A 113,088-nucleotide genomic window follows, 5' to 3' on the forward strand; every position below is an offset into this window, starting at 1 on the left:
CCAGCAGGACCAAGCAGCAGGACCAGCCCCAACCGCCCAAACCCACACGATCAGGCGATCGTGAAACCGTCATACCGGCTCAGAATGCCCTCTCACGGATCAGCTGTGTGGAGAGTTGGTGGTGGAACTCGCGGCGCGCGTCGGCCACCCGCGCGTGCGCGCGGGCCACCTTCACGCGGGCCTTCTCCCGGTTCTTCGAGTCCTTCTGCTTGCGGGACAGCTCCCGCTGGGCCTTCTTCAGTTTCTTCTCCGCCCGGCGCAGGAACCGCGGGGAGTCGATCTTCGTGCCGTCGGACAGGACCGCGAAGTGAGCCAGCCCCAAATCAATACCCAAAGCCTGATCACTTGCGGGCATGCGCGCTGCGTCGGCGGCCGGGTCGGTGTCGATGACGAAGGAGGCGAAGAACCGGCCCGCCGCATCCTTGATCACGGTGACACTGGACGGGACGGCGGGAAGAGGCCGCGACCATTTCACCCGCACCTCGCCGATCTTCGGAAGGTTCAGCCGCCCGGTGGGGGTGATGCACCAGCGGGCGTTCGCGGTGAACCGGACCGACTGCCTGCGGTCCTTACGCGACTTGAAACGCGGCGCGCCCACCTTCGGGCCCTTGCGCTGCCCCTTCAGGGAGACGAAGAAGTTGCGGTAGGCGGTCTCGACGTCCCGCAGCGCCTGCTGCAGCACCACCGCCGACACCTCGCCCAGCCAGTGCCGCTCACGGGTCTTCTTCGCTTCAGTGACCAGCGTTCTCGACAGTACGGCCGCAGTGGGAAACGCCTCACCCGCCGCCCGGGCCCGTTCCCGCGCCGCGACCGCATCGTTGTACACCACCCGCGCGCAACCGAACGCCCGGGCCAGCGCAATGCGCTGACTGGGTGTTGGGTCGAGACGGAAGGCATACCGAAGCCGCACGATCTGGACGCTAGCACCGGTCACCGATAGTCCGGGGCGAATCAGCCGAATCCAGCTCAGCCGGAACTATCCGGCGATACTCCGCGTCACACCCACCGGACCCACTCCACCACCGACGTAACCTCGGTGCACCGCGAATGAATCCCAGTAGCCGAGACCGGAGATGGCCCGGACCCCGATCAGCGAGGCGGCGCCGCCGACCAGAGCGGTGAAGCCGGAGGAGAGCGCCGCCCCCGCCGTGGTGACGATCAGGCTCGGCTTGCGCCCCCACCGATCCAGCATCGGCCCGACCAGCAGCGAGACGACGAAAGTGCCGACCGTGACGCCGGTCGCGATCGCCGTGGCCTGACCGGTGGTCCAGCCGAACGTCTCGGAGATCTTCGGCAGCAGGGTGCCGAAGAGGACGAAGTCGTAGACCGAGAAGACCCAGGCCAGGAAGCAGACCACCGTGGTGGTCATGATGGTGCGCCGGCTCAGGGTGGGCGGGCCCTTGAGGAGGACCTCGTCCGAGGGCGTGCCGGTGCGGGGCCACTCGGTCTCGTGGACTATTCCGGGGTTCTGCACGGTGGTCATCTGCTGTCGCCCTTCTGACGCGGGTTGCGGGCGGCGAAGTCGTCCGCGATCTGGTCGAGGGTCACCCAGCGGACGCCTTCGTGGGAGTTGATGTGGTCGATCAGCCGCTCCAGCATCAGCAGCACCTGCGGGCGGCCGGCCACGTCGGGGTGGATGGTCATGGTGAAGGCGGCGTGGTCCATCTCCCGGTGCACCCAGTCGAACTGGTCGCGCCACATCTGCTCGATGTCACGGGGGTTGACGAAGCCGTGGCTGTTCGGGCTGGCCTTGATGAACATCATCGGAGGCAGGTCGTCGAGGTACCAGTTCGCCGGGATCTCGATGAGGTCCGTCTCCCGCCCGCGCACCAGCGGCTTCATCCAGGTCTCGGCCGGCCGGCTGTAGTCGATCTTCGTCCAGGAGTCGCCGACCCGCACGTAGTACGGCTCGAAGTCCCGGTGCATCAGCGAGTGGTCGTACTTGATCCCCCGCTCGAGGAGCAGTTCGTTGGTGACCGGGCTGAACTCCCACCAGGGAGCGACGTAACCGGTGGGGCGGCGGCCGGAGCGGGTCTCGATCAGCTCGATGCAGTGGTCCAGGACCGCCGACTCCTGCTCGCGGCTCATGGCGATCGGGTTCTCGTGGCTGTAGCCGTGCACGCCGATCTCGTGGCCGGCGGCGACACAGGCGTCGAACTCCTCCGGGAAGGTCTCGACGGAGTGGCCGGGCCAGAAGAACGTCTGGGTCAGGCCGCGGCGCCGGAACAGCTCCAGCAGGCGCGGCACGCCGACCTCGCCCGCGAACAGCCCGCGGGAGATGTCGTCGGGCGAGTCCTCGCCCCCGTAGGAGCCGAGCCATCCGCCGACGGCGTCTACGTCCACACCGAAGCCGACGAGGATTTCCTTGGTCATCGACATCTCCTTGTTCTTGATGGTCTTGATGGTCTTGATGCTCTTGATGGGGTTGCTGTGGGTGAGCTCTTGAGGGGGTTGGCTGCAGTGGGGGGATCGGGAGGGGTCGGGAAGTCGGGACGGGTAAGGGAGCCGGGAAGTCAGGCGGTCGGGAGGCGGTCAGGAGTTGGTGTCGGACGACGGGTCCCGTCCGGCGAGCCAGGCGCGGACGAGTGCGTCCGGCGACCGGCCGGGTACGGCGCTCGCGGCGGCCAGCAGCAGCCGGGCCTGCCAGGGGCTGAGGTCGTCGGCGAAGATCGCGCCGACCCTTTGCAGTTCGGCGCCGCCGCCCGCGTAGAGGGGTTCGACCGGACCGGAGTGCACCCGTGAGCAGATGAGTACCGGGTAGCCCGCCGCCACGGCCTCGGCGACCGCCTCCACCAGCTCCGGCCCGGCGTTGCCCGCGCCGACCGCCGCCACCACGACCCCCGCCGCGCCCGCGGCAAGGCTCGCCCGGACGAACAGCCCGTCGGCGCCGGGGTAGGCCGGCACCACGTCCACCCGGGGCAGCCGGGGCAGGTCGAGGTCGAGGGGCAGCCGCGGGCTGGGTCTCGGCTGCCACAGCGGGACCACGCGCCGGCCCACCACGCGGAGAGCCGGTCCGCGCCCGGGCGCGGTGAAGGCGTGCGCCGACATGGTGTCGCTCTTGCGGACCCCGCGGGCGGGGAAGGCGAAGCCGTCGAAGACCAGCAGCGGGCCGTGCCCGCGGGCGGCGTCGTCGGCGGCCACGGTGAGGGCGTCGCCCAGGTTGCCCGGGCCGTCGGCGGCACGGTCGTCGAACGGGCGCTGCGCGCCGGTCAGCACGATCGGCCGCGGATCGTCGAACGCCAGGTCGAGCAGGAAGGCGGTCTCCTCCATGGTGTCGGTGCCGTGGGTCATCACCACCCCGTCGGCGCCGTCGCGCAGTGTGCCGCGCACCTCGCGGGCCAGCGACAGCAGATCGGCGGTGTCGAAGGCGTAGCTGCCCCGGGTGACCACGTCCCGCACGCTCACCTCCGCGCCGTCCGGCAGCGGACCCACCGACGCGACCAGTTCTTCCGCGAGCACGGTCGCCCGGCGGCCCTCCGCCCCGGACCGGCTCGCGATGGTGCCGCCGGTTGCCACGACCTGGATACGACGCATGGACCCTCTCTCCGCAATCGATTGCGGTGAGGCTATGCAAACGATTGCGTCCGGTCAATGGGTGACCGCACACTTGTCTGGCCGGACGGTTCGGGGATGTGCGAAGCTCAAGGGCGCGACGTGGGGGCGCCTGCGGGTTCCGACAGGAGTCCGACGGAACCCGAGCTCCTCGATAAGCACCGCTAAGCACCGAAAAGCACTGCTAAGCACTGAGAAGCACCGAGAACCGCTGAGCAGCACTGAGCAGCACCGAGACGGAACGAGAAGAGGGACAGCGAGCGTGGATCGCCAGGGAGCGCGGGCGGGGGCCGGCACACACACCGGTCGCACCCCGGTCACACTCGCCCAGATAGCCCGGCAGGCGGGGGTCCACGTCTCCACTGTGTCCCGGGCGCTGAGCCCGGACGAGAGCGTACGGGGCGGGGTGGCCACCGACACCGCCACACTGATCCAGGCGCTCGCCGAGGAACTCGGCTACCAGCGGGACCCGGCCGGGGCGGCACTGCGCACCGGCCGCTCCCGGATGCTGGGCGTGCTCGTCCCGAGGCTGACCGACATCGTGCTCGCCACGATCTACGAGGGCATCGACGCGGCCGCGGCGGCCGCCGGCTACCACACGGTGGTCGCCAACACCGGCGACGACCCGGAGCTGCAACGGCGCCGGGCCGACGCGCTGCTGGCCCGGCGCGTCGACGGCCTGGTGCTCGGCGACGCCCGTTCCGACTCCGACCTCGTCGCCGAACTGGCCCGCCAGCACATCCCGTTGGTGCTGGTCTCGCGCCGGCTGCCGGGCCGGATCTCGGTGACCACCGACGACGTCCTCGGCGGCCGGCTGGCCGCGGAGCACCTGCTGGAACTCGGCCACCGGCGGGTCGCGGTGGTGGCCGGAGAGCCCTACGCCAGCACCGGTGCGGAGCGCACCCAGGGCTTCCTCGACGCGTGCGCCGAGGCGGGCCTGCCGGTGCCCGAGAGCCACGTCGTGCGGTCCGGCTTCGACGTGCCCGGCGGCCGGGCGGCGGCCGAGCGGCTGCTGGCCCTGCGGCCGCGGCCCACCGCCGTCTTCGCGGTCAACGACTTCGCGGCGATCGGCGTGATGGCGGCGGTCCGGGACGCGGGCCTCACGGTGGGCCGGGACGTGGCGATCGTGGGCTACAACGACGTCCCGCTGGCGGCTGCCCTGCCGGTGTCCCTGACCTCCGTGAGCTCCCCGATGTACCGGATGGGGGAAGTGGCGGCGACGACACTGGTCAACATGCTGAACGGCAAGCCGGGCCGCTCCCGGCGGCTGCGCCCCGCCCTAGTGGCCCGCGCCTCGACCCTCGGAGGTACCCCGCTCACCCCGGAGGGATGACGCGGCGGGAGGCTCCGCCTCGGGGACGGGCCCCCGGCCCGCGACCGCGCTCCCCCGCGGTCGCAGCACCCCCGCCGTCACGGCCGCGACGGCGCAGCAGGCCACGGGGAGGAAGAAGGTCAGGTTCAGCGGGACCAGGCGGGTGAGCCAGCCGATGACGGCAGGTCCCGCGAGCATGCCGAGGTAGCCGAGTCCGGCGACCTTGGAGACATTGGCGCCGGCGGCATCGGCGTCGGCGTGCCCGGCGGCGCTGAAGAGCTGGGGGACGCAACCGGAGAGCCCGGCGCCGAAGAGCGCCCAGCCGGCCAGGGCGAGCGGAATCCACGGGGACAGGGCGGCCGCCGTCATGCCGACGGCGGCGACCGAGGCGCCGTAACGCAGGATCGCGGCGGGGCCGAAGCGGGCCGAGAGGCGGTCGGCGAGCAGGCGGCCGATGGTCATCGTCGCGGCGAACGCACCGTAGGCGAAGGCCGCCGTGCTGTCGGAGGCGCCGAGGACGGTCCGCAGGTGCAGCACGCTCCAGTCGTTGGCGACCCCCTCGCACAGCATGACCATCAGCGCGAGGACGGCCAGGATCCAGATACGGGTACGGGCTGGGGCCGCCCGTCCGGCCGGCCCGTCGGACCCGGTCCCGGCATCCGCGGCCGGCCCCGCGGCGGTGGGCAGCAGACCCGGGGCGGCGCACACGGAGACCACCACTCCCAGGACGGCCGCGGTGCCGAGCGTCGCCGCCGGGGTCCAGCCCGCGCTCGCGACGGCGGCACCCGCGAGGGCGGCCAGCACGCCGCCGACGGAGAACGTGGCGTGGAACGCGGACATCACCGGGCGTCCGTACGCCTTCTCGACCTGGACGGCGTGGGCGTTCATACTCACGTCGAGGCAGCCGTTGCCGAAACCGAGCACGATCAGGGCTCCGGCGAGCATCCACGGCTTCGAGGCCAGTCCGGGCAGCACGAGGGCGGCACTGCACAGGACACCGGAGGCGGGCACGACGATCCGGGTGCCGAGGCGGTCGGCGACCGGGCCGGCCAGTTGCATCCCCACGAAGGCGCCCGCCCCGAGCAGGAGCAGGAAGCCGCCCAGGACGGCGTGGCTGACGCCGACGCGGTGCTCGATGGGCGGGATCTGCACGATCCACATCCCCAGCAGAGTCCCGTTGAGGATGAAGTACGTGAAGGTCGCCAGACGCGCCGCGCGAAGTGATCGCTCCATGAAGCGAACGTATCGAACATGGAGTGTGTTTGAAAAGCGCCTCTTCTCACAGTGTTCCTGTTTGCAGGCGCATGGTGTTCAATCGCCGCATGGGGAACACGGGCCGTCTGAGGCAGATCACGGACGCGGTGCGCGAGGCGGGCAGCCTCGGCGTCGGCCAGTTGGCCGAACTCACCGGAGCCTCGGAGATGACCATCCGCCGCGACCTGGAGGCCCTGGCCGCCCAAGGCGTACTGGAACGTTTCCGGGGCGGCGCCCGGACCCTGCTGCTGCGCGGCGAGGAGCCGCCCTTCCCCCTGCGCGCGCAGGAGGGCACGCGGGCCAAGCAGCGCATCGCCGCGGACGCGGCCGCGCTGATCGCCGACGGGGAGACGGTCGTCCTCGACAGCGGCACCACCTGCCTGGAAGTGGCCAGGGCACTGCGCGGCCGGCGGGTGACCGTGATGCCGCTGTCGCTCCAGGCCGTCGACGCGCTCGCCGACAGCCCCGAGCAGACCACCCTCCTCGTGCCCGGCGGCCGGCCACGTCCGGGCGAGGGGGCCCTCACCGGCCCCCTGACCCTGGCCTCGCTGGCGGCCCTGCGCTTCGACACCGCTGTCATCGGCTGCTGTGGGCTGACCGCACAACAGGGCCTGACCGCCTACGACTTGGACGACGCGGCGGTGAAGCGGGCCGCGATCGACTCCGCCCGGCGCGTGCTCGCCGTGGCCGACGGCACCAAACTGTCCCGTACGGCGCACGCCTTCGTCGCGCCGGTCTCTCGGCTGCACACCCTCGTCACCGACGATTCCGCGCCACCCGGCGAGGTCGAGGCGATCCGCGCCGCGGGCACGGCCGTCAACACCATTCGGTAGGAGTGAAGTTGACCATCCGAATCACTCTCGTCGCGCCCGCGACGAGCCCGTCGCTGCGGCAGGCCCGGTTCGACGACGGCGACTCGATCGACGACGGCGGGGCGGCCAAGGCCCGTTCGGCGGCCGGGTCGCTGCCCGCGGCCGCCCGCGTGCTCCTGTCCCCGAGCGCACGCTGCCGGGAGACGGCGTCGGCGCTCGGCCTCGACGGCGTGGTGGTACGGGAGTTGGCCGGTCTGGACGCGGGCCGCTGGCGGGGCCGGACCCTGGAGGACGTGATGGCCACCGAGCCGGAAGCGGTGGGCCGTTGGCTCGCCGACCCCGACTGCGCACCGCACGGCGGGGAGTCGGTGCGGGACGCGTGCGAGCGGGTCGGGCTCTGGCTGGACAGCGCGCGGGACACCGACGGCCGTACGCTCGCGGTGGTCGAGCCGGAGGTCGTACGGGCCGCGGTCGTCCATGTACTGGGCGTGCCCGCGGCCGGCTTCTGGCGGCTGGACGTACCGCCTTTGACGGCAACGGAGTTCAGTGGTCGGGCCGGCCGCTGGAATCTGCGGCTCGGACAGCCGCTGGCGGCGCCCTGAGGAACGCCACAGGGCCCCCGGACGGATCCGAAGGGCCCTGTCGTGTGCCGAAGCGATCAGTGCGCGGCCGACACCGCCTGCCCGGACGCAGCGGTCGCGGGCCTGGGGTTCAGCAGCCGCTGGGCCAACTCACCGAACAGCAGCCCGAATCCGCCCCACAGGACGGTCTGCATGGCCAGGGCGGAGAGCCGGAACCGCCACAGCAGGGTGGCCGGGAAGTCCGCCGGCACCTCGTTCACAACCGGCAGGAAGGCGTACGCCAGCCCGATCACCACGGCGAAGGCGGCCACCGCGGCCACCGTCGCGTACCACGTGCCCAGCGTGGGCGCGAGGCGCTTGCCCAGGATCGTGGCGGCGATCGCGAGGAGGATGCTGAGCAGCATCATCAGGAAGTACAGGGTCGTGCGCTTGCCGATGGTGTCTTCCTGGCCGACCGCGGGCGGGTTGGCCGGGTACTTCAGGAACGGCACGACGTACACGGCCAGCAGCGCGCAGCCGGACAGCAGCAGCGCGGTCGCTCGCGGGGAGAAGCGGCCCACGCGGCCCAGCGCGAAGCAGAAGGCGAGCGCGGCGATACCGCCGAAGGCGACCCCGTAGACCAGGACGCCGGTGGCGAGACCGGCGGTGGACTGAAGGGAACGGGAGACGACTTCCACCTCGTCATGAGAGTGGGAGTGGGAGTGCGCCTCCTCGAGGCCGATCGCCTTGTCGACGAACGGCTCCCCGAGGAAGTAGGCGGCGACCAGGGCGAGCACACCGGCGGCGAGACCGGCGAGCATGCCCCGCACCAGAAGGTTTCTTACCGTTGCGGAGTTCATGAGCGTGCGGCGTCCCTCGCCTCAGTGGCAGGGGAAGCCGAGCAGGTGGCGGGCGTCGTGCACCCACTCGTGGACGTCCGTGCCGCTGAACACGGAGGTGGCGCCCTGCTCGGCGCCGACGAAGTAGAGCAGGACCAGCATGAGAACGCCGAAGAAGACCGCCCAGGGAGCTATCGCCTTCAGCGGCAGCGTGGCGGGAACGGCGGGGGTGGCAGTCGGCTGAGCGACGGTCTGCGCCATGGCAGAACCTCCTCTGGGAGTTCGCGTCCCATCTCGGTGGTGCACAGGACGACAGCCACGGGTCTGACTCACGAACATCCCTGGGGTGTTCGCATACAGTGGCGCGACCGTGCCGGATTCCCACCGGCTTCCGTCGTGCCGTCGTCGATATCGGACAGACGGTATCGCGTACCGCGCGCCCGGCCAAGACCGCAACCACGGACGTGATCTTCTCCACCAGCCGTACTCCGCGGAACTGGCGGAGGCCCTTTTCGACCCTGGAGCGTCAACGCCGTGTAGGCGGCCTCCGCGCGGCGGGAGCCCGGAGTGTCCGCCGGGGCGTTGCCGAGGAAGCCGTGCGTGGTGCCGGCAACGGCCCGACAGAGCGCTCCGGTGCTGTGGCAAGATGCGCTGGCATGCTCTGACCAGCTGAGACCCGTGGGACGGCGCACGCTGCTGCCCCGCCGTCCGGCGCACCCGCAGGCACTCCACCCGCCGCGCCACTCGATCCGCACGCACCACCCGGAGGGACGAGCCCCGTGCTCACGTCGTACGCCGCCCACTTCGACACACCCGCCGGGTACCTGGACTTCGCACGCTTCGGGCCGCCCTCCCGGGACGCCGTCACCGCCACCGCGCGCGCCCTGGAGGCGTCCGCCCGCGCCGACCACACCACCGTGGACACCCTGATGCGCGCGGAGGAGACCGCGCGGGACACGGCCGCCCGCCTCGCCGGCACCGACGCCCGGCACACGGTGCTCCTCCCGAACGCGTCCACCGGACTGTTCCACGCCGCGCTCGGTATCCGAGAGGGCGTGGTCCTCGCGCCACGCACCGACTTCCCGGCCAACCACTACCCGTGGCGCCGCTCCGCGGACCTGGGCCGGGCCACGCCGCGCTGGATCGACCCCGCGCCCGGCTCCGGAGTCACCCCCGACCTGGTCCGCGCCGCGCTGACCGACGACGTCGTGGCCGTGTCGGTCAGCGCCGTGGACTTCCGCACCGGGTTCCGTGCCGACCTGGCGGCGCTGCGCGAGGCGATCGGACCCGACCGGCTGCTGATCGTGGACGCCATCCAGGCGTTCGGTGTCGCCTCGCTGCCCTGGGACGCCGCCGACGTGGTGGTCGCGGGCGGCCAGAAATGGCTGCGCGCCGGATGGTCGACCGGCTTCGCCACGCTGTCCGACCGCGCCCTGGAATCCCTGGAGCCGGTCCTCACCGGCTGGACGGGTGTCGAGGAGGTCGGCCTCTTCGACGGAGCCGAGCACCCGCCCGCCCCGGACGCACGACGGTGGTCGATCACCAATCTGAGCCCGGTGACGGCCGCCGCGTTCGCGGCCGCGCTGGACCTCGTCGAGCGGCACACCGTCGCCGCGATCGAAGCCGCGATCGCCGTACGGATCGCCGAACTCACCGAGGTCGTCGAGGCGTGCGGCGGCCGCGTCCTCTCCCCCGCCGACAAGGCGCGGCGCGCGGGCATCCTCTCCTTCACCGTGCCGGACCACGATCCGTCCCTCGTCGCCAAGGCGCTGCACGCCGAAGGCGTCACCGCGACCGTGCGCACCGACTCGCTCAGGCTCTCCCCGCACGCCTCGACCCCGCCGGAGGTGGCCGGACGGGTCGCCACCGCACTGTCGTCCCTGGGGAGTTGACCCTGGGGAGTTGACCCCGCGGGTCGGCGACACCTCGAACCCGCGGGCCGGCGATCTCCTTTCCGTCAGGCGGGGGCGGGCTCGGGCTCTGCCTGGGTGGTGAGCCGCCCGGCACGGGCGAGCGCCGCGACCGAGGCGGCGCACACGAGTCCGGTGGCGGTCAGGGCCGTCCAGGTCATCCAGAGGGCATGGTGGCGCTGGGCGAAGTCCCACAGTGCGCCGGTGACCAGGTTGCCCAGGGTGATGCCCAGGCCGGAGACGGTGTGGTAAAGCCCGTAGTAGGTGGCGACCAGGCGGTTGCCCGACAGGGCGACGACGGTGTCCATCTCGAACGGGTAGACCACGGCGGAACCCACCGCGAGCAGGACCACCGCGGCCACCAGCGAGACCAGCGCGGCCCCCGAGGAGCCGCGCGGGGCGAGCGCGAGCGGCAGGAAGGCCAGCCCCATCACGGCCAGTCCCCGCACCAGCGCCTGGCTGGGTTGCCACCGCTGTTTGGCCCAGCCGGTCAGGCGCAGTTGGCCGATGACGGCCACCGCAGCGGAGACGATGAAGAGCCCGCTGGTGACCGCCGTGCCGTTCGCCCCCAGGGCATCCGCCGCCGCCAGCGGAAGGGCCAGGTACACCTGGAAGGTGAGCACGTAGGAGCCGATCATGGCGGTGGCGAAGAGCAGGAAGGGGCGGTTGGACACGACCGTCCGCCACTGCGCGAGCACGCTCTCCCGCCGGGCCGTGTCCGCCGTGTGGCCGCGCCGGGCGGGCAGGGCGCGCCACTGCAGCACGGTGAGTACGGCGAAGATGCCGGCCGCGGTCGTGCACACGAGGCGGAAGTCGGCGGCGAGCAGGGCGAGCCCGACGAGTGGGCCGAGCAGCATGCCGGCCTGGTAGAAGACGTTGAAGGCGGCGAAGGCGTCCACGCGCCGTTCGCCCGCCTCGACGGCGAGGTAGGCGCGGACGGCGGGGTTGAACAGGGCGCCGGCGAAGCCGGTGGCGGCGGAGGCGGCGATCAGGGCGGGGAGGTTGTCGACCCAGCCGAGCAGGCCGAAGCCGGCGGTGCGCAGCAGGCAGCCGGCCATGATGGGGATTTTGTAGCCGAGTCGGTCGGCGAGCGTGCCGCCGATGAGGAACATGCCCTGCTGGGAGAAGTTGCGCACGCCCAGCACGAGCCCGACGGCCCAGGCGGCGAGGCCGAGTCCGTCGGACAGATGGGCGGCGAGGTAGGGCATGAGCATGTAGAAGGCGAGGTTGATGGCGAACTGGTTGGCCATCAACAGCCGTGCGGCGGGCGGGAAGGAGCGGGTCTGCCGCCACAGGCCCTTCACCGCCCCGCCCTCGCGAGTTCCGGCGCACCGCCGCCGAGGGCGAGCGGGTCGACGACACGGGTGCAGCGGGTCCAGCGGGACACGGTCCGTTCGCCCGGATCACCGATCTCTTCCGGGTCGTCGGCGGGCAGGTGGCCGAGGAGGCCGTGCTCCCGGCAGTACGCGTCGTCGAAGACGGTGCCGACATAGCGTTGCGGGCCGTCGGGGAAGACCGCGACGATCCGTTCCTCGGCGGGCAGGGTGCGGGCCAGCCAGCGGGCGACGAGGGCGACGGCGCCGACGCTCCAGCCGCCGGTGGCGTAGTGGTCGCGGGCCAGGAGGCGCGCCGCCCACACCGCCTCGGGGGCGGCGACCCAGTGGACCTCGTCGAACAGGTCGTAGGCGACGTTGCGGGGGTGGATGCTGGAGCCGAGTCCGCGCATCAGACGGGGCGCGGCGGGCTGCCCGAAGATCGTCGAGCCGGTGGTGTCCACCCCGGCCACGCGCAGCGCCGGAAAGAAGCCGCGCAGTACGGAGCCGATGCCGGCGGAGTGGCCGCCGGTGCCGACGGAGACGACGAGGGTGTCGATGCGGCCGAGCTGGGCGACGAGTTCGTGGGCGAGCGGGGCGTAGGCGGCGACGTTGTCGGGGTTGTCGTACTGGTCGGGGCACCACGCGTCCGGGTGGGCGGCGAGCAGTTCCCCGACCCGGTGGCGACGGGCCTCCTGCCAGCCGCCGACCGGGTGCGGGGTGGTGACGACGTCGACTTCGGAGCCGTAGGCCGTGAGCAGGCCGGTCATCAGTGGTTCGATCGCCGGGTCGGTGACGACGGTGACGGGGTGTCCGAAGGCGGCGCCCGCGAGGGCCAGCCCGAGACCGAGGGTGCCGGAGGTCGACTCCACGATCCGGGCGCCGGGCAGCAGCCGGCCACGTTCACGGGCGGCTCGGACCATGTACAGGGCGGTGCGGTCCTTGATGCCGCCGGGGTTGTGGCCTTCGAGCTTGGCCCAGAAGCCGCGCCCGGCGGCGGTGAAGGGCTCGCCGATCCACAGCACGGGGGTGTCGCCGACCAGTCCGGCGGGCGTGCGCATGGGGCGTTTGGTGTCGGCCAGGAGCTGGGCCGGGCAGGCGGGGACGGAGGTACGGATGGGATGGTTCATGGCGTGCTTCTCCTGCGGCCGGGGCCGTGAACGGCCGCCGGTCGTGTGGGGGCGGGAAGAGGGCGGGGCCGATCGGCTGCCGTTTCCTCGTGTCAGGGACGGGGCTCGGCAGCGGGGCCGATCAGGTCCGCCACACGCCGAAGAGGGCTCGCGCGTGCCCGGGCGAGGTGCCGCCGGGCTCGGGAGCGGCTGCGGGGGGTCGCGCCGGGAGCGGCGCTGCCGGGATGCGGTCGGCGGGCAGGGCGGCGTGGACCGCGGGGTGGGCCGGGAAGACGTCGCGTGAGAGCTGCGCCGTCGGCTCGTCCCCGTCCCAGCAGTGGACACCGCTGTCGTGTGCGGGGGCCGAGGTCCGGACGTCCGCCCGGTGCTGCTCGTACGGTGCCGGCCCGCAGGCGGCGGAGACGACGAGGGGGGTGTCGGCCCGTGCCGCGTGGGTCGGTGTCGGGCCGTGGGCGCAGGACAGTACGTGCATGAGCGTGGCCAGCAACAGCACGAGCACCGCTCCGGTCCGTGACGCGGAGCGGCGGCGTCGGAAGGTCGACCCGGCCAGCATGAAAACACACAGTAGTCGGTCGAGTACGTAAAGTTCCTGTCAGAAGTCGGCAAAGCGTGAGCCGCCGCCCGCCGGAACCACTGTCCCTACCGGGCGGCTGCTCACCTGATGGAGCTCACCTGGCGCGACTTACCTGATGCGGCTCACAGCCCGGCCCCGGCGCCCCGCCGGGCGAGCATGTCGGCCATCAGGTCCAGCTCCGCCCGCTGCCCGTCGACCATGGTCTGCGCGAGCCGCTTGAGCCTGGCGTCCTCGGCTCCCTTCACCGCGGCGCGCGCCATGTCGACGCCGCCCTTGTGATGGGCGGTCATCAGCCGCAGGTACAGCACCTCGGCGTCCTTGCCGTCGGCCTTGCGCAACTGGTCGAGCTGCGTGTTGGTGGCCATGCCCGGCATGAGGGAGCCGTCCTTCGCCTCATGCGCCGCGCCGTGCCCCATCCACGTCATCGGCGCCTCGGCGGAGGTCTTGCTCAGCCCCCAGCCCTCCAGCCGGCCCAGCAGCATGCCGCGCTGGTTGGCCTGCGTGTTGATGACGTCGTACGCGAGGGTGCGCACGTCCTCGCCGTCGGTGCGGTCACGCACGATGAACGACATCTCCACCGCCTGCTGGTGGTGCACGGCCATGTCCCGGGCGAACCCGGCCTCGGCGGAGCGGTTCCCGGGCGTGGAGGCGTTCACCGCACCCTCCGTGGTGCGCCACCACACGACGAGAACGGCCACCAGTGCCAGCACGGCACCCGTGGCGATCAGGACGGGGAGGCGGCGGATTACGGTGCCGTTCATGCGGACTTGCCTCCCGTGCAGGCGGCGCCCGGCTCGGGGGTCTGCTCACCCTGGACGTACTTGTCGAAGAACTGCCGCACCCGCGGATCCGAGGCCGATTCGACGTCCAGTTGCTTGCCCCAGGCGGACAGCGTGATCGGCGAGGACTGGTCGGCGTACGGGCTCATCAGCGTGTACGGGGTCCGCTGCACCCGCTCCTTCAGCGCGCTGACCTCCTTCGCCGCCGCCTTGTCGTTGTACGTGACCCAGACCGCGCCGTGTTCGAGGGAGTGGACGGCGTTGGTCTCGTCGATCCTCCGGTCGTAGACGTCGCCGTTGCAGTTCATCCAGACGGGGTTGTGGTCGCCGCCGACCGCCGGGGACATCGTGTACTCGACCGGGGTGGTGACGTGGTCGCGGCCCAGGTCCCGGTAGGACTTCTCCCCCTTGACCGGGGCGGTGGCCACCGCCTCCCTGGCCTCGCCCTTCTTCCGGGCGTCCTGGACGAAGTACCATCCGCCGCCGATGGCCCCGGCGACGATGACGCCGGTACAGGTCCAGGTGATGATCCGGTTGCGGCGCTCACGCATCGCGTCGGCGCGGCGCATCTCCTCAATCCTCGCGCGGGCGGCGCGCTGTTCCTTGGCTCGGGAAGAACCCATGGCATGTCCTTGTCCCCACCGCGCGTCAGAGCGCTGCGGTGGTGCGGTGAAAGCGGGTGACGGCCTGCACGACCGGGAGTACGCGGGTACGCACGTATGGGAGTTCGCGGAAGGCAGGCTCGGGAAGGCTCGGTGGCACGGCCATGCCCGGCCGTGCGCGTGCTCTTCCTAGGTCCGCTGCACCTGAAGTTGATGGATGCCGGGAGTGTGGACGAGGACGCCCGCTTCTCCACGGGCGGCGGCCGAGTCCGGGGTCCAGACCGCGGCGGCCATACCCACCACCTGGGGCGAGGGCACCGCCACCGGGGAGGCGAGGCTCGCGACGGCCCCGCCCGCTGCCCGACAGTGCGTGTCTCCGGGACCGTCGCCCGTGTCGAAGCACACGTGAGCGGGACTGTCCGGGACCGTCACTGCCGTGCTCGTGTGCGCCATGGACGCGGCCGGGACGGAGAACACCTCGTGGACGGCGTGGGTACACACGGGAAGCACCCACATCAGAACGGCGAGCAAAGCGGCACAGCGCAGCGCGAGAACCGAGGCCGCACTCCGTGCCGCGCCCCGAAAGCCCTGGTGCCGATCGCTCATCGCACAGATCGTAGCCAAGCCCCGCAGAACGAACGGCGCCAGGGCCGGGGAGAGCGAGGAGAGCACTTGGTGCGTGGCCGGCGTCAACTCCCGGGCTGTGCATTCGATGACAGGGCGCACTCGGCCCATACCGTCTTGCCGGGACCGAGGCGGTCCCGTAGACCCCAGTCGACGGCGAGCGCGTCGACGAGGACCAGGCCACGGCCCCCGTCCTCGTCCGGGCCGGGAGTCATGCGCGCCGGCAGGGCGGGGTGGGTGTCGGTCACCTCGATCCGGACGACGTCCCGGCCCTCCTCGAAGGACAGGGCGAGGGCGAAGTCCCGTCCCGGGACACGGCCGTGGAGAACGGCGTTCGCAGCGAGTTCGGCGACGACGAGGACGACACTGTCGTGCGCCTCGGTCCCTCGGGGGTGTCCCCACTCGGTGAGCTGGTGCGCGGCGAGCAGCCGGGCGAGGCGGGCACCGCGCCGGGTGGCGGAGAAACACTGCGTGAACGTGCGCACGGGGGTGCTGGATCGGCGGTTCAGGGCTGGCATGTGGGTCAGCTTGCAGGCAGTTGACGGGCCGTCGGCAGGTCCGCCGCCGATACAGATCACGTTGTACCGGTGCACGCACTGGACTGGGTCGGTCGCTGTGCGTGAGCATTGATCGGTCTGGCGTGGCGCAGCGCGGACGGCGAACAGTACGGCCCGGCGGCACAGCGGAAGGCGGCTGCGATGACGACGGACAACGAGGGCGGAGTGGGCGGGAGCTGCGAGCCGGAACTCTCCGACAGCCTGAAGACCTTCGGCGCGGTCCTCAAGGCCCTGCGGGAGGAAGCCGCCCTGACACAGGAGCAGTTCGCCCCGCTGGTGCGCTACTCGCCCGCGTACATCGCCAAGATCGAGCAGGGCAAACGCTTCCCGCCGAAGGATCTGCTGAAGCGGTCGGAGGAGGTCCTCGGCGCGGTCGCGGCACGGGTGCTGGGCGCTGCGGCGAAGAGCCTGACGCGGAAGGCGGGGCTGGCGTCCTGGTTCCGGCAGTGGGCGGGGATCGAGGAGGAGGCGATCTCGCTGTACGCGTACGAGTGTCGGGCCATTCCGGGGTTGTTGCAGCCCGAGCCGTACATCCGCGCAATCTTCGAGCGGAGGCTGCCGCCTCTGTCCGAGGATCAGATCGAACGCCAGGTCATGGCACGACTCGAGCGGCAACAGCTCCTGACCGACAGGCCGAACACGGCCTTCAGTTTCGTCATTGAACAAGCTTTGCTTGAGCGGCAGATGGGTGGACCAGAGGTCGCGCGACAACTGCTGGATCACCTGCTGGAGCAAGGTGCTCGAAGGAACGTTGAGATCCAGGTGATGCCCCTGCGCCAGTACGATCACGCGGGGATCGACGGCCTGATGTATCTCGCGGAGACACCTCAACACGAGTGGGTGGGCTACTCCGAAGGCCAGCAGTCGAGCATTCTGATCACATCGCCGAAAGATGTCAGCGCTATGCTCCAGCGCTATGGCAAGCTGCGTTCACAGGCCCTCGGCCGTGAAGCCACCGTAAGCTTGCTGAAGCAGATGCGAGGAGCACCATGAAGACCACTGAACTGGCCTGGTTCAAGAGCAGTTACAGCGGCAGCTCCGGCGACAACTGCATCGAGGTCGCCATGCGCCCTGAGACCATTCTCGTCCGGGACTCGAAGGACACGGACAGGCAGGCACTGGCCGTATCCCCCGACGCCTGGACGGCGTTCACCACGCTGGCGGCCGACTCGCACCTCTGAACTTCCGGTGGGGCAGCGCCCATCGCTGCCCCACCGCCCGCACTGCGCATCATGTACACGCACAAACCGCCACCTACAGCAATGGCTGCCCTCGACACGCACCGCCGGGATCGAAAACAGGGTGCCGCGGCGCTTCGGTCGTGCGACTTCAGGAACCCTCGTCGCCTCGGTCTTCGGGAGACCGCTCGTCGACAACCGTGACGAAGGCCGAGGCAACGAGGGCGACAGCGCGGTCGTCGTCGTGGGCCAGTTGGCGAAGGACCTCCTGCACGGTGGTCCCCGACAGCTCGACCAGCGCCTGGGTCAGACGTATCCGCGTCGCGGAGTCCGCGGTGGGCGCGGCGAGTTCGTCGACCAGTGCGGTCATGATCCGGTCCGCGCACCCGGGGTCCTGGGACAGCGTTCCCAGGACCTCCGCCGCTTCGACGTCGTTGGAACCCTCGACCACCATGCCGACGAGTGTCGGCACGGCCCCGGTCACGCCACGCCTGCCCAACGCCAGAGCGGCCTGTCTGCGCACCCCCGTGTCCGGGTCCCCGAGCGCGTCCGCAAGCACCGCGGTCGCACCTGGGGCCTCGGCCATCTCGGCGATCGCCAGCACCGCGCGTCGCCGGATGTCGACGTCCTCCGAGTGCACGCCGGCGGCCAGTGCCGCCACGCCGTCGCCGCCCGATCGGGCGAGCGCCCAGCGCAGGGCGCCCGCGACGTTGGGGTCGGATTCGGCCAGGAGCGCCCCGGCCAGCAGCACGGCGGGAACCGACACGCCCTCCGGCCGGGCCAGGACGGCCTGCTGCCTGCGGGCGGCACTGGTCGAGTTGAGCCCCTGCATGAGTTCGACGATGCGCAGGACGTCCTGCCAGCCGGTGGGCGCCGACGCATCGACAGCGCGGAGCCGCTCCAGCAGCTCCTGTTCCCGCTCCAAGCGGTCTTCCGTCCACCGGATGAGGTCGCTGACGAGGGCGGACGGCGTGAAGGCCGGGTCCTCCAGCGCGCGCCCGATCTGCTTGAGCGAGAGCCCGAGGGACCGCAGGCTCTCCACGTGGAAGATCCTGCGGACGTCCTCAGCGGAGTACTCACGGTAGCCGCCGACGGTGCGACCCGTCGGTCGCACCAGCCCGAGGGCGTCGTAGTGCCGGAGCATCCGGGGGCTCACCCCCGAGTGACGGGCCACATCACCGATCAGCATTACGCGGTCTCCGCAGCAGCCTTCACGCGCTTGGCAGCCTCCGTCGACTCGGTCGGCTCCGTAGGCTCGGCGGTCTCCGCGGCAGCGGCTCGTTCCGGGCCGAGGATCACGACTCGCTTCGCCTCGTCGATGGCCGCGTCGAAACCGGTCTCCGGATTCTGCCGGAGCAGCTCGGTGGCACTGGCGTGCGCGGCCACCGCCGGGTCGGGGCTCGCCGCGGCCTTCTCCAGGGCGGGCTTGGTCACGTTGCCGAGGTCGACGAGGGCCCGGCTCAGGCTCAGCTGCACATTGCGGTCGCCGCGGCCGAGCTGCATGACCAGTTCGTCGATCAGGTCTTTCTTCTCGTCCTCGGGCACGAGGACGACCGCGACGCGCCACGCGGTCCGCGCGACCTCGTCGTCGGCGTCGCGCAGCATGTCGCGCGTGATCCAGGCCCACGCGCTCTTGTCGCCGATCTTGGAGAGCGTGTGCAACGCCTGGCTGCGGGCCCGAGTGCGCTCGGAGTCGAGTTCCTGGCGAATCCGGGGCAGCGTGATCTCCGGCGAGAGGCGGGTCAACGCCCAGGACAGCATGTCCCGCACGAAGAAGTCCGGCTCGACCGCGCACCGCTCGACGAGCGTCTCCAGGAAGCCGGGGGCGGCGTTCGAACCGACCGCCAGGGCCGCCTGAAGCCGGACCGACGGGTTCTCGGCGCTCAGGGCGTTGGCCACCCGAGCGTTCTGCAGGGTTCCGTTTGTCGGGTTGATCGAAACCACCTCCTGCACCCAGGGGACACCTTGTCACTATGTCAAGGTCAAGCCCGTGATCGGCGGGTGAGAAGATGTGCCGGCCCAGGGCCGGCCCGACGTGCCGAGCAGGGTGGGTGACGATGCCTCGTGGGCGTCACCTGATCGCCTGGTCCTTCTGGCCCTCCGTGCGCCACAACCGTGCACTGGCGGCCGCCGAGATTGAGACCGCGGGCGCCGGCCAGGACCTGCGACTTGGCTCGACAGCCCACCGAGCGAGCATCATGACGCTCCGCCAGAATCAGCGTCGAACTAGCGTCAAGACGTCTCCCCGACCGCCCGTCACGAGGTCGGGGCAGAGCACTCGTCACCCGCGCACCGCTGCGCGAAGCCGCAGGTGAGACACGTGGCGCGAGCCTGCGGCACGCTCCACGCGGTGGACTGCCGGAAACAGGTCGCCTCAACCCGCCATTGGCCCGGATCACACGAAAAGCAGCAGCTCAGAGGCCCTTTTGCGCGGGCTCCAGAATCGCCACGCACTCCACATGATGCGTCATCGGGAACAGGTCGAACGCCCGCAGCGTCCGCACCCGGTAGCCGCCCTCGCGGAAGTACGCCAGGTCGCGGGCCAGGGCGGCCGGGTCGCAGGCCACGTAGGCGATGCGGCGGGCGGCGAGGGAGGTGAGGTGGGTGACCGTGGTGCGGCCGGCGCCGGCGCGGGGCGGGTCGAGGACGATCAGGTCGACCTCGGTGATGCCGGTGCGCGGGAGGACGGACTCGACCTTGCCCTGTTCGATGCGGACGCGGGGGAAGTCGGCGAGGTTGTGCCGGGCGTCCTCCACCGCGCGCTTGCCGGACTCGATGCCGAGCACCGCGCCCTTGTCGCCGATGCGGTCGGCCAGGGCGCCGGCGAAGAGGCCGACGCCGCAGTACAGGTCGAGGGCCATGTCGCCCTTGCGGGGCAGGAGGCCCTGCATGACTGCCGTGACCAGGGTGTCCGCCGCCTTCGGGTGGACCTGCCAGAAGCCGCCCCCGCCCACGCGGTGGGTGCGGCCGTCGGCGCGTTCGCGGACGAAGGGCCGGCCGTGCACGCGGTGGACGCCGCCGGTCTTCTCGTCGACCCGGAGGACGGAGACCGGCTTGTCCAGTTCCACCAGCGGCAGGCGGGCGCCCGGGCGCGGGGTCAGGATCACCTGGCGGTCCTGCGAGCCCGTGGCCGCGATCGCCTCGACGGACTCCATGCCGGTCCAGTCGCGCCGCTCGACGCCCAGTTCGCTCACTCCGGGAGCCGCGATCATGCAGTGGTCGATCGGCTCGACCTCGTGCGAGCGGTGGCGGCGCAGGCCGGCCTTCCCCGTGGCGGGGTCGACCGCGTACTGCACGCGGGTGCGCCACTGCGGGACCTCACCCGCGGGCAGCTTGTCGCCCTCGGCGGGCATGACCGTGCCGTCCCAGCCGGCCTCCTCGGGCGTGAGGCCCGCGAGCCGCTTCAGCTGCTCGGCGATCACCTCGCCCTTGAGCCGCCGCTGGGCTCCCGGCTTGGCGTGCTGCCAGTCGCAGCCGCCGCAGCGGCCGGGTCCGGCGTAGGGGCAGGGGGCCTCGACGCGGTCCTTGGAGGCGTCGATGATCCGCACCGCGTCCGCGCGCAGGAAGCGTGCGCCCTCCTCGCCCTCGGTCACCCGGGCCACGACCCGCTCGCCGGGCAGCGCGTGCCGTACGAACAGCACCTGGCCCTCGGTGGTGCGGGCGATGCAGTGGCCGCCGTGGGCGACGGGGCCGATCTCGACCTCGTACTCCTGCCCCACCAGCGAGCCGCCCTGCTCCCGGCCCGCCCCCGAGCCGCCGGGCTCCGGTCCCACCTGCGAGTTCTTCGGTTCTGCCTGCATGGTGGGGTGACTCCAGATCGGGAAAGGCGTACGGCCGGACAACAGCCCACCAGTCTACGTGGGTGCCGTCCGGCCGTTCACCATCAGGTGCGGCGCCGAGCAGAAGCCGGTCAGCCCTTCACGGCCGGCGACTCCTTCGGCTCCTTCGGGCGCTCCTGAGCCGGGCCACGCCGCACCGCGCCGGGCGCGTTCCAGTCCTGGCGCCTGCGGGCGCGCTGCTTGGCCGCCTCGGAGGAAGCCAGCTGGTAGGGCACCGAGGTGACCATCACGCCCGGCGTGAACAGCAGCCGGCCCTTCAGGCGCAGCGCGCTCTGGTTGTGCAGCAGGTGCTCGTACCAGTGACCGACGACGTACTCGGGGATGATCACCGAGACGGCGTCGCGCGGGGACTCCTTGCGCAGGCTCTTCACGTACTCGATGACCGGGCGGGTGACCTCGCGGTAGGGCGAGTCGAGCACCTTCAGGGGTACGTCGATGCCGCGCCGCTCCCACTCCTCGCGCAGCGCCCGGGTCTCGGCCGGGTCCACGTTGACGGTGAGCCCCTCCAGGGTGTCCGAGCGCATCAGCTTGGCGTACGCCAGGGCGCGCAAGGCGGGACGGTGGATCTTGGAGATGAGGACCACGGAGTGGACGCGGGAGGGCCGGACGGTGTCGTCGCCCGGGTCGTCGGGGGCCGTGAGCTCCTCGGCGACCCGGTCGTAGTGCTTGCGGATCGCGGTCATCGTCGCGAAGAAGATGCACATGCCGAGCAGGGCCACCCAGGCGCCGTGCGTGAACTTGGTGACGAGGACGACGACCAGCACCGTGCTGGTGAGGAAGGCCCCGAAAGTGTTGATGGCGCGGGAGCGGATCATGTGGCTGCGCTTGGCCGGGTCCCGCTCGGTGGCCAGGTGGCGGTTCCAGTGCTTGACCATGCCGACCTGGCTGAGCGTGAAGGACACGAACACGCCGACGATGTACAGCTGGATCAGCCGGGTCGAGTCGGCGCCGTAGACGACGACCAGCAGGGCGGCGGCGCCCGCGAGCAGCACGATGCCGTTGGAGAAGGCGAGCCGGTCGCCGCGGGTGTGCAGCTGGCGGGGCAGGAAGCGGTCCTGGGCGAGGATCGAGCCGAGCACCGGGAAGCCGTTGTACGCGGTGTTGGCGGCCAGGAAGAGGACCAGCGCCGTCGCCGCGGCCAGGATGAGGAACAGGAAGCTGCCCTTGCCGAAGACGGCCTCGGCGACCTGGGAGATCACCGGGTTCTGCACATAGTCCGGGCCGACCGGGACGCCGCCCCGCAGGAGGTTGGCGGCCGGGTTGTCGGACATGCGGACGCCGGTCGTCATGGCCAGCGTGACGATGCCGCAGAACATCGTCACGGCCAGCAGGCCGATCATCGCCAGCGTGCTCGCCGCGTTCCTGGACTTCGGCTTGCGGAAGGCGGGGACGCCGTTGGAGATCGCCTCGACGCCGGTGAGCGCGGCGCAGCCGGAGGAGAAGGCGCGCAGCAGCAGGAAGACGAGGGCGAAGCCGGCGAGTCCCTGGTGTTCGGCCTTGATGTGGAAGTCGGCGGTCGGCGCCCGCATCGTGTCGCCGAGGACGAGTCCACGGAAGGCGCCCCAGGCGATCATGATGAAGACGCCGGTGACGAACACGTACGTGGGGATGGCGAAGAGCGTGCCCGACTCCTTCACCCCGCGCAGGTTCATCAGCGTCAGCAGCACGATGACGGTGACCGCGCACAGCACCTTGTGCTCGACGACGAAGGGGACGGCGGAGCCGAGGTTCTCGATACCGGAGGAGATGGAGACGGCGACGGTCAGGACGTAGTCGACCAGCAGCGCGCTGGCGACGGTCAGGCCCGCCTTGGAGCCGAGGTTGGTGGTCGCCACCTCGTAGTCGCCGCCGCCGCTCGGGTAGGCGTGCACGTTCTGCCGGTAGGAGGCGACCACGGTCAGCATCAGCACGGCCACCGCGACCGCTATCCAGGGGCTGAAGTGGTACGCCGACACGCCCGCGACGGACAGGACCAGCAGGACCTCGCCGGGCGCGTACGCCACGGAGGACAGCGAGTCGGAGGCGAAGACGGGGAGGGCGATGCGCTTCGGCAGGAGCGTTTCGCTCAGCCGGTCACTGCGCAGTGCGCGCCCGATCAGAATACGTTTGGGCACGTCGGTCAGTTTGGACACAACAGAGGATCGTAGGCCTTAACCCCCCGGGTCGTGCACCTGCCGTCCCGGATCTGCCTCACGAGTGAATTCCGGACACGAAGATCCTGCGGATTCCGCAGGCGGGATGTGCGCCGTGCCTGGATGTCTGGACCCCGCTCCCCGCCGACCCCCCGGAGGCCCCATGCCCACGACCGCGGAGCTGATCGGCGCCGCCGCTGCCTTGTTCGGCCTCGGATTCCTGACCTTGCGCAGCGTGCGCAGCATCACTCGGCGCCGCCCTCTCGAGGCCGAGTGAGACGCCGCCCACGGCGGAGGCGTTAAGGATGCGGTAGGGGGGTGCCCGCCCCGAACCGGGCATGTGTAGCTTGTCCCTCTGTCTGAGACCCTGATGGGACTCAGCAGTCGCTATTGACATCGGAAGGACGGTCGTGCACATCGTCATCATGGGCTGCGGGAGAGTGGGCTCCGCTCTCGCCCAGACCCTGGAGCAACAGGGCCACACGGTCGCCGTGATCGACCAGGACCCCACCGCCTTCCGCCGGCTGGGCCCCGGGTTCGGTGGCCGCCGGGTCACCGGAATCGGCTTCGACCAGGACACCCTGCGCGAGGCGGGCATCGAGGAGGCCGGTGCCTTCGCGGCCGTCTCCAGCGGCGACAACTCGAACATCATCTCCGCGCGGGTGGCCCGCGAGATGTTCGGCGTGCAGAACGTCGCGGCCCGTATCTACGACCCCCGCCGCGCCGAGGTGTACCAGCGCCTGGGCATCCCGACCGTGGCCACGGTCCGCTGGACGGCCGACCAGATGCTCCGCCGACTGCTGCCCTCGGGCGCCGAGCCGCTGTGGCGCGACCCCACCGGCGGCGTCCAGCTCGCCGAGGTGCACGCCTCCCCGAAGTGGGTGGGCCACAAGATCAGCAGACTCCAGGAGGAGACGGGCGTCCGGGTGGCGTTCCTGACCCGCCTCGGCGAGTCGATCCTGCCGAGTTCGCAGACGGTGCTCCAGGAGGGCGACCTCGTGCACGTGATGATGCGGACGGACGACGTGGAGAAGGTCGAGGCGGCGTTCGCCGAGGGCCCGGAAGAGGAGAGCGGTCACTGATGAGGGTCGCCATTGCCGGTGCCGGGGCGGTCGGTCGCTCGATCGCGGGCGAGCTGCTGGAGAACGGCCACGAGGTCCTTCTCATCGACAAGGCGCCGACCGCCATCTCGGTCGAGCGCGTGCCGCAGGCCGAGTGGCTTCTGGCCGACGCCTGCGAGATCACCTCGCTGGACGAGGCGGCGCTTCAGCGCTGCAACGTGGTGATCGCCGCGACGGGCGACGACAAGGTGAACCTGGTCGTCTCCCTGCTGGCGAGGACGGAGTACGGCGTGCCGCGGGTGGTGGCCCGCGTGAACAACCCGAAGAACGAGTGGCTGTTCAACGAGGCCTGGGGCGTGGATGTGGCCGTGTCCACCCCGCGTCTGATGTCCGCGCTGGTCGAGGAGGCGGTGAGCGTCGGCGACCTGGTCCGGCTGCTGCGCTTCAGCCACGGCGACGCCAACCTCGTGGAGCTGACCCTGCCGGAGGAGTCGGCGCTGGCCGGCACCCAGGTCGGGGACGTCGAGTGGCCCGAGGACACCTCGCTGGTCACCATCATCCGCGGCACCCGGGTGCTCACCCCGTCCCGGGAGGACTCCCTGGAGGCGGGTGACGAGCTGCTGTTCGTGGCCGCGCAGGCCCGTGAGGAGCAGCTGGAGGACCTGCTGTCGGTGCGCCGGGACCGCTGACGCCCGGCACGCACGACACGAACGGGGCGGGGCGCCCGGTACGAGTACCGACGTCCGCATACGGCGAGGGGCGCCCGGAGATCCGGGCGCCTTTCGCCGTTCGTACGGGCGGTGCTCAGGTCTGGCGGCGGTGACGGCCGGCAGCCGGTGCCTCGCCGTCCTCCTGCGCCAGGGCCGCCTTGCGCTCCTCCTCGGCCTTCTCCTCCGCCTCCATCTCCGCGAACACGTCGATGGGCGCGGGCGCCTTCGCGAGGAAGACCCAGGTCAGCCAGACCGCCAGCAGGAACGGCGGGATCTTCAGCGTGACCAGGACCCAGCCGAGCTGGGTGGTGTCGGCCCACCAGTACAGCGGAAAGAGGATCGCGCACTTGGCGAGCAGGATCAGGCCCCAGGCCCAGCTCGCCTTGGCGTAGGCCTTCTTGCGGCCCGGGTTGCGGGTGCGCCAGGAGAGGTTCTCCTTGAAGACCGGGCCGAGCATCAGGCCGATCAGCGGGACCCCGGCCAGCGTGGTCACGATGTACGCCACGGCCAGGCCCAGCGTGTAGATCATGCCGGGCAGGTAGAAGTCCTTGGCGTTGCCGGTCATCATCGCGAAGACGACACCGAAGGCGACGCCGAAGACACCGCTGAAGGCGTGCTTGACGGTGTCCCGCCTCGCCAGCCGGACCACGACCAGCACCAGCGACACGGCCAGCGCGGCGATCGCCGACCAGTGCAGGTCCTTGTTGATCGTGAAGATGGTGACGAAGAGGAGGCCGGGCAGCACCGTCTCGACCATGCCCCGCACCCCGCCGAACGCCTCGAACAGGGCGGCCTCCGTCACCGCCCTGGCGTCGTCTTCGGCAGTCGTGTTTTCGGTCGGCTTGTCGAGTGACGTCACCGGCTACTCCCGTCCCAGGGGTCGCAGTTCGTACTTGGGATTGAACAGCACCCGGCGGCCCCGGCTCATCGAGATCCGGCCCGATGCGATCAGCCTGCGCCCCGGTTCTATGCCGACGATGGAGCGCCTGCCGAGCCACACCACGTCCAGCGCGGCCGTGCCGTCGAACAACTCGGCCTCCAGGGCCGGGACTCCGGCACGTGGACGCAGGGTGACCGTGCGCAAGGTACCAGTAACCGTGACGATCTGCCGGTCGGTGCAGTCGCCGATCCGCGTACAGCCCGCGGTCTCGGCGTCCTCCCGCAGTTCCTCGGACTCCAGGTCCTCCTGCGACGAGGAAAGCCGGTCGAGCATGCGCCGGAACCTGCCCGCCGGCTTTTCGGAACGAGGAACAGCACTCATGTCTGAAGCGTACCGGGGTGCCTGGAGGGCGACGTAACCGCTCACTTCTCGAAGCGGTAGCCCATCCCCGGCTCGGTGACGAAGTGCTTGGGGTGCGAGGGGTCGGCCTCCAGCTTCCTGCGCAGCTGTGCCATGTACACGCGCAGATAGTTCGTCTCCGTGCCGTACGACGGCCCCCACACCTCCTGGAGGAGCTGCTTCTGGCTGACCAGCCGGCCGGTGTTGCGCACCAGCACCTCCAGCAGATGCCATTCGGTCGGGGTGAGCCGTACGTCCTTGCCGGCCCGGTTGACCTTCTTCGCGGCCAGGTCGACGGTGAAGTCCTCGGTCTCCACCAGCACACCGTCCTCGCCGCTCCCGACGGGCTCGGCGCGGCGGACTGCGGCCCGCAGCCGGGCCAGCAGCTCGTCCATGCCGAAGGGCTTGGTGACGTAGTCGTCGGCGCCCGCGTCCAGCGCCTGGACCTTCTCGTCGGAGGAGTGGCGGGCGGACAGCACCAGGATCGGCACCCGGGTCCAGCCGCGCAGGCCCCTGATCACCTCGACGCCGTCCATGTCGGGCAGGCCGAGGTCGAGGACGACCACGTCGGGGTGGCGGGAGGCGGCGAGGTCGAGGGCGGTCCGGCCGTCGGAGGCGGCGTCGACCTCGTACTTGCGTGCCTTGAGGTTGATCACGAGCGCACGCACGATCTGCGGCTCGTCGTCGACCACCAGCACCCGCGTCATGTGGTTTGCCTTTCTGGTTCGGCGAGCCGTGCGGGGGCGCGAAGGCTCTCCGCGGCCCGCAGGGTGAGGACCATCGTCAGACCGCCGCCGGGCGTGTCCTCGGCCTCGAGCGTGCCGCTCATGGCCTCGGCGAAGCCGCGCGCCACGGCGAGGCCGAGGCCGACGCCTGCTCCGCGCGGGGCGTCGCCGTGCCGCTGGAACGGCTCGAAGATGCGGTCCTTGGCCTCGTCCGGGACGCCCGGTCCGCGGTCGACGACCCGGACCTCGACCCGGTCGGCCATGGCGCTGGCGGACACCAGCACCGGCTCGTCCGGCGGACTGTACTTCACGGCGTTCTCCACCAGGTTGGCGACCGCGCGCTCCAGCAGCCCGGGGTCGACGGCGACCATCGGCAGGGACTCCGGGATGTCCAGGTGCACGCTGTCCTCGGGCACCCCGCCCAGCGCCATCGGCACCACCTCGTCGAGGTCGATCTCGCGGATCAGCGGGGTGACGGTGCCGGTCTGGAGGCGGGACATGTCCAGCAGGTTGCCCACGAGGTGGTCGAGCCGGTCGGCGCCCTCCTCGATGCCCTGGAGCAGTTCGGCGCGGTCCTCCTCGGACCACTCGACGTCCTCGGACCTGAGCGAGGAGACGGCCGCCTTGATCCCGGCGAGCGGTGTGCGCAGATCGTGGCTGACGGCGGCGAGCAGCGCGGTGCGGATGCGGTTGCCCTCCGCGAGGGCGCGGGACCGGTCGGCCTCCTCCTGGAGGCGCCGGCGCTCCAGGACGACGGCGGCCTGGGCGGCGAAGGCGGCCAGCACCCGGCGGTCGGAGGCGGGCAGCACCCGTCCGGTCAGCGCCAGCGCCATGTGGTCGCCGACGGGCATGTCCACGTCGGCGTCCTCCGGGCGCTGGAGCGGTCCGCCCGTGCCCACGCGGCCGGCGCAGGTCCAGGGGTCCACGTCGCTCTGCCGTTCGAGCAGCGCCACCGACTCCATGCCGAAGGTCTCGCGGACCCGCTCCAGGAGCGCCTCCAGGCTGGTCTCGCCGCGCAGCACGCTGCCAGCGAGGAAGGACAGTATCTCCGCCTCGGCGCGCAGCCGGGCGGCCTGGTGGGTGCGGCGGGCCGCGAGGTCCACCACGGAGGCCACGGACACGGCGACGCCGACGAAGATCGCGATGGCGACGATGTTCTTGGGGTCGGCGATGGTCAGCCGGTGCAGGGGCGGGGTGTAGTAGTAGTTCAGCAGAAGCGATCCGACGGCTGCCGAGGCGAGCGCCGGCAGCAGCCCGCCCAGCAGGGCCGCGGCCACCGTCAGGGCCAGGAACAGCAGCATGTCGTTGGCCAGGCCGATGTCCCCGGTGTTCAGCAGCAGCGCGAGGGCCACCGGTCCGGCGACCGCGACCGTCCAGCCCCAGACGATCCGGGCGCGGCCGAGCCGGGCGCCGCGGGCCACCGGCAGTCCCCGCCCCTTGGCGACCTGTCCGTGGGTGACGATGTGCACGTCGAGGTCGGGGCCCGACTCGCGGGCCACCGTGGCGCCCACGCCCGGTCCGAAGACGTACTGCCAGGTCTTGCGGCGCGAGGAGCCCAGCACGATCTGGGTGGCGTTGACCCCGCGGGCGAAGTCGAGCAGCGCGGCGGGTATGTCGTCGCCGACGACATGGTGGAAGGTGCCGCCCAGGTCCTCCACGAGGGTGCGCTGGACGGTCAGTTCTTTCGGGGAGGCGGAGGACAGTCCGTCGCTGCGGGCGATGTAGACGGCCATGACCTCCCCTCCGGCACCCTTCTCGGCCAGCCGGGCCGCCCGGCGGATCAGCGTGCGCCCCTCGGGGCCGCCGGTCAGACCGACCACGATCCGCTCGCGCGAGCCCCAGATCTTGGAGACCTGGTGCTCGCTGCGGTAGCGCTGGAGGTATTCGTCGACCCGGTCGGCCACCCACAGCAGGGCCAGTTCGCGCAGCGCGGTGAGGTTGCCGGGCCGGAAGTAGTTGGACAGGGCGGCGTCGACCTTGTCCGATTTGTAGATGTTGCCGTGCGCCATCCGGCGGCGCAGGGCCTCCGGCGACATGTCGACCAGTTCGATCTGGTCGGCCCGCCGCACCACCTCGTCCGGGACGGTCTCGCGCTGCCGGATGCCTGTGATCGACTCGACGACGTCGCCGAGGGACTCCAGGTGCTGGATGTTGACCGTGGAGATGACGTCGACGCCGGCCGCGAGCAGTTCCTCCACGTCCTGCCAGCGCTTGGCGTTGCGGGAGCCGGGGATGTTGGTGTGGGCGAGTTCGTCCACCAGGGCGACGGCCGGGGCGCGGCGCAGCACGACGTCGACGTCCATCTCGGTGAAGGTGGTCCCGCGGTACTCCAGCGCCTTGCGGGGGACCTGCTCCAGGCCGTGCAGCATCACCTCGGTGCGCAGCCGGTCGTGGTGCTCGACGAACCCCACGACGCAGTCGGTGCCCCGCTCCACCCGGCGGTGTGCCTCGGACAGCATCGCGTACGTCTTGCCGACGCCCGGTGCCGCACCGAGGTAGATCCGAAGCTTGCCGCGTCCCATGGCCCCATTGTCTTCCCCTCACGGCTGTGGACGCCGTGTGTCTGCCGCGTCGACCCTACGGCCGATATTCGCGACATAAGGGGTCGCGCGGGGGCGGATGGCCGTCTTTGACGCAACCCTGACGTGCACGGCGTCACGGCTTACGACGTGCGGACGCCACAGCGTTACGGCGTCGCGGCGTCACGAAGTCAGGGCGTCACGGCGCGGCAGCGAGACGGCGTCACGGTGTCTGGGCGTCACGATTCGACGATCTTGCCGTCGCGCAGCTCCAGAACCCGGTCGGCGAGGTCCAGGAGGGTCGCGTCGTGGGTCGCGACCAGGGCGGTGACCTGCTCGCTGCGGACGACCGCGCGCAGCAGCTCCATCACGGCGTGGCCGGTCTCCGCGTCGAGCTGGCCGGTCGGCTCGTCGGCTATCAGGAGCGCCGGCTCGTTGGCGAGGGCACGGGCGATGGCCACGCGCTGCTGCTGGCCGCCGGAGAGCTCACCGGGCCGCTGGCGGGCGTGGTCGGCGAGGCCGACCAGGGACAGCAGCAGCTCGACGCGCTCCTCCCGGGCGCGCGGATCGGCGCGGCGCAGCCGCAACGGCACGCCGACGTTCTCCGCGGCGGTGAGGATCGGGATGAGCCCGAAGGACTGGAAGACGAACCCGATACGGTCCCGGCGCAGGCCGAGAAGGCCGTCCTCGCCGAGTTCGGACAGGTCGCGGCCGTCGACGTGGACCCGTCCCCGGTCCGGCTCGTCGAGCCCGCCGACGATGTTGAGCAGTGTCGTCTTGCCGGAGCCGGAGCGGCCCTTGAGGGCGACCAGTTCGCCCCGCGGCACCTCGAAGGAGACTCCACGCAGGGCGTGCACGGCGGCCGCCGCCTGTCCGTAGGACTTGTGGACGTCCTCGACGCGCACCATGGTCTCGGTGATCACCTGGCTCATGTACCCTCCCCGTTTCCGTCCCCCATGGACCGGGCGCCAGTATCACCAGCCGCGCCCGTCCCTTCAACATGCGATCACCAACCAAACGGACGGACGTTCGCGAAGGTTTCCGGCCGGGACCGCGAAGAAGGCCGCGTACAGCGGAGGGCCGCACCCCGTGAGGTACGGCCCTGAGTCCTGTCGGTGACCCTTCTCAGCGGACCTCGGTGATCTCCGGTCCGCGCTGAAGCTGGCCCATCCCGCCGGAGAAGCGGGACTGGCCCTCGTCCTGCTGGACGCCCTCGGGCACCATCTGCGCGTCGTTCGGCAGCTTCAGGACGATCGGGTCGCGGGGCGCCATCGGGCCCTCGCCGCGGACCACGACCGTGTCCCGGAAGATCTGCTCGAGCAGTCCGGCCGCCTGCGGCTGCACCGCGCCCTGACCGGAGATCACTCCGCGCAGGAACCAGCGGGGGCCGTCCACGCCGACGAACCGCACGACCTGGTAACCGCCCGTGCCGTCCGGCAGCTGCACCGGCACCTGCGCGCGCAGCTCCCAGCCCAGCGGCCCCTCGACCTCGTCGACGATGCCGCCCTGCTGGGTGATGCCGCTGCCGATCTCCTCGCGCACCTCGCCCCAGATGCCCTCGCGCTTGGGCGCGGCGAAGGCCTGCAACTGGATGGCGCTGTCCTGCAGGACGACGGTCGCCGCGACGATCGCGTCGCCCGCGACCTCGACCCGCAGCTCCATGCCCTCGATGCCGGGCACGAACATGCCGCCGAGGTCCACCCGGCCCTCGGCGGGCTCGCGCACCTCGGAGCCGTCCCAGGGCCCGTCGGGCCGCGGTTCGGGCTCGAGCCTCACACGCTCGCGCTCGCCCTCCACGTCTACGTCCGCCTCGGTGTCGACGCTGTCGACGACCTGCTCGGCCTCGCCGGCCGCGTCCTCGGCGGCACCCTTCTTCTTGCGACGTCCGAACACGTCACTGTCCTTCCCGGTCGGATACGACCGAAGCGTATCGATTCCCACCCGCCGGTCCGCCCACGGCGGCCCGGCCCTTCGTGCCGCTCGCGCCGTCCACGGCGGCGTGGCCGCCGGTGGACCCGAAGCCCCCCTCGGCCCGCGCCGAGTCGGGAAGCTCCGCCACCTCCTGGAAGCGGACCCTCTCGACCTGCTGGACGACCAGTTGGGCAATCCGGTCGAAGCGCTCGAACCGCACGGACTCGCGCGGGTCGAGATTCACCACGATCACCTTGATCTCCCCACGGTACCCGGCATCAACCGTCCCCGGGGCATTCACGAGGGCGACACCGCAGCGGGCGGCGAGTCCGGATCGCGGGTGCACGAAGGCCGCGTACCCCTCCGGGAGCGCGACAGACACACCCGTGGGCAGCACGGCCCGCTCCCCCGGGGCCAGTTCGCACGCCACGGTGGTGCGCAGATCGGCGCCCGCGTCGCCGGGGTGCTCGTACGCCGGAAGCGGTACGTCGGCGTCGACACGTCGGATCAGCACGTTCAGGGGCTCACGGCTCACGGGTTCACCTCGAAGGCGCGGACGCGCCGGACCTGGTCCGGGTCGTTCATGGCGGCCTGGATCTCCCGATCGCGACCGTGATCGACGAAGTGGTCGACCTTGACCTCGACGAACAGGGCCTCGGCGCGGACGGCGACCGGCCCGTCGGGGCCGCCGACACGTCCGGTGGCCCGGGAGTAGATCTTCCGCCCGGCCACCGCGGTGACCTCGGCCTCCAGATGCAGGGTGGTGCCGACCGGTACCGGGCGCACGTAGTCCGTCTCCAGCCGCCCGGTCACGGCGATCGTCCGCAGCAGCCAGCTCAGCGAGCCGAGGGCCTCGTCGAGGGCGGTCGCGAGGACCCCGCCGTGGGCGAGGCCGGGCGCACCCTGGTGGGCAGGCTGCACGGTGAACTCGGCGGTGATGCGGACACCCTCACCGGCCCGCACCTGGAGGTGCAGCCCGTGCGGCTGCTCCCCGCCGCAGCCGAAACACGCCGCGTAGTGCGAGCCGAGGAGTTCGCCGGGCGCGGGGGCGTCGGGGTGCCGGATCGGATCAACGGCGTCGGGCGGGGGCTGAAGAGCCGCGGAACTACCACTCACAGGCGCAGACCTTACCCGCGCGTCGGCGTGCGCCCGACACCGTGCCAAGCTGGGTTCATGCAGCTCTCCGCCCAACCGTACGAAGAACGCCTCACCGCGCCCCGTTCCTGGTGGCTGATCAGCCTTCTGCTGGGCATCTCCTGCGCCCTGATCCTGCTTCCCTTCGGCACCCTGCCGATGCTGGGCGGCCTGGTCGGCGGCACCGCGGCGGCGGCGGTCGTGGCGAGCTCCTACGGCTCGCCGCGCATCCGGGTCGTGGGCGGTCTGCTGATCGCGGGCGAGGCGAAGATCCCGGTCACGGCGCTCGGCGAGGCGGAGGTGCTGGACGCGGAGGAGGCGCGCGCCTGGCGCACCCACAAGGCCGACACCCGCGCCTTCCTGCTGCTGCGGGCCTACATTCCCGGGGCGCTGCGGGTCATCGTCACCGACCCGGAGGACCCCACGCCCTACCTGTACCTGTCGACGCGGGAGCCGGAGCGGCTGGCCCAGGCGCTGAGCGCGGCGCGTGCGGCCGCGGAGCCCGAGGCCGCGTAGCCCGGGGCCGCGTAGCCCGAGGCCGCGTAGCCCGGGGCCGCACGGCCCCGTACAGGTGATCCTGATACAGGTTGTTCCAGGGCGGGCTCGTCAGCTCCCGGGTTCCCCCGAGCCGCTGGTGGTGTCGGGGCCTTCGACGCCGTCGGAGCCGTCGTCGGTGTCCTGGGGCGGCAGTGGACGCCCGGGGGTCTCCAGGGGCGGCAGCGGGGGCAGTTCGTCCCACGGGACCTGGATCTTGCGCAGGTCGGCGCGGATGCGGGCGGCGAGCCTCCTGGTTTCGCGCCGGTTCATGACGGCACCGGCCGCGGCACCCACCATGAAGGGCGTCAGCTTGGGCAGGCCCCGCGCCGTCCGCTTCATGATCTGCCGGCGCAGCTGGTGCCTCATCTTGCCCCCGAGGGCGAGGTCGATCGTCGAGGGATTCCGCACGTCGATCCGGCGCTCGTGCGACCAGACGGTCAGATACGCGGTACTGCGGGCCTTCAGATTTCCGGGGGGCCGCGCCCCGTACACCTCGTGGAGTTCCGCGATCAGCTTGAGTTCGATCGCCGCGACTCCGGTGACCTCCGCGGCCAGCTGGGTCGGCATCGCGGGCGGTACCGGCAGCATCGCCGCCGCCCCGACGCCCGCTCCGACCGTGGAGGAGGCGCCCGCCGCACCCGCCACCAGCTTGTCCGCGAGTTGTTCGGGCCCGAGGCCCGGGAACTGCCGGCGCAGCGTGGTGAGGTCCCGTACGGGGATCCGCGGGGCCATGTCGATGACGCGGTCGGTGAGGTACGAGAAGACCGCCCTGGCATGGCCGCCGCTCACGCGCGCGCCGTCTCTGGCCGCCTTTCCGGCCTGCCGGGCGCGGTGCCGGATCGCCGCGGCCTGCCGCCGGGCCACGGGCGCGGGTCCACCCGCCGGGACGGCGGGGTCACCGCGCCCGGAGACCGATGCGAGCGCGGGCGATCCCGCCGATCCGTTCGGGTCGGATGTACGGGATGGCCCTTGCTCATCGTCACGCGCGCCGTGGGAGCCGTCGGACGGCTCCGAGTCCGCTCCCCCGTGGGGGATGCGGCGCTTCCAAGGAGGGGTCGAGCCGGTCACGGCCGACCCTGCCTCAGTCGCAGTCGCGGCAGATCGGCTGACCGTTCTTCTCCCGGGCCAGCTGGCTGCGGTGGTGCACCAGGAAGCAGCTCATGCAAGTGAACTCGTCCTGCTGCTTGGGCAGTACCCGGACGGCCAGTTCCTCGTTCGAGAGGTCTGCGCCGGGCAGCTCCAGGCCTTCGGCGGCCTCGAACTCGTCGACGTCCACAGCGGAGGTCGACTTGTCGTTCCGCCTGGCCTTCAGCTCTTCCAGGCTGTCCGAGTCGACGTCGTCGTCGGTCTTGCGTGGGGTGTCGTAATCGGTTGCCATGTCGCTCTCCCCCTCTGGGTGTATGCGGTGTCTCCAGCGCACGTAACGCGTGAGAGGCCGGACTTGTGCCCGACCTGAGGCGGAGATTTTGCCTCACATCAAGGTCTGTTACTCAATCGACACCCAACCGCACTCCTCAAGAGTGATCGGCTTGGATGGCGATCGGGACCGTACACGGTCCGGATGCCCCGCTCCAAAGCGGTCTCACCGTGTACTTCCCGTGATCATGCCCCCTGAAAACCGGGATTTTTCCGGCATTTCAAGGGTTCGCATGGCCACGGAGAGTAGATGGCTGGAAAACCGCCCCTGTGATCGATCACACACGGTGAGGCCGGGAACGGCCCCGGGAATTTCCGCGCAAAGCGAACATCCCCGCGTGTCGGCGCAATGATCTCAGATCGGCAGCGCCACTCGCATCACGAGCCCACCCCCCTCACGCGGCTGTGCCGAGATGTGCCCGCCGTGCGCCCTCGCCACGGAGCGGGCGATGGACAGGCCCAGGCCGACGCCCTTGTCGCTGCCGGTGCGCTCGGTGCGCAGCCGCCTGAAGGGCTCGAAGAGGTTGTCGATCTCGTACGCCGGGACGACCGGTCCGGTGTTCGTGACGACGAGGATCGCCTGACCGTGCTGGGCGTCCGTGACGACCTCCACCCACCCCTCCTCGGCCACGTTGTACCGCACCGCGTTCTGCACCAGGTTCAGGGCGATCCGCTCCAGCAGCACGCCGTTGCCCTGGACGACCGCCGGCTTGCGCTCGCCGCGGATCTCGACCCCCTTGGCCTCCGCCTCCCCGTGCACCTGGTCGATGGCCTGCGAGGCGACCTCGGCGAGGTCCACCGGCTTGCGCTCGACGATCTGGTTGTCGCTGCGGGCGAGCAGCAGCAGGCCCTCGACGAGCTGTTCGCTGCGCTCGTTGGTGGCCAGCAGGGTCTTGCCGAGCTGCTGGAGCTCCATCGGCGCGTGCGGGTCGGAGAGCTGCACCTCCAGGAGCGTGCGGTTGATCGCGAGCGGTGTGCGCAGCTCGTGCGAGGCGTTGCCGACGAAGCGCTGCTGGGCGGTGAAGGCCCGCTGCAGCCGCTCCAGCATGTCGTCGAAGGTGTCCGCGAGCTCCTTCAGCTCGTCGTCCGGGCCGTCCAGCTCGATCCGCCGGGACAGGTCGGAGCCGGCCACGGCGCGGGCGGTGCGGGTGATCCGGCCGAGCGGGGACAGCACGCGGCCGGCCATCGCGTAGCCGAACGCGAAGGCGATCACGGCGAGGCCGAGCAGGGCGAGGAGCGAACGGCTGAGCAGGCTGTCCAGGGCGGCCTGGCGCTGGTGGTCGATGCAGGCGCTGATCGCGGCGTTGAACTCCGACAGCGACAGGTTGCCGTTGTCGACGCCCGGACAGTCGGCGCTGGTGACCCTCAGGGCGTTGAAGTCGACGATCTTGAACAGCGGTTGGTTGCCGGTACGCAGGCCCTGCGCGGCGAGCAGGTAGATGATCGACAGCAGCAGGATGCCGGCGATCAGGAACATGCCGCCGTACAGCAGCGTCAGCCGTATCCGGATGGTCGGGCGCAGCCACGGGAAGGCCGGCTCCGGCCTTCTGGGGTCCCAGGTGGGTTTCGGGGGCGTCTGGGGCGGCGCCGGGGTCGCGGCCACGGCGGATCAGATCCGGTAGCCGGAGCCGGGCACGGTGACGATCACCGGGGGCTCGCCGAGCTTGCGCCGCAGCGTCATCACCGTGACACGCACGACGTTGGTGAACGGGTCGGTGTTCTCGTCCCAGGCCTTCTCCAGCAGCTGCTCCGCGGAGACCACGGCGCCCTCGCTGCGCATGAGGACCTCCAGGACGGCGAACTCCTTCGGCGCCAGCTGGACCTCCCTGCCGTCGCGGAAGACCTCGCGGCGGTTGGGGTCGAGCTTGATCCCGGCGCGCTCCAGGACGGGCGGCAGGGGCACGCTGGTACGCCTGCCAAGAGCACGCACGCGTGCTGTCAGCTCGCTGAACGCGAAGGGCTTGGGCAGATAGTCGTCGGCGCCGATCTCCAGGCCCTCGACGCGGTCGCTGACGTCGCCGGAGGCGGTGAGCATCAGCACGCGCGTCGGCATGCCCAGTTCGACGATCTTGCGGCAGACGTCGTCGCCGTGCACCAGCGGGAGGTCGCGGTCGAGGACGACCACGTCGTAGTCGTTGACGCCGATGCGCTCCAGGGCGGCCGCACCGTCGTACACGACGTCGACGGCCATGGCCTCCCGGCGCAGTCCGGTGGCCACCGCATCGGCGAGCAGCTGCTCGTCCTCGACGACGAGTACGCGCACGTCTTGTCCTTCCTGTGTCCACCCGCGTAGCGCCGCTCGGGGCGCACGCCGGCAGGGGTCCTCGTGAGTGTGTGCATCCATCCTGCCCTTTTGGGCCATAAGTCGGCGGTAAGCCGTGGAAGCGGCCGGTGGACGGGAGGCGAGCGGCGGGCGAAGGGGCCGCGAATCCCGAATTTTCTTGTCCGGTAGAGGTTTCCGCCGCGAGGAGTCGGGGGAGGACGGGTTTACACCCCGCGATCACGCTCTGCATGTGCCGCAGCACCATGCGGTACTCCGCGATCCGCTTTCGCAGAGTGGGTGTGGGTGTCCAGCGCCGTCGCCGCCCGGTCGGGCAGCGCCGGGCACCTGCTGAGACGTGATCGTCCCTTCCGAACGGCACACCCCCGTGCCACCGACCCACCGACCCAGGACGAGGGGGCGCAAGCATGGACGCATTCACCGCAGGACTTCTGCAGCGCATAAAGGCGACCGAGTCCGATCTGACGCGGGCCCGTGACGACGGCGACGACTTCCTCGTCGAGGTCGAGCTGGCCGAACTCGACGACCTGCGTCGCCTCGCCGCCGAACACGGTGTGGAGGTCGGCGTGTCCGGCGTCTGACCAGCCTGCACGCGCGAAGCGGGACCCCGGCGAATCCAGCGCCGGGGTCCCGCTGTGCGTGGTGCTCCTCTGCCATGCCCTCAGTCGTGCCAGGCGCCGTGCTCCTCCAGGAGGCTCTGGAGGGCCTCGAAGACGCCCGGGGTGGCCGCGACCGTCAGCTCGCGGGACGGTCGCTCTCCCGGGCGGCCACCCGTCACGACGCCCGACTCCCTGGCGATCAGGTCGCCCGCGGCGAAGTCCCACGCGTTCAGACCGCGCTCGTAGTAGCCGTCCAGGCGGCCCATCGCCACGTCGCACAGGTCCACCGCGGCCGAGCCGCTGCGGCGGATGTCGCGCAGCAGCGGGATCAGCCGGCGGGCCACGTCGGCCTGGTGGGCGCGGACCTCGGCGACGTAGTTGAAGCCGGTGGCGACCAGGGCCTGGTCCAGGGGCGGCGCGGCGCGGCAGGCCAGCTTGCGCTCGCCGGCCCAGGCTCCGGTGGCCCAGGCCCCGCGGCCGCGCACGGCGTGGAACGACTCGCCGCGCATCGGGACGGTCACGACCCCGACGACCGCCTCGCCGTCCTGCTCGGCCGCGATGGAGACGGCCCAGGTCGGCAGTCCGTACAGGTAGTTCACGGTGCCGTCGAGCGGGTCGATCACCCAGCGGACGCCGCTCGTACCCTCGACGGAGGCGCCCTCCTCGCCGAGGAAGCCGTCGTCGGGGCGCCGGTCGGCGATCAGGCCGGTGATCAGCTTCTCGGCGGCGATGTCCATCTCGGTGACGACGTCGATCGGGCTGGACTTGGTGGCGGCCACCACCAGGTCCGCCGGGCGGCCGTCCCGCAGCAGTTCTCCGGCGCGTGCGGCCGCCTGGCGGGCGAGTTGCAGCAGTTCCGCGGGCAGGGTGTCGGTCACGGGATTCCTCACGCGTAGGGGCTGTCGGCGCCCGCGGCGGCGGGCCGGGGCGTACGGGCCGGGCAGCAGCCCACCGGGCACAGGTTGTGGTCCGCCCCGAGCGAACCCAGGGCGCACGGCGTGACCTGCTGTCCGCGCTCGGTGGCGGCACGCTCCACAATCAGTTCGCGGACGGCGGCGGCGAACCGCGGGTCGGCGCCGACGGTGGCGGAGCGGCGCACCGGAAGGCCCAGTTCCACGGCCTTGGCCGTGGCCTCGGTGTCGAGGTCGTACAGGACCTCCATGTGGTCGGAGACGAAGCCGATGGGCGCCATGACAACGGCCGGGGCCCCCGCGGCGTGCCGCTCCTCGAGGTGGTCGCAGATGTCGGGCTCCAGCCACGGGATGTGCGGGGCACCGGAGCGCGACTGGTAGACGAGCTGCCAGGGGTGGTCGACGCCGGTGCGCTCGCGGACCGCGTCGGCGATCAGCCGCGCCACGTCCAGGTGCTGGCGGACGTACGCCCCGCCGTCCCCGTGGCCGGGGACCGGGCCGGAGGTGTCCGCGGCGGAGATCGGGATCGAGTGGGTGCAGAAGGCGATGTGCGCGCCGTCGCGGACGTCCTCGGGGAGGTCGGCGAGCGACTCCAGCACCCCGTCGATCATGGGCTGGAGGAAGCCCGGGTGGTTGAAGTAGTGCCGCAGCTTGTCGACCTTCGGCAGGTCCAGGCCCTCGGCCTCGAGCGCGGCGAGCGAGTCCGCGAGGTTCTCGCGGTACTGGCGGCAGCCGGAGTAGGAGGCGTAGGCGCTGGTGGCCAGGACCAGGATGCGGCGGCGGCCGTCGCGGACCATGTCCCGCAGGGTGTCCGTCAGGTACGGGGCCCAGTTGCGGTTGCCCCAGTAGACCGGCAGGTCGAGGCCGTGGTCGGCGAAGTCCTTGCGCAGGGCGTCGAGCAGGGCGCGGTTCTGGTCGTTGATCGGGCTGACCCCGCCGAACCGGAAGTAGTGTTCGCCCACTTCCTTCAGGCGCTCGGTGGGGATGCCGCGCCCGCGCGTCACGTTCTCCAGGAACGGGATCACGTCGTCCGGCCCCTCGGGGCCGCCGAACGAGAGCAGGAGCAGGGCGTCGTACGGGGTGGCGTCGAGCACGTCAGGCATGCCTCGATCCTGCCACCCCGCACCGAGGGGCGGGATCCCGGCCCGTAAGGGGTCCCGGCCCGTGAGCGAGGTGCGCGGGAGCCCCTGGGGGGTGGTGCGCCGGAGTCGTCCGGTCCGTAAGCTGTATCAGCTTCCTTCACGCCTTACCGGATCCGCGGAGACCCTGTGCCCAGCCCGTACCGTGCCCTGTTCGCCGCTCCAGGCTCCAAGGGTTTCTCCGCCGCGGGGTTCCTCGGCCGGATGCCGCTGTCGATGATGGGCATCGGCGTGGTCACGATGATCTCGCAGCTGACCGGGCGCTACGGGCTCGCGGGCGCGCTGTCGGCCACCATCGCGCTGGCCGCCGCGGTCCTGGGCCCGCAGATCTCCCGGCTGGTCGACCGGCACGGGCAGCGCCGGGTGCTGCGCCCCGCGACGCTCGTCGCGCTGACCGCCTCGGCGGTCCTGCTGTGCGCGGCGCACTTCCGGTGGCCGGACTGGGTGCTGTTCGTCTGCGCGGCCGGGATCGGCTCCGTGCCCAGTCTGGGCGCCATGGTCCGCGCGCGCTGGGCGGCCCTGTACCGGGGGACGCCGCAGCTGCACACCGCCTACTCGTTCGAGTCGGTGGTGGACGAGGCCTGCTTCATCTTCGGGCCGATCGTCTCCATCGGGCTGTCCACCGTCTGGTTCCCGGAGGCGGGGCCGCTGCTGGCCGCCTGCTTCCTGGCGGTGGGCGTGTTCTGGCTGACCGCGCAGCGCGCGACCGAGCCCGCTCCGCACCCGCGCGAGCACGGCGGCGGCGGTTCGGCCCTGCGTGCGCGCGGGCTCCAGGTGCTGGTGTCGACGTTCGTGGCGACCGGGACGATCTTCGGGGCGGTCGACGTGGTCACCGTCGCCTTCGCCGACCAGCAGGGACACAAGGGCGCCGCGAGCATCGTGCTCGCCGTGTACGCGGCGGGCTCCTGCACGGCGGGCGTCGTGTTCGGCCTGCTGCGTTTCGCGGGACCGCCCGCCCGGCGCTGGCTGCTGGGCATCTGCACGATGGCCGTGAGTATGATCCCCCTCCTACTGGTCGGAAACTTGCCGTTTCTGGCCGTGGCGCTGTTCGTTGCGGGCCTGTCCGTCGCTCCCACGATGATCACGACGATGGCCCTCGTCGAAGAGCACGTACCACGCTCGCACCTGACCGAGGGCATGACCTGGGTGAGCACCGGGCTCGCGGTCGGGGTGGCACTGGGCTCCTCGGTGGCCGGCTGGGTGATCGACGCGGCCGGGGCGCGGGCCGGGTACGGGGTTCCGGCGGTGTCCGGGGCCGTCGCGGTCGCGGTCGGTTTCCTCGGGTACCGCCGGCTCAGCAGGCCGGCTCCGCGGCGGGGAGGCTTCGTTGAGCAGCACGACGAGCGCGAAGAACGGCACGTGGCATAACTGGGGCGGCAATGTCGGCGCGCGCCCCGGGCGGGAGGTCACGCCGGCGACGGTGGAGGACGTCGCCGCCGCCGTGCGGAGGGCCGCCGAGGACGGACTGAGGGTGAAGGCCGTCGGCACCGGTCACTCCTTCACGAGCATCGCCGCGACGGACGGCGTCATGATCCGCCCCCAGTTGCTGACCGGCATACGCGAGATCGACCGCGAGTCCATGACGGTCACCGTCGAGGCCGGCACTCCGCTCAAGCGGCTCAACGCCGCTCTCGCGCGTGAGGGCCTCTCGCTCACCAACATGGGCGACATCATGGAGCAGACGGTGTCCGGGGCGACCAGCACCGGCACCCACGGAACGGGCCGCGAGTCGGCCTCGATCGCCGCCCAGATCAGAGGGCTGGAGCTGGTCACGGCGGACGGCTCGGTGCTCACCTGCTCCGCGCAGGAGAATCCGGACGTCTTCGCGGCCGCCCGCATCGGCCTGGGCGCGCTGGGGATCGTCACGGCCCTCACCTTCGCGGTGGAGCCGATCTTCCTGCTCACCGCCCGCGAGGAACCGATGAGCCTGGACCGGGTCCTCGCCGAGTTCGACCAACTCTGGGCGGAGAACGAGCACTTCGAGTTCTACTGGTTCCCGCACACCGACAGCACCAACACCAAGCGCAACAACCGCAGCGCCGGACCGGAGCAGCCGGTGGGGCGGCTGGCGGGCTGGTTCGAGGACGAGTTCCTCTCCAACGGCGTCTTCCAGGTGGCCAACTGGGTCGGCCGCGCGGTGCCCGCCACCATCCCGTCGATCGCCAGGATCTCCAGCCGCGCGCTGTCCGCGCGGACATACACCGACATCCCCTACAAGGTCTTCACCTCGCCGCGCCGGGTGCGCTTCCTGGAGATGGAGTACGCGGTGCCGCGCGAGGCCCTGGCCGACGCCCTGCGCGAGCTGAAGGCGATGGTCGACCGCTCCGGACTGCGGGTGAGCTTCCCGGTGGAGGTGCGCACCGCGCCCGCCGACGACATCACCCTGTCCACCGCCTCGGGCCGGGACAGCGCGTACATCGCGGTCCACATGTTCCGGGGCACCCCCTACCAGCGGTACTTCACGGCCGCGGAGAACATCTTCACCGCGTACGAGGGCCGGCCGCACTGGGGCAAGATCCACACCAGGGACGCCGGCCAACTCGCCGCGGTCCACCCGCGCTTCGGGGAGTTCACGGCGCTGCGGGACCGGCTGGATCCCCAGCGGCTGTTCCAGAACGACTACTTGCGGAGGGTGCTGGGGCCGTAGCGCTCGCGCCGGGTGCCGGGGCGGTGGTGCCGGCGTCGGACGGGTTGCCCGCCCCCGTGCCGTCGGTGCCCGCGCTCCCGGTGTCCCCGGTGCCGCCGCTGTTCCCGCCGTTCCCCGTGGCCTCGGGTGTGGGCGCCGGGCTCACCCCGGTGCCCCGGTCGGGGCGGCCGGAGGCGGCATCGCCCGGCAGTGCCCCGTCCCCGGTCCCGGTCCCCGGCGTCTGCGGCGGCGAGGAGGTGGGAGCCGGCCCGTCGGGCGTCACGGACGGGGTGCGGTGGCCGGTCACGGCGTAGCCGACCGTCGTGCCCCTGCCGCCGCTGAAACTGTCGCCCGACACCAGTTCGTAGGCGGTGATTCCGGCCATGGTGACCCCGAAGACGAGGGCGGCGGCGAGCACGGGCCGCTTCCAGCTCTTGATCCGGGCCCGGTAGACGGTCCCCTCGGTGAACTCGCCCACCGGCGGCGGGGTCCGCCCGGCGAGGGCGGTCGCCGGGGCCGGTCCCGGTACCGGTCCCGGGGAGGCGGCCACCCCGCGCAGCTGTTCGCCGGTACGCCGGAGGAAGTGCTGGAAGACCGAGCCGCCGCAGGTGGCCAGGACACTGACGACACCGGCCCCGAGGATCGTGCCGTACACGCCGAAGTACGAGGCGAGCTTCGCGGCCACCACCGCCGCCACGGCGCTGCCCGCGACCTGAGCCACGCTCAGCTCGATTCGCCTCCTCTTCACCTCCTCCCCGGCACTCGGCTCACCACCGCCATCAGACCTTTCGCGCATTACCGGACCTTGCCTGCCTCTGTCGGACACGGCCGCATCTTTCGTCTGCAGATCGGCCGACTGCACGAGAAAGGGACGTACGAACGAAACCGTTAGTTCCGTTTGCGGTGAATAAGTGAAGTTCGCCACGGGCATGATCGAAAAGGCGGTCGAGGGCGGCCGAGTACCACCTGTGGCGAGAAGTTGGGCGGCGCGCCAATCCACGCACGTGGCCCGAATGGAGTACCGTTGTGATCCCTGGGCCCGGCCTCCCTTCGGGGTGTCCGGACCTTGCTGGACCGCCGGGAGGGGGCTGGTTGCACGGGGTGACGGAGTTGGTCACTTAGCGTTGTAAACAGGTAACCGTGCCATAACGGCGTTCCAGGGCCCGTGCCCGACACGCCGGGCAATTCGGCAAGGTTGTGGCAGGCTGCACCCGGGCAGGCCACACTCGACTAGCGGAAGCAGCGACGCACGTGACGTCGGCAGGCACCACCCGGGAGGTCCCCATGCCCGAACTGCGTGTCGTGGCCGTCTCCAATGACGGCACACGGCTGGTGCTGAAGGCTGCGGACAGCACGGAGTACACGCTTCCGATCGACGAACGGCTCCGCGCCGCCGTGCGCGGCGACCGTCCCCGCCTCGGCCAGATCGAGATCGAGGTGGAGAGCCATCTCCGCCCCCGCGACATCCAGGCCCGGATACGAGCGGGCGCGACCGCGGAAGAGGTCGCCCAGCTCGCCGGCATCCCCGTCGACCGGGTACGGCGCTTCGAGGGCCCCGTGCTCGCCGAGCGCGCCTTCATGGCCGAGCGCGCCCGCAAGACCCCCGTCCGCCGCCCCGGTGAGAACTCCGGTCCGCTGCTCGGCGAGACCGTCCAGGAGCGGCTGCTGCTGCGCGGCGCCGAGAAGGACACCGCCCAGTGGGACTCCTGGCGCCGCGACGACGGCACCTGGGAGGTCCTGCTGGTCTACCGGGTCGCGGGCGAACCGCACTCGGCGAGCTGGACCTACGACCCGCCGCGGCGCCTGGTGCAGGCCGTCGACGACGAGGCCCGCGCGCTGATCGGGGAGTCCGACGACCTCGGCGCCCCGGAACCCAGCTTTCCGTTCGTGCCGCGCATCGCGCGTCTGCCGCGCGAGCGTTCCTTCGACCGGGACCGCGACCGTCCGGCGCTGCCGGGCCAGGCGCCCGAGCCCGCCGAGGAGAGCGTGGGCGAGCGCGACACGCTCACCAGCCTGCTGGAGGCGGTGCCGAGCTTCCGCGGCGATCTGGTGGTGCCCGAGCGCGCGCCGGAACCCGTGGAGGAGCCCGAGGAGGACCTGGTGGCCGAGGAGCCCCCGGCCCCCGCGGCCTCGGCCGGGTCCGCCTACGCGGACGTCCTCATGCCGCGCTCCGTCACCAGCCACCGCGACCGCCTCACCGGCGCCACCGACCGCCAGGCCGAGGCGGACGGGGTCCGACCCGGCCGCCGGGCCGCCGTGCCCAGCTGGGACGAGATCGTGTTCGGCACGCGCCGCAAGAAGCAGGAGTAGCAAGGCCGTACGAGGTTGAAGGGCCGCGCCCGCGGGGTGCGGCCCTTCTTCGTGCACGTCCCTTGTGGCCGTACCGGCTGACCGGCCGTCACCCCCTATGAGTGACTGCTGACTGACGTCCGGTCACTGAGGATCCGGCCCCACCGCGACCGGCCGGGACGGGTCCGAGGACCACTCCGACCACGAGCCGACGTACAGGGCCGCCGGGATCCCGGCGACGGCCAGCGCCAGCACCTCGTGCGCGGCGGAGACGCCGGAGCCGCAGTAGACGCCCACGTCGCGTCCGTCGGCCGCGCCCAACGCCGCGAACCGCGCCCTGAGTTCCGCGGCCGGCAGGAACCTCCCGTCCGGGCCCGCGTTCTCCGTGGTCGGCGCGGACACCGCGCCCGGGATGTGGCCGCCCACCGGGTCGATCGGCTCCACTTCGCCCCGGTACCGCTCCCCCGCGCGCGCGTCGAACAGCACTCCGGACCGCGCCAGCGCCGCGGCCCCGTCGGCGTCGAGCAGCGGCAGCGCGCCGGGCTTCGGTACGAAGTCGCCCTCGGCCGGTTCGGGCACGGCGGTCTCCAAGGGGCCCTCCCAGGCCGCGAGGCCGCCGTCCAGCACCCGCACGTCGGGATGCCCGGTCCAGCGCAGCAGCCACCACGCGCGGGCCGCCGCCCAGCCCTGTCCGCCGTCGTAGACGACGACCGGCCGGTCCGCGGCCACCCCGGCACGGCGCATCGCGGCGCCGAACACCTCCAGGTCCGGCAGGGGATGGCGGCCGTTTCCGCCCGGCGCCGAGGCCAGTTCGCGGTCCAGGTCGACGAAGACGGCACCGGGGATGTGCCCGGCCGCGTGGGCGGCGCACCCGTCGAAGGGCGCCGCGCCGGCCGCCGTGGCCAGGCTGAGCTGCCAGCGGACGTCGAGCAGCACCGGCGGCCGGGGCTCCGCGAGGGCGCTCGCGAGATCGGATGCGGAGATGATGGCGTTCATGGCCACCATCCTTGCGCACGGGGTGGCCACAGCGTCCAGGTCGGGCTACTCTGCTCGGCCGGACAGGTCCGATCACGATGCGTACGGGATCGGCCACATGCTGTACAGCCGATCGACATCCATCGGTAAGCGCGGCGAACCGGGCGGGACACCGCACACCGGGCACCCTCCGGACGGGAGCCGGCCTCGCGGGTGCTTCGGGGCGCGCCCGCGCGCCCGGCACGGATGGCGGAGCGTCGGCTCGGTGTCCGGAGAACGGAATCGAGGCGGCCGTCGCAAGGGCCGAGGGGAAGGTGACGATGACCGAGGCACCGGAGCCTGGCGTCCCGAACGGCCGGGCACCCGCACGGCACAGGCCCGGCACGCCGTGCCGGGTGAGCCTGATGGTGCATGGGATGGCCGCCGCCCAGGCCTTCTACGCGGAGCTCTTCGGCTGGGAGTTCCAGCCCGGCCCCAGCCGGCTCGGCCCCTGCGTGCGGGCCCTGCTGAACGGCCGCGAGGTGGGCGGCATCGGACAACTGCCGCCCGGCCGGCACCTGTCCGCGGCGTGGACGCCGTATCTCGCCTCCGACGACGTGGACCTGACGGCGGAAACGGTACGGCTGTGCGGCGGCACGATCGGGGTGGGTCCGCTGGACACGGGCGGCGCCGGGCGGCTGGTGATCGGCTCGGATCCGTCGGGCGCGGTCTTCGGCCTGTTGCAGTCCCGGGCGCACCCGGGCGCGGAGGTCGCCGGGCTGCCCGGCACACCGGTGTGGCACGAGCTGCTGACCTACGAGACCGCGGGCGTCGCCGGCTTCTACACCAGGCTGTTCGGCTACGAGCGGAAGCCGAACGGCTCCGCCGGGGTCGACCGGGTGACCCTGCACCTCGACGGCCGTCCGGTCGCCGGGGTGCACGGGGTCGGCCGGGCCCTGCCCCGCGACCGGGGTCCGCACTGGACGACGTACTTCGAGGTCGCCGACACCGACGAGGCGGCCGAACGCCTCGTCGCCCTGGGCGGCCGGGTCCTCACCCCCGCGCGGGACACCGCCCAAGGCCGCGTGGCCACCGTGACGGATCCCGAGGGGGCACGGTTCGCCCTGATCCAGAGTTCGCGTTGATTCCGGCAAGCCGTGTTGACGGCAGGTGTCGCTCAGAAGAGTGATATCGGCAGGGCATCCGGTGACAGCGCCGCGGCGCGGGCCTCGGCAGCGGTCATACGGCGGCGGTGCCGCGATGCGCGCTTCCGTCCGGACTCGGTTCACGCTTCGTCGCGGTGGGTGAGGTGGCCGTCGGAGAGGCACCAGTAGCGCTGGTGAGGGCTCAGTTGCCAGGTCTCGTCGGCAGCGATGGCCTGCGTGATCCAATCGTGCAGTTGCGGGAGGGCCTGCGCCCGTAGAACGGCGTGGATGGCGGCACGTTGAGTGGCATCGACCGGGTGGACGTCTATGTGGAAACCGACCATGTCCGGATGGATACCGCGGCCGTAGTTGCTGGGGTTCGGAGCGACCCATGCTGCTCCCAGGACTATGGTCCCGCTGTCATGTCCTGTGAGGAACTGCAGGTCCTTGACGCGTGTCATGTAAGGACCGAGACACTCGTTGATGTCGCTGGTGGCCAGTGGCCAGGCACGGTGCCGGGGCAGTCTTCGGTTTCGTGCGGACATGGGAAAGAAGAATGGCAGGAGGTCACTGCCGACCCAAACGGGCCCCGGACCAGTGATTCTTCGAGCTGCCGGTCGACACGGAGTCTCGACTTGCCGGAGTCGTTGCGTCCGACGACGAGGGTGACTCCCGGGGTCGGCCGCGGGTTTCGGCGTGGCCAGGTGCTCCCCCACTTCCCGTTCGCGCGGGTCGTCCGGGGAGGCGACTCATCGCTGAGGTCGCAACGGAAACTCGTACTCCGCCCACACGGTCTTGCCCGGCCCGTCCGGGCGCGGGTGCCAGTCCCAGCGGGTCGCGAGGTGCGATACGAGGACCAGTCCGCGGCCGGCCTCCTCCTCGGCCCGGGTGGCGCCCTCCGGGACGGCGGGGCGGCGGGGAAGGCATTCGGTACGGGTGTCGGTGACCTCGACGCGGACGGTACAGCCGTCGGACGCGGTGTGGAGGCGGAGGTGGAAGTCCCGGCCGGGGACGTGACCGTGCCGTTCCGCGTTCGCGGTGAGCTCGGCGACGATCAGCACGATCGCGTCGTGCGCGTCGGTGCCGTACGGGATTCCCCACGCGTCCAGACGGACGGCCGCCAAACGGCGGGCGAGACGGGCTCCGCGCGGCGTGGAAGTGAAGCGCATCTCGAAGGTGTGGCTCGTAGCGGTGTTCAACGGAGCGCAGAGGATGGTGGGTTGGGCTGTGCCGGCGAGGTTGATGGGCTCGGTCGTCATGCCGACCACGGTTCCGCTGGACGCGTAGCGTGACCAGAGGTGACGCGGCGACAGGGGGTGGTTGTACGCGCGTTGTCAGCCCGAGTAGGAACTTCACACCGTAACGGCGTCCTTCGCGGGGGCGTTGGGGCAATGAGGCGGTGATGCACATGGCGGAGCGCGAGGGCGAAGAGGCTGGGGCCGAGGCCGTTCCCGGAGAGCGTGGTAACGGCAGCGCGGGGGCGGTCGTGAGTCTCGGGGGCAGCTGGGAGCACGACGACGGGGCAGCCGGGCGGCGACCGGAGGACGAGGCCGGGCGGGGTGTCGTCGTCGCATTCGGGCAGACCATGAAGACACTGCGGGTGCGAGAGGGTTTCGAGCGCGAGGAGTTCGGGAGGCGGCTCGGGTACTCGGCTTCCACCATCGCGGCATTCGAGCAGGGGCGGCGGATCCCGTCCCCCAGGACGATCGAGCGGGCCGATGAGGTGCTGAGGGCGGGCGGGTTGCTGTGCCTGTGGAAGGAGCAGGTGGAACGGGCTCAGTATCCGGTGTTCTTCCAGGGGATGGCCGCCTTGGAGAGAGAGGCGATTGAGTTGGTCGCCTATGACACCCTTGTGGTCAAGGGCCTGCTCCAGACCGAGGAGTACATGAGGGCGTTGCTCGTCATGAGGCGCCCTCCTCTGGATGAGGAGACCATCGAGCAGCGGGTGACAGCACGGTTGGCCCGGCAGGACATCCTCGACCGTCGGCCCTCCCCGCTCCTGAGCTTCGTGCTCGACGAGGCGGTCCTGCGGCGCCCCTACGGCGGCAAGGCCGTACTGCGCGGGCAGTTGGAGCACCTGCTGCTGATCGGCCAGAAACGCAATGTCGAGATCCAGGTCATGCCGCTCCACTGCGAGGAAAGCGCCGGCGTGGACGGGCCGTTCACGGTCGTCACGCAGAAGGGTGGCAAGAAGTTCGTCTACGTCGAGGCCCAGGGAACCAGCGCTCTCCAGACCGACCCGGATCAAGCGGCACTCACCGCCGCCCGTTATGGGATTATCCGATCGCAGGCTCTCAGTCCGCGAGAGTCGCTGGAGTTCATTGAAGGGTTGCTGGGAAAGCTATGAACAACGCCGAGTCCTCGACCGTCGTCTCCGGCCTCGCCTGGTTCAAGAGCAGCTACAGCGGAGCCGAGGGCGGCGATTGTGTAGAGGTCGCATCCGGCACGACAGTTGTGCACGTCCGTGACTCCAAGACCAACGCCGGACCCATCCTTGCGGTCTCTCGTGAAGCGTGGGCGGGATTTGTCGGGCTGGCCTCGTCGGAGCGGTGCGTCTGACGCAGGTGTGGGTGCTCGGTCAGTCGGCGGTCACAGGCAGCACGTCAGGAGACAGCGCCGCCGCCCGCGCCGAGGCGGCCGTCATGCGGCGGCGGTGGTGCCGGCGGCACAGCACCTCGTAGCCGACCTCGTCCATGGAGTGGGTCACGTCGCCGACGAACACCTGGGCGCCCTCGACCACCATGACGCCGCCCACCGTGCGGGCGTTGTGGGTGGCGCGGGCGCCGCACCAGCACAGGGCCTCGACCTGGAGGACCTCGACGCGGTCGGCCAGTTCGACCAGGCGCTGGGAGCCGGGGAACAGCTTGGAGCGGAAGTCCGTCGTGATGCCGAAGGCGTAGACGTCCATCTCCAGGTCGTCGACCACGCGCGCGAGCTGGTCGATCTGCTCGGGCGCGAGGAACTGCGCCTCGTCCGCGATCACGTAGTCCGCGCGCCGGCCCTGCGAGAGGTGGTCGACGAGGTAGGCGTACAGGTCCACACCGTCCTCGACCTCCACCGCGTCCGTCACCAGGCCGAGGCGCGAGGACAGCTTGCCCTGCCCGGCCCGGTCGTCACGGGTGAAGATCATGCCCACCAGTCCGCGCGCGGAGCGGTTGTGCTCGATCTGGAGAGCCAGTGTCGACTTCCCGCAGTCCATGGTTCCGGAGAAGAACACCAGCTCGGGCATGAGCAGTTGGGCACCTTTCGGCGAGTGAGGAGGACGGTGGTGTACAGCGAGTAGGGCGGGAAGGAGCCTCAGGAGCGTACTTCCAGCAGGGGGACCAGCTGCTCGGCAGGGGTCATCGAACCGTGGTTGCCGACCATCAGCGACTCCTTCGGCTCCTGCTCGGAGGCGATGAGCAGGACGTCGTCGCGGGCGGCGGCGACCACGTCGCCGATCCGGGCGTACACCCGGTCGTAGACGCGCGGCCCGAACCAGCCCGCCGCAAGGGCCTCCTCCCGGGAGGCGACCCAGAACTGCTCGCCGAGCACCTCGCGCCAGCAGGTGAGCACGTCGTCCTCGGCGCCCGGCACCGCGTACACGTGCCGCGCGCGTCCCTCGCCGCCGAGCAGGGCGACGCCCGCGCGCAGCTCCCAGTCCTCGTCGAAGTCGATGCGGTGCTGCTCGTCGAACGGGACGTCGACCATGCCGTGGTCGGCGGTGACGTAGAGCACGCTGTGCGGCGGGAGCTGCTCGGCCAGGCGCTGGACGAGCCGGTCGACGTGCATCAGCTGTCCGCGCCAGGTGTCGGAGTCGACGCCGTAGCGGTGGCCGGCGCCGTCGAGTTCGGAGTAGTACGTGTAGACGAGCGTCCGATCGGCGGCGGCGAGCTGCTCGGCCGCGACGTCCATGCGCTCCTCGCCGGTCAGCCGCCCCACGAACGTGCCGCCGCTGAGCGCGACCTTGGTCAGCGGGGTGTTCTGGAAGGCCGGGGAGGACACCTGGGCGGCGTGCACGCCCGCCTGCTGGGCGAGCTGGAAGACCGTGGGGTGGGGCTGCCAGGCGCGCGGATCGCTGTACGGCTGCCAGCGCAGCTGGTTCATCAGCGCGCCGGTGGCCGGATTGCGCACGGTGTAGCCGGGCAGGCCGTGCGCGCCCGGGGGCAGACCGGTGCCGACGGAGGCGAGCGAGGTCGCCGTGGTCGCCGGGTACCCGGCGGTGATCGGGCGGCCGGTGCCGCCCCGCGAGCTGCCGAGCAGGGAGGTCAGGTAGGGCGCGTCCGCGGGGTGCGCCTTCAGCTGCTCCCAGCCGAGGCCGTCGATCAGGAAGACGCACGCGCGGTCGGCTGGGGCCAGCTCGCCGATCGCGGCCGTCATCCGCGGTACGCCCATGCCGGCGGCCAGTGTGGGCAGCAGGTCGGCGAGCGAGCCGGACCCGTACTCGGGGACGGGTGCGGACTCGACGGCCAGCGGCTCCGGGTGGTCCCAGGCGGTGGCGGCGTCGTCGGGGGAGAAGGGGCGGGTCATCAGCGGTTCGGGTCCGCGGTGGCCTCGGAGATGGACTGCGCGAAGGCGAGGGCCTGCCGCACCGTCTCCGGGCCGTCCCCGGCCTCGCTGACGCGCAGGCTGAGGTCGTCCGCCGTCGAGCTGCCCGTGTAGCCGTGGTCGGCCTCGCAGTTGGGGTCGCCGCAGGCGGCGGGCTCCAGGTCGATGCGGGAGACGGCGCCCCAGCCGATGGTCAGCACGACCTCTCGGGGCAGCGTGCCCGGGGTGTACTGCTCCGGGTTGGCGACCACTCGGCTGACCACGACCGACGAGATCCGGTCGAGCTTCACCGACTCCGTGGACGTGGTGGCGTACGGCGTCGGGGAGGTGCTGTCATCGGCCTGCTCGTCGGTGTGGCTGACGATGAAGCGGTTGCCGGTGAGGACGAGCACCGTCACGTGCCGCCGCACCTCGTTCTGGTCGAACGTGGTCTCCTGGTGGACCAGGTACGACCGGATGGGCTCACCGCCCACGGCGGCCTCCACCGCCTCGGCCACGAGAGCCGGGTAGTAACCGCTGCGTTCGATCGCCGAACGCAGCCCCTGGGTCGTCGTACTGGTCTTGGCCATGCCGTCCATCCTAATCCGTGGATGAGGGCGGTCCGGGCCAGTCGAGGGCAACCCGGTCCGCCCGAACACCAGGGGCCGTCACGCACGTGCCGCACCGGGCGAAGACATGCGAGCACCTGCCGGCCACGCGGCCGGCAGGCCTGCACGGAGAGTGATACGAACGCTTTCAACAGGGCGGTCGAGCGGCAGCAGAACCGCCGGGACGGAGGCGGCGGTCGGCGACACCGTCCAGGAGCCGACGTCGCTGCACGACGTCGGTGGCCAGTTCCACCCCCACGTGTGCGAGGGCCGTCGCTCCGTCGATGACGGCCCGGTCGGCACCTCGGCTCTTGCCGTACCCGGCGAACTCGGCCGTGTGCTGTTTCGCGCCCCCGGTGTCGTATCCGATGGTCGGGTGGATCGTCGGCACCACTTGGGAGATGTTGCCCATGTCGGTCGAGGCCATCAGTTCACCGTGCCGCGGCACCGGTGTGCGGCCCAGCTCCCCGAGCGCCCGCACGTAGGACTCCGTCATGAAGGCGTCCTGTCGCAGATCTGCGAAATCGCAGCCGTGCGGGACGAGTTCGAGTTCCGCACCTGTTGCGAGGGCGCCCGCCTCGAAGCAGGACCGGACCCGGCGCCGGGCGTACGCGAGCTGCTCCGACGTGGGAGCCCGCAGCTCGTAGCGGGCCCGGGCGAGTGCCGGGATCACGTTCACGGCCTGCCCGGCCTCGGAGACGACGCCGTGCACCAGGGTGCCGGGCGGGAGCTGCTGGCGCAGCAGGCCGATCGCCGTGTGCGCGACCGTCGTCGCGTCGAGCGCGTTGACTCCCTCCCAGGGGGCCAGAGCGGCGTGGGAGGGCCTTCCCCGGTAGGTGACGTCCCAGGCGCCGACGGCCAGCGACGAGGCACCGACGGTGTCCTCGGCCGCCGCGTGCACCATCATGGCCGCCGCCACGTCGTCGAACACTCCGGCCTCAAGGAGCAGCACCTTGCCGCCGATGTCCTCCTCCGCCGGCGTGCCGACGAGTTTCACCGTGATGCCGAGCTGATCCGCGACGGCGGCGAGGCCGAGCGCCGCGCCGACCGCGGAGGCCCCGTTCACGTTGTGACCGCAGGCGTGTCCGATGCCCGGCAGCGCGTCGTACTCCGCGCACAGGGCCACGACCAGGTCGCCGGTTCCGCAGGTGGCGACCAGCGCGGTGGGCAGGTCCGCGACGCCCTGGGTGACGGCGAAGCCGGCGTCGGCGAGGAGGTGGGCGATCTTGGCGGCCGACTTGTGCTCCTGCAGAGCCGTCTCCGGCTCGTCGTGCAGACTGTGACTCAGGGCGACGAGGCGTTCCCGGCGGCCGCGGACGGTTTCGGTCACCTCGGCCAGCGCGTGTTCCCGTGCCTCCTGGTTTGTGCGTCGCTGCACCAGAGTCATACCCGCTCTCCGTTCGACACGAGGGGGTGATGTGCTTGCCCGGTCCCAGTGACCGGCACACCGCGGAAGGTCAAGCCCAGCACCCCGCCCAGCAGGGCGACACCGGCACACACCCCCCAGGCCCACAGATAGCCGGTGAGCGCGATGTGGCCGTTGGCCAGCTGGTGGCCGGCGAAGAGCCCGCCGATCACGGCTGCTCCGATGGCCGCGCCCAGGGAGAGCGCCAGCTCGTTGAGGCCGACAGAGAGCGCGGTCTCGGTCTCGGCGACGACCTCCGCCGACAGGGTCCGCGTGATCGCCTCGAACATGCCGGTGGCCAGTCCGACGACAAGGGCGCCGACGAGGTACTGGGAAAGGGAGCCGTGGAAGAGGATCAGGGAGAGAAAGCCGGTCGCGCCGACGACACCCACCACGCAGAGCACCGCGCGGTCGCCGATTTGCCGCGCCAGTCGCGGGGTCGCGGTCGACCCCAGGCAGCCGGCGACGACCATGGCGAGGGAGACGAACGCGATGGCCTGTGATCCCAGGCCCATGCCGTAACCCGTCGCAGCCGGATCGGACCCCAGGAACACGGCGTTCGCGCCCAGGAATCCGATGGTGCCGAAGGCGAAGCAGAAGGTGTTGGCGCTGACCACCGCGAGGCGGGGATCGCGCAGGAGACGCACGTTGACCAGAGGATGCGTGGACCGTTGCTCGACCGCCACCCAGACGACCAGCAGAAGTACCGCCAGGACGGCCGTGACGAGGGAATTGAGGGACAGCCAGCCCCAGGTCTCGCCCTGGGCCAGAACGAGGACCAGTGCCACCAGGCCCAGGGTGAGCAGCGTGGCCGCTCCGAAGTTGAAGCCCCCGCCGCGCCGAACGTTGCTGTCCGGCAGGACCAGGGCGGCGGTCACCGCGAGTGCGCCGACGGGCACGGCCGTCCAGAGGCCGGCGACGGCGTGCTCCTCACTGAGCGCGCCCGCGATCAGGCCACCGACGCCGATCGATATGAGCAGCGCGCCGACCAGGACCGACATGCCGGCACGTCCGTGCTCCGGTGCGCGCGAGCGCAGGATTCCCGCCAGCAGCGGAAAGAAGCCGACGACGGCTCCTTGCAGGGTCATGCCGATGGCGAGGGTCGCTGTCGTCGGCCACGCCGCTATCAGCAGGGAACCGCCGGCCACCATCACGACACAGGCGCGCAGGAGCCTGCGGTGCCCGTAGATGTCGCCCAGTCGCGACAGCAGTGGCGTCATCACCGCGAACGCGAGTTGGGAGAGAAGGTAGAGGTTGTTCTGGCCGACACTGCCAATGCCGACGTGATGGCCGACTTTCGGCAGGAGCGGGGTCAGGTACCCCTGCACGACGCCACTGCACACCACGATCACCATCATGGTCGCGAGCAGCCCGCGGCCGGAGCCGATGCTTCTGTTCACCGATGTCTCACCTTCTTTTGGTGGCTTGAATCCGACGTGGGGGCTACTGTGCGGGCCCCGACCGTACCGGCCCGGAACTTCGTCGAAATCGTGCGAGGAAGGCATATCTGATGCAGGAAACGAGCATGCCGAGCGAGCTGGACCTCGCTCTCATGCACGCACTGCAGTTGCAGCCACGGGCGTCCTGGTCCGAATTGGCTCCCCTGCTGGGGGTGACCGCGAGCACGCTTGCGCGGCGCTGGGAGCGACTGTCCACGAAGGGGCTCGCCTGGGTGTACGCGGCTCCGGGCCGTGCGTTCTCCCGTACCCGTTGCACCGCGTTCGTACTGCTGCGCTGCCGCCCAGGTGCACGTCAACGGCTTGCCGAACAAGTGTCCGCTTTCGAGGAAGTCGTCACCGCCGAACTCACCGCACCCGGCAGCGCCGATCTCCTCCTCGATGTGCTGGCCCCGGACGCGGCCCGTCTGACTCACTTCCTCACCGAGCGCCTTGATGGACTTCCCGAGGTGAGCGCGGTGGAATGCCTCTTCGCCACCTCGCTGTACACGGAGGGCAGCCGATGGCGGCTGCACTCCCTCGACTCGGCACAACTGGGCGCGCTCGGCCCTCCCGGTGCCGGCGTCCGCGAGGCGGCTTCTTCCGCCGAACTGGACCGCCTCGACCATGCTCTTCTCGACGCCCTGGTCCGCGACGGACGTCTGGGGCTCGCCGCGCTCGCCGAGCGCACCGGCACCAGCGCGGCGACCGTACGCCGCAGGGTGCACCGCCTCACCGACTCCGGCGTGATCCTCTTCCGCTGCGACATGGCCCCGCACCTGACGGGACTGCCTGTATCCGTCACCTTTCGCGGCCAGGCCCCGGCCAGCGATCTCAACACGCTTCACCGAACGCTGGCCACGCTACCCGAATGCCGTCTGGTCGCCGCCGTCACCGGGACCACGAACGTGCTCGCCACGTTCTGGCTGCGCGACATCGGCGACATCGAGCGCCGCGAAACCGCGATGTGCGCCCGGCTGCCCTCCCTCACGATCGCCGACCGGATCGTCGGGCTGCGGACGGTCAAGCGGATGGGGCACCTGCTCGACGGGACCGGACGACGGACCGGAACGCGGCCCATACGGCCCTGGTAGGGGGCGCACCGGTTCCGCGGACGGTTGCGGGAAAGGCACACGGTTGGCCAGCAGTTCCCTGTGAAGCCGGAATCTGGCGGCCGATCCGCCGCGCGGGCGAGGGTGCTCAGTACACCGGGAGCGTGCGCGGGCCGAGGTCGTCGCGGGCCGGCGGGGGTGCCAGGCGCACGGTGGCGTCGAGGACGCTCAGCCCGCGCGGGGCGACGACGACCGGCTCCAGGGTGACGGCGACGACCTCCGGGTGGTCGTGGACCAGCCGTGACACACGCAGCAGCAGCTCCTGCAACGCGGGGGTGTCGACCGGGGCCGAGCCACGCCAGCCGAAGAGCAGGGGTGCCGTGCGGATGGAACGGATCAGGGAGGTGGCCTCGCGGTCGGTGACCGGGATCAGCCGGTGCGCCATGTCGCCGAGCAGCTGGGAGGCGACCCCGGCGAGCCCGAAGGAGAGCACCGCGCCGGCCGCCGGGTCGATGACCGCGCGCACGACGGTGTCGACCCCTCGGGGTGCCATTGCCTGCGCCACCGGCCGCAGCTCCTCGGGCTTGCCGAAGAGGTCGGTCAACTCGGTGTAGGCCCGGCGGAGTTGATCCTCATCGGTGAGGTCGAGGCGTACGCCGCCCAGGTCGGCGCGGTGCCGCAGGTGCGGGGCGGTGGCCTTCAGGGCGACGGGGTAGCCGAGGGCGCGGGCGGCCTCCGCGGCGGCGTCGGGAGTGGGCGCGGGCAGGGCCCGGCGCACGTGGATGCCGTACCGGCCGAGCAGCTCGCAGGTCTCCTCCGTACCGAGCGTGAGGCCCTGCCCGCGCTCGAGCAGTCCGCCGATGAAGGCGGCGGCGCCCTTCTCGTCGATGTCCTCGTACTCCGGCACCTTCCCCGGCTCCACGGCCTCCCGCCGCCACTGGCCGTACCGGACCGCCTCGGCAAGGGCCCGCACGGCACGCTCGGCAGCGGGATAGGCGGTGATCAGCCGCGGCCCGGTGGGGGCCGGCTCGGGCCCGGCACCGCCCGCCGTCATACCCGCGGGACCTGCGCCCCCGGCCGCGGCCCTGTCGGGCACGGCAGGGGACGGCCACCGGGAGCCGGGGCGGAGCTGCGAGCCCGTGGCGGAAGCCTCGCCCGGACCTCGCCGAGGTCCTGACGTGCATGCCTTTGGACCTGTGCCGGTCTCGGGGTTCGGGTCTGCCAGCGATGCCCGGCCCGCCTGGTGCCCCGGACCCGCCGGGGATGCCGAGGCAGGCCGGGGTGTCGTGGGAGGTGGCAGGAGGGGGGTCGCTCCCGGGTGGGGGCCCGGGCCGGGTGCCGGGGCCGTGCTGGTGGCGGCGGAGAGGGCTTCCGCCAGGCCGCCGAACTCGACGTGCACGACGAGGACCGGCTTGCCGGGGACCTCCTGCGCGGCCGAGCGCAGCGCCTCGGCCAGGGCCGAGTCCTCGGCGGCCCCCTCCCCCAGCGCCGGTATCAGGGTGACGACCACCGCGTCGGCGGTCTCGTCGGCGAGCGCCCGGGACAGCGCGACCCGGAAGTCCTCCGCCGACGCCGCCGTAGTCAGGTCCCGCGGCGGCTGGGGGCGCAGCCCCTCCGCGAGGCAGCGGTCGTAGGTCAGCACTCCCAGCGACTCGGAGTTGCCGAGGATCGCCACCCGCGGGCCCGGCGGCAGCGGCTGCCGGGCGAGCAGCAGGCCGGTGTCGACCAGTTCGGTGATGGTGTCGACCCGGATCACGCCGGCCTGCCGCAGCAGCGCGGACACCGTCGCGTGCGGCAGCCGCGTCGCCCGTACCGCGTGCCCCTGCGGGGCGGAGCCCGCGCCCTGCACCACGACCAGCGGCTTCACCGCCGCCGTACGCCGGGCCAGGCGGGTGAACTTGCGCGGGTTGCCGATGGACTCCAGGTACATCAGGGCGACGTCGGTGTCGGGGTCGTCGTACCAGAACTGCATGACGTCGTTGCCGGAGACGTCCGCCCTGTTGCCGGCCGACACGAAGGTCGACACGCCCGTGACCCCGGTGACCCCGCCGCCGCGCCGGTGCAGCCGGGACAGCAGCGCGATGCCGATGGCCCCGGACTGGGCGAACAGCCCGATACGGCCCGGCCGGGGCAGCTCGGGGGCGAGGGAGGCGTTCAGCCGGACGTCCGGCGAGGTGTTGATGATCCCGAAGGTGTTGGGCCCGATGATCCGCATGCCGTACGTGCGCGCCTGCCGCACGAGGGCGCGCTGCCGCTCGCGTCCCTCGGGACCGCTCTCCGCGTAGCCCGCGGAGATCACGACGAGCCCCTGCACCCCGTGCTCGCCGCACTCGGTGACGGCGTCCGGGACGCGCTCGGCCGGCACGGCGACGACGGCGAGGTCCACGGGCCCGTCGATGTCCCGCACCGAGCGGTGGGCGGGCACCCCGTCGATCTCCCGGCAGTCCTCGCCGAAGGCCCGGTTCACGGCGTGGAGCCGGCCCGTGAACCCGGCGTCGCGGATGTTGTCGAGGATGCTGCGGCCCACGCCGCCGCGCGTGCGGCCCACGCCGATGACGGCGACCGAGCCGGGCATCAGGAGCCGCCGTACCGACCGCCCCTCGGCCCGCTGCTCCCGTGCGCGCTGCACGGCCAGCGAGCGGTCGGTCGGCTCGATGTCGAACTCCAGGTGTACGACGCCGTCCTCGAAGCTGCGCTTCTGGACGTACCCGGCGTCCGTGAACACCTTGATCATCTTGGTGTTGGCCGGAAGCACCTCGGCGGTGAAGCGCCGGATGCCGCGCTCGCGGGCGACGGCCGCGATGTGCTCCAGAAGCGCGGAGGCGACCCCGCGTCCCTGGTGGGCGTCCTGCACCAGGAAGGCGACCTCGGCCTCGTCGCAGGGCGCCGAGGCGGGTAGGCCGTCCGCGCCGATGCGGTCGTAGCGTACGGTGGCGATGAACTCGCCGCCGACCGTGGCCGCGAGTCCCACCCGGTCCACGAAGTCGTGGTGCGTGAAGCGGTGGACGTCCTTCGCGGACAGGCGCGGGTAGGGCGCGAAGAAGCGGTAATACTTGGACTCGTCCGACACCTGTTCGTAGAAGCTGACCAGACGGCCGGCGTCATCGGCGGTGATGGGGCGGATCCGTGCGGTGCCGCCGTCGCGCAGCACCACGTCGGCCTCCCAGTGGGCGGGGTACTCGTGCCGGTCCGGCGAGGTCTGCATGGGGCCCAGCGTACGGCTCGCGTCCGACAGCGGCGCGAGGCAGTCTGTGGAGGACACACGTCGGACCGAGGCCGCGGTCCGACGCCGCCCGGGGCGGCGCACACCCCCGCTCCGGGCTCGCTCCACGTGTGGAAAACTGGTCTAGACAACCCTGATCACCCGAAGGGCAGCAACACATGGCTGAGCGCCGCGTCAACGTCGGCTGGGCCGAGGGCCTCCACGCCCGCCCCGCCTCCATCTTCGTCCGGGCCGCCACGGCCTCAGGCATCCCCGTGACGATCGCCAAGGCCGACGGGACGCCCGTCAACGCGGCCTCCATGCTGGCCGTGCTCGGCCTCGGCGCCGAGGGCGGCGAGGAGGTCGTCCTGGCCTCCGACGCCGATGGCGCGGACGCCGCGCTGGACCGGCTGGCCAAGCTGGTCGCCGAGGGGCTCGGGGAGCTTCCCGAGACCGTCTGACCGGCAGGACCGCTCCTGCGCCGAAGCCGTGCCGCCCGGACGGGGTGGCACGGCTTCGGCGTGCCCGGCGGGCCCCCGGAACACCGGAAGGGAACACAGGAAGCCCCGGCTCGGGAGCCGGGGCTTCGGGGGTGTCGCGTGACGCGCCGGGCGGTGTGCCGGCGCGGGAGGTCAGATGTTGAGGCCGTGCCGGCGGAGGTAGCCCACGGGGTCGATGTCGGAGCCGTAGTCCGGGGACGTACGGGCCTCGAAGTGCAGGTGCGGTCCGGTGACGTTGCCGGTCGCGCCGGACAGGCCGATCTGCTGGCCCGGGACGACCTGCTGGCCCACCGAGACCCCGATGGACGACAGGTGCCCGTACTGGGTGTACATGCCGTCGGCCATCCTGATCACGACCTGGTTGCCGTACGCCCCGCCCCAGCCGGTCTCGACGACGGTGCCGATGCCGACCGCGCGGACGGTGGTGCCGCTCGCGGCGTGGAAGTCGATGCCGGTGTGGGTGCCGGAGGACCACAGGGAGCCGCCGGTGCGGTAGCCGGTCGATACGTAGGAGTCGAGGATCGGCGTCACGAAGGCGTTGAGACGCTTGCGCTCGGCCTCGCGGGCGGCGCGCGCCTTGACCTCGCGCTCCTTCGCGGCCCGCTCCGCGGCCTTCTTGCGCGCGGCCTCCTCGGCCTGCTTGCGCGCGGCGGCCCTGTGCTGGGCGAGGGCCTGGGCGTCGATCTTCTCGGCGACGCTGTCGCCGATGGTGACGACCGGGGTGAGGCCGGTGTCCTCGGGGGCGGGGTCCTCCGCGGCGAGGGCCGGGGCGGCGAGGGTGCCGATGACGCCGGTGGTGGCCAGGGCCGCGACGCCCGCCGCGCGGGCGGTGGTGCGGTGCATCCGGCTCGGCCGGCGGTGTTTCCCGGCGGCGCGGGTGAACGCCATGGAGACGTGGGTCCTTTCCTTCCCTCTCGCCTACCGGGTTAGCTGACGGGTTCGGAGCAGGAAGGTCTCCTACGGCCCCCTCGCGGCGTGCGCGGGTGTCCGATTCACCCCAGGGACGGCGGGTCCCCGGCTCCCCTGGCTCGCGCCGTACGGGGACTCGGCGATGGCTGTCCGGTGCCGCGGACGCGGCGCACTGCCCGACGAACAGCCGGACCGACGCTAAACGGGGCCGCTTTCAATTCCCAAACGGATCAGATGTTTTGTAGCGCATACCACAGGGCAGACAGGCAACCTCCCCCTCAATTCGGACATCGTGGGGCCCTGGTGACGCTTCGGGCACCAAGGCCCCACGCGCGCGTGTGCCGTTCGCCGCGCGTGCGGCGGCGAACGGCGGCGAGGGGGTACCTCTACTCGGCCGCGACGACGATGACCCGGCCGGCGCCCAGGGCCTCGACGGGCTCCTTGATCTGCGCCGCGTCACCGACGAGGACCGTCACCAGCCGGTCCACCGGGAAGGCGTTGACGACGGCCGCGGTCGCCTCCACCGTGCCGGTCGCGGCGAGCTGCTGATAGAGCGTCGCCTGGTAGTCGTCGGGCAGGTGCTGCTCGACCTGGTCGGCGAGCGTGCCGGCCACGGCGGCGGCCGTCTCGTACTTCAGCGGCGCCACGCCGACGAGGTTCTGCACGGCGACGTCCCGCTCGGCGTCGGTGAGGCCCTCGGCGGCGAGCTTGCGCAGCACCGTGAACAGGTCGTCCAGGGCCGGGCCGGTGTTCGGGGTGTCGACCGAGCCGCTGATGGCGAGCATCGCGGCGCCCGACCCGTCGGGGGCCGAGCGCAGCACCTGGCCGAACGCCCGCACCCCGTAGGTGTAGCCCTTCTCCTCGCGCAGGACGCGGTCCAGGCGGGAGGTGAGGGTGCCGCCGAGGCAGTAGGTGCCGAGCACCTGGGCGGGCCACACGCGGTCGTGCCGGTCCGGGCCGATCCGGCCGATGAGCAGCTGCGTCTGCACGGCGCCGGGCCGGTCCACGATGACCACGCGGCCGGTGTCGTCGGCGGTCACCGGCGGCACGGGCCGCGGCTTGGCGGGCGAGCCGGTCCAGGCGCCCAGGGTCCGGCCCAGCAGCTCGTCGAGGTCGACGCCGGTGAGGTCGCCGACGACCACGGCGGTGGCCGTGGCCGGACGCACGTGCCGGTCGTAGAAGGAGCGGACGGCCGCCGAGTCGATCGCGCCGACCGTGTCCTCGGTGCCCTGGCGCGGACGCGACATGCGCGAGCCGGCCGGGAAGAGCTCCTTGGACAGTTCCTTGGCGGCGCGGCGGGCCGGGTTGGCCAGCTCGTGCGGGATCTCGTCGAGCCGGTTGCGCACCAGGCGCTCGACCTCGGATTCGGCGAACGCGGGCGCCCTGAGGGCGTCGGACAGCAGGCCGAGCCCCTTGGCCAGGCGGGAGGCCGGGACCTCCAGGCTCAGCCGTACGCCGGGGTGGTCGGCGTGCGAGTCGAGGGTGGCGCCCGCGCGCTCCAGCTCGGCGGCGAACTCCTCGGCGGAGTGCTTGTCGGTGCCCTCGGAGAAGGCCCGCGCCATGATCGTGGCGACGCCGTCCAGGTCGGCCGGCTCCGCGTCCAGGGGCGCGTCCAGCAGCACCTCGACGGCGACGACCTGCTGGCCGGGGCGGTGACAGCGCAGCACCGTCAGGCCGTTGTCCAGCGTCCCGCGCTCGGGCGCGGGGAACGCCCACGGCTTGGCCGCGCCGGCCCGGGGCTGGGGGTGGAACTCCATCGTGGCGAGCTCGGTCACTTCGCCGCCTCCTCGGTCTCGTCGGTGGCCGCGGCGTCCGCGCCCTGGGCGTCGTCCTGCGCGTCGGCGGCGGTCGGCTCGTAGACGAGCACCGCGCGGTTGTCGGGGCGCAGGCGGGACTTGGCGGCCTCCTGGACCTCCTCGGGCGTCACCTCCAGGACCCGCTTGACGGCGGTCAGGGCGAGCTGCGGGTCGCCGAACAGGACGGCGTAGCGGCACAGTTCGTCGGCGCGGCCGGCGACCGTGCCGAGGCGGTCCAGCCACTCGCGCTCCAGTTGGGCCTGGGCGCGCTCCATCTCCTCGGCCGTGGGGCCCTGTTCGGCGAACCGGGCGAGCTCCTCGTCGATGGCCGACTCGATGACGGGGACCTCGACGTCGCCGGAGGTCTTCACGTCCAGCCAGCCCAAGGAGGGCGCGCCGGCCAGCCGCAGCAGTCCGAAGCCGGCCGCGACGGCCGTACGGTCGCGGCGCACCAGGCGGTTGTAGAGCCGGGAGGACTCGCCGCCGCCGAGGATGGTGAGCGCCAGGTCGGCCGCGTCGCACGCGCGCGTGCCGTCGTGCGGGAGCCGGTAGGCGGCCATCAGGGCACGGGCCGGGACCTCCTCCTCGACGACCTCGCGCAGCTGCTCGCCGATGACCTCGGGCAGGGAGCCGTCGCGGGGCTCGGGCTTGCCGTCGTGGGACGTGATGGAGCCGAAGTACTTCTCGATCCAGGCGAGCGTCTGCTGCGGGTCGATGTCACCGACGACCGACAGGACGGCGTTGTTGGGCGCGTAGTACGTGCGGAAGAACGCGCGCGCGTCCTCCAGGGTGGCCGCGTCCAGGTCCGCCATCGACCCGATCGGCGTGTGGTGGTACGGGTGGCCCTCCGGGTAGGCGAGGGCGGTCAGCCGCTCGAAGGCGGTGCCGTAGGGGACGTTGTCGTAGCGCTGGCGGCGCTCGTTCTTGACGACGTCGCGCTGGTTCTCCATGGACTCGTCGTCCAGCGCCGCGAGCAGGGAGCCCATGCGGTCGGCCTCCAGCCAGAGGGCGAGCTCCAGCTGGTGGGCGGGCATGGTCTCGAAGTAGTTGGTGCGCTCGAAGCTGGTGGTGCCATTGAGGGAGCCGCCCGCGCCCTGCACCAGCTCGAAGTGGCCGTTGCCCTTGACCTGGGCGGAGCCCTGGAACATCAGGTGCTCGAAAAGGTGAGCCAGGCCGGTACGTCCCTTGACCTCGTGGCGCGAGCCGACGTCGTACCAGAGGCACACCGCCGCGACCGGGGTCAGGTGGTCCTCGGAGAGCACCACGCGCAGGCCGTTGGCCAGGCGGTGCTCGGTCGCTGTCAGGCCGCCGGAGTCTGCCTCGGCTGCGGCCGTGTGACCCATGGGCATGTACGTCCCTTCGATCGCGGTGGCGGTCTGCGAACCGCCCTTTTCCTGCCGGTCCTGCCACTGTATGCAAGCGTGCGGACCCCTGGCGAAGTTCCCACGACCCGTACGCCGAGAGCGAGACGGAAAGCCGGGCGCCACGGCGGCAGGGCGGGACGGGACGCGAAGGGGCTTCGCACGCGTCACAGAGGCACCACCGCCCTCAAGGGCCACGGGACGGACAAGGCCGCGGCAGCCGACGGCGGGAGGCGCCCCGGAGGCGGGACTGGATCACGGAACGGCCCTGTGGGGACGGGGCGTGGTCCGCGTTGTCGGTCGCGCGGTCCACAATGGTCCGCGTCAGATCCCGTCACGCTTCAGCAAGGAGCCGGCAGCGATGGCCCGCCGCAGCACGAAGACCCCGCCGCCCGACGACGCGTACGAGGAGAGGATCCTCGACATCGACGTCGTCGACGAGATGCAGGGCTCCTTCCTCGAGTACGCGTACTCGGTCATCTACTCCCGCGCCCTGCCGGACGCCCGGGACGGACTCAAGCCGGTGCACCGCCGCATCGTCTACCAGATGAACGAGATGGGGATCCGCCCCGACCGCGGCTACGTGAAGTGCGCGCGCGTCGTCGGCGAGGTCATGGGCAAGCTGCACCCGCACGGCGACGCGTCGATCTACGACGCCCTGGTGCGCCTGACCCAGCCCTTCTCGATGCGTGTCCCGCTCGTCGACGGCCACGGCAACTTCGGCTCCCTGGGCAACGACGACCCGCCGGCCGCCATGCGGTACACCGAGTGCCGGATGGCCGAGGCCACGGGTCTGATGACGGAGTCCATCGACGAGGACACCGTCGACTTCGCCCCCAACTACGACGGCCAGGAGCAGGAGCCGGTGGCCCTGCCGGCCGCCTTCCCGAACCTGCTGGTGAACGGCTCCTCGGGCATCGCCGTCGGCATGGCCACGAACATGCCCCCGCACAACCTCAACGAGGTCATCGCGGCCGCCCGCCACCTGATCCGCCACCCCAACGCCGACCTGGACGCCCTGATGCGGCACGTCCCGGGCCCGGACCTGCCCACCGGCGGCCGGATCGTCGGCCTGTCCGGGATCAGGGACGCCTACGAGACCGGCCGCGGCACCTTCAAGATCCGCGCGACGGTCTCGGTGGAGACCGTCACGGCGCGCCGCAAGGGGCTGGTCGTCACCGAGCTGCCCTTCTCCGTGGGCCCGGAGAAGGTGATCGCCAAGATCAAGGACCTGGTCGGTTCGAAGAAGGTCCAGGGGATCGCCGACGTCAAGGACCTCACCGACCGCGAGCACGGACTGCGCCTGGTCATCGAGATCAAGAACGGCTTCGTGCCGGAGGCCGTCCTGGAGCAGCTCTACAAGCTGACGCCGATGGAGGAGTCCTTCGGCATCAACAACGTCGCCCTGGTCGACGGCCAGCCGCTCACGCTCGGCCTGAAGGAGCTGCTGGAGGTCTACCTCGACCACCGCTTCGAGGTCGTACGGCGCCGCAGCGAGTACCGCCGGCGCAAGCGGCGCGACCGGCTGCACCTGGTGGAGGGCCTGCTCACCGCGCTGGTGGACATCGACGAGGTCATCCGTCTGATCCGCTCCAGCGAGAACTCCGCGCAGGCCAAGGAGCGCCTGATGCGGCGCTTCTCGCTGAGCGAGGTCCAGACCCAGTACATCCTGGACACCCCGCTGCGCCGTCTGACCAAGTACGACCGCATCGAGCTGGAGGCGGAGAAGGACAAGCTCGTCGCGGAGATCGAGGAACTGACCCGGATCCTGGAGTCCGACGCGGAGCTGCGCAAGCTGGTCTCGGCCGAACTGGCCGCGGTCGCCAAGAAGTTCGGCACCCCGCGGCGCACGATGCTGCTGGAGGCGAGCGGCTCCCCGGCCGCCGTGGTGCCGTTGCAGGTGGCGGACGACCCGTGCCGCGTCCTGCTGTCCTCGACCGGCCTGATGGCCCGCACGGCGAACGGCGACCCGTTCGCGCGCGGGGACGGCAAGCGGCAGAAGCACGACGTGATCGTCTCGGCGGTCCCGGCGACCGCCCGGGGCGAGGTGGGCGTGGTGACGTCGGGAGGCCGCCTGCTCCGCGTGAACGTCGTCGACCTGCCGCAGTTGCCGGAGACGACGTCGGCGCCGAACCTCGCCGGCGGCGCGCCGCTGGCGGAGTTCGTCACCCTGGAGGACGACGAGACCGTGGTCTGCCTGACCACGCTGGACGAGTCGTCGCCGGGCCTGGCGCTCGGCACCGAACAGGGTGTCGTCAAGCGGGTCGTCCCCGACTACCCCTCCAACAAGGAGGAGTTGGAGGTCATCACGCTCAAGGAGGGTGACCGGATCGTGGGCGCGGTCGAGCTGCGCACCGGTGAGGAGGACCTGGTCTTCATCACGGACGACGCCCAGCTCCTGCGCTACCAGGCCTCCCAGGTCCGCCCGCAGGGCCGCGCGGCCGGCGGCATGGCCGGCGTCAAGCTCACCGAGGGCGCCAAGGTCATCTCGTTCACGGCCGTCGATCCGGCCGCGGACGCGATCGTCTTCACCGTGGCCGGCTCGCGCGGCACGCTGGACGACTCCGTGCAGACGACGGGCAAGGTCACGCCGTTCGACCAGTACCCGCGCAAGGGCCGCGCCACCGGCGGCGTGCGCTGCCAGCGGTTCCTGAAGGGCGAGGACTGCCTGGCCTTCGCCTGGGCGGGTCCCACCCCGGTCCTGGCCGCCCAGAAGAACGGCAGCCCGGCCGAACTCCCGGAGGTCGACCCGCGCCGCGACGGCTCGGGCGTGTCGCTGCCGAAGACGGTGGCGGTGGTCGCCGGGCCCGTCTAGGCCGACAGTTCCGTGGGGTCCGGTCCCGGGTCCGCCAGGCTCAGGTCCGCAGGATCCGGGCCCGGGAGGCCCGGGTTCTCGGGGTCGTGCCCCTCGGGGTCCCGTACGTAGCGCAGGACGCCCCACATGCCGTGCTCGTCGGCGTGCGGGGCGTCCTGCTTGCACGCCTCCAGTTCCTTGGCGAGGGCGTCCGCGTCGATGCCGGAACCGATGAGTACGAGCTGGGTGAGGCGGGGCTCGCCGTCCGGCCAGGGCTCGGGGTAGAAGCGCAGGAAGCGCCCGACGGCGTGCACGGCGTAGCGGTTGCGCGCATCGTACGGGCCGAAGCCGACGTATCCCTTGATCCGGTAGAGCCCGTCGGGGCGGCTGTCCAGGAACCGCATCAGCCGGCGGGGGTCGAGCGGCACGTCGGAGACGAAGGAGAGGCTGTCGTAGCCGGCGTGCAGATGCCCGGCGTGGTGGTCGTGGGCGTCCTCCGCGTCGGGCATGTGCAGGTCGTCGAAGGAGAGCTGCCCGACCCGCTCCTCGCTCGGCCGGCAGTCGAAGAGGAACTCGGGGTCCACCCTGCCGTACGAGGCCGGGACGACGGCGGCCCCGTCGACCAGGGACCGTACGAGTCCGAGCACCTTCTCGCCGTCGGCGGCCCGGTCGGTCTTGTTGACCACGACGAGGTCGGCGAGCGCCAGATGCCGGTCGATCTCGGGATGCCTCACGCGGGTGTCGCCGAACTCGGCGGCGTCGACGACCTCGACGAGCCCGCCGTAGACGACCCTGGGGTTCTCGCTCGCCAGCACCATGCGGACGAGTTCCTGGGGCTCGGCGAGTCCGCTGGCCTCGATGACGACGACGTCGATACCGGCGGCCGGGCTCGTCAACCGGTCGAGGTACACGTCGAGTTCACTGGCGTCGACCGCGCAGCACAGGCACCCGTTGCCGAGGGAGACGGTGGAGTCCCCGAGGGCTCCCGCGACCGCCATGGCGTCGATCTCGACGGCCCCGAAGTCGTTGACGATCGCGCCGATGCGGCTGCCGCCGCCGCGGTGCAGCAGATGGTTGAGGAGCGTGGTCTTCCCCGAGCCGAGGAATCCGGCAAGCACCACGACCGGGATCTGCGCCGCGCTGCGAATCGGACTCGGGTTCCGGCTCGGCTGACTCACCGTGCGACCTCTCTCATGCCGACGCGTGCACCGGCTCAGGACCCGGCGCACGTACGAGGATGGAATGCCGACCAAGGATACGAGCCGTGCGCATCACGGCTGCCGGAACCGCCGTTGCGGCGACTTCCGGAGGAGATCACTCCGGCGGCTTGAAGTGGATTCGGCGCGAGTCAGGTTAGGCTCACCTGTGTGAGTACGTGCTCGACCGCCTCCCGGCAGCTCGACGAGCCGATGGCCGCCACCGCGGCCACGGCGACGACATGGCTGCTCCTTGAACAGCCCGGTCCCTGGGGTGCCAAGGCACTCACTTCGAGCCACCTGGACCCCGCGCTCGGACGTGCGCTGGAGCGCGCGGCGCGGGGCACCGGCGTCCGGATCGCGCTCATCCGCCGTCCGGGGCGGCACGCCGACAGCCGCACCCAGTCCGTACGGCATGTGTACGCGGCACACACTGTCCCGGGAAACGTATGGCTGCGCAGCGCCATGACCGCCGACCCGGAGCACCTGCTGGATCTCGACTTCGCCGCCCTGGGCAGGGGTGACCACCACACCTTCGACGCCGCGCTCCAGGGCGGGCCCCACACCGGCGATCCACTCGCGCTGGTGTGCACCAACGGCAAGCGGGACCAGTGCTGCGCCCTGCTCGGCCGCCCCCTCGCGGCCGAACTCGCCGCCTCCGGGGTTCAGGGCGTCTGGGAGGTCACGCACCTGGGCGGCCACCGCTTCTCGCCGACGCTGCTCGTGCTGCCGTTCGGATACGCCTACGGCCGGGCCGAGGCCCACGCCGTCAAGGAGGTCCTGCACGGTGTGGGCGAGGGCCGGGTGGTCCTCGACGGCTGCCGGGGCCGCACGGCCTGGGAACGGCCGGGACAGGCCGCGGAACTGGCGGTGAGGGAGACGGCGGGCGAGTACCGGGCGGACGCGCTGAGCGTCGTGCGCACCGACGACGTGCCCACCGACGGCCCGGCGCCGTGCTGGGAGGTCACCGTCGCCCATGCCGACGAACGCCGCTGGCACGTGACCGTGAACCAGGGGGCCGCTCTGCCGCCCCACCCGGAGAGCTGCGGTGCGTCGCTGCTGGGCGGGCCGACGCGCATGGAGGTGGTCGCCGTCCGCGAACTGGCGACCGATCGACTCGCCGGCTGACGGCTGACGGCTGACGGCTGACGGCTGACGGCTGACGGCTGACGGCTGACGGCTGACCGTCCGGGGGCCGACGGCTCACCGTCCGGGGGCCGACGGCTCACCGTCCGGGGGCCGACGGCTCACCGTCCCGGAGCCGGCCACTGAGGCGCACGGCGGGAGATCCGCGCCACACCGCGGGAGCAGCACCCGCGCCCCGACGTACTGTCATGGTCATGAGCGTCTCTCCTCCCGCGCGCCGCCGGCGGCTGGGCCTGCCGCGACGCGTCTTCTCGCAGGTGTTGTTGATGCAGCTGGCGATCGCCGCGGGAGTCGCCGTGCTCGCGACCGGCCTGTTCCTCGCGCCGCTGGGCCACCAACTGGACGAGCAGGCGATGCGCCGGGCGCTCGCCATCGCCGAGACCACCGCCGAGAACCGGCAGATCGCACGGGACCTCCAGCACACCGCCCCGAGCGTCGACGGTCCCGTGCAGCGGGAGGCGGAGCGGATCCGGAAGGCGACCGGCGCCGAGTACGTCGTGGTGATGGACAAGCGGGGCACGCGCTGGTCGCACACGGATCCGGAGGAGGTCGGCCAGCACGTGTCGACGTCTCCCAAGACGGCCCTGGCCGGCCGGAAGGTCATGGAGATCGACACCGGCACGCTGGGGCGCTCGGCGCGCGGCAAGGTGCCTCTGTACAACGCCGACCACCGCATCGTGGGGGCGGTGTCGGTCGGCATCGCCTACGACAGCGTGCGGGCCAAGCTCATCGACGCCATCCCGGGTCTGTTCGCCTACGCCGGCGGCGCCCTGGCCGCGGGCGCGCTGGCCGCGTGGCTGATCTCCCGGCGGGTCCAGCGGCAGACGAGGGACCTGGCCTTCTCGGACATCGCGGCCCTGCTCGCCGAGCGCGAGGCCATGCTGCACGGCATCCGGGAGGGGGTCGTGGCCCTGGACCGCGCCGGGCGGATCCGGCTGCTCAACGACGAGGCACAGCGGCTGCTCGGCCTCGGCGACGAGGCGGTCGGCCGGTCGCTCGACGAGGCGCTCGGGGAGGGCCGTACGACCGACGTCCTGGCCGGGCGGGTGACGGGCACGGACCTGCTCACCGTGCGCGGGCAGCGTGTCCTGGTCGCCAACCGGATGCCGACCGACGACGGGGGTGCCGTCGCCACCCTGCGCGACCGCACCGAACTGGAGGAGCTGGGCCGGGAACTGGACTCGACACGCGGCCTGATCGACGCCCTGCGCGCCCAGGACCACGAGCACGCCAACCGCATGCACACGCTGCTCGGGCTGCTGGAGCTGGAGATGTACGACGACGCCGTGGAGTTCGTCGGAGAGGTGGTCGGCGACCACCGGGCCACCGCCGAGCAGGTCACCGAGAAGATCCAGGACCCGCTGCTCGCCGCCCTGCTGGTCGGCAAGGCGACCGTCGCGGCCGAGCGCGGGGTCGCGCTGTGGCTGTCGGACCGCACGCACCTGCCGGACCGGGTCGTCGACCCCAGGGGGCTGGTGACGATCGTCGGCAACCTGGTCGACAACGCGCTCGACGCCGTCGCTGCGACCCCCCACGCGCGCGTGGAGGTCGAACTGCGCGCGGAGGCACGTACCGCCGTCCTCCGGGTACGCGACACCGGGCCCGGGGTCCCGGCGGGCCGGCGCGACCTGATCTTCACGGAGGGGTGGTCCACCAAGCAGCCGCCTGCGCACGGCAGGCGCGGTATCGGTCTGTCCCTGGTGCGCAGGCTCGCCGAGCGGCAGGGCGGAACCGTCGCGGTGGGCGAGGCGCACGGCGGCGGCGCGGAGTTCACGGTCGTACTGCCCGAGGCGCTCACCGAACCGGAGCCGGCGCTGGAACCCGCCCTCGGTCCCGCCGCCGGGACCGCCGCCGGGACCGGAGAGGACGAGGGGGAGCGGTGATCGAAGTCCTGATCGTGGACGACGACCTCCGGGTCGCGCAGGTCAACGCCGCGTATGTGGAGAAGGTGCCGGGCTTCCACGTCGCCGGTGAGGCGCACAGCGCGGCCGACGCACTGCGCCGGCTCGAGACGCTGCCGCGCCTCGACCTGGTCCTCATGGACCACTACCTGCCCGACGACACGGGCCTGTCGGTCGTACGGGAGATGCGCGGTCGCGGCCTGCGGACCGACGTGATCATGGTGACGGCGGCCCGGGACGTGTCGACCGTGCAGGCGGCGATGCGGCACGGTGCGCTGCAGTACCTGATCAAGCCGTTCACCTTCGCCGGGCTGCGGTCCAGGCTGGAGGCGTACGCGGCGCTGCGCCGTGTCCTGGACGGTGGCGGCGAGGCCGAACAGGCCGCGGTCGACCGGCTCTTCGGGGCGCTGTCGGCGGCGCCGGAACCCGCGCTGCCCAAGGGGCACTCCCCCGCCACCACCGAACTCGTCCGCCGGACCCTGATACGGGCCGACGGGCCGCTGTCGGCCCAGGAGGTCGCCGAGCGGACCGGGGTGAGCCGGCAGACCGCCCAGCGCTGCCTGAAGTTCCTGGAGCGCACCGGACGGGCCCGGCTGACGCTGAAGTACGGCGGCGCGGGCCGCCCGGAACACCGTTACGTGTGGGCGGCCCGCGACTGAGGCCACGGCTCGGGGGGAGGGGAAGAGGCCGTGCCCCCCTTGCATACGGATGTCAGCCCGCGGCCTTCTCAACGAACTCGGTGGTGAACGTCTTGCTCAGGTCCACGTCGGCGTTCTGGATGTTGGGGTTGAACGCCTTGAGCACCGTCTCCACGGTCTCCGGACCGTTCTGAGGCATGACGCCGTCGGTGGTGAACATCGGCAGCGTGCTCTTGATCGCCTCCGCGTAGAGCGCCTGGTTGCCCTGGGAGTAGTCGGCGGGCATCTTGGCGGCGATCTCGTCGGCGCTGTGGGTGGACATCCACTTGAGCGTCTTGACGAACGCGTTGGCCAGCTTCTGGGTGGTCTCCTTGTGGCTGTTGACCCAGTCCGTCTGCATGTACAGGCTGGACGACGGGTACGGGCCGCCGAGCGCCTCCTGCGAACCCTCGGGCGTCCGCATGTCGACGAGGACCTTGCCCGCCTTCTTGTCCAGGATCGTCGCGACGGTCGGATCGGTCGTCATACCGGCGTCGATGGAGCCTTTCTCGAGCGCGGCGATGAAGGTCGGCCCCGCACCTACGGCGACCGGGCTGAACTCGCTGATCTTCACACCGTTCTTGACCGCCAGGTACTTGGTGAGGAAGTCGGTCGAGGAGCCGAGGCCGGTGACGCCGAGCTTCTTGCCCTTGAAGTCCTTCGGCGAAGTGATCTTGCCCTCCGCCTTGTTGGAGACGACCTCCACCTCGCCGGGCGCGTGCGAGAACTGCACGACGGACTCGACGTACTTGCCCTTGGTCTGAAGGTCCAGGGTGTGGTCGTAGAAGCCGACGGCGCCCTGGACCTGGCCGGAGACGAGGGCGGTCTCGGCCTGGACGCCGGCGGGCTCGCTCAGCAGCTCGACGTCCAGGCCCTCGTCGGCGAAGTAGCCGAGGCGCTGGGTGAGCATCGCGGGCAGGTAGATGACCTTGTCCAGGCCGCCCACCATGATCTTGACGTGCTCGCCCTTGCCCTTGCTCCTGCCCGAGTCGGAGGTGGAGCTTGCCGCGTCGTTCGCGCAGGCGGTGAGGGAGGACAGGGCGAGCAGGCCGGCGGCGGCCGACGCCGCGAATCTGGCGGTCTTGCGCATGAGGGTTCACGTCCTTGTGAGAGAGCGGTACGGGGAGAAGAAGAAGCTGGGAGCAGAGCCGGTACGGCTGTGGGCCGTCAGTCCCCGGATCCCGCTGGCTTCCAGCGGAAGATGCGGCGCTCGGCGAAGGTGAGCAGTCCTTCGGCGACGAGCGCGACCGCGGCGAGGATGACCATCGCGGCGTACACACCGGCCGCGTTGAAGGTGCCCTGGGACGCCGCGACAAGCAGGCCGATGCCCTTGGTGGCGCCGATGTACTCGCCGACGATGGCGCCGATGAGGGCGAAGCCGAAGCTGACGTGCAGGCTGGTGAAGATCCACGAGGTCGCGGACGGGATGACCACCTGGAAGGTAACCCTTCGGTCGCTCGCGCCGAGGATCCTCGCGTTGGCCACCAGGTTGCGGTCGACCTCCCGGGCGCCCTGGAAGGCGTTGAAGAACACCGGGAAGAACACGAGCACCACGGCCGAGGCGATCTTGGAGAGCGGTCCGAGCCCGAACCAGATCACGAAGATCGGGGCCAGGACGATCCTCGGGAGGGAGTTGAGCACCTTGATGTAGGGGCCGAGGACATCGGCGAGGAAGGTGATGCGGCCGAGCGCGATACCGAGGACCACACCGACCACCACGCCGAACACCCAGCCGATCAGGGCCTCGTAGAGCGTGTACCAGATCTGCTCACCCAGCGAGCCCTGCGCGGTGCCGTGCATGGTCCAGGTCCAGATCTGGTCCCAGATCTTCGAGGGCATCGAGAAGTTGAACGGATCGATGACCTGGGCCCGGGAGAGCGCCTCCCACAGGCCGAGCACGGCCACCAGCACCAGGGCGCGGGCGGAGCCGACGGCCACCTTGCGTTTGCGGGCGGCGCGAGCCCTGGAGTGCGCGCGGTCCGGGGTCTTGACCGTTTCGGCGACCGGAGTGCTGAGAACCTCAGGCGACATGGGCGGCACCTCTTTCACGGGTGATGCGGACCTCTTCGCCGAGCGACTCCCAGATCTCGCGGTAGATGTCGATGAACTCCGGCTGCAGGCGCACCTGCTCGACCTTGCGCGGCCGCGGCAGGCCGATGTCGAAGACCTGCTTCACGGTCGCGGGGCCGGCGGTCATGACGACGACCTTGTCGGCCAGGGCGATGGCCTCCTCCAGGTCGTGGGTGACGAAGACGACCGAGGCGCCCGTGCCCTCCCACAGCTCCAGGAGCTCGTCCGACATCAGCGCCCGGGTCTGCACGTCGAGCGCCGAGAAGGGCTCGTCCATCAGCAGGATCTCGGGGTCGTTGACGAAGGTGGAGGCGAGGGCGACACGCTTGCGCTGGCCGCCGGAGAGCTGGTGCGGGTAGCGGTCCTCGAAGGCGGCGAGTCCGACCCTGGCCAGCCAGGCGCGGGCCTTCTCCTTCGCCTCGGCCTTCGGCACGCCGCGGAATCGCGGCCCGGCCATCACGTTGGACAGCACCGAGCGCCAGGGGAAGGTGGCGTCCTGCTGGAAGACGAAGCCGACCTTGCCGCCGACGCCGTTCACCGGCTCGCCGGCCACCAGCACGTCACCCTCGGTGGGCTCCTCCAGCCCGCTGACCAGGGTCAGGGTGGTCGACTTGCCGCAGCCGGTGGGGCCGACCACGGCCACGAACTCGCCGCGCCGCACGGTGAGGTCGAGGTCCCTCACGGCTGTGTGCAGGCCCCCTGACGGGGTCCTGAACGTCTTGCTCGCGCCCCGCAACTCGATGGCGGGGCTGGTGTCTGCGCTCATGACCCGGGACGGTAGATGTGGCCCCGGCCACAGCAGCAGTCTTCTGAGCGCAACCCGTTCTTTTGCTCGCAAGCACCTGTTGTGCTCGTTTTGCGCGCGCTACAACAACGGAGCCGAACAACGGCTCAAAGCCCCTATGGCCTTGAGAGAAAGAGGCCCGATGATTGACGTCCTGGTGGTCGACGACGACTACCGTGTCGCTGAGATAAACGCCAAGTACGTGGGAAAGGTTCCAGGCTTCCGGGTCACCGCCCGCGCGCACAGTGCCGCACAGGCCCTGACCACCGTGCAGCGCGGAGGCATCGCCCTGGTCCTGCTCGATCACTACCTGCCCGACCGTACGGGTCTGGAACTCGTCCACCGCATGCGGGAACAGGGCATCGGCACCGACGTCATCATGATCACGGCAGCCGGGGACGTGGCGACCGTCCAGCAGGCGATGCGCCTGGGCGCGCTGCACTACCTGGTCAAACCGTTCACCTTCGCCGCGCTGCGGACCCGTCTGGAGTCCTACGCCGCCCTGCGCCGCACCGTCGACCGCGTCGGCGGACACGGCGTCACCGGGCAGGAGCAGGTGGACCGGATCTTCGGCGCCCTGCGCACCGCGCCCGCGCCCCCGTCCCCGGGGCTGCCCAGCGGCCACTCGGAACCGACGACGGACCTCATCTGCGGTGTGCTGCACCACGCCGACCAACCCTTGTCCGCCCACGAGGTGGCCGCCCGCACCGGCCTGAGCCGCTCAACCGCCCAGCGCTACCTGCGCCACCTGGAACAGGCCGGACGCCTGCGCCTGTCCCTGAAGTACGGCGACACGGGGCGGCCGGAGCACCGCTACGCCTGGGTGGCGCCCTAGGCCCTGTCGTCACATTCCCGCCTGCCCAGCGACGCCTGGCACGCACTCTCGCCACACCGGGCGAAAGCCCAAGTACGTCCAGTACGAGGACTTCCGCCCGGCACGCCGAGAGCACGCACCAGACGCCGCGGAGCCGCCCTTCGGGCGACGACGGGAATGTGACGACAGGACCTAGCCCGGCCCCGGGCCGCACGGCAGTACGCCGCCGTGCGTCGCTACACGGCCCCCGCGCCCGTCAGCGACCGCACCTCCGTCTCGGCGTGCTTGGCCTCGTCCGGCGCCTCGGTGGAGGTGACGGTGCCCAGCCAGCCGGCGAGGAATCCCAGCGGGACGGAGACGATGCCGGGGTTCTCCAGCGGGAAGAGCTGGAAGTCGACGCCCGGGAACAGCGCATCGGGGCTGCCGGAGACCACCGGGGAGAGCACGACGAGCCCGAGCGCGGGAATCAGCCCGCCGTACACGGCCCACACCGCGCCGCGGGTCGTGAAGCCGCGCCAGAACAGGGAGTAGAGCAGTACCGGCAGGTTCGCCGAGGCGGCGACGGCGAACGCGAGGCCCACCAGGAAGGCCACGTTGAGGTTGCGGGCGAGCAGGCCGAGGGCGATCGCGACCACGCCGATACCGACCGCGGCGACGCGCGCCACGGCCACCTCGCCGCGCTGCCGGGCACCGCGGCGCCGCAGCGACGCGTACAGGTCGTGGGCCACCGACGCCGAGGAGGCGAGCGTGATCCCGGCGACCACCGCGAGGATCGTGGCGAAGGCGATCGCGGCCACCACCGCGAACAGGACCGTCCCCGCCGTGGAGTCGGCGCCGCCGCCGAGGTCGAGAGCCAGCAGCGGGACCGCCGTGTTCCCGGCCGCGTTGGACCCGCGCAGGGCGTCCGGTCCCACGATCGCGGCCGCACCGAAGCCGAGGACGATCGCCATCAGGTAGAAGCCGCCGATCAGCCCGATGGACCAGATCACCGAGCGCCGGGCGGCTCGCGCCGTCGGCACGGTGTAGAAACGGGACAGGATGTGCGGCAGCCCCGCCGTGCCGAGCACCAGCGCCAGTCCGAGACTGATGAAGTCCAGGCGCGCGGTCAGGTCCCCGCCGTACTTCAGTCCGGGCACCAGGAAGGCGTCCCCGTGGCCGCTGCGCTCGGCCGCGGTGAGCAGCAGCCGGTCGATGTCGCCGTGGAACCTGACCAGGACGAGCACGGTCAGCACGACGGTGCCGCCCAGCATCAGGACCGCCTTGACGATCTGGATCCAGGTGGTGGCCCGCATCCCTCCCAACGACACGTAGATCACCATCAGCGCGCCGACGCCGATGACGGTCCAGGCCTGCACCCCTGCGCCGGTCCGGCCCAGGAGCAGCGCCACCAGGCTGCCCGCGCCCACCATCTGCGCCACCAGATACAGAACGGACACGGTGACCGAGGAGGTTCCCGCCGCGATCCGCGCCGGCCGCTCGCTCATCCGCGCCGCGACCACGTCCGCGAGCGTGAACCGCCCGCAGTTGCGGACCAGTTCGGCGACGAGGAAGAGCACGACCAGCCAGGCCACGAGGAAGCCCACCACGTACAGCACCCCGTCGTAGCCGAACAGGGCGATCAGCCCGGGGACTCCGAGGAAGGAGGCGGCCGACGCGTAGTCGCCCGCGACGGCAAAACCGTTCTCCATGGGTGAGAACAGCCGCCCGCCCGCGTAGAACTCCTCCGCCGATCCGTGCCGGTTGCGGCTCACCCAGGTGGTGATCCCCAGGGTGACCGCCACGAACACGCTGAACAGCACGAGTGCCAGCGTCTGGTGGTTGCCCGTCACGACGCACCACCGCGCGCGCCGCGCGTCAGCTCCTGGGTTTCCCAGCGCAGTTCGAGCGCCGCCCGGTCCCTGCGCAGCCGTGCGTGCCGGGCGTAGGCCCAGGCGAGCAGGAAGGTGCTGAGGAACTGCCCGAGGCCCGCCAGCATCCCCACGTTCACCGCGCCGGCCACCGGCCGCGCCATGAACCCCGACGCGGTCGTGGCGGTCACGACGTAGCTCACGTACCAGACGAGGAAGAGGGCGACCGCCGGCATCACGAACCGCCGGTAGCGGCTGCGCACTTCCTGGAACGCCGCGCTGCGCTGCACCTCGAGGTACGCCTCGGCCGCCGTACCGGCGCCCGGCTCGGTCCGCTCCTCCCGGCGAGCCGCCGGTAGCCGTGTGGTGGGAGCTCCCGTGCCGTTGTCGTCACCCCAGCCGGAGGCCAGCGCGTCGTACCAGGGGTCGCGGTACCTGATGTCCTCGGGCTCCGGGTCGTGGCCTCCGTCGGTCCCGGGTCCGTTCCCGGGACCGTCACCGCCGGCACGGAAGCGGTCGTTGCTTGACTGCATGCCCAAGGATGGACAGAACCGGAAGTTCCCTGACTTCTCTTCTCCCCGCTCTTCACCCCATCAGGTGACTCATCCCCTTCGGTGGCCGCGCCGGCACCGACAAGTCGGCGCGGGCCTCCCCCAGAAGGGAAGACCCGCGCCGGAAGGGACCGGTGCCCTAGGCGTCGATGCGCGAGCGGTCCAGGGTCGCGGCCGAGCTGGCGATGAACTCCTTGCGGGGTGCCACGTCGTTGCCCATCAGGAGGTCGAAGACCTGCTCGGCGGCCTCCAGGTCGGAGAGGTTGATCCGGCGCAGGGTGCGGTGGCGCGGATCCATGGTGGTCTCAGCGAGCTGGTCGGCGTCCATCTCACCGAGGCCCTTGTAGCGCTGGATCGAGTCCTTGTACCGCACGCCCTTGCTCTCGAACTCGAGCAGCTTGTCGCGCAGTTCGCGGTCCGAGTAGGTGTAGACGTACTTGTCCTGGCCCTTCTTCGGCTGGATCAGCTCGATGCGGTGCAGCGGCGGCACGGCGGCGAACACCCGGCCTGCCTCCACCATGGGACGCATGTAACGGTGGAACAGCGTCAGCAGCAGGGTCCGGATGTGGGAGCCGTCCACGTCGGCGTCGGTCATCATGATGATCTTGCCGTAGCGAGCCGTGTCCAGGTCGAAGGTACGGCCCGAACCGGCTCCTATCACCTGGATGATCGCGCCGCACTCGGCGTTCTTCAGCATGTCCGTGACGGACGACTTCTGCACGTTGAGGATCTTGCCGCGGATCGGCAGCAGCGCCTGGAACTCGGAGTTCCGCGCCAGCTTCGCGGTACCGAGCGCGGAGTCGCCCTCGACGATGAACAGTTCGCTGCGGTCGACGTCGTCACTGCGGCAGTCGGCGAGCTTGGCCGGCAGCGAGGAGGACTCCAGGGCCGTCTTCCGGCGCTGCGCGTCCTTGTGCTGGCGGGCGGCGATCCGCGTGCGGGCCGCGGCGACGGCCTTCTCCAGCACCACGCGCGCCTGTTGCGCGGCGTCGCGCTTGGTGGAGGTCAGGAACGCCTTGAGCTCCTTGGTGATGACGGTGTTCACGATGCGGCGGGCCGCCGAGGTGCCGAGGACCTCCTTGGTCTGGCCCTCGAACTGGGGCTCGGCCAGGCGGACCGTGACGACCGCGGTGAGGCCCTCCAGGGCGTCGTCCTTGACGATGTCGTCCTCGGCGACGCGCAGCATCTTCTTGGCGCGCAGCACCTCGTTCATGGTCTTGGCGACGGCCTGCTCGAAGCCGGCCACGTGCGTGCCGCCCTTGGGGGTGGCGATGATGTTGACGAAGGACCGCAGCGTCGTGTCGTAGCCGGTCCCCCAGCGCATGGCGACGTCGACGCCGAGCTCGCGGGTGACCTCGGTGGGCGTCATCTGGCCGTGGTCGTCGAGGACCGGGACCGTCTCCTTGAAGGTCCCGTGCCCGGTGAAGCGGAGGACGTCGCAGACCGCCCTGTCGCTCGCCAGGTACTCGCAGAACTCGCTGATGCCGCCGTCGTAGCGGAAGGACTCCTCACCCTTGCTGCCGCCGTCGCCGAGGCCGTACTCGTCACGGACGACGATGGTCAGTCCGGGCACCAGGAACGCCGTCTGGCGGGCGCGCTGGTGCAGGTTCTCCAGGGACAGCTTCGCGTCCTTGAGGAAGATCTGGCGGTCGGCCCAGTAGCGCACACGGGTGCCGCTGCGGGACTTGGGGATCTTCCTGGCCTTGCGCAGCCCGCTCCCGGCCTCGAACCTGGCGTCGGGTCCGCCCGCCGTGAACGCGCCGGGCACACCGCGCCGGAAGCTGATGGCGTGACTGTGGCCGCCGCGGTCCACCTCCACGTCCAGCCGGGCGGACAGGGCGTTGACCACGGAGGCGCCGACGCCGTGCAGACCGCCGGAGGCGGCATAGGAGCCGCCGCCGAACTTGCCGCCCGCGTGCAGCTTGGTCATCACGACCTCGACGCCGGACAGGCCCGTCTTGGGCTCGACGTCGACCGGGATGCCGCGGCCGTTGTCCCGCACCTCCACCGAGCCGTCGTCGTGCAGGACGACCTCGATGTGGTCGCAGTAGCCGCCGAGGGCCTCGTCGACGGAGTTGTCGATGATCTCCCACAGGCAGTGCATCAGACCGCGGCTGTCGGTCGACCCGATGTACATGCCGGGGCGCTTGCGCACGGCTTCGAGTCCCTCGAGGACGAGCAGGTGCCGAGCGGTGTAGTTGGAACCGTCGCGGTCTGCTCCTGCCAGCAGCGCTGTGGACGGCACGGACGTCTCGGCGGTCACGCGGTTCGCTCCTCGCTGAATTTCAGATGGGGCCCTGATGGGTAAGGGCACGGCTCGGGTAGCCGCTCAGAGAGTACCGAGGCCTGGTAGAGCCCTTGTAACGCAACCCTCGTCAGAAACACAGACTAGTAGAGAGTCGCATACGCGTTCGATCCTTCAGCCGAGTGAAGCACATATCACGTTCCCTTCGAGGCATGAACCATTTAGGCTCCGGGCACGTCCTCATCAAACAACCGGCAACCCGGCCGGGGAGGACCGACCATGACCGACAGCGCGAACCCGTACGACACATAGACACGCAATACGGCACATTCGCCGCCAAACCGGCAGCAGCCGACCGCCCCGAAGAAGAATCTTCGAGGAAAAGCCACGATCGGGAACGTTTGGGGCTGGTTGGATGTTGACCCTGGTACGACAGCTCGTCGAGCTAGAGAAGAGGCGACGTGACTACTGTTCTGACCCCCGCGAGCCCACTGACGGCCGCTGATCGCTGCGACCGCTGCGGCGCCCAGGCATACCTGCGCGTCGTCTTGCTCAGCGGCGGAGAACTGCTCTTCTGCGCCCACCACGGGCGCAAGTTCGAGCCAGAACTCAAGAAGATCGCCGCCGAGATACAGGACGAGACCGAGCGCCTGACCTCCGTTCCGGCGAACGCCTCCGAAGAAGAGCGCTGACATCCCGCCCGACGAGCCTCCGGCGCAGGCCGGCGAACGGGCGGTCGCTCCTGACACCCAGGAGCGACCGCCCGTCCTCGTGACCCGCGACGCCGGTCAGGACTTGCCGGACGACAGGTGGGGCGCCTTCGAACCGGCCCGGCTCAGCGCCCGGACCACCTCGGACACACGCGTGTAGACGCCGGGGCTCCCGGCACGCCCGCAACCGCTGCCCCACGACACAAGCCCGATCAGCCGGCCCTGTGCGACCAGCGGGCCCCCGCTGTCCCCCTGGCACGCGTCCGGGCCCCCGGCGGTCTCCCCCGCGCACAGCATGCTCTGAGGCAGGTATTTGCCCTCGCTGCTGCCCGGATAGGCCTTCTTGCACTGGGCGTCGGGCAGGACGTGGAGAGAAGCGGCATACAGGCTGTGGGCATAGGCGGCGGTACCCGCGGTGTCCCCCCATCCGTAGACCGTGGCGCTCGTGCCCGGCGAGTACGCCGGGTCGCCCGCTCCCGCCATGGGGATGACCGCACTCTGCGGCAAGGGCTCGGCGAGAGTGAGCACGGCGAAGTCACCTGCATTGGTGGTGGAGTCGTAGCGCGGATTGACCCAGGTGCCGCGCACGGAGACCTCCTTGCCCTGATCGGAGAGCAGATCAGTACGTCCCGTGATCACCTTCAGATCCGGCGTCGGTGGCGCGCCCACGGCCTCACTGGACAGACAGTGGGCCGCCGTGAGCACCGCGGTGCGGCCGATGGCCACGCCCCCGCAGAACTGCCCCGCACGGGTGCCTCCGAACCGGGCACGACTGGAGAGCGCCACGGTCCACGGGCTCTGCGAGACATCGACGGGGAAACCGCCGACGACAATGCTGTCGGCGGCGACGGGCGCCGCCGCGGCCAGCGGTATCGCGCCTCCGGCGGCCGCCAGGACCAGCGGCCCGATCAGGGCACGGGCAATACGGCGTCGCATGGATGCTCCTCACTCTCAGGCGATCACGGAACACCCAGAGTCATGCACAGTGGCGCGACGCGCAGCACGAGGGCCCGGCCCCCCACAGGGGGGCCGGGCCCTCGGTGTCATACGCCCGGACTAGTCGAGGTAGTCGCGCAGCACCTGCGAACGCGACGGGTGGCGCAGCTTCGACATGGTCTTGGACTCGATCTGACGGATCCGCTCACGCGTGACGCCGTAGACCTTGCCGATCTCGTCGAGGGTCTTCGGCTGACCGTCGGTGAGACCGAAGCGCATGGAGACGACGCCCGCCTCACGCTCGGACAGGGTGTCGAGGACCGAGTGCAACTGCTCCTGGAGCAGCGTGAAGCTGACCGCGTCGGCCGGGACGACAGCCTCGGAGTCCTCGATGAGGTCACCGAACTCGCTGTCGCCGTCCTCGCCCAGCGGGGTGTGCAGCGAGATGGGCTCGCGGCCGTACTTCTGGACCTCGATGACCTTCTCCGGGGTCATGTCGAGCTCCTTGGCCAGCTCCTCCGGGGTGGGCTCGCGGCCCAGGTCCTGGAGCATCTGGCGCTGCACGCGCGCGAGCTTGTTGATGACCTCGACCATGTGCACCGGGATACGGATGGTGCGGGCCTGGTCGGCCATCGCGCGGGTGATCGCCTGACGGATCCACCAGGTGGCGTACGTGGAGAACTTGTAGCCCTTGGTGTAGTCGAACTTCTCCACCGCGCGGATCAGACCGAGGTTGCCCTCCTGGATGAGGTCCAGGAAGAGCATGCCGCGGCCGGTGTAGCGCTTGGCCAGGGAGACCACCAGACGGAGGTTGGCCTCCAGGAGGTGGTTCTTGGCGCGGCGGCCGTCCTCGGCGATGATCTCCAGCTCGCGCTTGAGCTTGGGGGCGAGCTTGTCGGAGTTCGCCAGCTTGTCCTCGGCGAAGAGGCCCGCCTCGATGCGCTTGGCGAGCTCCACCTCCTGCTCGGCGTTGAGCAGGGGGACCTTGCCGATCTGCTTGAGGTAGTCCTTCACCGGGTCGGCGGTGGCGCCGGCCGCGGCGACCTGCTGGGCGGGCGCGTCGTCCTCGTCCTCGTCGGAGAGCACGAAGCCGGCGCTCTCGGCGCCCTCGGGCTCCTCCGCCGCGCCCTTGGCCTCCTCGAGCGCCTCGTCCTCGATGAGCTCGACGTCGTCCTTCTTGGCGGCGGTGGTCTTCTTGGCCGCCGTCTTCTTGGCGGCCGTCGTCTTCTTGGCCGTCGTCTTCTTGGCGGCGCTCGTCTTCTTGGCAGCGGCCTTCTTCGCGGCGGCCTCTTCCTCGACGGACGCGCCGGCGGCGGGCGCCGCCGGAGCGGCGGTGGCGGTGGCCTTCCTGGTGGTCACCGTCTTGGCCGCGACCGTCTTGGTGGCGGTGCGCTTGGCCGGACTCTTCGCTGCGACGCTCTTTCGGGTGCGCTTGTTGGGCTCCGCGGCACTGACCATCAGCGTCACACCCTCTTCCTCGAGGATCTGGTTGAGGCTGCGCAGTACGTTCTTCCACTGAGTGGCCGGAATCTGGTCAGCTTCGAAGGCCCGACGCACATCGTCGCCGGCGATCTGCCCCTCAGCCTTTCCCCGCTCAATGAGCGCCATGACAGAGACGGACTCGGCGATCTCCGGCGGGAGCGTACGGGATGTGCTGGCCGACACGAACAACCTCTCGGAACGTTGGAAAACGGCTTCCGGCCCCGTCCATCGCGGACAGGAGCCGACCACCGGCCTGGGGATTGGGCCGACGGCGCGGGTGGGGGCCGGGAAGTTGCACAGCGCCGTGTACGGCGTCCGTATTCCCTCCGCGGCTGTCACCTCTTAGGTCATCGCGTTGTACCCAGGAGTGTTACGCCCAATCTGCGTGGCCCCAGTCACACCCCGTAAGTGCGTAAAAACGGCCAGACGTGGGCAGATGGAGTGGGGTGGTCGCCAGGGACACGACCCCACCGGCGGCTCGCCCCGGTCCCTTGTGGCCCCGCCGGCTCGCTGAGGGGTCCGCGGTCGGCCGGCGAACCGCCCCTCACGGGACCCCACCGGAGGACGGCAGGGCCCCAGCCGTACGGCCCACGCAGGGACCGACGCTCGAGCGGCTCAGTGCTCGCGCGGCGCGGGGACCACCCGCTCGACCTCCGGGTGCACCGTGAGCAGTTGGCGCATGGCTCCTTCCGCCGCGGTGCCGTCGCCGCCCGCGACCGCGTCGACGATCCGGGCGTGCTGCGCCAGGGAGGCCTCGTTCGGCCGGTCGCATCCCGTGACGGGGCCGCCGGACACCTGGAGGGCGGCCGAGACGATCCCGGAGAGGTGCTCCAGCATCCGGTTGCCCGCGATCTGGATGAGTAGCGAATGGAACTCGGAGTCCGCGCGGGAGAAGGTGAGCGCGTCGCCCTGCCCCAGGGCGTGCCCCATGATCTCGACCATGTCGGACAGGCGCTGCTGGATGTCCTCGCGCCCGTGCCCGGCGGCGAGGCGCGCGGCGAGCGGCTCGATCGTCCAGCGCAGTTCGCTGAGCTCGCGGCGCTGGTCGTCGCGCTGCGGCCCGAAGGCCCGCCACTCGATGATGTCCGGGTCGAGGAGATTCCAGTCGCTGACCGGGCGCACCCGCGTGCCGACGTTCGGGCGGGCGCTGACCAGGCCCTTGGCCTCCAGGACCCGGAGCGACTCGCGGACGACGGTACGGGAGACCTCGAAGCGCTGGCCGATCTCCTCGGGCACCAGCGGACGGTCGGCGCCCAGGTCCCCGGAGACGATCATCTGACCCAGCTGCTGGACGAGTTGGCCGTGCAGTCCGCGGCCGCGGCTGCCCGCGGTGCGCCGGCCCACACGCCCCAGTTCCGGGTCGGCGCCCTCCCAGGCGGGGCTTGCGACGCGGTCGGGAGCGGGTGCCTCGGAGTAGGGGTAACGGTCGAGTCCGCCCGGGCCGGCGAGACCAGAGTCTGTGGAGCGGGCGGCGGTCATCATGGTGTGCGCAAGGGTACTCACGGATCCTTTGTCGGCGCCGTCTCCAACTCCCTTGAGGTCTTTGGTGAAAAGCACACGAAAGGGTGATCGCTCACTTCGCCTCAATTGACGCCTTATCGGAAAGAAATGGGCTCTCCCTGGGAAGTTGCGTGCAGAGCCCGACCGAAAGGGAGCGAACCCCTGTCATCGGGTCCGGCTCCGCAGGGCTGTCAGCAGGTACGCGCACAGCAGCGCGACGAGCGTCAACGTCAGGGCGCCGCCCACGGGTTGGGCGATCAGCCGCGCCGCGGCGGCCAGGTAGCGGTCACCGCCGAAGGGCCACTGGAGCAGGAAGAGCCGGCGCAGCCGGGCGGGCAGACCGGCGGCGTTCCACGCCTTCCCGCCCATCGCCCACTGCACCAGGGGCACGACGAGCACCGGTACGGAGAGTACGGCCGCGAGCCCTCCCGTGGTGGACCGGAACACCCCTCCGGCCAGCACGCCGGCCCAGGCGCATCCCACCACGAGGCTGATCCAACTCAGGCTCAGCGAGAGCCAGTCGCCGGGAACCTGGGTGAGTTCCTGCCCGTACACGGCATAGAGCACTTCGGCGTTGCAGCCGACCGTGAGGAAGGCGAGCAGCAGCGCGGTCGCGGTGGCCACGATCAGCTTCGCGGTGAGCAGCCCGAGCCGGCGCGGGACGGTGCCCCGGTCCGCCGCCAGCGCGGGGTGGCGGAACTCGTCGCCGAAGGCGAGCGCGCCGAGCAGCCCGGCGCCGAGCGCCGCCGGCGGCAGGGGCAGTTGCTCCGGCCATGCCGCCAGCAGCCGGGGCGGGGGGGCGTGGCCCATCCGCCCCATGACCAGGGCCGTGACGGCGGAGCAGACGAGGACGGCGGCACCGACGAGGAAGCCGGTGCGGACACCGGCGGCCCGACGCAGTTCGTACCGCAGGGGGCGCAGGGGGCTGGGGCCAGGGCGCACGGAGATCGGGGGCGGGAGAGCGGACGAGGCATCGAGTGCAGCGGCCTCGGCAGGGCGCGGGGTCGGGATTGAGGGCTGCGCGGGTGCGGGGTGTCCGGGCGCGGGGTGCGCGTTCGCGGGGTGGCCGGCCGCAGGCTGCCCGGTCGCGTGGTGCGCGGCCGCTGGATGTCCGTTCGCGGGGTGCCCGTTCGCGAAGTGGTCAGCCGCGGGGTGCGCGGCCGCGGGGTGGCCGTTCGCAGGCTGCTCGGTCGCGGAGTGGTCGGCTGCGGGGTGCGTGGCCGCCCGCTGCTCGGCGGGGGGTTGGTCGGGGCGCGGGGTTGTCGCGGCGGCTCCGTGCTGGGCTTCCGCAGGTGCGAACGGTTCCCGGGAGGGTGAGGAGGTGCGGGCGGCGCCGGGGGCGGTGACGGTGGCGGTGATCGTGGCCGAGGCGGCCCTGGCCTCGGAGTCGGCGGTCGAGTCGCGGGGTTCGAGGGCGGTGGCGGGGCCGAGGGCCTCGGAGCCGCCGGTCGAGTCGCAGGTTCCGAAGCTGGCAGTGGAGTCGGGGGACAGGGAAGCGGCGGCAGGGGTCCTGTCCTCGGGGCCGGCGGCCGGTCCCGGCGGCTGGGAACCATTGGTGTGGGCCGCACCGCCGGGCTGGGTGGTGGACCGCAAGGCACTGGCACCGGTGAGGGCGACCGGGTCGTCGGGGTGAGTGGTGATCTCCGGGCCATCGGAACCGGTCGTGAGATCCGGGCCGTCGGGACGAGCGACGGACGCCCCTTCGCCGAGACCGGCCGCCGGAACTCGGCTTCCCGTGTGAGCCGCGGGGGAAGCAACCTTCGCCCGCGGCTCCGGGGGTACGCCGAGACCATGTGCGGTGCCTGACGCATTGCCGGGACGGGGAGTGACCGACGGTGTCTCGCGCGCGCCGACGGACGGCTCCCCGGAGTACGTGGTGACGGTCGGTTCCGCCAAGCTCGGGCTGACGGAGCCGCCGTCTCCGGCCGAAGGGACGTACGCGCTCTCTTCACCCCCCGCGAGCCGTGCGCCCTCGGAGCGCGGGACGGCTGCTGCGCTCGCCGCGAGAGCGGCCGCGGACGGCTGCCTCTTCCCCGCGGCCGGTACGACAGCGGACGGCTGTCGCCCGTCGGGGGTCGTCGTCACCGCGGCCTCGGCCCGGGGCACCTCGGCCGCATCCGCGGCCGAAGGCGTTGAACCGGCACCGGCGCCCATGTCACCTACTTCATCGGCGAGTTGGTGGATGAGGATGCCGTGACGGAACGCGGCCTCGCCAACATCGGCGCACGTACTGCCGTAGACGAACAGACGGTTGCCACTCTCGCGTGCGACCTCGATGGAGCGGCGGGCAGTACGGGCCTCCTTGGCCAGGAGGGCTCCGAGGCGGGAGGCGTGCGGACTGCGCACGGCGACTCGGGGACGCAGCCGATGGCGGGCGAAGTCCGCGGCCTCCTGATCCGCGACGAGCCTGCCACGTTCGAGCGTGACGACACGGTCGGCGGCGCGGGCCGCCTCCTTGGGGTCGGCCGTGGTGAACAGGACCGTACCGCCCTGGTTCGCGTGCGCCCGCAGCACGTCGTGCAGCCAACGGCTTTCCCGCGCGGACAGTCCGTCGGCAGGGGCGTCGAGCACCAGCGTGTGCGGGTCGCCCAGCAGGACACAGGCCAGGCCCAGCCGACGGTCCACTCCCTGGGACAGAGTGCCCAGGCGCTCCTCTCGGAAGCTGACGAGCCCAACGGCCTCGAGGACTTGATCGGCGCGCCGTGCCGGAAGACCGGCCGCGGCACAGAGCATGCGCAGATGGCCACGGACCGTGCGTGCGGGGTGTCCTGGGACGCCGCCCAGGAGAACGCCGACCTCGCGCGAGGGATGAGCGATGCGGTGCAGGGGGTGACCCCTGAAGTAGGTGATGCCGCAGCCCTGTTGGAGCTCGAGCATGAGCCTGAGCGTCGTCGTCTTGCCCGAGCCCGCCGTTCCGAGAAGCGCGGTGACACGGCCCGCGTGCGCTTCGAAGGAGACGTCCTCGACGGAGGGCGGAAGGCCCTTACGGGAATCGCTGGTCAGTCCGAAGGCCTGGATCACCCGCAGCAAGATAGCGCGTCATGTCCGGATTTTCCGGGTATCGCATCTCGTATTCGCCAAGCGTTGGCGTTACTCGGCTCCCTTCTCTCATGGGGCAACAGGATCGCTTCAACGGGCCCGGCATCCGACTTGACGAACGCGCCGACTCACGACGGCGACGGGCGGACGGGGGTCAGACCTCCGGGCGCAGCATCGGCGGGTTGAGCAGGGTGGCTCCCCCGGCCCGGAAGAGCTGGGCCGGCCGGCCGCCCTGGCGGGTGGTCGTCCCTCCGGTCGGCACGAGGAAGCCCGGGGTACCCGTCACCTTGCGGTGGAAGTTGCGCGGGTCGAGGGCCACGCCCCACACCCCCTCGTAGACACGGCGCAGTTCACCGACGGTGAACTCGGCCGGACAGAACGCGGTCGCCAACGAGGAGTACTCGATCTTCGAACGAGCCCGCTCCACTCCGTCCGCGAGGATCTGGGCGTGATCGAAGGCCAGCGGCGCCACCGGCTCTCCGTCACGGCCGTAGCCGCCCTGTTGCAGCAGCTCCTCCACGGGCGCCCAACGGGCGTGCTCGGCGTCGCCGCCCGCCCGAGGCGCGGGCAGGTCGGGAGCCAGGGCGAGGTGAGCGACGCTGACGACCCTCATCCGCGGGTCACGCTTGGGGTCGCCGTAGGTCGCGAGCTGCTCCAGGTGCGCGCCGTTGTCCTGGACCGGGACAAACGGGTCGTGCACGCACAGTCCGGTCTCCTCCACCAGCTCCCGCGCCGCCGCCTGCGCCAGATCCTCGTCGGCCCGTACGAAGCCTCCGGGAAGCGCCCACCGGCCCTGGAACGGCGGCTCACCCCTGCGCACCGCCAGCGCGCACAGGGAATGGCGGCGCACTGTCAGCACGACCAGGTCCACGGTCACGGCGAAAGGCGGAAAGGCTGACGGGTCGTAGGGCATGCCGCGATCATAGTCGTCTGCCTGACGATAAACACTCCCTTCGCCGGTCGCATCGATGGCTGATCCACATCGGTCCTCCGCTCCCCCGCGAGCCCCGCGGGCGTTCGTTCACGGGCGCTTCTCGGCGGCGCCGCTCCCCTGGTCGGCACCCGGATTGTCGGCGCCTCGGCGACGTGAACCACCCCGTCCCGAAGTGCGCGTACGCGGACGACCCGGCGCCCTGGAGGGACCCCGGCACGCGCCGTCGGTCCGCGAGGTCGCGGGGCGCGTCCCGGCCGGGACAGGTCCGTCCACGCGCGTCCGGCGGCAACTGCGGGACGCCGGGTCCGGCGCCGTCGGGGCAGCGTCGCTATCGGTTCCCACCGCCGCGTCCTGCACCGTGGCGGCCACGTCGGCCTGGGCGACCGCGTCGCCCCTGACGGCCGCTTCGTCCTGCGGAGTCTCGGCCCCGACCGCTTCCGTGACCGCACCGGCGTCCGCTGTTTTCGACCGTGCGCGTCCCTGTCGCTCGGCGCGCAGGCAGCGCCGGACCGACTCGGGGTCGAGCCCCTCGTTGCAGGCCTGGTGCAGGAGGCGGGCGAAGAGGTAGTCGGGGTCCGCGCCCAGCGCCATGGCCAGGGCCTCCCGGGCCTCCAGTTGGTCCCCGGCCGACCAGGCCACCCAGCCGGCGAGGGTCAGGGGAGCCGCGGCGTGCTCTCCGTACGGGCCGACACAACGGCGGGCGAGCGCTCGCCACAGCCGCAGCGCCGGATCGGCCTCGTCTCCCTCCATCCACTCGGCAGCGCGGTCCCGTGTCGTACGGTCCTGGAGGCCCAGGATCAGCGATGCCGCTTCCTCGTGGTCGAGCAGCTGGTCGTCACGGAGGTCCGCACGGGCGTCACCGGGCAGGAAGGGCACCTCGGCGAACCGGGTCATGACGCGCTCGGCGAGCTTCAGGGTCTCCTCGGCCACCGACGCGCGCTCGGCCTCGTCGAGGATCCTGGGCACCAGGGACAGCCCGGCGGCGTCCAGGGCGATCTCCTGTTCCAGGGACGCGGCGGTCTCCCAGGGCAGCAGCCTGGCCCGCAGTTCCTTCAGGCTGCCTCTGACCTGGATGCCCGCGTACGCCGCCGCGGCGGCCAGCACGGAGGTGCCGGGCAGTCCCATGGGCAGTCCGTCGTCGGGGCAGCATCCCTCGGTCGGACAGCAGTACGACCAGAAGCGCCCGTCGGAGATGCACAGCGCCTCGATCACGGGGACGTCGAGGTGGCCGCATTCCGTACGCAGTTTCTGGGCCAGCGGCTCCAACCGCCGCACGACGTCTCGGCCCGACTCGCCCGCCGCCGGCTCCTGGCAGAGGAAGGCCACCATCCGCTCGGGCTTGGCACCTCTGCGCTCGCTGCCCGTGATCAGGCCGTGGGCCAGCTGACGGGCAGCGAAAGGCCAGTCGTCCTTGCCGGCGGGAATGCCGAGCCGGGCACGGCCACCGAACCGGCCGCGCCCGCCCCGGTCGTTCAGCGCGACCAGGACGATGCTGTCCTCGGGGCGGTACCCGAGGAGATACGGCAGGGCGTCGGCGAGCTCGGTCGGGGTGCGGAGCGTGACCTGGTGTTCGGGGGCGGATCCGCCGTACGCGATGTCACCGTTTTCGAAGGATCCGGTCGTTTCGCTGTGATTCGTCATGTGCCGACGATCTCGCGGATCGCAAAAGTCCGCTTGGGCCTGTGGACAACTCTGGACGAGGACACGTCAGCCGCGGCCCGCGTCCCAGCCCCGGCTCCGGCTCCGGCTCCGGTCCGATGCCCGCCCACCTCAGGTCTTTCCCGGTTGTCAGTGCCGTCCTGTTGTATGGGACGCATGGAGCACACGAGCAACGCGGACCTCAGGAAGGCGGCCGACGCGGTCCTCGCCCGTCTGGTCGACGACGGCACGGGCACGGCCCGACTGCGCGAGGACCAGTGGAAGGCGATCGAGGCCCTGGTCGCCGACCGGCGCCGGGCCCTGGTCGTGCAGCGCACCGGCTGGGGCAAGTCCGCGGTCTATTTCGTGGCCACCTCCCTGCTCCGGGCCCGCGGAAGCGGCCCGACCGTGATCGTCTCCCCGCTGCTCGCCCTCATGCGCAACCAGGTCGAGGCCGCGGCCCGCGCCGGCATCCACGCCCGGACGATCAACTCGGCGAACACCGAGGAATGGGACACCGTTCAGGGCGAGATCGCCGAAGGGGCGGTCGACGTCCTGCTGGTCAGCCCCGAGCGGCTCAACAACCCGGACTTCCGCGACCAGGTCCTGCCCAAGCTCGCCGCGGCGACAGGACTGCTCGTGGTGGACGAGGCGCACTGCATCTCCGACTGGGGCCACGACTTCCGCCCGGACTACCGGCGGCTGCGCACCATGCTCACCGAGCTCCCGCCCGGTGTCCCCGTCCTCGCCACCACCGCCACTGCCAATGCGCGCGTGACCGCGGACGTCGCGGAGCAGCTGGGGACAGGCGACGCCTTCGACACCCTGGTGCTGCGTGGTCCGCTGGACCGGGAGAGCCTCAGCCTGAACGTGCTGCGGCTGCCGGACGCCGCGCACCGGATGGCCTGGCTCGCCGACCACATAGGAGAGCTGCCGGGCTCCGGAATCGTCTACACGCTCACGGTCGCCGCGGCCGAGGAGGTCACCGCCTTCCTGCGGCAGCGCGGCCACACGGTCGCGTCCTACACGGGCAAGACGGAGAACGCCGACCGGCAGCAGGCCGAGGAGGACCTGCTCGCGAACAAGGTCAAGGCCCTGGTCGCCACCTCGGCGCTGGGCATGGGCTTCGACAAGCCCGACCTCGGCTTCGTCGTGCACCTGGGGTCGCCGTCCTCCCCCATCGCCTACTACCAGCAGGTGGGCCGCGCGGGCCGTGGCGTGGAGCACGCCGAGGTGCTCCTGCTTCCCGGGAAGGAGGACGAGGCGATCTGGGAGTACTTCGCGTCGCTCGCCTTCCCCTCCGAGGAACTGGTGCGCCGCACCCTCGACGTGCTCGCCCGCGCTGAGGGGCCGCTGTCGCTGCCCGCTCTGGAGCCTCTGGTCGAGCTGCGCCGTTCCCGGCTGGAGGCGATGCTCAAGGTGCTCGACGTGGACGGAGCGGTCAAGCGGGTCAAGGGCGGCTGGACCGCGACCGGCCGGCCGTGGACGTACGACGCGCAGCGGTACGAGTGGGTCGCGCGGCAACGGGAGGCCGAGCAGCAAGCGATGCGCGACTACGCGGCGGCGACGGGCTGCCGGATGGAGTTCCTGCAGCGCCGGCTCGACGACGACAGCGCCAGGCCCTGTGGTCGCTGCGACAACTGCGCGGGCGCCCGTTTCACCGCGGACACCTCCACCGCGGCGCTGGACGCCGCGCGCGTGGACCTCGGCCGGGCCGGTGTGGAGGTGCAGCCCCGACGTATGTGGCCGACGGGCCTGCAGGCGGTCGGCGTCGATCTCAGGGGACGCATCCCGGCCGGTGAACAGGCCGCTGAGGGACGAGCTCTGGGACGCCTCTCGGACATCGGCTGGGGCAACCGGCTGCGGCCGTTGCTCGCGTCCCAGACACCCGACGCTCCCCTGCCGGAGGACGTGGCGCGCGCGGTGGTGGGCGTATTGGCCGACTGGGCGAAAGGACCCGGCGGCTGGGCCTCGGGCGCGGCGGACGCGCGGCCGCGCCCGGTCGGCGTCGTCACCATGCCCTCTCGCACCCGGCCTCGGCTGGTCCACTCCCTGGGCGCGCACATCTCGGAGGTCGGTCGGCTGCCGCTGCTGGGCGGCGTGGAGTACACGCCGGATGCACGGCGGGTGCCGCGGAGCAACAGCGCCCAGCGCCTGAAGGCCCTGGAAGGGGCGCTGACCGTACCACCCGCCCTGGTCTCCGCCCTGGCCGACAATCCCGGCCCGGTGCTGCTCGTGGACGACTTCACCGAGACCGGCTGGACCCTCGCGGTCGCCGCCCGCCTGCTCAGAAGGTCCGGCACGCAGGCGGTGATGCCACTGGTCCTGGCGGTGCAGGGCTGATGGCACACGTCTGCGGCCCACGCGCACGACGTGGGCGCTCCCAGGAGTCGCTGGACGAGCGCCGGGTAGGGATATAGGCCGTAGGTCGCCCGATAACGGCCGGTGCCCTCAATTGCTCGTTGCCGCATCCCAGTTCGACAGGAAGAATTGAAGTCCGCTCCCCGCACGGCTCAGCCGTTGGCCGGTAGGGCTCTCCTGCGGTGTGCGCTCCCCCGAATCCGATCCCGCCCGCAGTATGGGCGCGTAGCCGAAGGGAGGAACGTGACCTTCGGATTCGCTCCGTCCTCGGCGGCATCGTTGTCGACGTCCGCCACCTCCGTCCACCGTGTGCTCGAACCCTCGGAGTGGGCGGCCGCGGGCATCCCTCTGCTGCGCAATCCGCGGGAGGTCGTCAGCGGACTGCACGCCCGGCACCACCCCAGGCCCGCCACCGCCGTGGTCGCGGTCCTGGACCTGGACGAGCGGCTGCGGGCGAGCGCCTCCTTCGCCCGCCGGTCGGCGCCCGCCGACGGCTGGATGTTCCGCAACGCGCTCCTGGCCCAACTGCGCCAGGTCATCCCGCACGACCTGCGGCGCCGTACCCCGGTGCGCACCGCCGTACTGCTCTACTGCCGTGACGGGGACGCGCGTTGGACCGAGGAGGACGGGGCGTGGATGTGGGGACTGCGTGACGCCTGCACGCTGCACGGGCTGCGCTGCGGGGCGTACATCACGCTGACCCGGGACGGCTGGCAGGTCCTCGGCGAGGGCCGAGGGGGCCGGCGGCCGCACGCGTACTCGGCGCCCGAGCCCTTCGGCACCGCCGAGGCTCCGTCCCCGCTGCCGCGCACCGGCGGCGCGGCCTCAGAGGTGCTGCGCCGCGCTGCGGCCCGCTGACGGACGGCACCCCATCGTCCGCTCATGCCGGACGGCCGACGGGGTGCGCACGCCGAAGGCCCCGCCGCCGGTCTTACGGCGCGGCGGGCACGACGTCACCTTCCTTCGACCCCCGGACGGGCTCAGGCCCCCGGACAAGCGCAGGACCGTCGGACGGACTCAAGCCACACGGACTCGAGACCGCAACGACTCAGGACCGCCGGACGGGCCGGACGCGGCTCACACAGCCGCGCCCAGCACCGAGTTGATCTGCTGCGGGTCGCCGCAGACGACCAGAAGCGCGTCGGCCTTGGTGTGCGCCACGGACAGGGCCATGGCGCCGGCGGGCTCGGGACCGCCGTTGACCGCGACCACGACGACGGGGCGGGACGCGGCATGCGAGGCCACGGCGGCGTCCGCGTAGAACACGTCGTCGCGCGCGTCGTGCTGTGCCCAGTAGGACGCCTCACCGAAGGACAGTTCGTGCGCGGCCCACGGATGCGACCCGCCGGTGGTGATCACCAGTACGTCGCCGGGGGCACGGCCCGACTCCAGGAGCAGGTCGACCGCTTCCTCGGCGGCGTCGAGCGCGCCGTCGGCGGAAGCCGGAACGAGTTGGATCTGAGGGGTCGCCGAGGCGGCGGGGGCGGTCGGCCGCGCCGGCACGGGCTTGGCCGGGGCCGACTCCCGCGACGCGCGCTGCGCCGGCGGCGCGGGCCGTGCGGGACCTGGACGACCGGGGCGCGGCGGAGCCGCGGGACGGGGGCCGGGAACGGGGCGAGGGGTCGGCGCGGTGCGGCCGGCGGACGGCGTGGCGCGGGGACCCTGGGCACTCTCGTGAATCTGAGGCTCCTCGGGAATGAGAGGCATGGGCTGATATTTATCAAACGTTGGTGCGGCTCGCGTGGGCGGGTGGCACATCGGGCCGAGCGGAACGATCAGAAGTCGAAGCCGAGCTGACCTTCGACCTCCGGAACGCCTCGGTCTGCCCAGACACGGACCTTCTTGAGGTGCCGCCACCGGGGCAGCGCATCAAGATACGCCCACGACAACCGGTGGTACGGGGTGGGTCCCCGCTCCTCCAGCGCGGCCTTGTGCACGGGCGACGGATATCCGGCATTGGCCGCAAAGCCGAAGTCTGCATGCTCGATACCCAGTTCGGCCATCATTTTGTCGCGGTGAACCTTGGCGATCACCGAAGCCGCCGCGACGGCCACGCACGACTGGTCGCCCTTGATGACCGTACGGACCCTCCAGGGGGCGCCGAGGTAGTCGTGCTTCCCGTCGAGGATGACCGCGTCCGGGGGGATGGGCAGTCCCTCCAGGGCGCGCACGGCCGCGAGCCGCAGTGCCGCCGTCATCCCCAGGTTGTCGATCTCCTCCGGAGAGGAGCTCCCGAGGGCGTACGCGGTCACCCACGTCTGCAGTTCCGCCGCGAGTTCGGTGCGTCGCTTGACGGTCAGCAGTTTCGAGTCGGTGAGCCCGGCGGGCGGCCGGCGCAGTCCGGTGACCGCCGCGCAGACGGTGACAGGGCCGGCCCAAGCGCCGCGCCCCACCTCGTCGACACCGGCAATGACCTTCGCTCCGGTCGTGGCCCTGAGGGAGCGCTCGACGGTGTGAGTGGGTGGTTCGTACGGCATGGCGCCCTCAGCGTACGCTGCCCGGATCCCGCTGCGACACCCCGGTTTCCCTGGAGAACCGCGACGCCCCGCACCCGGATTGCCAGGGGCTGGTCGGGGGCGGCGGCGGAACCGTCGGCCGACCGGTCATCCCTTCGCGATAACGACCCGATCGTTCGCTCGTGCACATCCTGGCGCGGCGCGTCATCGCACAGCCTGGACGACTTCGCACACAAGGCTGTTCGCCGCGCCGGACCTCGCTTCACCCGGCCGTATTCCAGGGATTGCGACGTCCAGAAGAAGCCTGATCGTCGACTCGACCGCCCCGCCGGAGATCGCACTTGGAAGCATTCCGCCCGCTTCGGATCACATTCGTGAATCGACCTGCGAAACACGAAGCGGGGGCGCCACGTGCGCTCGCCCCCTGCGCCGACAACGACCCGCGAGCCGGAGGTCACACGGACATCGGGACCCAGTCGGGCAGCGACTCCGTGCGCCGCACCCACTCGGCGGGCGGGGCCCCGGTCTTCCCCGAGGCGAGCACGCCGCCCACGATGGCGCAGGTGGTGTCCACGTCGCCGCCGGCCCGGGCGGTCGTCCAGAACGCGTCCTCGAAGTCGGCCAGACACCTGGCGGCGGACCAGAGCGCGAAGGGCACCGTGTCGTGCGCCGACGTGCGCCGTCCGCTGCCGAGGACCGCGGCGACGGTGGCCACGTCGCCGTAGTCGAGCATGTCGCGGGCACGCCGCAGACCGGCGCCGACGGCACTCCTGGCCGGTACGAGGTCGATGACGCCGCCGAGCAGTGCCTCGGCGCTCGGCGGTCCGCCGGGTGCGGCGGCCAGCGCGGCGGCCGCGGCCACGGCCATGGCGCCCGCGACGGCCTCACGATGCTGGTGGGTGGGGTAGGCGGAGATCTCGGCCTGGTGGGTGGCCTGCTCCGGGTCGTCCGCGTACCAGGCGCCCAGGGGCGCCGTGCGCATCGCGGCGCCGCTCCCCCACGATCCGTGCCCCTTGAACAGCGCGGGCGCCAGTGTGCGCCAATCGCCGCCTTCACTGATCCGCCGCAGCAGACCGGCCGTCCCCGCGCCGTACCCGCGCTCCGGTGCGTGGCGCCGGGCGAAGGACTCGGCCAGAGCGTCCTGGTCGACACGGTGGTGGGCGGCCAGGACGGTGACGACGGAGCAGGCCATCTCGGTGTCGTCCGTCCACTGCCACGGGCCGGACGGCAGTTCGCGGCGCCTGAGCAGCGGGTAGTTCACCGGAGCGAAGAACTGCGAGCCCAGCGCGTCCCCCACCGCGAGCCCGCGCATGCTGGCCAGGGCGCGCTCCAGGCGCATGCCCGGAGAGGAGTCATGGGTCATCGCTCAGCCGCTCCATCCAGTGATCCCGTACGATTCCGGCTCACGCCACTGCTCAAACGGACGATCGAGCGTGTACCTGCCGTCGTCCCCGAGAACGAGCATCCGCATCTCGGCGTTCCCCGGGTTGGAAAGGCTCTCGAACTCGGCGACGGTCCAGTGGAACCAGCGCATGCAGAAGAGCCGCATGGCCAGGCCGTGGGTCACCAGGAGAACGTTGGGCGGGTGGCCGGGGTCCTCGAAGCTGCGGAAGAGGCTCTCCAGGAAGCCACCGACCCGGTCGTAGACGTCGGCTCCGGACTCGCCCTGGGCGAAGCGGTAGAAGAAGTGCCCGTAGGTGTCCCGGTAGGTCTTCTGGAGGCGCACGTCGTCGCACTCCTGCCAGTTCCCCCAGTCCTGCTCGCGCAGTCGCGGCTCTTCGCGCACGCGTATGAGATCGGGGTCCAGTTGGAAGGAGTGGAGGGTCTCGTGGGTGCGCCGGTAGGGGGAGACGTAGACGCTCACGCGTTCGCGTCCGAACAGGTCCCGCAGTTCCTTGCCGGTCTCCTCGGCCTGTCCCCGGCCCCGCTCGGTGAGCGCCAGCGCGTGGTCGGGTTCGCGCTCGTACACGGTGTCATCGACGTTGCCCGTTGACTCGCCGTGCCGGACAAGGATGATGCGCCGTGGTCGTGCCATGCCAGAACAGTAGATCGGGTCGGCGCCGATCGAGGACTCCAGCGGGCCCGGTACGGCGCAGATCACACAAATCGTGCGGCCCGCGCCACACAAGCCCGTGGGCGACCGTCCGCCGTCAAACCGTCCAGATGCTCTCGAGTTCCACGATGTCGCCCGTGAGCGACGCTATGTCGGCCTCCGTCTGGGCGCGCAGCGCCAGGCGCTCCACCCGCTCCGTACGGTACTTGCCGTGCTCGGCGGAGGACTGCCACATGGACAGCACGAGGAACTCGCTGCCGGGAGCCTCACCGAACAGGCCGCGCACCATGCCGGGCGAGCCGGCCATCGCCGGGTTCCAGACCTTCTCCTGCATCAGCGTGAAGTGCTCGGCGCGTTCCTCGTGGACCCGGCAGAGGGCGACCCGCAGCAGGTCTGCGTCCGCGAAGCAGGGTTCGAAACCCGTCTTCACGTCGAACCGGTAGTCGAACAAGCGGACCTGGGCGTCCTTGAAGGTGCCGGCCTGTGCCGCCGCCAGCCGGTCGTGGGAGCGGGCCATGAAGGAGTCGTAGAAGGCACGGCTCTCCCAGAACGCGAAGATGTGCGCGACACCCGGCCGTCCCCGGCTCCACCCGCCCCCCTGCCCCCGAAACCCCGGCTCCCCCAGAAGCCCCGCCCACTTCCGCTGCCCCCGCTCGAAGCCCGGGCGGTCCACCACGGTGCAGCGAATCCACTTGACCAGCACCGCGCCATCGTAAGGCCCTGCGACGTGGCATTGGTCACTCCTGTGGGGACAGCGCCCGCGCAAGCGCCCCCGCGCGCGTGGCACGATGGACAACAAGCGTCCCTGAAACGGAAGTTGAGGCAGAGGGGCGCACGGGTCGGGCAAGGGGGAGTCAGATGAGCGGACTCAGCAAGGGGATCGGCAAGGTCGAGGTCGCGGTCAAGTGGGATCCCAGTCCCGCAGGGCAGCCACCCACTGATCTTGATCTGGTCGCCGCGGCCTACAGGGCCGGCGACCCGCATGGTGATCCGGCCTATGTGGTGCATTTCAACAGCCGTTCCCCCGACGGAACCATCTATCTCGACCGGGACAGCAGGGACGGCCAGGGCTTCGGGTGGGACGAGGTCATGATGCTCGAACTCGACCGGCTCGGCGACGGGTACGCGCGCGTGGTGGTCGGCGTCGTCATCCAGCAGCGTCCGGCGCACCGCACCTTCGCCGGCGTGCTCGGTCCAGGAATGCGCGTCCGCGAGGGGTACACCGTCCTCGCCGAGGACGACTTCGGCGCCGTGCTCGGAGCTACGGCGGCCACGGTCGCGGAGTTCGCGCGGAACGAGGCGGGCACCTGGGAGTTCCGCCCCGGCGTCCTCGGCTTCGAGGACGACCCGGAGACCTTCACCCGCGCCATGGGCCGGGCGCGCCCGTCGTAGCCGCAACGCGTAAGGGGCGCGGCCCAAGGCCGACGCCCCTTACTTCACGGCTTTACCGTCAGGTCAGCTGCAACCGCTGGTCGAGCCGCAGCCCTCGCAGATGTAGCAGGAGCCGGCCCGCTGCATCTTCGTACCGCAGGAGAAGCACAGCGGGGCGTCGGCCTGGATGCCCAGCTGCATCTCCACCAGCTCGGCGCTGGTGTGCGCCTGCTTGGGGGCGGGCTTGGGCGCCTCGACCTCGGCCTTCGGCGTGGCGACCGCCTTCAGGTCGGTCTGCCGGGGTGCCGACTGGGCCAGGCCCTCGACGTCGAGCTCGTCGTCGGTCGGCTCGTAGGAGCCGGTCTCGAGGTGGCGCTGACGCTCCTCGGCGGAGTGGATGCCGAGCGCGGAGCGCGTCTCGAAGGGCAGGAAGTCCAGCGCAAGGCGGCGGAAGATGTAGTCGACGATCGACTGCGCCATCCGCACGTCCGGGTCGTCGGTCATACCGGCCGGCTCGAAGCGCATGTTCGTGAACTTCGAGACGTACGTCTCCAGCGGCACACCGTACTGAAGGCCCACCGACACGGCGATCGAGAAGGCGTCCATCATTCCCGCGAGAGTCGAGCCCTGCTTGGACATCTTCAGGAAGACCTCGCCGAGACCGTCGTCCGGGTAGGAATTGGCGGTCATGTAGCCCTCGGCACCGCCGACCGTGAAGGAGGTGGTGATGCCCGGCCGGCCCTTGGGCAGGCGCTTGCGGACCGGGCGGTACTCGACGACCTTCTCGACCGCGCTGCGGATCGTGCCCTCGGCCTTCTCGGTGATCTCGGCCTTCTCGTCCCCCTTCTTCTTGGCGGAGAGCGGCTGGCCGACCTTGCAGTTGTCGCGGTAGATGGCGAGTGCCTTGACGCCCAGCTTCCACGCCTCGAAGTAGATCTCCTCGACCTCTTCGACGGTCGCCGACTCCGGCATGTTGACCGTCTTGGAGATGGCGCCCGAGATCCACGGCTGGATCGCGGCCATCATGCGGACGTGGCCCATCGGGGAGATGGCGCGCTCGCCCATGGCGCAGTCGAACACCTCGTAGTGCTCGTGCTTGAGGCCGGGGGCGTCGATCACGTTGCCGTTCTCGGCGATGTGGGCGACGACCGCCTCGATCTGCTCCTCCTGGTAGCCCAGGCGGCGCAGGGCCTGCGGGACGGTGCCGTTGACGATCTGCATCGAGCCGCCGCCGACCAGCTTCTTGAACTTGACCAGCGCGAGGTCGGGCTCGACGCCCGTGGTGTCGCAGGACATGGCCAGGCCGATGGTGCCGGTGGGCGCGAGGACGGACGCCTGGGAGTTGCGGAAGCCGTTCTTCTCGCCGAGCCGCAGCACGTCCTGCCAAGCCTCAGTGGCGGCGGCCCAGACCTGCGTGTCCAGGTCGTCCATGCGGACGGCCGTGGTGTTGGCGTCGGCGTGCTGCTTCATCACCCGCAGGTGCGGCTGGGCGTTGCGGGCGTAGCCGTCGTACGGGCCGACGACCGCGGCGAGCTCGGCCGAGCGCTTGTAGGCGGTACCGGTCATCAGGGAGGTGATGGCACCGGCGAGGGCACGACCGCCGTTGGAGTCGTAGGCGTGGCCCGTCGCCATCAGCAGCGCGCCGAGGTTGGCGTAGCCGATGCCGAGCTGGCGGAACGCGCGCGTGTTCTCGCCGATCTTCTGGGTCGGGAAGTCCGCGAAGCAGATGGAGATGTCCATCGCCGTGATGACCAGCTCGACGACCTGGGCGAAGCGCTCGACCTGGAAGGACTGGTTGCCCTTGCCGTCGTCCTTGAGGAACTTCATCAGGTTCAGCGAGGCGAGGTTGCAGGACGTGTTGTCCAGGTGCATGTACTCGCTGCAGGGGTTCGAGCCGTTGATGCGGCCGGACTCCGGGCAGGTGTGCCAGTGGTTGATCGTGTCGTCGTACTGAATGCCCGGGTCGGCGCAGGCCCAGGCGGCCTCGGCCATCTTCCGGAACAGGTCCTTGGCGTCGACCTGCTCGATGACCTCGCCGGTCATCCGCGCGCGCAGGCCGAACGTCCCGCTCTGCTCGACCGCCTTCATGAACGTGTCGTTCACGCGGACCGAGTTGTTGGCGTTCTGGTACTGGACGGAGGTGATGTCATCGCCACCGAGGTCCATGTCGAAGCCCGCGTCGCGCAGGGCGCGGATCTTCTCCTCCTCCTTGACCTTGGTCTGGATGAAGTCCTCGATGTCGGGGTGGTCGACGTCGAGGATGACCATCTTGGCCGCGCGGCGGGTGGCGCCGCCGGACTTGATGGTGCCGGCGGAGGCGTCGGCACCGCGCATGAAGGAGACGGGCCCGGAGGCGTTGCCGCCGGAGGAGAGCAGCTCCTTGGAGGAGCGGATGCGGGAGAGGTTCAGGCCGGCGCCCGAGCCGCCCTTGAAGATCATGCCCTCTTCCTTGTACCAGTCGAGGATCGACTCCATGGAGTCGTCGACGGACAGGATGAAGCAGGCGGAGACCTGCTGGGGCTGCTTGGTGCCGACGTTGAACCAGACGGGGCTGTTGAAGCTGAAGATCTGGTGCAGGAGGGCGTAGGCCAGCTCGTGCTCGAAGATCTCGGCGTCGGCGGGCGAGGCGAAGTACTTGTTGTCCTCGCCGGCCTTCCGGTACGTCTTCACGATGCGGTCGATCAGCTGCTTGAGGCTGGTCTCGCGCTGCGGGGTGCCTACGGCACCGCGGAAGTACTTGCTGGTGACGATGTTGACCGCGTTCACCGACCAGAAGTCGGGGAACTCGACGCCACGCTGCTCGAAGTTCACCGAGCCGTCGCGCCAGTTGGTCATGACGACGTCACGGCGCTCCCAGGCCACCTCGTCGTACGGGTGCACGCCGGGGGTGGTGTGGATGCGCTCGATACGCAGCCCCTTGCTGGCCTTGGCGCCCTTCGCTCGGGAACCTCGTGCCGGACCGCTCGCCGTCTCTGTCATGCCGCCTCCCTGTACGGGCGTAAACGCCCTGAAGTGCCCCTGTGTTCCGGAGCACGGTGTTCTGTCTGGTGCCGCGGGCACCCTCGCTGCCACCCGCGACAGGTCTTCCTCACCGCCGCTGAGCCGGGTCCGGACATGCCGTCCGGACCGGCCCGCTGCTCAGTCGGCGGTGCCTGCGGGCAGGGGGACCTCAGCCGTCCCGCTGCGCCCGCGGCCGTCTTCCTGGCACCCCTCACAAGCTCCGTCGCCGTCCTGCGCGGCGGGGTGTCCCGTTCCTTCCCTGAGTTCCGCGATGGCGGACTCGAAGTCCTCCAGCGAGTCGAACGCTCGGTAGACGGACGCGAACCGCAGATAGGCGACGAGGTCGAGCTCCTTCAGGGGGCCGAGTATGGCGAGCCCCACGTCATGAGCAGCCACCTCGGCGCTCCCGCTGGCGCGCACCGCCTCCTCGACCCGCTGGCCCAGCTGGGCGAGCGCGTCCTCGGTCACGGGCCGCCCCTGGCATGCCTTGCGCACGCCGTTGATGACCTTGATCCGGCTGAAGGACTCGGTGACTCCGGACCGCTTGACCACCATGAGCGAGCACGTCTCCACTGTCGTGAACCGACGGGAGCAGTCAGGGCACTGGCGGCGCCTGCGGATGGACGTGCCGTCGTCCGTCGTACGACTGTCGACCACGCGGCTGTCGGGGTGCCTGCAGAAGGGGCAGTACATGGACTCCAACCCTCCTCACAGCAGACTCAATGGCCTCACCAGACCCATGGGCCCCGCGAAGCAGCCACAAGCATAGGCGATGAATGGCGGCCCGAAGACCGGGGGGAACACAATCTGTGGGCCGCTATAGCTATCCAACCACTACATGTGGGGATTGACTCCATACGGGCAGGCAATGCGCGCGTGTCGCGCGGATCCGGCCGCGCGACGTGCGCCGGAGCCGCCACGGGCAACACACCGGTGGCGCCCGCGCCCGCCGTGGACCTTACGGAGATACCGTGAGCGCCGCGCGGAGGACGCGTGGCACTCCCGCGCAGACGGTGGCCGGCACCCGGCTGACGGGACACCGGATGGCAGACTGGGGCGGCAACCCACGAGGTCGCCATCCCGGCGGTGAAGAGTACAACAATGAGCCCTTTTGCCAGCCGGGCACCGCGTTGCCCATACACCCAGAAACGCAAACAAGTCCGGCTGTCGGCGTTTTTTCACTCGAACGTGTGTTTGGCGCAACCTTTCGAAAGCAACTACCGTTGTGCCGGAGGGAGACCATCGAGAGGGGCCGACGTGACCACCACCGCAGACAGTGCCACCATCACTGCCCAGGACCGCTCCCAGGGCCGACTCGAGCCGGTGCATGCGATGAACGAAGCCACGAATCCCGAGGGGCACAAGCGCTCCCTGCCGGGCCGACCTCCGGGCATCCGGGCCGACAGCTCGGGCCTCACCGACCGTCAGCGCCGGGTGATCGAGGTCATCAGGGACTCCGTGCAGCGGCGCGGCTACCCGCCGTCCATGCGGGAGATCGGGCAGGCGGTCGGCCTCTCCAGCACCTCCTCGGTCGCGCACCAGCTGATGGCCCTCGAGCGCAAGGGTTTCCTGCGGCGTGATCCGCACCGTCCGCGCGCTTACGAGGTCCGCGGCTCGGACCAGGCCACCGCGTTGCAGCCGACGGACACGGTGGGCAAGCCTGCCGCCTCGTACGTCCCTCTGGTCGGCCGGATCGCGGCCGGTGGTCCTATCCTCGCCGAGGAGTCGGTCGAGGACGTCTTCCCCCTCCCCCGGCAGCTGGTCGGTGACGGAGAGCTGTTCGTCCTCAAGGTCGTCGGCGACTCGATGATCGAGGCCGCGATCTGCGACGGCGACTGGGTCACCGTCCGCCGCCAGCAGGTCGCCGAGAACGGCGACATCGTGGCCGCGATGATCGACGGCGAGGCCACCGTCAAGCGCTTCAAGCGCGAGGACGGGCACGTCTGGCTCCTCCCGCACAACGCGGCGTACGAGCCGATCCCGGGCGACGACGCGACCATCCTCGGCAAGGTGGTGGCGGTGCTGCGGCGCGTGTGAGAACCGCGCCGGGCGGGCTCGCCCACCTGCCCCATGATCGGGCCCCGGGACCCCTGCGCCGGTTCCGGGGCTCCGTGCTGCGCGTCGCCCCCGTGCTGAACGGCCCGGGTCACGGCGCTTTCGGATCGCGGGGGTAGCCTGACCGGCGCCGGTCAGGCTACCCCCGCGATCACTTCCCCTCCTGCTCGGCCATCGCGTTGATGGCCGCCAGTGACTTGCGCACCTGGTTGCGGTCCGTGGTGTTCCAGAAGTCGGGTAGCGACGCCTTCAGATAGCTGCCGTACCGGGCCGTCGCCAGACGCGGATCCAGTACGGCGACCACACCCCGGTCCCCCGAGGCCCGTACGAGACGTCCGGCGCCCTGGGCCATGAGGAGCGCCGCGTGGGTGGCGGCCACCGCCATGAAGCCGTTGCCGCCGGCGTCCTCCACGGCCTTTTGGCGGGCGCTCATCACCGGGTCGTCGGGGCGCGGGAACGGGATCTTGTCCATCACGACCAGCTGGCAGCTGGGCCCGGGAACGTCCACGCCCTGCCAGAGCGACAACGTGCCGAAGAGACACGTCTTCGGGTCCGCCGCGAAGTTCTTGATCAGTTCGCCCAGCGTCTCTTCGCCCTGGAGCAGGATCGGGAACTCGGGGATGCGGCTGCGCAGCTCCTCCGCGGCCAGCTGGGCCGCCCGCATGGAGGAGAACAGGCCGAGCGTGCGTCCGCCCGCCGCCTGGATCAGCTCCGTCAGCTCGTCCAGCATGTCCCCCCGGTCGCCGTCCCGCGCGGGACGCGACAGGTGCTTGGCGATGTACAGGATGCCCTGCTTGGGGTAGTCGAACGGCGAGCCGACGTCGACGCCCTTCCACTGCGGAACGTCGTCGCCCTCGGTGCCCTCCGGCGCGAGACCGAGGGAGGCGCCGACGCCGTTGAAGTCGCCGCCGAGTTTGAGGGTCGCGGAGGTCAGGACGACGGAGCGGTCCGCGAAGAGCTTCTCCTGCAGCAGGCCCGAGACGGACATGGGGGCGACGCGCAGGGAGGCGCCGAAGCGGTCGTGGCGCTCGTACCAGACGACGTCCCACTCGGAACCGTTGGTGATGCGCTCCGCCACGTCGTGCACGTTCTCCACCGAGGCCAGTGCCTGTTTGCGGACGGCGTCCTCGTCCTGGACCGACCTGTCCCGGGTCGCGCCGAGCGCGGAGATGACGTTGCGCGAGGCGTCCCGCAGTGCCAGCAGCACATAGCCGAGGTCCTCGGGGATCTCCTCCAGGCGGCCGGGCAGGGCAAGCTCCATCAGGCGCTCGAAGCCCTCGGCCGCGGTCTGCAACTGATCGGCGGCCTTCTCGTTCACCAGCTTGGCGGCACGGCGCACCGCGCGGTTGACCTGGCCGGGTGTGAGCTCACCGGTGGCGACGCCCGTGACCCGTGAGACGAGTTCGTGTGCCTCGTCGACGATGAGCACCTCGTGCTGCGGGAGGACCGGCGCGCCCTCGATGGCGTCGATCGCGAGCAGTGCGTGGTTGGTGACGACGACCTCGGCGAGCTTGGCGTGCTCACGGGCCATCTCGGCGAAGCATTCGGCGCCGTAGGCGCACTTGGAGGCGCCCAGGCACTCCCGCGACGAGACCGACACCTGTGCCCAGGCCCGATCGGACACTCCGGGTGCGAGGTCGTCGCGGTCGCCGGACTCGGTCTCGTCGGCCCAGTCGCGCAGTCGCAGCAGATCCTGACCCAGCTTGCTGGTGGGCGCGGCCGCCTCGAACTGGTCGAACAGCCCCTCTTCCTCGTCCTGCGGCATGCCCTCGTGCAGGCGGTGCAGGCACAGATAGTTCGACCGGCCCTTGAGCATGGCGAACTCCGGGCGGCGGCGCAGCAGCGGGTGCAGGGCGTCGACCGTGCGCGGCAGGTCCCGCTCGACCAGCTGGCGCTGGAGGGCGAGGGTGGCGGTGGCCACGACCACTCTCTCCCCATGGGCGAGAGCGGGCACGAGATAGCCGAGGGACTTTCCGGTGCCGGTGCCGGCCTGGACCAGCAGATGCGAGCCGTCGTCGATCGCGTCCGCGACGGCTTGGGCCATGGTCACCTGGCCGGGGCGCTCCGTACCGCCGACGGCGGTGACGGCGGCATGCAGGAGTTCGGGGAGGGAGGGCTTCGTCATAGCGCGACCACCCTACGGCTCGGGACTGACAATCGGGCGATCAAGGCGGGGACCGGTGGCTGGGTATCTCTCATGCGGATCCGGCGGGGTGGGAACCGGTTCGGCCCGAGGGGTGTACCAAATGTGATGACACTGTGGCGCACTGTCACAGCAGATCACGCAGGGACCGGTCGCGGATCATGAGGGCGGCCCGCTTGGCGGGCAGGTCGATCTCGGCGGCGAACCGGAAACCAGCGCTCATGAAGGCGGCCAGGGAGGGTGCGTTGCGAAGGTCGGGTTCCGCAAGGACGCGGGCACAGGCGATGCGTTGGTCGAGTACCAGGTCGGCCACGGCTCTGAGCAGGGTGCCGCCGAGCCCCCGCCCACGGTCGGCGATGCCGCCGATGAGGAGATGGATACCGGTGTCGTGCAGCCGGGCCGGGTAGTGCCGGGCCAGCGGATCGAGGTCGGCCCGGTAGATCTCCCAGTAGCTCATCGGAGTGCCTTCGAGCAGGCCGATACAGGGGACGCTGCGACCGTCGCCGTCGAGTTGCGCGAGCAGATGGGCCTCGGTCACGCCCCGCGGCCCGGCCAGCTGCCAGAACTCCGCGACGGCGGGGTCGTTCATCCAGCGGCTGATCAGCGGCAGATCCCGCTCCAGCCGGACAGGAACCAGCTGGAAGGCGCCGGCGGGTGTGAGGGTGGGGCCCCAGTCACCCACGCCGTCGAGCAGATCGGCCGTGGCCGGAGCGTCCGTCCCGGTCGCCTCCCGGAAGAGCGCGACGAAGTCGTCCGGCAGACGCAGGTCGAGTGTGTCCTCTTTCTCGGCGCCCGCCTCGGTCGGACGGCGGTGGGGAGCGGTTGCCGGCGCTTGACCGGTGTCGGCGCCGGCATCGGTGGGAGGCATGGCGCGCTCCTCTCGGAAGACGGGTTTGGGGAAGGCGGGGGTTTGCGGAAGACGGGAGTCGGGGTGCGGGTCAGAGGTACAGGGGGTTGGCGATGGTGACGTAGACGGACTGGGTGTCGACTGGGCCGACGAGTTCGTCGAGGCCGTACAGCCGGGTCAGCAGGTTGGCCTTGCAACGCAGGACCGGGGAGTCGAGCAGGCGGGAAGGCAGGGTGGAGCGCGTACGGGCGGGGCCGCAGGCCGCGTCGGCGAGGAAGCGGCGGAAGGCGGCCAGCAACAGCCGCTCGTCGACGAGCCGTTGGGAGCCGAAGGCACCGATGAGACCGAACACGTTGTTGACGGCGAGGTAGTAGGCGAAGCGTTCGTCGGTGACGTCGTCGGAGACGAAGGTGTCGCTGTGCTCGCCGATACCGGGCAGCCGGGCGTCGAGTTCCGCGTGCCGGGAGACGCGGAAGTAGTAGCCCTGGTTGTCGCGGTAGCGACCGCCCGCGGGCCAGCCTTCGTCGTCCAGCAGGAGCAGCGTGTTCTGCTGGTGGGCCTCCAGGGCGACTCCCGCCTCGCCGTCCAGCCACAGCACGGGGCGGACCACCTGCTCGAGGTAGCGCAGGAACCACTCGGTGGCCACGGCTCTCGACGGGCGGCCGGTGCGGACGGCGAGGCTGGTGACGACCTCGGCCAGGCGGGACCGGAGGGTGAGGGGGGCGCCGGCCCGGAGGTAGGGCCGGGGGGCCACGAGTCCGGCGACGCAGGAGACGTCGTCCGACGGGTTGAACGGGTTGTGCCGGATCATCACGTCCAGGCCCGGCACGGGTGCCCCGTCCTGGTCGTCCACGGCCAGCCAGGCTGGGTCGCGGACGACGTCGAAGCCGGGGTGCGCCGCGCGCCACTGCTGGGAGAGCCCACTGCGCAGCAGCCGGTGGACCTCTACACCCCGGTGCAGTTCCTTGCGGAGGTTCTCACGACGGGAGTTGGTGATGTACAGGCCCAGTGACAGCTTGAGCATGGCGGCCGCGCCGGTGCGGTGCACGGTGCGTACGGAGGAGGTGGGGTGCCAGGACGGCCCGTAGGAACCCAGGTCGCGCAACAGTCCTGCGTCGATCAGGGCCGCCGTGTCCGCGCGGTGGCGCACCTCGTGCAACTGCCATGGGTGCAGTGGCAGGGCGGCGTATCCGTCGGGCAGGGGCAGCCCCGCTGCGGCGAGCCGGGCGGTGAGCAGATCGGCGGGTACGGTCCGGCCGCATTCGGTCCAGGCCGAGTCGGTGGCGAGTACGGAGCGGGCGACCGCCATCCAGTGCAACGGGAAGGAGCCTCGCAATTCGGGCGAGTAGTGGCGGACTTCGGCTTCCGACAGGCCCTCGCGGCTCTTGGGGGTCGGGTGCAGCGGGTGTCCGAGCAGGAGGGCCTGCTCGGCGGAGAGGAAGCGGTCGGTTCCGTCGGTGGGACGGTGCCGGCGGTCGCGCAGGAAGAGGGTGGTGCCACGAACGGAGTCGGCGACACGGGCGACGAGGTCGAGGGCGGCGGTGTCGGAGGGCTCGGCCGATGTCCGGTTCGGTGACGGGGCGGTGGCTGTGGGCGCCTGCGAGGCCCGGGGGGCGCGGTTCCTGGTGCGTGCCTCCCGCACCAGCAGGGTGGCGACCGTGACGGCGTCGGCCGGCGGGGCGTCCTCCGGGGCGTCGGCCAGGTAAGGAAGGCCGAAGCGGTGCCAGCCCGTCGGGGACCAGTGGTGAACCGGGACGAGCAGGGCCGTACCGCTGGCCCGGAGAGGGATGCGGAGGGTGCCGTAGCAGGGAGCCGCCGTGTCGGTCTCGCGCACCCAGCAGCGCAGAAGGTTCTCCACGGCCGCGGCCTGGGCGGCGGTGTGCGGGTCAGGGTGTTCGAGGAGGTCGGTGGCAGTCCCGTCGGGCTGCAGGGCGGCCGATGTCCTTCTCGGCTGACGGGGAACCTTCTCGGCCGGGTCGTGGGTGCGGGAGCGGCCGTGGGAGGTGGAGGTGAGGTTCAAGACGGCTCCTCGGGGTGACGTTCGGGTCGACGCGTCCAGCAGATGGCGGGCCGGCCGGGCGGAGGTGGGTGCGACGGTGGTGCGACACCGGACCAGTCGGTAAGGGCTGGCTCGGAGGGGGTGAGGATCTGGGTGTTTCGGAGGTGCCGGTGGGGCGGCTGGGGGGACGGGGCGGTCGCCTTTGGCGGTCCGTCCGCGCCCCAGGGTTCAGAGATGGGCGGGGCGGGGGCGGCGGGGCCGGACGAGCCGATCGGCTCAACCGTCCGGCTCCGGAACCGGTAGCGCGGTCCGGGTCGGCCGAGCGGGGCCGGCGTCGGCTCGGACCTGCTCGCCCCGGGGCGCCCGCCGACTATCGCGGCCGCGGGGCGCTACCCCGTGCCTTCCGAATGGCCGGCGGGTCGCGGCGGTCTCCGAGGGGTCCCGCACTCCTGACCGTCTCGGCCGGTGTGACTCCGGGCCGCCGCGTCGACCGCATCGGCCAGTCGGCCGAGGACCGCGGCGGTCTGCTCGTCGGTGATCGTCAGCGGAGGGAGGAGCCGTACGACGCTTGCGTGGCGGCCGCCGAGTTCGACGATCAAGCCCCGCCGCAGGCACTCCCGTTGGACGGCGGCGGCGAGTTCGGGTGCGGCGGGAAGGGGCTCCCGGACGCGGGGCAACGTCGGCCCGGCACCCGGGGTGTCATCGACACCGCCACCCCCGCCGACGTTCCCGGCATCGGCACCTGAGCCCGTGGGGCAGACCCGGTCCGAGCTGACGCCGGCTCCGCTGTCCCTCTCGGGGTCCCCCTCCGGGTTCACCAGTTCGAGGCCGATCATCAGCCCGCGTCCCCGTACCTCGCCGACGCAGGGGAAGTGACCGGCCAGGTCGCGGAGTTGGGTCAGCATGTGGAAGCCGAGGGATGCCGCGCGTTCGGTGAGGCGGTTCTCCCGGACGTGGGCCAGGGTGGCCGTGCCCGCGGCCATGGCGAGTTGGTTGCCGCGGAACGTTCCCGCATGGGCGCCGGGTTCCCAGACGTCGAGGTCGTCGCGGTAGACCACGACCGCCAGCGGAAGGCTGCCGCCGATGGCCTTGGACAGCACCATCACGTCCGGCGTCACACCGCTGTACTCCACCGCCCAGAAGGCGCCCGTGCGGCCCACCCCTGTCTGGATCTCGTCGGCGATCAGTGGGACGGACCGGTCCTCGGTGATGCGGCGCATGCGCCGCATCCAGTCGTCCGGGGCTCGAAGCACCCCGCCCTCGCCCTGGACGGGTTCGAGGATCATCCCGGCGGGCAGCGGTACGCCCGACTTCGGGTCGTCCAGGACGGACTCGGTCCAGCGGGCGGAGAGTTCGGCCCCGCGCGCGCCGCCCACGCCGAAGGGGCAGCGGTAGTCCTGCGGGTAGGGCAGGCGCGCGACCCGTACGTCGGTGGCGTGGCCCGAGGCGGCGAGCGCCCCCTCGGTCATCCCGTGGTAGGCGCCGGAGAAGGCCAGGATTCCGGTGCGGCCGGTGGCGGCCCGGACGAGTTTGAAGGCGGCCTCGACCGCGTCCGTGCCGGCCGGCCCGCAGAACTGCACACGCGCGCGGTCGGCGAGTCCGGTCGGCAGAGTGTGGAACAGCTCGGTGACGAAGGCGTCCTTGACGGGTGTGGCGAGATCGAGGACGTGCAGGGGCGCGCCCGAGTCGAGGACCTCACGGATGGCTTCGAGGACGACGGGGTGGTTGTGGCCGAGGGCGAGGGTGCCCGCGCCCGAGAGGCAGTCCAGGTAGCGGCGGCCGTCCGCGCCCTCGACGGTGAGCCCGCGGGCCCGGACGGGCACGATCGGCAGGGCGCGCGCATAGGTGCGTGCCGCCGACTCGCGCGCCGACTGCCGCCGCAGGATCCCCTCGAACGAGGCGCGCGCCCCCGCCGACGCGCAGCCTCCGGGCGCAGACTCCGTAACGGTCACGGTCCTTGTCCTCCCGCTGTCCCAGAGCGTCGGCCTGCCACTGATGCAAGGTGCCGGCCTCACGCCGCCGGGGGCGATTCGCCGCCCGCGGCACGGGGTCCCGGACGCAGACATCAGGACCCTCACCGCTACAACCCCGTCCGGTCCGCACGGTTACGGGTGCGCTCAAGATCCTTGCGGTCGTGGAGCGTTGCTCGTCGGCGTCCTCGGCCGGACCTGGCGAGACCACGAGACCACTCACGGCCCGCGCCCGCACGAGGCCGGCGTGCGACGGCAGGGGGCGGGAGGGGCAGGAGGCAAAACATCAGAGGCCGGGAGGCAGATCACCGTGCGCCGGCAGGCAAATCACCATGCGGCGGGAGGTAACTCGCATCGGTCTCGCATCGGACAATGGGAATCGCAAGGGAAGCCGGCCGAGCGAGGTGCGGGGACATGAGCGACGAAACACCGCCCGCGGCGGGGCTGACCACGGGCGCTCTGGCCCGCCGCCTGGGCGTCTCCCCGACCACCCTGCGCTCCTGGGACCGCCGCTACGGTCTGGGGCCCGCCGTGCGGGCGCGGGGACGGCACCGCCGCTGGAGCCCGCAGGACGTCGCGATGGTGGAGGAGATGTGCCGGCTGACGGCGGCGGGCGCGCCACCCGCCGAGGCCGCCCGGGTGACCCGCTTCGGGCGCGGCCCGGCCGGGCGTGCCGAACCGGCCGCCGCCGTGGCCTCCGACCGGCCTGCTCCGTCGTCCGGGGCGGAGGAGCCGCCCCGCCGCGGGGGCGCCGGCGGCGGGCTGCCGCTGGGCGACGTGCGGCTGGAGTGCCGGGGCCTGGCCCGCGCCGCGGTGCGCCTGGACTCGCCGGAGCTGGAGCGCCGGCTGCTGGAAGCGATCGGACGGTACGGGCTGACGGTGGCGTGGGAGGAGGTGATGGTGCCGACCCTGCGCGCGGTGGGCCGCAAGTGGGAGTCGTCCGGCGACCGGTACGTGGAGGTGGAGCACCTGCTGTCCTGGCAGGTGTCGAGCACACTGCGCAGCACACCGCTGCTGCTGCCGCGCGCCGCGGCGCAGGTGGACGCTCCGCCGGTGGTGCTGGCCTGCGCGCCCGGTGAGCAGCACTCCCTCCCCCTGGAGGCGCTGAACGCGGCGCTGGGCGAGCGCGGGGTGCCGACCCGGATGCTGGGCGCCGCGGTGCCGGTGGAGGCGCTGATCGCCTGCGTGCGGCGCACGGGCCCGACCGCCGTGGTCCTGTGGTCGCAGGCCCGCTCCACCGCGTCGGTGCCGCTGGCGCGGCACGTCGCGGCTCTGGAATGGGGGGCGCCGGGTGCGCGCAGGCGGCCTGCCGTCCTGCCCGCCGGCCCGGGCTGGGAGCGGCGGACCTGCGGGGGCTTCCCGCGCTGTGTGGGCCTGCGGGACACGGTCGAGACGCTGACCCGCCTCTGCGGTGACGACGGTGCCGTGGCGCACGCCCCACGGGTGCGTTGAGGGGCGGGAATCGGACGAACTGCCAGACCAGACAGCCTGTGGCGCAACCGCTGCCCGTAGCGAAACCGTTGCCGTTCCGTCGGCGGTCCCCCACGCCGACCGCATAGTGTGTGGTGCCGTTCGCGCACACCATGGGACCAGGGTGAACTGGGCCTGATTTCACGGTGAGAGCGCGATGGCAAGGAGCAAGTCCGTTCACAGCAGGGGGAGTCAGAGCATGCGACCCATACGCCCGTTCTTCAACGCTCGTCGAGGAGGGGGCGCCCGCCGCACAACCTCACCCGTGCTGACCTCCGTGGCCCTGGCCTCGGTGCTCGCGCTCTTCGCCACCGGCTGCGACTCGGGCGACAGCAAGGCCGACGACCGGCCCACCGCCGTCGCGACCGCCGACGACACGGGCGCAACCGGCGACGGAAAGATCAAGATCCCGGACGACCTGAGGAAGAAGCTCAAGGAACACGGGATCGACATCGACAAGTGGAAGAACGGCGCCTGGAAGGACTGGAACCAGGACGACTGGCTCCGTGAGGCGAAGGACTTCGTCAACCCGATCATCAAGGACCTGTGGGACCCCGACCGGATGCGCCGCGCCAAGGACCCGGACAAGGGCATCGACGACAACGACCTCTCCGGCGACCAGGGTGTCACCGACCCGACCCCGGCCTCGGTGAGGGCGCGTGCGGTCCCGCCGGCGTACCACGCGAACGCGGCGACGGCGGGCAAGGTGTTCTTCGACTCCCCCGAGGGCACGATGGTCTGCTCGGCGACGGTCGTTCAGGACCCGGCCCACCCGGGCAAGTCCAACCTCGTGTGGACGGCCGGCCACTGCGTGCACGCCGGCAAGAAGGGCGGCTGGTACCGCAACATCGCCTTCGTGCCGTCGTACAACGACGCGGGCCGCAGCACCGCCGAACTGCAGAACGCCGGCAAGGACGAGGTCGCACCATTCGGCGTGTGGTGGGGAGACTGGGCGCAGACCTCGGAGCAGTGGATCGAGCAGGGCGGTCCGACCGGCGGGCAGGGTGCCGCCTACGACTTCGCCGTCATCCACGTGACGCCCGAGCAGGGCGGCGCCGGCAAGTCGCTGGAGGAGACGGTCGGCACGGCACTGCCCGTGGACTTCGCCGCCCCGGCCGTGCCCCAGGTGCGGAGCCTGACCGCGACCGGCTACCCGGCCGCGCCGCCGTACGACGGGCAGCGGCTGTACCAGTGCCAGGACAAGCCGGGCCGGCTGTCGCTGAACGCCTCGGACCCGACGATGTACCGCATCGGCTGCACCATGACCGGCGGCTCCTCCGGCGGCGGCTGGGTCGCGACCGGCTCGGACGGCAAGCCCGCTCTGGTCTCCAACACCTCGATCGGTCCGGTGACGGCCGGCTGGCTGGCGGGTCCGCGGCTGGGCCCGGCGGCCAAGGACGTGTACGACGCGGTCAGCGGCAAGTTCGCAGGACAGTAGGCAGGCCGAAGGCGGCGGGGTGTCTCACGGGAACCTTCACCGTCCCGCCGCCGTTCGCACTCGATTCCCTGGGCATAGTGGGGTGCCGCTCCGGACGGCTCCGCACGGAAACGCCCGGATGACAAGCGCATGAAGCCAAAGGCGCTCGGCGCTCGGGCCGGGCGCACGGCATTTCACACCGATCAACGGGGGTTCATCGCACCATGCAGTTCATACCTGGTTCCGCCACGCCCCGGCGCGCGCGCCGGCGCACCGTCCTGGCCGCCACCGGGCTCGTCGCGGCCCTGGCGCTCACCGCCACCGCCTGCGACGGCTCGGGCAAGGCCGACGCCGCCGGCACGCCGGACGCCGCCGCCTCGCAGTCCGCGGACAGCGGCAGCGACGACGGCAAGGTCAGGATTCCGGCCGACATCGCGGACAAGCTCAAGGAGCACGGGTTCGATGTCGACAAGTGGCAGCGCGGCGGCTGGAAGGACTGGGACAAGGACAAGTGGCTCAGTGAGGCCAAGGACTTCGTCAACCCGGTGATCAAGGGCCTGTGGCAGCCCGAGCGGATGAAGTCCGCCCAGGAGGCCGACAAGACGGTCTCCACCCAGGACGCCGTCGCCGACCAAGGCGTCAGCGACCCGGCGCCGCGGCCGGTCCGGGCGCAGGCGGAGAAGACGCCGTACCACGAGAACGCC

99 protein-coding genes, 1 pseudogene and 2 riboswitches (1 of these 102 only partly in view) are annotated in these 113,088 nt (G+C 71.4%); of the genes and pseudogenes, 31 read left to right on the top strand and 69 right to left on the bottom strand.

Going from position 1 to position 113,088, the window contains the following annotated elements; translation table 11 throughout:
- Positions 1 to 91: 91 nt before the first annotated feature.
- The 4 genes and pseudogenes from ACIQFZ_RS20575 to ACIQFZ_RS20590 all read right to left on the bottom strand — a co-directional run.
- Positions 92 to 910 (bottom strand): annotated as a pseudogene (locus ACIQFZ_RS20575) (RNA-guided endonuclease InsQ/TnpB family protein); the annotation flags it as partial.
- A gap of 66 nt (positions 911 to 976) precedes the next feature.
- Complete coding sequence (locus tag ACIQFZ_RS20580) at positions 977 to 1,483, bottom strand: MFS transporter (protein WP_402691840.1); 507 nt, start codon at positions 1,481 to 1,483, stop codon at positions 977 to 979.
- Positions 1,480 to 2,373: a polysaccharide deacetylase gene (locus tag ACIQFZ_RS20585; RefSeq protein WP_402691841.1), complete on the bottom strand. Its 894-nt coding sequence runs from the start codon at positions 2,371 to 2,373 to the stop codon at positions 1,480 to 1,482. The genes ACIQFZ_RS20580 and ACIQFZ_RS20585 overlap by 4 nt, the downstream gene beginning before the upstream one ends.
- Positions 2,374 to 2,532: 159 nt before the next feature.
- Positions 2,533 to 3,534 (bottom strand): asparaginase, encoded by a 1,002-nt coding sequence (locus tag ACIQFZ_RS20590; protein ID WP_376651084.1) that lies wholly within the window; start codon positions 3,532 to 3,534, stop codon positions 2,533 to 2,535.
- A 280-nt stretch (positions 3,535 to 3,814) separates the two neighbouring features.
- On the opposite strand from ACIQFZ_RS20590, the gene ACIQFZ_RS20595 reads away from it, so the two are divergent.
- Entirely contained in the window at positions 3,815 to 4,885 is a 1,071-nt protein-coding gene (locus tag ACIQFZ_RS20595; protein ID WP_365417605.1) for a substrate-binding domain-containing protein, read from the top strand.
- On the opposite strand, the gene ACIQFZ_RS20600 is transcribed toward ACIQFZ_RS20595, so the two are convergent.
- Positions 4,832 to 6,097: an MFS transporter gene (locus ACIQFZ_RS20600; RefSeq protein ID WP_365417602.1), complete on the bottom strand. Its 1,266-nt coding sequence runs from the start codon at positions 6,095 to 6,097 to the stop codon at positions 4,832 to 4,834. The genes ACIQFZ_RS20595 and ACIQFZ_RS20600 overlap by 54 nt on opposite strands.
- Positions 6,098 to 6,186: 89 nt before the next feature.
- Between ACIQFZ_RS20600 and ACIQFZ_RS20605 the strand changes: the two genes are divergently transcribed.
- Positions 6,187 to 6,951, top strand: coding sequence for a DeoR/GlpR family DNA-binding transcription regulator (locus tag ACIQFZ_RS20605; protein ID WP_402691842.1), 765 nt, complete (start codon positions 6,187 to 6,189; stop codon positions 6,949 to 6,951).
- Positions 6,952 to 6,959: 8 nt separating this feature from the next.
- The gene (locus ACIQFZ_RS20610; RefSeq protein WP_383057678.1) at positions 6,960 to 7,532 is read left to right on the top strand and encodes a histidine phosphatase family protein; all 573 of its coding nucleotides are present in this window, start codon (positions 6,960 to 6,962) and stop codon (positions 7,530 to 7,532) included.
- Between the two features lie 56 nt (positions 7,533 to 7,588).
- On the opposite strand, the gene ACIQFZ_RS20615 is transcribed toward ACIQFZ_RS20610, so the two are convergent.
- The gene (locus ACIQFZ_RS20615; RefSeq protein ID WP_402691843.1) at positions 7,589 to 8,350 is read right to left on the bottom strand and encodes a CbtA family protein; all 762 of its coding nucleotides are present in this window, start codon (positions 8,348 to 8,350) and stop codon (positions 7,589 to 7,591) included.
- Between the two features lie 21 nt (positions 8,351 to 8,371).
- Positions 8,372 to 8,590, bottom strand: coding sequence for a CbtB-domain containing protein (locus ACIQFZ_RS20620; protein WP_141357464.1), 219 nt, complete (start codon positions 8,588 to 8,590; stop codon positions 8,372 to 8,374).
- A 36-nt stretch (positions 8,591 to 8,626) separates the two neighbouring features.
- Positions 8,627 to 8,768: riboswitch (cobalamin riboswitch) on the bottom strand.
- Positions 8,769 to 9,108: 340 nt separating this feature from the next.
- Between ACIQFZ_RS20620 and ACIQFZ_RS20625 the strand changes: the two genes are divergently transcribed.
- Positions 9,109 to 10,221 (top strand): aminotransferase class V-fold PLP-dependent enzyme, encoded by a 1,113-nt coding sequence (locus ACIQFZ_RS20625; RefSeq protein WP_402691844.1) that lies wholly within the window; start codon positions 9,109 to 9,111, stop codon positions 10,219 to 10,221.
- Positions 10,222 to 10,286: 65 nt separating this feature from the next.
- On the opposite strand, the gene ACIQFZ_RS20630 is transcribed toward ACIQFZ_RS20625, so the two are convergent.
- From ACIQFZ_RS20630 to ACIQFZ_RS20660, 7 genes are all read right to left on the bottom strand, one after another.
- Positions 10,287 to 11,543, bottom strand: coding sequence for an MFS transporter (locus ACIQFZ_RS20630; RefSeq protein WP_402691845.1), 1,257 nt, complete (start codon positions 11,541 to 11,543; stop codon positions 10,287 to 10,289).
- Entirely contained in the window at positions 11,540 to 12,682 is a 1,143-nt protein-coding gene (locus ACIQFZ_RS20635; RefSeq protein ID WP_365417587.1) for a PLP-dependent cysteine synthase family protein, read from the bottom strand. Before ACIQFZ_RS20635 ends, ACIQFZ_RS20630 begins: the two co-directional genes overlap by 4 nt.
- Before the next feature lie 121 nt (positions 12,683 to 12,803).
- Positions 12,804 to 13,235: a hypothetical protein gene (locus tag ACIQFZ_RS20640; protein ID WP_402691846.1), complete on the bottom strand. Its 432-nt coding sequence runs from the start codon at positions 13,233 to 13,235 to the stop codon at positions 12,804 to 12,806.
- A 143-nt stretch (positions 13,236 to 13,378) separates the two neighbouring features.
- Positions 13,379 to 14,017 carry a DUF305 domain-containing protein gene (locus ACIQFZ_RS20645; RefSeq protein WP_365774145.1) on the bottom strand — a complete coding sequence of 213 codons (639 nt, stop codon included), beginning with the start codon at positions 14,015 to 14,017 and terminating at the stop codon, positions 13,379 to 13,381.
- Entirely contained in the window at positions 14,014 to 14,658 is a 645-nt protein-coding gene (locus ACIQFZ_RS20650; RefSeq protein WP_402691847.1) for a DUF3105 domain-containing protein, read from the bottom strand. Before ACIQFZ_RS20650 ends, ACIQFZ_RS20645 begins: the two co-directional genes overlap by 4 nt.
- A 168-nt stretch (positions 14,659 to 14,826) precedes the next feature.
- A complete protein-coding gene (locus ACIQFZ_RS20655; RefSeq protein ID WP_402691848.1) occupies positions 14,827 to 15,243 on the bottom strand; it encodes a hypothetical protein in 417 nt (138 codons plus the stop codon).
- An 83-nt stretch (positions 15,244 to 15,326) separates the two neighbouring features.
- Complete coding sequence (locus ACIQFZ_RS20660) at positions 15,327 to 15,779, bottom strand: ATP-binding protein (RefSeq protein ID WP_402691849.1); 453 nt, start codon at positions 15,777 to 15,779, stop codon at positions 15,327 to 15,329.
- Positions 15,780 to 15,959: 180 nt separating this feature from the next.
- On the opposite strand from ACIQFZ_RS20660, the gene ACIQFZ_RS20665 reads away from it, so the two are divergent.
- Both ACIQFZ_RS20665 and ACIQFZ_RS20670 read left to right on the top strand, forming a co-directional pair.
- Positions 15,960 to 16,811, top strand: coding sequence for a helix-turn-helix domain-containing protein (locus ACIQFZ_RS20665; protein ID WP_402691850.1), 852 nt, complete (start codon positions 15,960 to 15,962; stop codon positions 16,809 to 16,811).
- Positions 16,808 to 16,999, top strand: a complete 192-nt coding sequence (locus ACIQFZ_RS20670; protein ID WP_376651094.1) for a DUF397 domain-containing protein — start codon at positions 16,808 to 16,810, stop codon at positions 16,997 to 16,999. The genes ACIQFZ_RS20665 and ACIQFZ_RS20670 overlap by 4 nt, the downstream gene beginning before the upstream one ends.
- 148 nt (positions 17,000 to 17,147) lie before the next feature.
- Here the strand turns inward: ACIQFZ_RS20670 and ACIQFZ_RS20675 are convergent, their stop codons facing one another.
- The 4 genes from ACIQFZ_RS20675 to ACIQFZ_RS20690 form a co-directional block, all read right to left on the bottom strand.
- Positions 17,148 to 18,185 carry a MerR family transcriptional regulator gene (locus ACIQFZ_RS20675; protein WP_402691851.1) on the bottom strand — a complete coding sequence of 346 codons (1,038 nt, stop codon included), beginning with the start codon at positions 18,183 to 18,185 and terminating at the stop codon, positions 17,148 to 17,150.
- Complete coding sequence (locus ACIQFZ_RS20680; protein ID WP_376651096.1) at positions 18,185 to 18,949, bottom strand: HEAT repeat domain-containing protein; 765 nt, start codon at positions 18,947 to 18,949, stop codon at positions 18,185 to 18,187. Before ACIQFZ_RS20680 ends, ACIQFZ_RS20675 begins: the two co-directional genes overlap by 1 nt.
- 461 nt (positions 18,950 to 19,410) lie before the next feature.
- Positions 19,411 to 20,796 (bottom strand): TRAM domain-containing protein, encoded by a 1,386-nt coding sequence (locus tag ACIQFZ_RS20685; RefSeq protein ID WP_365417559.1) that lies wholly within the window; start codon positions 20,794 to 20,796, stop codon positions 19,411 to 19,413.
- 110 nt (positions 20,797 to 20,906) lie between these two features.
- Positions 20,907 to 22,967: an APC family permease gene (locus tag ACIQFZ_RS20690; RefSeq protein ID WP_402691852.1), complete on the bottom strand. Its 2,061-nt coding sequence runs from the start codon at positions 22,965 to 22,967 to the stop codon at positions 20,907 to 20,909.
- A 410-nt stretch (positions 22,968 to 23,377) separates the two neighbouring features.
- Between ACIQFZ_RS20690 and ACIQFZ_RS20695 the strand changes: the two genes are divergently transcribed.
- Both ACIQFZ_RS20695 and ACIQFZ_RS20700 read left to right on the top strand, forming a co-directional pair.
- Positions 23,378 to 24,049, top strand: coding sequence for a TrkA family potassium uptake protein (locus tag ACIQFZ_RS20695; protein WP_365417553.1), 672 nt, complete (start codon positions 23,378 to 23,380; stop codon positions 24,047 to 24,049).
- A complete protein-coding gene (locus ACIQFZ_RS20700; protein WP_365417550.1) occupies positions 24,049 to 24,717 on the top strand; it encodes a TrkA family potassium uptake protein in 669 nt (222 codons plus the stop codon). Before ACIQFZ_RS20695 ends, ACIQFZ_RS20700 begins: the two co-directional genes overlap by 1 nt.
- A 115-nt stretch (positions 24,718 to 24,832) precedes the next feature.
- On the opposite strand, the gene ACIQFZ_RS20705 is transcribed toward ACIQFZ_RS20700, so the two are convergent.
- The 8 genes from ACIQFZ_RS20705 to ACIQFZ_RS20740 form a co-directional block, all read right to left on the bottom strand.
- Positions 24,833 to 25,597, bottom strand: coding sequence for a DUF3159 domain-containing protein (locus tag ACIQFZ_RS20705; RefSeq protein ID WP_365417547.1), 765 nt, complete (start codon positions 25,595 to 25,597; stop codon positions 24,833 to 24,835).
- Positions 25,598 to 25,600: 3 nt separating this feature from the next.
- Positions 25,601 to 25,999, bottom strand: a complete 399-nt coding sequence (locus ACIQFZ_RS20710) for an OB-fold nucleic acid binding domain-containing protein (protein WP_141357534.1) — start codon at positions 25,997 to 25,999, stop codon at positions 25,601 to 25,603.
- A 41-nt stretch (positions 26,000 to 26,040) separates the two neighbouring features.
- On the bottom strand, positions 26,041 to 26,724 hold the full coding sequence (locus ACIQFZ_RS20715) for a response regulator (protein ID WP_358737097.1): 684 nt from the start codon (positions 26,722 to 26,724) through the stop codon (positions 26,041 to 26,043).
- On the bottom strand, positions 26,721 to 29,264 hold the full coding sequence (locus tag ACIQFZ_RS20720) for an ATP-binding protein (protein WP_383059033.1): 2,544 nt from the start codon (positions 29,262 to 29,264) through the stop codon (positions 26,721 to 26,723). Before ACIQFZ_RS20720 ends, ACIQFZ_RS20715 begins: the two co-directional genes overlap by 4 nt.
- A 236-nt stretch (positions 29,265 to 29,500) precedes the next feature.
- Positions 29,501 to 30,193 carry an ABC transporter ATP-binding protein gene (locus tag ACIQFZ_RS20725; RefSeq protein WP_365417540.1) on the bottom strand — a complete coding sequence of 231 codons (693 nt, stop codon included), beginning with the start codon at positions 30,191 to 30,193 and terminating at the stop codon, positions 29,501 to 29,503.
- Positions 30,194 to 30,386: 193 nt separating this feature from the next.
- A complete protein-coding gene (locus tag ACIQFZ_RS20730) occupies positions 30,387 to 31,154 on the bottom strand; it encodes a DUF3710 domain-containing protein (protein WP_365774140.1) in 768 nt (255 codons plus the stop codon).
- Between the two features lies 1 nt (position 31,155).
- Positions 31,156 to 31,707, bottom strand: coding sequence for a dUTP diphosphatase (gene dut / locus ACIQFZ_RS20735; RefSeq protein ID WP_365417535.1), 552 nt, complete (start codon positions 31,705 to 31,707; stop codon positions 31,156 to 31,158).
- Positions 31,704 to 32,288 (bottom strand): PaaI family thioesterase, encoded by a 585-nt coding sequence (locus tag ACIQFZ_RS20740; RefSeq protein ID WP_365417532.1) that lies wholly within the window; start codon positions 32,286 to 32,288, stop codon positions 31,704 to 31,706. The genes dut and ACIQFZ_RS20740 overlap by 4 nt, the downstream gene beginning before the upstream one ends.
- Positions 32,289 to 32,345: 57 nt before the next feature.
- Here ACIQFZ_RS20740 and ACIQFZ_RS20745 point away from each other — a divergent pair, with 57 nt between their 5' ends.
- Complete coding sequence (locus ACIQFZ_RS20745) at positions 32,346 to 32,822, top strand: DUF3093 domain-containing protein (protein WP_365417530.1); 477 nt, start codon at positions 32,346 to 32,348, stop codon at positions 32,820 to 32,822.
- A 90-nt stretch (positions 32,823 to 32,912) separates the two neighbouring features.
- On the opposite strand, the gene ACIQFZ_RS20750 is transcribed toward ACIQFZ_RS20745, so the two are convergent.
- The 4 genes from ACIQFZ_RS20750 to ACIQFZ_RS20765 form a co-directional block, all read right to left on the bottom strand.
- Positions 32,913 to 33,911, bottom strand: coding sequence for a hypothetical protein (locus tag ACIQFZ_RS20750; RefSeq protein ID WP_365417527.1), 999 nt, complete (start codon positions 33,909 to 33,911; stop codon positions 32,913 to 32,915).
- Positions 33,912 to 33,924: 13 nt separating this feature from the next.
- Positions 33,925 to 34,221: a DUF4193 domain-containing protein gene (locus ACIQFZ_RS20755; RefSeq protein WP_005481602.1), complete on the bottom strand. Its 297-nt coding sequence runs from the start codon at positions 34,219 to 34,221 to the stop codon at positions 33,925 to 33,927.
- Between the two features lie 393 nt (positions 34,222 to 34,614).
- A complete protein-coding gene (locus ACIQFZ_RS20760) occupies positions 34,615 to 35,862 on the bottom strand; it encodes a HAMP domain-containing sensor histidine kinase (RefSeq protein WP_365417524.1) in 1,248 nt (415 codons plus the stop codon).
- Between the two features lie 6 nt (positions 35,863 to 35,868).
- Positions 35,869 to 36,522: a response regulator transcription factor gene (locus ACIQFZ_RS20765; RefSeq protein ID WP_028424348.1), complete on the bottom strand. Its 654-nt coding sequence runs from the start codon at positions 36,520 to 36,522 to the stop codon at positions 35,869 to 35,871.
- 425 nt (positions 36,523 to 36,947) lie between these two features.
- On the opposite strand from ACIQFZ_RS20765, the gene ACIQFZ_RS20770 reads away from it, so the two are divergent.
- A complete protein-coding gene (locus ACIQFZ_RS20770; protein WP_361415317.1) occupies positions 36,948 to 37,121 on the top strand; it encodes a hypothetical protein in 174 nt (57 codons plus the stop codon).
- Between the two features lie 80 nt (positions 37,122 to 37,201).
- Here ACIQFZ_RS20770 and ACIQFZ_RS20775 read toward each other — a convergent pair whose 3' ends face one another.
- Together ACIQFZ_RS20775 and ACIQFZ_RS20780 are read right to left on the bottom strand one after the other, a co-directional pair.
- A complete protein-coding gene (locus ACIQFZ_RS20775) occupies positions 37,202 to 38,017 on the bottom strand; it encodes an inositol monophosphatase family protein (RefSeq protein ID WP_365417521.1) in 816 nt (271 codons plus the stop codon).
- An 8-nt stretch (positions 38,018 to 38,025) separates the two neighbouring features.
- Positions 38,026 to 39,153: a ferrochelatase gene (locus tag ACIQFZ_RS20780; RefSeq protein ID WP_376651099.1), complete on the bottom strand. Its 1,128-nt coding sequence runs from the start codon at positions 39,151 to 39,153 to the stop codon at positions 38,026 to 38,028.
- A gap of 165 nt (positions 39,154 to 39,318) precedes the next feature.
- Between ACIQFZ_RS20780 and ACIQFZ_RS20785 the strand changes: the two genes are divergently transcribed.
- Positions 39,319 to 40,557 carry an MFS transporter gene (locus ACIQFZ_RS20785; protein WP_376651100.1) on the top strand — a complete coding sequence of 413 codons (1,239 nt, stop codon included), beginning with the start codon at positions 39,319 to 39,321 and terminating at the stop codon, positions 40,555 to 40,557.
- Positions 40,517 to 41,836: a D-arabinono-1,4-lactone oxidase gene (locus ACIQFZ_RS20790; RefSeq protein ID WP_402691853.1), complete on the top strand. Its 1,320-nt coding sequence runs from the start codon at positions 40,517 to 40,519 to the stop codon at positions 41,834 to 41,836. Before ACIQFZ_RS20785 ends, ACIQFZ_RS20790 begins: the two co-directional genes overlap by 41 nt.
- On the opposite strand, the gene ACIQFZ_RS20795 is transcribed toward ACIQFZ_RS20790, so the two are convergent.
- Positions 41,760 to 42,611, bottom strand: a complete 852-nt coding sequence (locus ACIQFZ_RS20795; RefSeq protein ID WP_383059023.1) for a hypothetical protein — start codon at positions 42,609 to 42,611, stop codon at positions 41,760 to 41,762. The two genes, ACIQFZ_RS20790 and ACIQFZ_RS20795, sit on opposite strands and share 77 nt — an antisense overlap.
- A 488-nt stretch (positions 42,612 to 43,099) precedes the next feature.
- Between ACIQFZ_RS20795 and sepH the strand changes: the two genes are divergently transcribed.
- Positions 43,100 to 44,125 carry a septation protein SepH gene (gene sepH / locus ACIQFZ_RS20800; RefSeq protein ID WP_361415305.1) on the top strand — a complete coding sequence of 342 codons (1,026 nt, stop codon included), beginning with the start codon at positions 43,100 to 43,102 and terminating at the stop codon, positions 44,123 to 44,125.
- Positions 44,126 to 44,248: 123 nt separating this feature from the next.
- Here sepH and ACIQFZ_RS20805 read toward each other — a convergent pair whose 3' ends face one another.
- Positions 44,249 to 45,100: a sulfurtransferase gene (locus ACIQFZ_RS20805; RefSeq protein WP_383059021.1), complete on the bottom strand. Its 852-nt coding sequence runs from the start codon at positions 45,098 to 45,100 to the stop codon at positions 44,249 to 44,251.
- Positions 45,101 to 45,399: 299 nt separating this feature from the next.
- On the opposite strand from ACIQFZ_RS20805, the gene ACIQFZ_RS20810 reads away from it, so the two are divergent.
- Positions 45,400 to 46,203, top strand: a complete 804-nt coding sequence (locus ACIQFZ_RS20810) for a VOC family protein (protein ID WP_365422769.1) — start codon at positions 45,400 to 45,402, stop codon at positions 46,201 to 46,203.
- 140 nt (positions 46,204 to 46,343) lie between these two features.
- Here the strand turns inward: ACIQFZ_RS20810 and ACIQFZ_RS20815 are convergent, their stop codons facing one another.
- Together ACIQFZ_RS20815 and ACIQFZ_RS20820 are read right to left on the bottom strand one after the other, a co-directional pair.
- On the bottom strand, positions 46,344 to 46,748 hold the full coding sequence (locus tag ACIQFZ_RS20815) for a hypothetical protein (RefSeq protein WP_402691854.1): 405 nt from the start codon (positions 46,746 to 46,748) through the stop codon (positions 46,344 to 46,346).
- A 204-nt stretch (positions 46,749 to 46,952) separates the two neighbouring features.
- Complete coding sequence (locus ACIQFZ_RS20820) at positions 46,953 to 47,462, bottom strand: ATP-binding protein (protein WP_383059018.1); 510 nt, start codon at positions 47,460 to 47,462, stop codon at positions 46,953 to 46,955.
- A 149-nt stretch (positions 47,463 to 47,611) separates the two neighbouring features.
- Between ACIQFZ_RS20820 and ACIQFZ_RS20825 the strand changes: the two genes are divergently transcribed.
- A complete protein-coding gene (locus tag ACIQFZ_RS20825; RefSeq protein WP_402691855.1) occupies positions 47,612 to 48,550 on the top strand; it encodes a helix-turn-helix domain-containing protein in 939 nt (312 codons plus the stop codon).
- A complete protein-coding gene (locus ACIQFZ_RS20830; protein ID WP_365422763.1) occupies positions 48,547 to 48,762 on the top strand; it encodes a DUF397 domain-containing protein in 216 nt (71 codons plus the stop codon). The genes ACIQFZ_RS20825 and ACIQFZ_RS20830 overlap by 4 nt, the downstream gene beginning before the upstream one ends.
- Positions 48,763 to 48,781: 19 nt before the next feature.
- Here ACIQFZ_RS20830 and ACIQFZ_RS20835 read toward each other — a convergent pair whose 3' ends face one another.
- From ACIQFZ_RS20835 to ACIQFZ_RS20855, 5 genes are all read right to left on the bottom strand, one after another.
- Positions 48,782 to 49,432 carry a thymidine kinase gene (locus ACIQFZ_RS20835; protein ID WP_365422761.1) on the bottom strand — a complete coding sequence of 217 codons (651 nt, stop codon included), beginning with the start codon at positions 49,430 to 49,432 and terminating at the stop codon, positions 48,782 to 48,784.
- A gap of 68 nt (positions 49,433 to 49,500) precedes the next feature.
- Entirely contained in the window at positions 49,501 to 50,712 is a 1,212-nt protein-coding gene (locus ACIQFZ_RS20840; protein WP_402691856.1) for an alkaline phosphatase family protein, read from the bottom strand.
- Complete coding sequence (locus ACIQFZ_RS20845; RefSeq protein WP_383059009.1) at positions 50,712 to 51,308, bottom strand: DUF5998 family protein; 597 nt, start codon at positions 51,306 to 51,308, stop codon at positions 50,712 to 50,714. Before ACIQFZ_RS20845 ends, ACIQFZ_RS20840 begins: the two co-directional genes overlap by 1 nt.
- A gap of 157 nt (positions 51,309 to 51,465) precedes the next feature.
- Entirely contained in the window at positions 51,466 to 52,704 is a 1,239-nt protein-coding gene (locus ACIQFZ_RS20850; protein WP_383059007.1) for an amidohydrolase, read from the bottom strand.
- Entirely contained in the window at positions 52,701 to 54,122 is a 1,422-nt protein-coding gene (locus ACIQFZ_RS20855; RefSeq protein WP_383059006.1) for an MFS transporter, read from the bottom strand. Before ACIQFZ_RS20855 ends, ACIQFZ_RS20850 begins: the two co-directional genes overlap by 4 nt.
- A 110-nt stretch (positions 54,123 to 54,232) precedes the next feature.
- On the opposite strand from ACIQFZ_RS20855, the gene ACIQFZ_RS20860 reads away from it, so the two are divergent.
- The gene (locus ACIQFZ_RS20860) at positions 54,233 to 55,252 is read left to right on the top strand and encodes an Lrp/AsnC family transcriptional regulator (protein ID WP_402691857.1); all 1,020 of its coding nucleotides are present in this window, start codon (positions 54,233 to 54,235) and stop codon (positions 55,250 to 55,252) included.
- Positions 55,253 to 55,358: 106 nt separating this feature from the next.
- Here the strand turns inward: ACIQFZ_RS20860 and ACIQFZ_RS20865 are convergent, their stop codons facing one another.
- The gene (locus ACIQFZ_RS20865; protein WP_402691858.1) at positions 55,359 to 58,415 is read right to left on the bottom strand and encodes a GNAT family N-acetyltransferase; all 3,057 of its coding nucleotides are present in this window, start codon (positions 58,413 to 58,415) and stop codon (positions 55,359 to 55,361) included.
- Positions 58,416 to 58,591: 176 nt separating this feature from the next.
- On the opposite strand from ACIQFZ_RS20865, the gene ACIQFZ_RS20870 reads away from it, so the two are divergent.
- The gene (locus tag ACIQFZ_RS20870) at positions 58,592 to 58,873 is read left to right on the top strand and encodes an HPr family phosphocarrier protein (RefSeq protein ID WP_361415292.1); all 282 of its coding nucleotides are present in this window, start codon (positions 58,592 to 58,594) and stop codon (positions 58,871 to 58,873) included.
- Between the two features lie 171 nt (positions 58,874 to 59,044).
- Here ACIQFZ_RS20870 and ACIQFZ_RS20875 read toward each other — a convergent pair whose 3' ends face one another.
- From ACIQFZ_RS20875 to ACIQFZ_RS20885, 3 genes are all read right to left on the bottom strand, one after another.
- Complete coding sequence (locus tag ACIQFZ_RS20875) at positions 59,045 to 59,800, bottom strand: M23 family metallopeptidase (protein WP_402691859.1); 756 nt, start codon at positions 59,798 to 59,800, stop codon at positions 59,045 to 59,047.
- Positions 59,801 to 59,812: 12 nt separating this feature from the next.
- Positions 59,813 to 59,973, bottom strand: a riboswitch (cyclic di-AMP (ydaO/yuaA leader).
- A gap of 234 nt (positions 59,974 to 60,207) precedes the next feature.
- Positions 60,208 to 61,596: a pitrilysin family protein gene (locus ACIQFZ_RS20880; protein ID WP_361415288.1), complete on the bottom strand. Its 1,389-nt coding sequence runs from the start codon at positions 61,594 to 61,596 to the stop codon at positions 60,208 to 60,210.
- Positions 61,593 to 62,966, bottom strand: coding sequence for a pitrilysin family protein (locus ACIQFZ_RS20885; protein ID WP_365422744.1), 1,374 nt, complete (start codon positions 62,964 to 62,966; stop codon positions 61,593 to 61,595). The genes ACIQFZ_RS20880 and ACIQFZ_RS20885 overlap by 4 nt, the downstream gene beginning before the upstream one ends.
- 373 nt (positions 62,967 to 63,339) lie before the next feature.
- Here ACIQFZ_RS20885 and ACIQFZ_RS20890 point away from each other — a divergent pair, with 373 nt between their 5' ends.
- Positions 63,340 to 65,793: a DNA topoisomerase IV subunit A gene (locus ACIQFZ_RS20890; protein ID WP_365422742.1), complete on the top strand. Its 2,454-nt coding sequence runs from the start codon at positions 63,340 to 63,342 to the stop codon at positions 65,791 to 65,793.
- Here the strand turns inward: ACIQFZ_RS20890 and ACIQFZ_RS20895 are convergent.
- On the bottom strand, positions 65,790 to 66,950 hold the full coding sequence (locus tag ACIQFZ_RS20895) for a CobW family GTP-binding protein (protein ID WP_402691860.1): 1,161 nt from the start codon (positions 66,948 to 66,950) through the stop codon (positions 65,790 to 65,792). The two genes, ACIQFZ_RS20890 and ACIQFZ_RS20895, sit on opposite strands and share 4 nt — an antisense overlap.
- 189 nt (positions 66,951 to 67,139) lie before the next feature.
- Between ACIQFZ_RS20895 and ACIQFZ_RS20900 the strand changes: the two genes are divergently transcribed.
- From ACIQFZ_RS20900 to ACIQFZ_RS20910, 3 genes are all read left to right on the top strand, one after another.
- Positions 67,140 to 68,096 (top strand): sucrase ferredoxin, encoded by a 957-nt coding sequence (locus ACIQFZ_RS20900; RefSeq protein ID WP_383058998.1) that lies wholly within the window; start codon positions 67,140 to 67,142, stop codon positions 68,094 to 68,096.
- Between the two features lie 212 nt (positions 68,097 to 68,308).
- The gene (locus ACIQFZ_RS20905; RefSeq protein WP_365422733.1) at positions 68,309 to 69,997 is read left to right on the top strand and encodes a sensor histidine kinase; all 1,689 of its coding nucleotides are present in this window, start codon (positions 68,309 to 68,311) and stop codon (positions 69,995 to 69,997) included.
- The gene (locus ACIQFZ_RS20910) at positions 69,994 to 70,674 is read left to right on the top strand and encodes a response regulator (protein WP_365422730.1); all 681 of its coding nucleotides are present in this window, start codon (positions 69,994 to 69,996) and stop codon (positions 70,672 to 70,674) included. Before ACIQFZ_RS20905 ends, ACIQFZ_RS20910 begins: the two co-directional genes overlap by 4 nt.
- 52 nt (positions 70,675 to 70,726) lie before the next feature.
- Here the strand turns inward: ACIQFZ_RS20910 and ACIQFZ_RS20915 are convergent, their stop codons facing one another.
- The 3 genes from ACIQFZ_RS20915 to ACIQFZ_RS20925 all read right to left on the bottom strand — a co-directional run bounded on the left by ACIQFZ_RS20915 (position 70,727) and on the right by ACIQFZ_RS20925 (position 73,528).
- The gene (locus ACIQFZ_RS20915) at positions 70,727 to 71,782 is read right to left on the bottom strand and encodes an ABC transporter substrate-binding protein (protein ID WP_365422727.1); all 1,056 of its coding nucleotides are present in this window, start codon (positions 71,780 to 71,782) and stop codon (positions 70,727 to 70,729) included.
- A gap of 77 nt (positions 71,783 to 71,859) precedes the next feature.
- Positions 71,860 to 72,723 carry an ABC transporter permease gene (locus ACIQFZ_RS20920; protein ID WP_365435893.1) on the bottom strand — a complete coding sequence of 288 codons (864 nt, stop codon included), beginning with the start codon at positions 72,721 to 72,723 and terminating at the stop codon, positions 71,860 to 71,862.
- Entirely contained in the window at positions 72,713 to 73,528 is an 816-nt protein-coding gene (locus tag ACIQFZ_RS20925; protein ID WP_365435896.1) for an ABC transporter ATP-binding protein, read from the bottom strand. Before ACIQFZ_RS20925 ends, ACIQFZ_RS20920 begins: the two co-directional genes overlap by 11 nt.
- Before the next feature lie 160 nt (positions 73,529 to 73,688).
- On the opposite strand from ACIQFZ_RS20925, the gene ACIQFZ_RS20930 reads away from it, so the two are divergent.
- Positions 73,689 to 74,381 carry a response regulator gene (locus tag ACIQFZ_RS20930; RefSeq protein WP_365435899.1) on the top strand — a complete coding sequence of 231 codons (693 nt, stop codon included), beginning with the start codon at positions 73,689 to 73,691 and terminating at the stop codon, positions 74,379 to 74,381.
- 215 nt (positions 74,382 to 74,596) lie between these two features.
- Here the strand turns inward: ACIQFZ_RS20930 and ACIQFZ_RS20935 are convergent, their stop codons facing one another.
- The 3 genes from ACIQFZ_RS20935 to ACIQFZ_RS20945 all read right to left on the bottom strand — a co-directional run bounded on the left by ACIQFZ_RS20935 (position 74,597) and on the right by ACIQFZ_RS20945 (position 79,021).
- The gene (locus ACIQFZ_RS20935) at positions 74,597 to 76,189 is read right to left on the bottom strand and encodes a cation acetate symporter (protein ID WP_365433348.1); all 1,593 of its coding nucleotides are present in this window, start codon (positions 76,187 to 76,189) and stop codon (positions 74,597 to 74,599) included.
- Positions 76,186 to 76,740, bottom strand: a complete 555-nt coding sequence (locus ACIQFZ_RS20940) for a DUF485 domain-containing protein (protein WP_402691861.1) — start codon at positions 76,738 to 76,740, stop codon at positions 76,186 to 76,188. The genes ACIQFZ_RS20935 and ACIQFZ_RS20940 overlap by 4 nt, the downstream gene beginning before the upstream one ends.
- A 157-nt stretch (positions 76,741 to 76,897) precedes the next feature.
- Positions 76,898 to 79,021 (bottom strand): type IIA DNA topoisomerase subunit B, encoded by a 2,124-nt coding sequence (locus ACIQFZ_RS20945; RefSeq protein ID WP_402691862.1) that lies wholly within the window; start codon positions 79,019 to 79,021, stop codon positions 76,898 to 76,900.
- Positions 79,022 to 79,464: 443 nt separating this feature from the next.
- Between ACIQFZ_RS20945 and ACIQFZ_RS20950 the strand changes: the two genes are divergently transcribed.
- Entirely contained in the window at positions 79,465 to 79,695 is a 231-nt protein-coding gene (locus ACIQFZ_RS20950; RefSeq protein ID WP_141357618.1) for a hypothetical protein, read from the top strand.
- Positions 79,696 to 79,791: 96 nt separating this feature from the next.
- On the opposite strand, the gene ACIQFZ_RS20955 is transcribed toward ACIQFZ_RS20950, so the two are convergent.
- The 6 genes from ACIQFZ_RS20955 to ACIQFZ_RS20980 all read right to left on the bottom strand — a co-directional run bounded on the left by ACIQFZ_RS20955 (position 79,792) and on the right by ACIQFZ_RS20980 (position 89,245).
- Entirely contained in the window at positions 79,792 to 80,649 is an 858-nt protein-coding gene (locus ACIQFZ_RS20955; protein ID WP_365433357.1) for a serine protease, read from the bottom strand.
- 120 nt (positions 80,650 to 80,769) lie between these two features.
- Positions 80,770 to 82,314, bottom strand: a complete 1,545-nt coding sequence (locus ACIQFZ_RS20960) for an RNA polymerase sigma factor (RefSeq protein ID WP_383058988.1) — start codon at positions 82,312 to 82,314, stop codon at positions 80,770 to 80,772.
- A 432-nt stretch (positions 82,315 to 82,746) separates the two neighbouring features.
- Positions 82,747 to 83,634: a FadR/GntR family transcriptional regulator gene (locus ACIQFZ_RS20965; RefSeq protein ID WP_376652896.1), complete on the bottom strand. Its 888-nt coding sequence runs from the start codon at positions 83,632 to 83,634 to the stop codon at positions 82,747 to 82,749.
- Between the two features lie 162 nt (positions 83,635 to 83,796).
- Positions 83,797 to 86,652: an ATP-binding cassette domain-containing protein gene (locus tag ACIQFZ_RS20970; protein ID WP_402691863.1), complete on the bottom strand. Its 2,856-nt coding sequence runs from the start codon at positions 86,650 to 86,652 to the stop codon at positions 83,797 to 83,799.
- 172 nt (positions 86,653 to 86,824) lie between these two features.
- The gene (locus ACIQFZ_RS20975; protein WP_365778795.1) at positions 86,825 to 87,583 is read right to left on the bottom strand and encodes an NUDIX hydrolase; all 759 of its coding nucleotides are present in this window, start codon (positions 87,581 to 87,583) and stop codon (positions 86,825 to 86,827) included.
- Between the two features lie 108 nt (positions 87,584 to 87,691).
- Complete coding sequence (locus tag ACIQFZ_RS20980; RefSeq protein ID WP_402691864.1) at positions 87,692 to 89,245, bottom strand: DUF4192 domain-containing protein; 1,554 nt, start codon at positions 89,243 to 89,245, stop codon at positions 87,692 to 87,694.
- A gap of 174 nt (positions 89,246 to 89,419) precedes the next feature.
- Between ACIQFZ_RS20980 and ACIQFZ_RS20985 the strand changes: the two genes are divergently transcribed.
- Positions 89,420 to 91,585 (top strand): RecQ family ATP-dependent DNA helicase, encoded by a 2,166-nt coding sequence (locus tag ACIQFZ_RS20985; protein ID WP_365424936.1) that lies wholly within the window; start codon positions 89,420 to 89,422, stop codon positions 91,583 to 91,585.
- A 261-nt stretch (positions 91,586 to 91,846) separates the two neighbouring features.
- A complete protein-coding gene (locus tag ACIQFZ_RS20990) occupies positions 91,847 to 92,461 on the top strand; it encodes a hypothetical protein (RefSeq protein ID WP_365424938.1) in 615 nt (204 codons plus the stop codon).
- Positions 92,462 to 92,680: 219 nt separating this feature from the next.
- On the opposite strand, the gene ACIQFZ_RS20995 is transcribed toward ACIQFZ_RS20990, so the two are convergent.
- From ACIQFZ_RS20995 to ACIQFZ_RS21015, 5 genes are all read right to left on the bottom strand, one after another.
- On the bottom strand, positions 92,681 to 93,310 hold the full coding sequence (locus tag ACIQFZ_RS20995; RefSeq protein ID WP_402691865.1) for a hypothetical protein: 630 nt from the start codon (positions 93,308 to 93,310) through the stop codon (positions 92,681 to 92,683).
- Between the two features lie 68 nt (positions 93,311 to 93,378).
- The gene (locus ACIQFZ_RS21000; protein ID WP_365424942.1) at positions 93,379 to 94,080 is read right to left on the bottom strand and encodes a ribonuclease HII; all 702 of its coding nucleotides are present in this window, start codon (positions 94,078 to 94,080) and stop codon (positions 93,379 to 93,381) included.
- A gap of 433 nt (positions 94,081 to 94,513) precedes the next feature.
- The gene (locus tag ACIQFZ_RS21005) at positions 94,514 to 95,422 is read right to left on the bottom strand and encodes an ADP-ribosylglycohydrolase family protein (protein ID WP_402691866.1); all 909 of its coding nucleotides are present in this window, start codon (positions 95,420 to 95,422) and stop codon (positions 94,514 to 94,516) included.
- Between the two features lie 3 nt (positions 95,423 to 95,425).
- Positions 95,426 to 96,094: a phosphoglycerate mutase family protein gene (locus ACIQFZ_RS21010; protein WP_365424945.1), complete on the bottom strand. Its 669-nt coding sequence runs from the start codon at positions 96,092 to 96,094 to the stop codon at positions 95,426 to 95,428.
- A 115-nt stretch (positions 96,095 to 96,209) separates the two neighbouring features.
- Positions 96,210 to 96,815, bottom strand: a complete 606-nt coding sequence (locus ACIQFZ_RS21015; protein WP_402691867.1) for a YdbC family protein — start codon at positions 96,813 to 96,815, stop codon at positions 96,210 to 96,212.
- A 155-nt stretch (positions 96,816 to 96,970) separates the two neighbouring features.
- Between ACIQFZ_RS21015 and ACIQFZ_RS21020 the strand changes: the two genes are divergently transcribed.
- Positions 96,971 to 97,504 carry a TerD family protein gene (locus ACIQFZ_RS21020; RefSeq protein ID WP_365433823.1) on the top strand — a complete coding sequence of 178 codons (534 nt, stop codon included), beginning with the start codon at positions 96,971 to 96,973 and terminating at the stop codon, positions 97,502 to 97,504.
- A gap of 63 nt (positions 97,505 to 97,567) precedes the next feature.
- Here the strand turns inward: ACIQFZ_RS21020 and ACIQFZ_RS21025 are convergent, their stop codons facing one another.
- A complete protein-coding gene (locus ACIQFZ_RS21025) occupies positions 97,568 to 100,462 on the bottom strand; it encodes a vitamin B12-dependent ribonucleotide reductase (protein ID WP_383058981.1) in 2,895 nt (964 codons plus the stop codon).
- A 159-nt stretch (positions 100,463 to 100,621) separates the two neighbouring features.
- Complete coding sequence (gene nrdR, locus ACIQFZ_RS21030; protein WP_383058979.1) at positions 100,622 to 101,176, bottom strand: transcriptional regulator NrdR; 555 nt, start codon at positions 101,174 to 101,176, stop codon at positions 100,622 to 100,624.
- A gap of 564 nt (positions 101,177 to 101,740) precedes the next feature.
- Between nrdR and lexA the strand changes: the two genes are divergently transcribed.
- On the top strand, positions 101,741 to 102,520 hold the full coding sequence (lexA, locus tag ACIQFZ_RS21035; protein ID WP_141357653.1) for a transcriptional repressor LexA: 780 nt from the start codon (positions 101,741 to 101,743) through the stop codon (positions 102,518 to 102,520).
- A 169-nt stretch (positions 102,521 to 102,689) separates the two neighbouring features.
- Here lexA and ACIQFZ_RS21040 read toward each other — a convergent pair whose 3' ends face one another.
- From ACIQFZ_RS21040 to ACIQFZ_RS21055, 4 genes are all read right to left on the bottom strand, one after another.
- Positions 102,690 to 104,663, bottom strand: coding sequence for an ATP-dependent DNA helicase (locus ACIQFZ_RS21040; protein WP_383061445.1), 1,974 nt, complete (start codon positions 104,661 to 104,663; stop codon positions 102,690 to 102,692).
- A 145-nt stretch (positions 104,664 to 104,808) separates the two neighbouring features.
- Positions 104,809 to 105,549, bottom strand: a complete 741-nt coding sequence (locus tag ACIQFZ_RS21045) for a GNAT family N-acetyltransferase (RefSeq protein WP_365429999.1) — start codon at positions 105,547 to 105,549, stop codon at positions 104,809 to 104,811.
- Between the two features lie 70 nt (positions 105,550 to 105,619).
- Positions 105,620 to 107,548, bottom strand: coding sequence for an IucA/IucC family protein (locus ACIQFZ_RS21050; RefSeq protein WP_402691868.1), 1,929 nt, complete (start codon positions 107,546 to 107,548; stop codon positions 105,620 to 105,622).
- 368 nt (positions 107,549 to 107,916) lie between these two features.
- Complete coding sequence (locus ACIQFZ_RS21055; protein ID WP_383061441.1) at positions 107,917 to 109,479, bottom strand: diaminobutyrate--2-oxoglutarate transaminase family protein; 1,563 nt, start codon at positions 109,477 to 109,479, stop codon at positions 107,917 to 107,919.
- Between the two features lie 432 nt (positions 109,480 to 109,911).
- On the opposite strand from ACIQFZ_RS21055, the gene ACIQFZ_RS21060 reads away from it, so the two are divergent.
- The 3 genes from ACIQFZ_RS21060 to ACIQFZ_RS21070 form a co-directional block, all read left to right on the top strand.
- Positions 109,912 to 110,949, top strand: coding sequence for a MerR family transcriptional regulator (locus ACIQFZ_RS21060; protein WP_383061440.1), 1,038 nt, complete (start codon positions 109,912 to 109,914; stop codon positions 110,947 to 110,949).
- Positions 110,950 to 111,166: 217 nt separating this feature from the next.
- Complete coding sequence (locus ACIQFZ_RS21065) at positions 111,167 to 112,405, top strand: hypothetical protein (RefSeq protein WP_365776362.1); 1,239 nt, start codon at positions 111,167 to 111,169, stop codon at positions 112,403 to 112,405.
- Between the two features lie 203 nt (positions 112,406 to 112,608).
- A protein-coding gene (locus ACIQFZ_RS21070; RefSeq protein WP_402691869.1) for a trypsin-like serine peptidase crosses the window boundary here: on the top strand, positions 112,609 to 113,088 show its beginning. Its footprint extends 738 nt past the window's final position; 480 of the gene's 1,218 nt are visible here — the first part of the coding sequence; its start codon is at positions 112,609 to 112,611; the stop codon falls past the right edge of the window.

Source organism: Streptomyces sp. NPDC093064 (assembly GCF_044754605.1).
Lineage (GTDB): Bacteria > Actinomycetota > Actinomycetes > Streptomycetales > Streptomycetaceae > Streptomyces.

Coding starts and splice junctions, on each gene's coding strand:
- ACIQFZ_RS20580 (WP_402691840.1), bottom strand. CDS start 1,483: ATGACCACCGTGCAGAACCCCGGAATAGTCCACGAGACCGAGTGGCCC.
- ACIQFZ_RS20585 (WP_402691841.1), bottom strand. CDS start 2,373: ATGACCAAGGAAATCCTCGTCGGCTTCGGTGTGGACGTAGACGCCGTC.
- ACIQFZ_RS20590 (WP_376651084.1), bottom strand. CDS start 3,534: ATGCGTCGTATCCAGGTCGTGGCAACCGGCGGCACCATCGCGAGCCGG.
- ACIQFZ_RS20600 (WP_365417602.1), bottom strand. CDS start 6,097: ATGGAGCGATCACTTCGCGCGGCGCGTCTGGCGACCTTCACGTACTTC.
- ACIQFZ_RS20605 (WP_402691842.1), top strand. CDS start 6,187: ATGGGGAACACGGGCCGTCTGAGGCAGATCACGGACGCGGTGCGCGAG.
- ACIQFZ_RS20615 (WP_402691843.1), bottom strand. CDS start 8,350: ATGAACTCCGCAACGGTAAGAAACCTTCTGGTGCGGGGCATGCTCGCC.
- ACIQFZ_RS20620 (WP_141357464.1), bottom strand. CDS start 8,590: ATGGCGCAGACCGTCGCTCAGCCGACTGCCACCCCCGCCGTTCCCGCC.
- ACIQFZ_RS20635 (WP_365417587.1), bottom strand. CDS start 12,682: ATGAACCATCCCATCCGTACCTCCGTCCCCGCCTGCCCGGCCCAGCTC.
- ACIQFZ_RS20640 (WP_402691846.1), bottom strand. CDS start 13,235: ATGCTGGCCGGGTCGACCTTCCGACGCCGCCGCTCCGCGTCACGGACC.
- ACIQFZ_RS20645 (WP_365774145.1), bottom strand. CDS start 14,017: ATGAACGGCACCGTAATCCGCCGCCTCCCCGTCCTGATCGCCACGGGT.
- ACIQFZ_RS20650 (WP_402691847.1), bottom strand. CDS start 14,658: ATGGGTTCTTCCCGAGCCAAGGAACAGCGCGCCGCCCGCGCGAGGATT.
- ACIQFZ_RS20655 (WP_402691848.1), bottom strand. CDS start 15,243: ATGAGCGATCGGCACCAGGGCTTTCGGGGCGCGGCACGGAGTGCGGCC.
- ACIQFZ_RS20660 (WP_402691849.1), bottom strand. CDS start 15,779: ATGCCAGCCCTGAACCGCCGATCCAGCACCCCCGTGCGCACGTTCACG.
- ACIQFZ_RS20665 (WP_402691850.1), top strand. CDS start 15,960: ATGACGACGGACAACGAGGGCGGAGTGGGCGGGAGCTGCGAGCCGGAA.
- ACIQFZ_RS20670 (WP_376651094.1), top strand. CDS start 16,808: ATGAAGACCACTGAACTGGCCTGGTTCAAGAGCAGTTACAGCGGCAGC.
- ACIQFZ_RS20675 (WP_402691851.1), bottom strand. CDS start 18,185: ATGCTGATCGGTGATGTGGCCCGTCACTCGGGGGTGAGCCCCCGGATG.
- ACIQFZ_RS20685 (WP_365417559.1), bottom strand. CDS start 20,796: ATGCAGGCAGAACCGAAGAACTCGCAGGTGGGACCGGAGCCCGGCGGC.
- ACIQFZ_RS20700 (WP_365417550.1), top strand. CDS start 24,049: ATGAGGGTCGCCATTGCCGGTGCCGGGGCGGTCGGTCGCTCGATCGCG.
- ACIQFZ_RS20710 (WP_141357534.1), bottom strand. CDS start 25,999: ATGAGTGCTGTTCCTCGTTCCGAAAAGCCGGCGGGCAGGTTCCGGCGC.
- ACIQFZ_RS20715 (WP_358737097.1), bottom strand. CDS start 26,724: ATGACGCGGGTGCTGGTGGTCGACGACGAGCCGCAGATCGTGCGTGCG.
- ACIQFZ_RS20720 (WP_383059033.1), bottom strand. CDS start 29,264: ATGGGACGCGGCAAGCTTCGGATCTACCTCGGTGCGGCACCGGGCGTC.
- ACIQFZ_RS20725 (WP_365417540.1), bottom strand. CDS start 30,193: ATGAGCCAGGTGATCACCGAGACCATGGTGCGCGTCGAGGACGTCCAC.
- ACIQFZ_RS20745 (WP_365417530.1), top strand. CDS start 32,346: ATGCAGCTCTCCGCCCAACCGTACGAAGAACGCCTCACCGCGCCCCGT.
- ACIQFZ_RS20755 (WP_005481602.1), bottom strand. CDS start 34,221: ATGGCAACCGATTACGACACCCCACGCAAGACCGACGACGACGTCGAC.
- ACIQFZ_RS20770 (WP_361415317.1), top strand. CDS start 36,948: ATGGACGCATTCACCGCAGGACTTCTGCAGCGCATAAAGGCGACCGAG.
- ACIQFZ_RS20780 (WP_376651099.1), bottom strand. CDS start 39,153: ATGCCTGACGTGCTCGACGCCACCCCGTACGACGCCCTGCTCCTGCTC.
- ACIQFZ_RS20795 (WP_383059023.1), bottom strand. CDS start 42,611: ATGCGCGAAAGGTCTGATGGCGGTGGTGAGCCGAGTGCCGGGGAGGAG.
- sepH (WP_361415305.1), top strand. CDS start 43,100: ATGCCCGAACTGCGTGTCGTGGCCGTCTCCAATGACGGCACACGGCTG.
- ACIQFZ_RS20805 (WP_383059021.1), bottom strand. CDS start 45,100: ATGAACGCCATCATCTCCGCATCCGATCTCGCGAGCGCCCTCGCGGAG.
- ACIQFZ_RS20810 (WP_365422769.1), top strand. CDS start 45,400: ATGACCGAGGCACCGGAGCCTGGCGTCCCGAACGGCCGGGCACCCGCA.
- ACIQFZ_RS20815 (WP_402691854.1), bottom strand. CDS start 46,748: ATGTCCGCACGAAACCGAAGACTGCCCCGGCACCGTGCCTGGCCACTG.
- ACIQFZ_RS20820 (WP_383059018.1), bottom strand. CDS start 47,462: ATGACGACCGAGCCCATCAACCTCGCCGGCACAGCCCAACCCACCATC.
- ACIQFZ_RS20825 (WP_402691855.1), top strand. CDS start 47,612: ATGGCGGAGCGCGAGGGCGAAGAGGCTGGGGCCGAGGCCGTTCCCGGA.
- ACIQFZ_RS20830 (WP_365422763.1), top strand. CDS start 48,547: ATGAACAACGCCGAGTCCTCGACCGTCGTCTCCGGCCTCGCCTGGTTC.
- ACIQFZ_RS20835 (WP_365422761.1), bottom strand. CDS start 49,432: ATGCCCGAGCTGGTGTTCTTCTCCGGAACCATGGACTGCGGGAAGTCG.
- ACIQFZ_RS20840 (WP_402691856.1), bottom strand. CDS start 50,712: ATGACCCGCCCCTTCTCCCCCGACGACGCCGCCACCGCCTGGGACCAC.
- ACIQFZ_RS20845 (WP_383059009.1), bottom strand. CDS start 51,308: ATGGACGGCATGGCCAAGACCAGTACGACGACCCAGGGGCTGCGTTCG.
- ACIQFZ_RS20850 (WP_383059007.1), bottom strand. CDS start 52,704: ATGACTCTGGTGCAGCGACGCACAAACCAGGAGGCACGGGAACACGCG.
- ACIQFZ_RS20860 (WP_402691857.1), top strand. CDS start 54,233: ATGCAGGAAACGAGCATGCCGAGCGAGCTGGACCTCGCTCTCATGCAC.
- ACIQFZ_RS20865 (WP_402691858.1), bottom strand. CDS start 58,415: ATGCAGACCTCGCCGGACCGGCACGAGTACCCCGCCCACTGGGAGGCC.
- ACIQFZ_RS20870 (WP_361415292.1), top strand. CDS start 58,592: ATGGCTGAGCGCCGCGTCAACGTCGGCTGGGCCGAGGGCCTCCACGCC.
- ACIQFZ_RS20875 (WP_402691859.1), bottom strand. CDS start 59,800: ATGGCGTTCACCCGCGCCGCCGGGAAACACCGCCGGCCGAGCCGGATG.
- ACIQFZ_RS20885 (WP_365422744.1), bottom strand. CDS start 62,966: ATGCCCATGGGTCACACGGCCGCAGCCGAGGCAGACTCCGGCGGCCTG.
- ACIQFZ_RS20890 (WP_365422742.1), top strand. CDS start 63,340: ATGGCCCGCCGCAGCACGAAGACCCCGCCGCCCGACGACGCGTACGAG.
- ACIQFZ_RS20905 (WP_365422733.1), top strand. CDS start 68,309: ATGAGCGTCTCTCCTCCCGCGCGCCGCCGGCGGCTGGGCCTGCCGCGA.
- ACIQFZ_RS20915 (WP_365422727.1), bottom strand. CDS start 71,782: ATGCGCAAGACCGCCAGATTCGCGGCGTCGGCCGCCGCCGGCCTGCTC.
- ACIQFZ_RS20920 (WP_365435893.1), bottom strand. CDS start 72,723: ATGTCGCCTGAGGTTCTCAGCACTCCGGTCGCCGAAACGGTCAAGACC.
- ACIQFZ_RS20925 (WP_365435896.1), bottom strand. CDS start 73,528: ATGAGCGCAGACACCAGCCCCGCCATCGAGTTGCGGGGCGCGAGCAAG.
- ACIQFZ_RS20930 (WP_365435899.1), top strand. CDS start 73,689: ATGATTGACGTCCTGGTGGTCGACGACGACTACCGTGTCGCTGAGATA.
- ACIQFZ_RS20940 (WP_402691861.1), bottom strand. CDS start 76,740: ATGCAGTCAAGCAACGACCGCTTCCGTGCCGGCGGTGACGGTCCCGGG.
- ACIQFZ_RS20955 (WP_365433357.1), bottom strand. CDS start 80,649: ATGCGACGCCGTATTGCCCGTGCCCTGATCGGGCCGCTGGTCCTGGCG.
- ACIQFZ_RS20975 (WP_365778795.1), bottom strand. CDS start 87,583: ATGCCCTACGACCCGTCAGCCTTTCCGCCTTTCGCCGTGACCGTGGAC.
- ACIQFZ_RS20980 (WP_402691864.1), bottom strand. CDS start 89,245: ATGACGAATCACAGCGAAACGACCGGATCCTTCGAAAACGGTGACATC.
- ACIQFZ_RS20985 (WP_365424936.1), top strand. CDS start 89,420: ATGGAGCACACGAGCAACGCGGACCTCAGGAAGGCGGCCGACGCGGTC.
- ACIQFZ_RS20995 (WP_402691865.1), bottom strand. CDS start 93,310: ATGCCTCTCATTCCCGAGGAGCCTCAGATTCACGAGAGTGCCCAGGGT.
- ACIQFZ_RS21000 (WP_365424942.1), bottom strand. CDS start 94,080: ATGCCGTACGAACCACCCACTCACACCGTCGAGCGCTCCCTCAGGGCC.
- ACIQFZ_RS21005 (WP_402691866.1), bottom strand. CDS start 95,422: ATGACCCATGACTCCTCTCCGGGCATGCGCCTGGAGCGCGCCCTGGCC.
- ACIQFZ_RS21010 (WP_365424945.1), bottom strand. CDS start 96,094: ATGGCACGACCACGGCGCATCATCCTTGTCCGGCACGGCGAGTCAACG.
- ACIQFZ_RS21020 (WP_365433823.1), top strand. CDS start 96,971: ATGAGCGGACTCAGCAAGGGGATCGGCAAGGTCGAGGTCGCGGTCAAG.
- ACIQFZ_RS21025 (WP_383058981.1), bottom strand. CDS start 100,462: ATGACAGAGACGGCGAGCGGTCCGGCACGAGGTTCCCGAGCGAAGGGC.
- nrdR (WP_383058979.1), bottom strand. CDS start 101,176: ATGTACTGCCCCTTCTGCAGGCACCCCGACAGCCGCGTGGTCGACAGT.
- ACIQFZ_RS21040 (WP_383061445.1), bottom strand. CDS start 104,663: ATGACGAAGCCCTCCCTCCCCGAACTCCTGCATGCCGCCGTCACCGCC.
- ACIQFZ_RS21045 (WP_365429999.1), bottom strand. CDS start 105,549: ATGCCTCCCACCGATGCCGGCGCCGACACCGGTCAAGCGCCGGCAACC.
- ACIQFZ_RS21060 (WP_383061440.1), top strand. CDS start 109,912: ATGAGCGACGAAACACCGCCCGCGGCGGGGCTGACCACGGGCGCTCTG.
- ACIQFZ_RS21065 (WP_365776362.1), top strand. CDS start 111,167: ATGCGACCCATACGCCCGTTCTTCAACGCTCGTCGAGGAGGGGGCGCC.